Annotated in this window: 116 protein-coding genes, 1 pseudogene and 1 riboswitch (2 of these 118 running past the window's edge); of the genes and pseudogenes, 72 read left to right on the plus strand and 45 right to left on the minus strand. The window is 63.2% G+C overall.

Annotation, left to right across the window (positions count from 1 at the left end; genetic code table 11):
* From PYR64_RS15960 to PYR64_RS15970, 3 genes are all read right to left on the minus strand, one after another.
* Positions 1-73, minus strand: partial view of a hypothetical protein gene (locus PYR64_RS15960; RefSeq protein ID WP_018778778.1) — the 5' portion only. It extends 404 nt beyond the left edge of the window; 73 of the gene's 477 nt are visible here — the first part of the coding sequence; the start codon lies at positions 71-73; the stop codon falls past the left edge of the window.
* Positions 74-391: 318 nt separating this feature from the next.
* Positions 392-565 carry a hypothetical protein gene (locus PYR64_RS15965; protein ID WP_156369765.1) on the minus strand — a complete coding sequence of 58 codons (174 nt, stop codon included), beginning with the start codon at positions 563-565 and terminating at the stop codon, positions 392-394.
* A gap of 86 nt (positions 566-651) precedes the next feature.
* Positions 652-810: a hypothetical protein gene (locus tag PYR64_RS15970; protein ID WP_018778776.1), complete on the minus strand. Its 159-nt coding sequence runs from the start codon at positions 808-810 to the stop codon at positions 652-654.
* 357 nt (positions 811-1167) lie between these two features.
* Here PYR64_RS15970 and PYR64_RS15975 point away from each other — a divergent pair, with 357 nt between their 5' ends.
* The 3 genes from PYR64_RS15975 (at position 1168) to PYR64_RS15985 (ending at position 2604) form a co-directional block, all read left to right on the plus strand.
* A complete protein-coding gene (locus PYR64_RS15975; protein ID WP_275776269.1) occupies positions 1168-1785 on the plus strand; it encodes a dTMP kinase in 618 nt (205 codons plus the stop codon).
* Positions 1786-1897: 112 nt separating this feature from the next.
* Positions 1898-2116, plus strand: coding sequence for a hypothetical protein (locus PYR64_RS15980; protein WP_275776271.1), 219 nt, complete (start codon positions 1898-1900; stop codon positions 2114-2116).
* A gap of 14 nt (positions 2117-2130) precedes the next feature.
* Positions 2131-2604: a hypothetical protein gene (locus PYR64_RS15985; RefSeq protein ID WP_275776273.1), complete on the plus strand. Its 474-nt coding sequence runs from the start codon at positions 2131-2133 to the stop codon at positions 2602-2604.
* 37 nt (positions 2605-2641) lie between these two features.
* On the opposite strand, the gene PYR64_RS15990 is transcribed toward PYR64_RS15985, so the two are convergent.
* Positions 2642-3382, minus strand: coding sequence for an NUDIX domain-containing protein (locus PYR64_RS15990; protein ID WP_110505561.1), 741 nt, complete (start codon positions 3380-3382; stop codon positions 2642-2644).
* Positions 3383-3483: 101 nt separating this feature from the next.
* Here PYR64_RS15990 and PYR64_RS15995 point away from each other — a divergent pair, with 101 nt between their 5' ends.
* The 4 genes from PYR64_RS15995 to ggt all read left to right on the plus strand — a co-directional run bounded on the left by PYR64_RS15995 (position 3484) and on the right by ggt (position 8463).
* Positions 3484-4503: an SPFH domain-containing protein gene (locus PYR64_RS15995; RefSeq protein ID WP_039242937.1), complete on the plus strand. Its 1020-nt coding sequence runs from the start codon at positions 3484-3486 to the stop codon at positions 4501-4503.
* A gap of 9 nt (positions 4504-4512) precedes the next feature.
* A complete protein-coding gene (locus tag PYR64_RS16000) occupies positions 4513-5415 on the plus strand; it encodes an NAD(+)/NADH kinase (protein ID WP_039242938.1) in 903 nt (300 codons plus the stop codon).
* A 137-nt stretch (positions 5416-5552) separates the two neighbouring features.
* The gene (locus PYR64_RS16005) at positions 5553-6497 is read left to right on the plus strand and encodes a hypothetical protein (RefSeq protein ID WP_275776276.1); all 945 of its coding nucleotides are present in this window, start codon (positions 5553-5555) and stop codon (positions 6495-6497) included.
* 109 nt (positions 6498-6606) lie between these two features.
* The gene (gene ggt, locus PYR64_RS16010) at positions 6607-8463 is read left to right on the plus strand and encodes a gamma-glutamyltransferase (RefSeq protein WP_039242940.1); all 1857 of its coding nucleotides are present in this window, start codon (positions 6607-6609) and stop codon (positions 8461-8463) included.
* A 31-nt stretch (positions 8464-8494) separates the two neighbouring features.
* Here the strand turns inward: ggt and PYR64_RS16015 are convergent, their stop codons facing one another.
* The 3 genes from PYR64_RS16015 to PYR64_RS16025 all read right to left on the minus strand — a co-directional run bounded on the left by PYR64_RS16015 (position 8495) and on the right by PYR64_RS16025 (position 10834).
* Positions 8495-8677, minus strand: coding sequence for a hypothetical protein (locus PYR64_RS16015; protein WP_039242942.1), 183 nt, complete (start codon positions 8675-8677; stop codon positions 8495-8497).
* Entirely contained in the window at positions 8674-9441 is a 768-nt protein-coding gene (locus PYR64_RS16020; protein ID WP_052247282.1) for a hypothetical protein, read from the minus strand. The genes PYR64_RS16015 and PYR64_RS16020 overlap by 4 nt, the downstream gene beginning before the upstream one ends.
* 445 nt (positions 9442-9886) lie before the next feature.
* Positions 9887-10834 carry a hypothetical protein gene (locus PYR64_RS16025; protein ID WP_275776281.1) on the minus strand — a complete coding sequence of 316 codons (948 nt, stop codon included), beginning with the start codon at positions 10832-10834 and terminating at the stop codon, positions 9887-9889.
* A gap of 784 nt (positions 10835-11618) precedes the next feature.
* Between PYR64_RS16025 and PYR64_RS16030 the strand changes: the two genes are divergently transcribed.
* Positions 11619-11915: a DUF4190 domain-containing protein gene (locus tag PYR64_RS16030; protein WP_018778763.1), complete on the plus strand. Its 297-nt coding sequence runs from the start codon at positions 11619-11621 to the stop codon at positions 11913-11915.
* A gap of 35 nt (positions 11916-11950) precedes the next feature.
* On the opposite strand, the gene PYR64_RS16035 is transcribed toward PYR64_RS16030, so the two are convergent.
* Complete coding sequence (locus PYR64_RS16035) at positions 11951-12109, minus strand: hypothetical protein (RefSeq protein WP_018778762.1); 159 nt, start codon at positions 12107-12109, stop codon at positions 11951-11953.
* Between the two features lie 178 nt (positions 12110-12287).
* Here PYR64_RS16035 and PYR64_RS16040 point away from each other — a divergent pair, with 178 nt between their 5' ends.
* On the plus strand, positions 12288-12749 hold the full coding sequence (locus tag PYR64_RS16040) for a DUF5956 family protein (protein WP_039242947.1): 462 nt from the start codon (positions 12288-12290) through the stop codon (positions 12747-12749).
* Here the strand turns inward: PYR64_RS16040 and PYR64_RS16045 are convergent.
* Entirely contained in the window at positions 12730-13545 is an 816-nt protein-coding gene (locus PYR64_RS16045) for a hypothetical protein (protein ID WP_144401331.1), read from the minus strand. The two genes, PYR64_RS16040 and PYR64_RS16045, sit on opposite strands and share 20 nt — an antisense overlap.
* Positions 13546-13696: 151 nt before the next feature.
* Here PYR64_RS16045 and PYR64_RS16050 point away from each other — a divergent pair, with 151 nt between their 5' ends.
* A complete protein-coding gene (locus PYR64_RS16050) occupies positions 13697-14191 on the plus strand; it encodes a hypothetical protein (protein WP_275776286.1) in 495 nt (164 codons plus the stop codon).
* Positions 14192-14216: 25 nt separating this feature from the next.
* Here PYR64_RS16050 and PYR64_RS16055 read toward each other — a convergent pair whose 3' ends face one another.
* A complete protein-coding gene (locus PYR64_RS16055; protein WP_018778758.1) occupies positions 14217-14591 on the minus strand; it encodes a hypothetical protein in 375 nt (124 codons plus the stop codon).
* 171 nt (positions 14592-14762) lie between these two features.
* On the opposite strand from PYR64_RS16055, the gene PYR64_RS16060 reads away from it, so the two are divergent.
* Entirely contained in the window at positions 14763-15485 is a 723-nt protein-coding gene (locus PYR64_RS16060) for a hypothetical protein (RefSeq protein WP_275776288.1), read from the plus strand.
* Positions 15486-15626: 141 nt separating this feature from the next.
* On the opposite strand, the gene PYR64_RS16065 is transcribed toward PYR64_RS16060, so the two are convergent.
* Positions 15627-16310, minus strand: coding sequence for a type 1 glutamine amidotransferase domain-containing protein (locus tag PYR64_RS16065; protein ID WP_275776290.1), 684 nt, complete (start codon positions 16308-16310; stop codon positions 15627-15629).
* On the minus strand, positions 16307-16939 hold the full coding sequence (locus PYR64_RS16070) for a TetR/AcrR family transcriptional regulator (RefSeq protein ID WP_210078130.1): 633 nt from the start codon (positions 16937-16939) through the stop codon (positions 16307-16309). Before PYR64_RS16070 ends, PYR64_RS16065 begins: the two co-directional genes overlap by 4 nt.
* Before the next feature lie 98 nt (positions 16940-17037).
* On the opposite strand from PYR64_RS16070, the gene PYR64_RS16075 reads away from it, so the two are divergent.
* Complete coding sequence (locus tag PYR64_RS16075) at positions 17038-17985, plus strand: NAD-dependent epimerase/dehydratase family protein (RefSeq protein ID WP_275776291.1); 948 nt, start codon at positions 17038-17040, stop codon at positions 17983-17985.
* A gap of 496 nt (positions 17986-18481) precedes the next feature.
* Here PYR64_RS16075 and PYR64_RS16080 read toward each other — a convergent pair whose 3' ends face one another.
* The 7 genes from PYR64_RS16080 to PYR64_RS16110 all read right to left on the minus strand — a co-directional run bounded on the left by PYR64_RS16080 (position 18482) and on the right by PYR64_RS16110 (position 25944).
* Positions 18482-19678: a Gfo/Idh/MocA family oxidoreductase gene (locus PYR64_RS16080; RefSeq protein ID WP_275776293.1), complete on the minus strand. Its 1197-nt coding sequence runs from the start codon at positions 19676-19678 to the stop codon at positions 18482-18484.
* 5 nt (positions 19679-19683) lie between these two features.
* On the minus strand, positions 19684-20430 hold the full coding sequence (locus PYR64_RS16085) for a ThuA domain-containing protein (RefSeq protein WP_079582114.1): 747 nt from the start codon (positions 20428-20430) through the stop codon (positions 19684-19686).
* A gap of 1 nt (position 20431) precedes the next feature.
* Positions 20432-21535: a Gfo/Idh/MocA family oxidoreductase gene (locus tag PYR64_RS16090; RefSeq protein WP_018778751.1), complete on the minus strand. Its 1104-nt coding sequence runs from the start codon at positions 21533-21535 to the stop codon at positions 20432-20434.
* 62 nt (positions 21536-21597) lie between these two features.
* A complete protein-coding gene (locus PYR64_RS16095; protein ID WP_275776298.1) occupies positions 21598-22500 on the minus strand; it encodes a carbohydrate ABC transporter permease in 903 nt (300 codons plus the stop codon).
* Positions 22497-23438 carry a sugar ABC transporter permease gene (locus tag PYR64_RS16100; protein ID WP_275776300.1) on the minus strand — a complete coding sequence of 314 codons (942 nt, stop codon included), beginning with the start codon at positions 23436-23438 and terminating at the stop codon, positions 22497-22499. The genes PYR64_RS16095 and PYR64_RS16100 overlap by 4 nt, the downstream gene beginning before the upstream one ends.
* Before the next feature lie 2 nt (positions 23439-23440).
* The gene (locus tag PYR64_RS16105) at positions 23441-24748 is read right to left on the minus strand and encodes an ABC transporter substrate-binding protein (protein ID WP_275776302.1); all 1308 of its coding nucleotides are present in this window, start codon (positions 24746-24748) and stop codon (positions 23441-23443) included.
* A gap of 200 nt (positions 24749-24948) precedes the next feature.
* On the minus strand, positions 24949-25944 hold the full coding sequence (locus tag PYR64_RS16110; protein ID WP_275776304.1) for a LacI family DNA-binding transcriptional regulator: 996 nt from the start codon (positions 25942-25944) through the stop codon (positions 24949-24951).
* Between the two features lie 849 nt (positions 25945-26793).
* Here PYR64_RS16110 and PYR64_RS16115 point away from each other — a divergent pair.
* The 13 genes and pseudogenes from PYR64_RS16115 to PYR64_RS16175 all read left to right on the plus strand — a co-directional run bounded on the left by PYR64_RS16115 (position 26794) and on the right by PYR64_RS16175 (position 40808).
* Positions 26794-27879, plus strand: coding sequence for a DUF262 domain-containing protein (locus tag PYR64_RS16115; RefSeq protein ID WP_275776305.1), 1086 nt, complete (start codon positions 26794-26796; stop codon positions 27877-27879).
* A gap of 397 nt (positions 27880-28276) precedes the next feature.
* Positions 28277-28816: a hypothetical protein gene (locus tag PYR64_RS16120; protein ID WP_275776307.1), complete on the plus strand. Its 540-nt coding sequence runs from the start codon at positions 28277-28279 to the stop codon at positions 28814-28816.
* Positions 28817-29288: 472 nt separating this feature from the next.
* On the plus strand, positions 29289-30092 hold the full coding sequence (locus PYR64_RS16125) for a TIM barrel protein (protein ID WP_275776309.1): 804 nt from the start codon (positions 29289-29291) through the stop codon (positions 30090-30092).
* A 38-nt stretch (positions 30093-30130) separates the two neighbouring features.
* A pseudogene (locus tag PYR64_RS16130) lies at positions 30131-31027 on the plus strand (2-hydroxy-3-oxopropionate reductase); the annotation flags it as partial.
* A gap of 122 nt (positions 31028-31149) precedes the next feature.
* On the plus strand, positions 31150-32925 hold the full coding sequence (gene gcl / locus PYR64_RS16135) for a glyoxylate carboligase (RefSeq protein ID WP_275776313.1): 1776 nt from the start codon (positions 31150-31152) through the stop codon (positions 32923-32925).
* Between the two features lie 37 nt (positions 32926-32962).
* A complete protein-coding gene (locus tag PYR64_RS16140; protein ID WP_275776315.1) occupies positions 32963-34129 on the plus strand; it encodes a glycerate kinase in 1167 nt (388 codons plus the stop codon).
* A complete protein-coding gene (gene allB / locus PYR64_RS16145; RefSeq protein ID WP_018778733.1) occupies positions 34122-35471 on the plus strand; it encodes an allantoinase AllB in 1350 nt (449 codons plus the stop codon). The genes PYR64_RS16140 and allB overlap by 8 nt, the downstream gene beginning before the upstream one ends.
* A gap of 11 nt (positions 35472-35482) precedes the next feature.
* Positions 35483-36220, plus strand: a complete 738-nt coding sequence (locus PYR64_RS16150; RefSeq protein ID WP_275776317.1) for a winged helix-turn-helix domain-containing protein — start codon at positions 35483-35485, stop codon at positions 36218-36220.
* 81 nt (positions 36221-36301) lie between these two features.
* A complete protein-coding gene (gene bcp / locus PYR64_RS16155; RefSeq protein ID WP_018778731.1) occupies positions 36302-36769 on the plus strand; it encodes a thioredoxin-dependent thiol peroxidase in 468 nt (155 codons plus the stop codon).
* Positions 36770-36947: 178 nt separating this feature from the next.
* Positions 36948-38066 carry a SpoIIE family protein phosphatase gene (locus tag PYR64_RS16160; protein ID WP_064722771.1) on the plus strand — a complete coding sequence of 373 codons (1119 nt, stop codon included), beginning with the start codon at positions 36948-36950 and terminating at the stop codon, positions 38064-38066.
* Between the two features lie 19 nt (positions 38067-38085).
* A complete protein-coding gene (locus PYR64_RS16165) occupies positions 38086-40074 on the plus strand; it encodes a glycosyltransferase family 2 protein (protein ID WP_275776320.1) in 1989 nt (662 codons plus the stop codon).
* Positions 40064-40396, plus strand: coding sequence for an STAS domain-containing protein (locus PYR64_RS16170; protein WP_018778728.1), 333 nt, complete (start codon positions 40064-40066; stop codon positions 40394-40396). Before PYR64_RS16165 ends, PYR64_RS16170 begins: the two co-directional genes overlap by 11 nt.
* Positions 40389-40808 (plus strand): ATP-binding protein, encoded by a 420-nt coding sequence (locus PYR64_RS16175; RefSeq protein ID WP_275776322.1) that lies wholly within the window; start codon positions 40389-40391, stop codon positions 40806-40808. Before PYR64_RS16170 ends, PYR64_RS16175 begins: the two co-directional genes overlap by 8 nt.
* Positions 40809-41605: 797 nt before the next feature.
* Here the strand turns inward: PYR64_RS16175 and PYR64_RS16180 are convergent.
* Both PYR64_RS16180 and PYR64_RS16185 read right to left on the minus strand, forming a co-directional pair.
* Positions 41606-42700, minus strand: coding sequence for an alanine--glyoxylate aminotransferase family protein (locus PYR64_RS16180; RefSeq protein ID WP_275776324.1), 1095 nt, complete (start codon positions 42698-42700; stop codon positions 41606-41608).
* 176 nt (positions 42701-42876) lie between these two features.
* On the minus strand, positions 42877-43272 hold the full coding sequence (locus tag PYR64_RS16185) for a hypothetical protein (RefSeq protein WP_156369769.1): 396 nt from the start codon (positions 43270-43272) through the stop codon (positions 42877-42879).
* Here PYR64_RS16185 and PYR64_RS16190 point away from each other — a divergent pair.
* Complete coding sequence (locus tag PYR64_RS16190; RefSeq protein ID WP_055972591.1) at positions 43259-43654, plus strand: hypothetical protein; 396 nt, start codon at positions 43259-43261, stop codon at positions 43652-43654. The genes PYR64_RS16185 and PYR64_RS16190 overlap by 14 nt on opposite strands.
* A gap of 815 nt (positions 43655-44469) precedes the next feature.
* Here the strand turns inward: PYR64_RS16190 and PYR64_RS16195 are convergent.
* Positions 44470-45699 carry an MFS transporter gene (locus PYR64_RS16195; RefSeq protein ID WP_189076688.1) on the minus strand — a complete coding sequence of 410 codons (1230 nt, stop codon included), beginning with the start codon at positions 45697-45699 and terminating at the stop codon, positions 44470-44472.
* A gap of 62 nt (positions 45700-45761) precedes the next feature.
* Here PYR64_RS16195 and PYR64_RS16200 point away from each other — a divergent pair, with 62 nt between their 5' ends.
* From PYR64_RS16200 to purM, 7 genes are all read left to right on the plus strand, one after another.
* Complete coding sequence (locus tag PYR64_RS16200) at positions 45762-46223, plus strand: helix-turn-helix domain-containing protein (RefSeq protein WP_189076689.1); 462 nt, start codon at positions 45762-45764, stop codon at positions 46221-46223.
* 77 nt (positions 46224-46300) lie between these two features.
* On the plus strand, positions 46301-47131 hold the full coding sequence (locus tag PYR64_RS16205) for a phosphatase PAP2 family protein (protein ID WP_189076690.1): 831 nt from the start codon (positions 46301-46303) through the stop codon (positions 47129-47131).
* Positions 47132-47285: 154 nt separating this feature from the next.
* Positions 47286-47795: a 2-oxo-4-hydroxy-4-carboxy-5-ureidoimidazoline decarboxylase gene (gene uraD / locus PYR64_RS16210; protein WP_275776331.1), complete on the plus strand. Its 510-nt coding sequence runs from the start codon at positions 47286-47288 to the stop codon at positions 47793-47795.
* On the plus strand, positions 47792-48133 hold the full coding sequence (gene uraH / locus PYR64_RS16215) for a hydroxyisourate hydrolase (protein ID WP_018778721.1): 342 nt from the start codon (positions 47792-47794) through the stop codon (positions 48131-48133). The genes uraD and uraH overlap by 4 nt, the downstream gene beginning before the upstream one ends.
* 91 nt (positions 48134-48224) lie before the next feature.
* Entirely contained in the window at positions 48225-48557 is a 333-nt protein-coding gene (locus tag PYR64_RS16220) for a hypothetical protein (RefSeq protein WP_018778331.1), read from the plus strand.
* A 146-nt stretch (positions 48558-48703) separates the two neighbouring features.
* Positions 48704-50335, plus strand: coding sequence for an amidophosphoribosyltransferase (gene purF / locus PYR64_RS16225; protein ID WP_055972604.1), 1632 nt, complete (start codon positions 48704-48706; stop codon positions 50333-50335).
* Entirely contained in the window at positions 50332-51480 is a 1149-nt protein-coding gene (gene purM, locus PYR64_RS16230) for a phosphoribosylformylglycinamidine cyclo-ligase (RefSeq protein WP_275776336.1), read from the plus strand. Before purF ends, purM begins: the two co-directional genes overlap by 4 nt.
* Positions 51481-51686: 206 nt before the next feature.
* On the opposite strand, the gene PYR64_RS16235 is transcribed toward purM, so the two are convergent.
* Positions 51687-52457, minus strand: coding sequence for a VOC family protein (locus PYR64_RS16235; RefSeq protein WP_275776338.1), 771 nt, complete (start codon positions 52455-52457; stop codon positions 51687-51689).
* 248 nt (positions 52458-52705) lie between these two features.
* The gene (locus PYR64_RS16240; RefSeq protein ID WP_018778327.1) at positions 52706-52930 is read right to left on the minus strand and encodes a DUF3073 domain-containing protein; all 225 of its coding nucleotides are present in this window, start codon (positions 52928-52930) and stop codon (positions 52706-52708) included.
* A 244-nt stretch (positions 52931-53174) separates the two neighbouring features.
* Between PYR64_RS16240 and PYR64_RS16245 the strand changes: the two genes are divergently transcribed.
* A complete protein-coding gene (locus tag PYR64_RS16245) occupies positions 53175-54134 on the plus strand; it encodes a septum formation family protein (protein ID WP_275776342.1) in 960 nt (319 codons plus the stop codon).
* Between the two features lie 12 nt (positions 54135-54146).
* Here the strand turns inward: PYR64_RS16245 and clpB are convergent, their stop codons facing one another.
* On the minus strand, positions 54147-56804 hold the full coding sequence (clpB, locus tag PYR64_RS16250; protein WP_018778325.1) for an ATP-dependent chaperone ClpB: 2658 nt from the start codon (positions 56802-56804) through the stop codon (positions 54147-54149).
* 137 nt (positions 56805-56941) lie between these two features.
* Here clpB and PYR64_RS16255 point away from each other — a divergent pair, with 137 nt between their 5' ends.
* From PYR64_RS16255 to PYR64_RS16265, 3 genes are all read left to right on the plus strand, one after another.
* A complete protein-coding gene (locus tag PYR64_RS16255; RefSeq protein WP_055972618.1) occupies positions 56942-57559 on the plus strand; it encodes a pyridoxamine 5'-phosphate oxidase family protein in 618 nt (205 codons plus the stop codon).
* A 249-nt stretch (positions 57560-57808) separates the two neighbouring features.
* The gene (locus PYR64_RS16260) at positions 57809-58402 is read left to right on the plus strand and encodes a sigma-70 family RNA polymerase sigma factor (protein WP_275776345.1); all 594 of its coding nucleotides are present in this window, start codon (positions 57809-57811) and stop codon (positions 58400-58402) included.
* A complete protein-coding gene (locus PYR64_RS16265) occupies positions 58399-59133 on the plus strand; it encodes a peptidase M56 family protein (RefSeq protein WP_156524764.1) in 735 nt (244 codons plus the stop codon). Before PYR64_RS16260 ends, PYR64_RS16265 begins: the two co-directional genes overlap by 4 nt.
* Before the next feature lie 544 nt (positions 59134-59677).
* Here PYR64_RS16265 and PYR64_RS16270 read toward each other — a convergent pair.
* From PYR64_RS16270 to PYR64_RS16285, 4 genes are read right to left on the minus strand one after another with little or no spacing between them, the layout of a single operon-like run.
* Positions 59678-60748, minus strand: coding sequence for an ATP-binding cassette domain-containing protein (locus PYR64_RS16270; protein ID WP_275776348.1), 1071 nt, complete (start codon positions 60746-60748; stop codon positions 59678-59680).
* Positions 60745-61554, minus strand: a complete 810-nt coding sequence (locus PYR64_RS16275) for an ABC transporter permease (protein ID WP_275776350.1) — start codon at positions 61552-61554, stop codon at positions 60745-60747. Before PYR64_RS16275 ends, PYR64_RS16270 begins: the two co-directional genes overlap by 4 nt.
* A 7-nt stretch (positions 61555-61561) precedes the next feature.
* The gene (modA, locus tag PYR64_RS16280; RefSeq protein WP_275776351.1) at positions 61562-62350 is read right to left on the minus strand and encodes a molybdate ABC transporter substrate-binding protein; all 789 of its coding nucleotides are present in this window, start codon (positions 62348-62350) and stop codon (positions 61562-61564) included.
* Positions 62347-62757 carry a TOBE domain-containing protein gene (locus tag PYR64_RS16285; RefSeq protein WP_018778319.1) on the minus strand — a complete coding sequence of 137 codons (411 nt, stop codon included), beginning with the start codon at positions 62755-62757 and terminating at the stop codon, positions 62347-62349. The genes modA and PYR64_RS16285 overlap by 4 nt, the downstream gene beginning before the upstream one ends.
* A gap of 204 nt (positions 62758-62961) precedes the next feature.
* Between PYR64_RS16285 and PYR64_RS16290 the strand changes: the two genes are divergently transcribed.
* The 6 genes from PYR64_RS16290 (at position 62962) to PYR64_RS16315 (ending at position 69183) form a co-directional block, all read left to right on the plus strand.
* Positions 62962-64137: a histidine kinase gene (locus PYR64_RS16290; protein WP_275776354.1), complete on the plus strand. Its 1176-nt coding sequence runs from the start codon at positions 62962-62964 to the stop codon at positions 64135-64137.
* Entirely contained in the window at positions 64134-64784 is a 651-nt protein-coding gene (locus PYR64_RS16295; RefSeq protein WP_039243000.1) for a response regulator transcription factor, read from the plus strand. Before PYR64_RS16290 ends, PYR64_RS16295 begins: the two co-directional genes overlap by 4 nt.
* Before the next feature lie 88 nt (positions 64785-64872).
* Entirely contained in the window at positions 64873-65754 is an 882-nt protein-coding gene (locus PYR64_RS16300) for a hypothetical protein (protein ID WP_275776356.1), read from the plus strand.
* A 118-nt stretch (positions 65755-65872) separates the two neighbouring features.
* Entirely contained in the window at positions 65873-66742 is an 870-nt protein-coding gene (locus PYR64_RS16305; protein ID WP_275776358.1) for a DUF4031 domain-containing protein, read from the plus strand.
* Positions 66739-67515: a 2-phosphosulfolactate phosphatase gene (locus PYR64_RS16310; protein ID WP_275776360.1), complete on the plus strand. Its 777-nt coding sequence runs from the start codon at positions 66739-66741 to the stop codon at positions 67513-67515. Before PYR64_RS16305 ends, PYR64_RS16310 begins: the two co-directional genes overlap by 4 nt.
* Before the next feature lie 9 nt (positions 67516-67524).
* Entirely contained in the window at positions 67525-69183 is a 1659-nt protein-coding gene (locus tag PYR64_RS16315; protein ID WP_275776362.1) for a sialidase family protein, read from the plus strand.
* Between the two features lie 12 nt (positions 69184-69195).
* On the opposite strand, the gene PYR64_RS16320 is transcribed toward PYR64_RS16315, so the two are convergent.
* Together PYR64_RS16320 and PYR64_RS16325 are read right to left on the minus strand one after the other, a co-directional pair.
* Complete coding sequence (locus PYR64_RS16320) at positions 69196-69597, minus strand: YccF domain-containing protein (protein WP_018778312.1); 402 nt, start codon at positions 69595-69597, stop codon at positions 69196-69198.
* 255 nt (positions 69598-69852) lie between these two features.
* On the minus strand, positions 69853-70449 hold the full coding sequence (locus tag PYR64_RS16325) for a phosphoribosylanthranilate isomerase (RefSeq protein WP_275776365.1): 597 nt from the start codon (positions 70447-70449) through the stop codon (positions 69853-69855).
* Between the two features lie 98 nt (positions 70450-70547).
* On the opposite strand from PYR64_RS16325, the gene PYR64_RS16330 reads away from it, so the two are divergent.
* From PYR64_RS16330 to PYR64_RS16350, 5 genes are all read left to right on the plus strand, one after another.
* Complete coding sequence (locus PYR64_RS16330) at positions 70548-71195, plus strand: HutD family protein (protein WP_193590063.1); 648 nt, start codon at positions 70548-70550, stop codon at positions 71193-71195.
* Between the two features lie 57 nt (positions 71196-71252).
* Positions 71253-71318, plus strand: a riboswitch (guanidine-III (ykkC-III) riboswitch).
* Positions 71319-71327: 9 nt separating this feature from the next.
* Positions 71328-71642, plus strand: coding sequence for a multidrug efflux SMR transporter (locus PYR64_RS16335; protein WP_064722538.1), 315 nt, complete (start codon positions 71328-71330; stop codon positions 71640-71642).
* 2 nt (positions 71643-71644) lie between these two features.
* Positions 71645-72019, plus strand: a complete 375-nt coding sequence (locus PYR64_RS16340; protein WP_018778308.1) for a multidrug efflux SMR transporter — start codon at positions 71645-71647, stop codon at positions 72017-72019.
* A 197-nt stretch (positions 72020-72216) separates the two neighbouring features.
* The gene (locus PYR64_RS16345; protein WP_275776369.1) at positions 72217-73221 is read left to right on the plus strand and encodes an aldo/keto reductase; all 1005 of its coding nucleotides are present in this window, start codon (positions 72217-72219) and stop codon (positions 73219-73221) included.
* 4 nt (positions 73222-73225) lie between these two features.
* Positions 73226-73876 (plus strand): MBL fold metallo-hydrolase, encoded by a 651-nt coding sequence (locus PYR64_RS16350; RefSeq protein ID WP_275776371.1) that lies wholly within the window; start codon positions 73226-73228, stop codon positions 73874-73876.
* Positions 73877-73951: 75 nt separating this feature from the next.
* Here the strand turns inward: PYR64_RS16350 and PYR64_RS16355 are convergent, their stop codons facing one another.
* Positions 73952-75670, minus strand: coding sequence for a DEAD/DEAH box helicase (locus PYR64_RS16355; RefSeq protein WP_275776373.1), 1719 nt, complete (start codon positions 75668-75670; stop codon positions 73952-73954).
* Positions 75671-76083: 413 nt separating this feature from the next.
* Entirely contained in the window at positions 76084-77478 is a 1395-nt protein-coding gene (locus tag PYR64_RS16360) for an MFS transporter (RefSeq protein WP_275776375.1), read from the minus strand.
* Here PYR64_RS16360 and soxR point away from each other — a divergent pair.
* Together soxR and PYR64_RS16370 are read left to right on the plus strand one after the other, a co-directional pair.
* Positions 77477-78001: a redox-sensitive transcriptional activator SoxR gene (gene soxR / locus PYR64_RS16365; RefSeq protein WP_081623354.1), complete on the plus strand. Its 525-nt coding sequence runs from the start codon at positions 77477-77479 to the stop codon at positions 77999-78001. The two genes, PYR64_RS16360 and soxR, sit on opposite strands and share 2 nt — an antisense overlap.
* Before the next feature lie 92 nt (positions 78002-78093).
* Positions 78094-78810, plus strand: a complete 717-nt coding sequence (locus tag PYR64_RS16370; RefSeq protein WP_275776378.1) for a class I SAM-dependent methyltransferase — start codon at positions 78094-78096, stop codon at positions 78808-78810.
* Here PYR64_RS16370 and PYR64_RS16375 read toward each other — a convergent pair.
* The gene (locus PYR64_RS16375; protein ID WP_110505263.1) at positions 78807-79844 is read right to left on the minus strand and encodes an AsnC family transcriptional regulator; all 1038 of its coding nucleotides are present in this window, start codon (positions 79842-79844) and stop codon (positions 78807-78809) included. The two genes, PYR64_RS16370 and PYR64_RS16375, sit on opposite strands and share 4 nt — an antisense overlap.
* Before the next feature lie 139 nt (positions 79845-79983).
* Here PYR64_RS16375 and PYR64_RS16380 point away from each other — a divergent pair, with 139 nt between their 5' ends.
* Entirely contained in the window at positions 79984-81201 is a 1218-nt protein-coding gene (locus tag PYR64_RS16380) for a M20 family metallopeptidase (RefSeq protein WP_189076230.1), read from the plus strand.
* Between the two features lie 26 nt (positions 81202-81227).
* Entirely contained in the window at positions 81228-82520 is a 1293-nt protein-coding gene (locus tag PYR64_RS16385) for an MFS transporter (RefSeq protein ID WP_018778299.1), read from the plus strand.
* A 76-nt stretch (positions 82521-82596) separates the two neighbouring features.
* On the opposite strand, the gene PYR64_RS16390 is transcribed toward PYR64_RS16385, so the two are convergent.
* Both PYR64_RS16390 and PYR64_RS16395 read right to left on the minus strand, forming a co-directional pair.
* Positions 82597-83859 (minus strand): CynX/NimT family MFS transporter, encoded by a 1263-nt coding sequence (locus PYR64_RS16390; RefSeq protein WP_275779982.1) that lies wholly within the window; start codon positions 83857-83859, stop codon positions 82597-82599.
* A gap of 91 nt (positions 83860-83950) precedes the next feature.
* Positions 83951-85168, minus strand: coding sequence for a VCBS repeat-containing protein (locus tag PYR64_RS16395; protein WP_275776384.1), 1218 nt, complete (start codon positions 85166-85168; stop codon positions 83951-83953).
* A gap of 158 nt (positions 85169-85326) precedes the next feature.
* Here PYR64_RS16395 and trmB point away from each other — a divergent pair, with 158 nt between their 5' ends.
* From trmB to PYR64_RS16410, 3 genes are read left to right on the plus strand one after another with little or no spacing between them, the layout of a single operon-like run.
* A complete protein-coding gene (trmB, locus tag PYR64_RS16400; RefSeq protein WP_275776386.1) occupies positions 85327-86232 on the plus strand; it encodes a tRNA (guanosine(46)-N7)-methyltransferase TrmB in 906 nt (301 codons plus the stop codon).
* 21 nt (positions 86233-86253) lie between these two features.
* Positions 86254-86646: a hypothetical protein gene (locus PYR64_RS16405; protein ID WP_018778294.1), complete on the plus strand. Its 393-nt coding sequence runs from the start codon at positions 86254-86256 to the stop codon at positions 86644-86646.
* A complete protein-coding gene (locus PYR64_RS16410) occupies positions 86646-87131 on the plus strand; it encodes an SRPBCC family protein (protein WP_275776389.1) in 486 nt (161 codons plus the stop codon). Before PYR64_RS16405 ends, PYR64_RS16410 begins: the two co-directional genes overlap by 1 nt.
* Before the next feature lie 31 nt (positions 87132-87162).
* Here PYR64_RS16410 and PYR64_RS16415 read toward each other — a convergent pair whose 3' ends face one another.
* A complete protein-coding gene (locus PYR64_RS16415; protein WP_275776391.1) occupies positions 87163-87834 on the minus strand; it encodes a zf-HC2 domain-containing protein in 672 nt (223 codons plus the stop codon).
* Positions 87831-88328, minus strand: a complete 498-nt coding sequence (locus tag PYR64_RS16420) for a sigma-70 family RNA polymerase sigma factor (protein WP_275776393.1) — start codon at positions 88326-88328, stop codon at positions 87831-87833. The genes PYR64_RS16415 and PYR64_RS16420 overlap by 4 nt, the downstream gene beginning before the upstream one ends.
* A 150-nt stretch (positions 88329-88478) precedes the next feature.
* On the opposite strand from PYR64_RS16420, the gene PYR64_RS16425 reads away from it, so the two are divergent.
* Both PYR64_RS16425 and PYR64_RS16430 read left to right on the plus strand, forming a co-directional pair.
* Positions 88479-88988, plus strand: a complete 510-nt coding sequence (locus PYR64_RS16425; RefSeq protein ID WP_064722529.1) for a hypothetical protein — start codon at positions 88479-88481, stop codon at positions 88986-88988.
* Between the two features lie 56 nt (positions 88989-89044).
* Complete coding sequence (locus PYR64_RS16430) at positions 89045-89248, plus strand: hypothetical protein (RefSeq protein WP_055972672.1); 204 nt, start codon at positions 89045-89047, stop codon at positions 89246-89248.
* Positions 89249-89353: 105 nt separating this feature from the next.
* On the opposite strand, the gene PYR64_RS16435 is transcribed toward PYR64_RS16430, so the two are convergent.
* Positions 89354-90202 carry a hypothetical protein gene (locus PYR64_RS16435; protein ID WP_275776396.1) on the minus strand — a complete coding sequence of 283 codons (849 nt, stop codon included), beginning with the start codon at positions 90200-90202 and terminating at the stop codon, positions 89354-89356.
* A 165-nt stretch (positions 90203-90367) separates the two neighbouring features.
* Between PYR64_RS16435 and PYR64_RS16440 the strand changes: the two genes are divergently transcribed.
* A complete protein-coding gene (locus PYR64_RS16440) occupies positions 90368-93817 on the plus strand; it encodes a DEAD/DEAH box helicase (protein WP_275776398.1) in 3450 nt (1149 codons plus the stop codon).
* 25 nt (positions 93818-93842) lie between these two features.
* Here the strand turns inward: PYR64_RS16440 and PYR64_RS16445 are convergent, their stop codons facing one another.
* The 5 genes from PYR64_RS16445 to PYR64_RS16465 form a co-directional block, all read right to left on the minus strand.
* A complete protein-coding gene (locus PYR64_RS16445; RefSeq protein WP_229778633.1) occupies positions 93843-94091 on the minus strand; it encodes a hypothetical protein in 249 nt (82 codons plus the stop codon).
* Positions 94092-94183: 92 nt separating this feature from the next.
* The gene (locus tag PYR64_RS16450) at positions 94184-95362 is read right to left on the minus strand and encodes an MFS transporter (protein WP_039243025.1); all 1179 of its coding nucleotides are present in this window, start codon (positions 95360-95362) and stop codon (positions 94184-94186) included.
* Entirely contained in the window at positions 95359-96024 is a 666-nt protein-coding gene (locus PYR64_RS16455) for a GntR family transcriptional regulator (protein ID WP_039243027.1), read from the minus strand. Before PYR64_RS16455 ends, PYR64_RS16450 begins: the two co-directional genes overlap by 4 nt.
* Positions 96025-96135: 111 nt before the next feature.
* Positions 96136-96936, minus strand: a complete 801-nt coding sequence (locus tag PYR64_RS16460; protein WP_275776401.1) for a GNAT family N-acetyltransferase — start codon at positions 96934-96936, stop codon at positions 96136-96138.
* A 189-nt stretch (positions 96937-97125) separates the two neighbouring features.
* On the minus strand, positions 97126-97476 hold the full coding sequence (locus PYR64_RS16465) for a hypothetical protein (RefSeq protein ID WP_275776403.1): 351 nt from the start codon (positions 97474-97476) through the stop codon (positions 97126-97128).
* Between the two features lie 107 nt (positions 97477-97583).
* On the opposite strand from PYR64_RS16465, the gene PYR64_RS16470 reads away from it, so the two are divergent.
* Both PYR64_RS16470 and PYR64_RS16475 read left to right on the plus strand, forming a co-directional pair.
* Positions 97584-98234: a hypothetical protein gene (locus PYR64_RS16470; RefSeq protein ID WP_039243028.1), complete on the plus strand. Its 651-nt coding sequence runs from the start codon at positions 97584-97586 to the stop codon at positions 98232-98234.
* Between the two features lie 72 nt (positions 98235-98306).
* On the plus strand, positions 98307-98729 hold the full coding sequence (locus PYR64_RS16475) for a hypothetical protein (protein ID WP_039243029.1): 423 nt from the start codon (positions 98307-98309) through the stop codon (positions 98727-98729).
* A 59-nt stretch (positions 98730-98788) separates the two neighbouring features.
* On the opposite strand, the gene PYR64_RS16480 is transcribed toward PYR64_RS16475, so the two are convergent.
* Complete coding sequence (locus PYR64_RS16480; protein WP_018778279.1) at positions 98789-99145, minus strand: DUF3040 domain-containing protein; 357 nt, start codon at positions 99143-99145, stop codon at positions 98789-98791.
* A gap of 108 nt (positions 99146-99253) precedes the next feature.
* Between PYR64_RS16480 and PYR64_RS16485 the strand changes: the two genes are divergently transcribed.
* The 12 genes from PYR64_RS16485 to PYR64_RS16540 form a co-directional block, all read left to right on the plus strand.
* Entirely contained in the window at positions 99254-99652 is a 399-nt protein-coding gene (locus tag PYR64_RS16485) for a nuclear transport factor 2 family protein (RefSeq protein ID WP_018778278.1), read from the plus strand.
* A gap of 445 nt (positions 99653-100097) precedes the next feature.
* The gene (locus PYR64_RS16490) at positions 100098-101024 is read left to right on the plus strand and encodes an ABC transporter substrate-binding protein (protein WP_275776408.1); all 927 of its coding nucleotides are present in this window, start codon (positions 100098-100100) and stop codon (positions 101022-101024) included.
* Complete coding sequence (locus tag PYR64_RS16495) at positions 101021-101812, plus strand: ABC transporter permease subunit (protein WP_275776410.1); 792 nt, start codon at positions 101021-101023, stop codon at positions 101810-101812. The genes PYR64_RS16490 and PYR64_RS16495 overlap by 4 nt, the downstream gene beginning before the upstream one ends.
* Positions 101809-102651: an ABC transporter permease subunit gene (locus PYR64_RS16500; protein WP_275776412.1), complete on the plus strand. Its 843-nt coding sequence runs from the start codon at positions 101809-101811 to the stop codon at positions 102649-102651. The genes PYR64_RS16495 and PYR64_RS16500 overlap by 4 nt, the downstream gene beginning before the upstream one ends.
* Positions 102644-103417: an ABC transporter ATP-binding protein gene (locus PYR64_RS16505; RefSeq protein WP_039243034.1), complete on the plus strand. Its 774-nt coding sequence runs from the start codon at positions 102644-102646 to the stop codon at positions 103415-103417. The genes PYR64_RS16500 and PYR64_RS16505 overlap by 8 nt, the downstream gene beginning before the upstream one ends.
* 58 nt (positions 103418-103475) lie before the next feature.
* The gene (locus PYR64_RS16510; RefSeq protein WP_345799336.1) at positions 103476-105017 is read left to right on the plus strand and encodes an aldehyde dehydrogenase; all 1542 of its coding nucleotides are present in this window, start codon (positions 103476-103478) and stop codon (positions 105015-105017) included.
* A 14-nt stretch (positions 105018-105031) separates the two neighbouring features.
* Positions 105032-105994, plus strand: a complete 963-nt coding sequence (locus tag PYR64_RS16515) for a PDR/VanB family oxidoreductase (protein ID WP_209783749.1) — start codon at positions 105032-105034, stop codon at positions 105992-105994.
* A 40-nt stretch (positions 105995-106034) separates the two neighbouring features.
* Positions 106035-107018 (plus strand): VOC family protein, encoded by a 984-nt coding sequence (locus PYR64_RS16520; RefSeq protein ID WP_275776416.1) that lies wholly within the window; start codon positions 106035-106037, stop codon positions 107016-107018.
* A complete protein-coding gene (locus PYR64_RS16525) occupies positions 107005-107799 on the plus strand; it encodes an alpha/beta hydrolase (protein WP_189076243.1) in 795 nt (264 codons plus the stop codon). Before PYR64_RS16520 ends, PYR64_RS16525 begins: the two co-directional genes overlap by 14 nt.
* The gene (locus PYR64_RS16530; protein WP_055972697.1) at positions 107796-108539 is read left to right on the plus strand and encodes an SDR family oxidoreductase; all 744 of its coding nucleotides are present in this window, start codon (positions 107796-107798) and stop codon (positions 108537-108539) included. The genes PYR64_RS16525 and PYR64_RS16530 overlap by 4 nt, the downstream gene beginning before the upstream one ends.
* A gap of 49 nt (positions 108540-108588) precedes the next feature.
* A complete protein-coding gene (locus tag PYR64_RS16535) occupies positions 108589-109425 on the plus strand; it encodes an SDR family oxidoreductase (protein ID WP_189076244.1) in 837 nt (278 codons plus the stop codon).
* Between the two features lie 28 nt (positions 109426-109453).
* Positions 109454-110253, plus strand: the start of a protein-coding gene (locus tag PYR64_RS16540; protein ID WP_189076245.1) for a thiamine pyrophosphate-binding protein. The gene runs 898 nt beyond the window's last position; only the first 800 of its 1698 coding nucleotides appear in the window; the start codon lies at positions 109454-109456; its stop codon lies beyond the right edge, outside the window.

The following is a 110253-nucleotide window of genomic DNA, read 5'->3' on the forward strand; positions in this document are numbered from 1 at the left end:
AGCCGGCCAACACGCCGGCAGCAGCCACCAGAAGAGTGAGGAGAACGGTTCGGAGCCGCGGAGATTTACTCATGACGGCTTCGGAATCTCGCACCCACCCTGAGGATTCATGCCCATGTAATTCAGTGGGCCGGCAACTATATTCAGCGCAATGGTTGCCACTTGCGAGCACTGGGCGGGCGGGTCGCTGTAGTAGCCGCGTTGCCCGGCGGCAACTGCCCCTATAACGAGCCAGACGACAACCAATAGCCCGATGATTGAACCGATTCGCATTTCTACCCCAATCGCTAACTGACAACGCTCAGCAATTAGTGACAAACCGTGGTTTTGGGACCCTAAAGGAGCGTGGCGGCGGACCGGATATCTCCCGCCCGCCGCCCCGCTGATCCGATCAATCCGTGGGATTGGTTTCGGTTGTCAGACCGCGGTTGTCCGCTGTCTTTTCATCCTTTTCTTCTGCCGGCCCGGGTGGATTGGCAGATTCGCTGGGACCAGCATCGACGGAGTCATCCTGACTTCCCGACGATGCGTCACCGGCGTCTCCCGGGCCGCTGGTTTCTGGCACCCCCGGCTCCCTGGGAATGGGATGGCCAGGGGTGGTGGTTCCGTCGCGAACCTGGGAAAAACCGGCAACTTCGCTTGGACCAGTTGTCATACGCGCGACCGGCCCCTGCCGACGACCCAACCAATAAGTGCCAGCACCAGCAGGATAATTCCTACCCAAAGCAGGAAACTGAGTGCTTGGTTGAATCCGCCTACAAGAAGCAGGATGATCGCGATTACGCCGGCGATTATCAAGAGTGTGTTCATTGAGCTACGCATCCCTTTCAATAACTGTTGTCTATTCAGGAAGGCGTCCGCTGGTACTCCACACCGTGTGGAGCGCCACCCATGCCAACGGGCACCGGTTGGAGAAATTCATCTCCGTATTTCTTACGTACCCTCAGGGAAAAGGATCCAAACGAATCTTTTGCCCGTCAGGAGTACGTACATAGCATCATGATAGGCGTGCTTCCCTCTTTGGCGAAGCAGTTCGTCAGGAAACTTACTACCGTTTTGCGGAGATGCCCCCGGGACCGCCCTCAGGACGCCCCCGCCGAGCTGTGTGCCGACTCACGGCACAAGAGGCCGCTCCCCTTCGTTGGACAGGAAACGAGGGGAGGCCTCATGCTCATTGTTCTGACAGGAATTGACGGTTCAGGAAAAACGACGGCGGCCCGCGCCCTGGTCGAGTCGGCCCGCGCTGAGGGGCGGGATGCCCTGCTGCTGAGCAATCACGCCGGCCGGAGGCAGTTATCCCTGCTGGCCGAGCGGTTCAGTTTCCCGCTTCCGCCGCGGGTGGCAGATTTCATTGAGACAGGCGTGCGCCTTTTCACCGTGCTCGTCAACCATGCACGCGCCCGACGGACCGACGGCTTGGTTGTCATGGATCGCCACCTGCATTGCCAGCTCGCGCTCCGGGAAAGCAAGGGCTTGGAACACGGACGACTGCTGCCGTGGCTGCTGCGGATGCTGCCCACCCCGGACCTGGCAGTTCATTTCGACGTCGACCCGCGCCGTGCGCACCAGCGTGTCATGGCACGCGGCATCGATAAAGAAAGCCTGGCCGAACTGCAGGCGTTTCGGGACGCCTACCGCGCTCTCCCTGGGTTCGCTGACTTTGTTGTCGTGGACGCCAACGGCACCCCGGAAGAGGTGCGGGCCCAACTGAACCGGCTCATTGCAGCAACGGAGCCGTCTCCCTTCGCCCACGCAGGCAATGAGGGACGGATAACGTCCTCCTAAGTGGCGCCTTCCCGGATTCATGCGTAGGCAGCATTTGACTCGCTCCCCGCCGCGCTCCGGGTAGGCTCGCCACCTGTCCACATCGATGCGGGCAGCGATTGGGGGAAAGTTAATGAGCGCCAAAACCCGGCGAGGGCTCCTTATCTTCATCAGTGGATTCGGGTCCTACATGATCCTCTTATCCACATTGGGCCCACTGCCATCCCTTCTTCTGGGTCTTGTGGTGGCCGCGGCCACGGTTTACCTGGATGGATGGCTGCGGCCAAGGTTCAGCAAGCACTCTGGCCTGAAGGCCGCGGATGCCCCTTCGGAACCGGACCTGCCACAGTGAGCGGATTGCCGGCTTTGACTTCGAACTCGTCAGTCATCTCTGAGGCGCGGATCGGCCGCAACTCCCGGAGGGTCATCGCAGGCGTTGTAGGGGTGGCCTGCTTGTTTATCATCGCCACGGCGATTCCCAGTGGCGTCCTGTTGATCACCACAGCTCTGGCTATAGCTTTGCTGCTTCTGACCGCTGTGGTTCTCCGCATGACAGTGAGCATCGAAGCCGCAGCCGAAAATCTGGTGCTTCGATGCCGGCCGTTCTACGCCAAGCACATACCGCTGGCAGACATCGTCGACGCCTCACCAGCGCCTGCCAGTTCCATGACCGAGGGCTTCGGCGTCCGGTACTTGGGGCGGAGGACGTGGGGTCTGCTGGTCGGTGGTCCGGCCGTCACTATCGAGCTGCCGAACCGCACCTGGATCGTCTCGACGCCGGAGCCGGAGGCGACAGCAACGGCGGTTCTCGCCCACGCCGGCAAACTAAGGGACGGATAACGTCCCCCTAAGTTCCCAAGAGAGCGTTAGCTTTCGCCTACTTGGGCGCAACGGGGCGCATCAGCGGCGGGTTCAGCACCGCGCGCGTGGGGTGGCCCGCCGTCGGACGGGCCTCCGGGGCGAGCCTGAACAGCGCAGCCGGGCGGCCGGCGTCGCCCGCTGTCATGCGGCCGGTGTCCTCCAGGAAACCGGGCGTCCCCGTCGCCTTCCGGTGGAAGTTCCGCGGATCCAGGCGCGTGCCCCAGACGGCTTCGTACACGGCACGAAGTTGGGCGATGGTGAACTCCTCGCCGCAGAAAGCCGCGCCGAGGGGTGAGTATTCGAGTTTGGACTTGGCCCGCTCAAGGGCGTCGTCGAGGATTTTGGCGTGGTCGAAGGCGAGTTCCAGCTCTCCGCTTTGGACTTTCGTCACCGGATACCACGCGGCGTTCTCCGCGTCACTGCCGGCCGCCAGTACCGGGAAGTCCGGTGCCAGGAGGAGGTGCGCGACGGTCAGTACGTCGCCGCGGGGGTCGCGCCCCTTGGGTCCGTAGCTCCCCAATTGCTCGAGGTGCCCGGGAAGGCGCTCGACGCCGGTCTCTTCCGCGAGTTCGCGGACCGCCGCCTCCTGCAGGTCCTCGCCTGCGAGAACGAAGCCGCCCGGCAGTGCGGGTTTGCCCTTGAAGGGTTCGATGAGGCGTGTGATGAGCAGGACGTTCAGCTCGCCGTCGCGCACGGTGAGGGCGACGACGTCGACGGTCACCGGGAAGCGCTGGGGCGCCGGATGGGATTCAGGCATGCAGCAATTCTAGGCAAGTTATCGTCATGTTGACAATAATGCGGGAAGCTCCTACTGTTTAGTTATCGTCAAATTGACGACAATAAGTAAAGGAGAACATCATGGCCATCATCAAGCGCTACCCCTGGATCAGCCACTTCCTCGGCAGCCCCACCGGCTACGTCGTCCACCTGCAGAAGGGGACGGTCAAGCACCAGGGAGTGGGCCAGGCATTCTTCTTCCGTCCCGCCAACTCGGTACTGAGCGAAGTTCCCGTGGACGACCAGGAACTCCCCACGCTTTTCCACGCCATTACCCGCGACCACCAGGACGTCAGCGTTCAGGCCAACGTGACCTACCGGTTCATCGATCCAGTAGCCGTGTCCACACGCCTGGACTTCGGATTGCAGACCGCGGGCAAGGCACCGGCCACCGGTCGCGAACAGGTTTCCACCATCATCGGCCAGCTGTGCCAGAGCCACGCGATCGACCAGATCGCCACCACCACACTCGCCGAAGCCCTGGAACGCGGAGTCAGCCAACTCCGGCTGGTTCTCACCGAAGCACTCCGCGCCGATGCAAGGCTCCAGTCCACCGGCATCGAAATCCTCGGCGTGCAGGTCCTGGCCGTCCGGCCCGAAGCCGACGTGGAACGGGCCTTGCAGACACCGGTCCGCGAACAGCTCCAAGCCGAAGCGGACCGGGCGGTCTACGAAAGGCGGGCAGTCGCCGTCGAACGTGAACGCACTATCTCCGAGAACGAGATGGCAAGCCAGATCGAACTGGCGGTCCGCCGCGAGAACCTGGTGGCCCAGGAAGGTGCCAACGCCCGTCGCGCCGCCGAAGAGAAGGCGGCGGCAGGTCTGATCGAGGCCCAGGGATCTGCCGAACGCAAGGGCATCGGCGCCGCGGCCGAAGCCAACCAGATCCGGCTGGTCGGCGAAGCGGCAGCTGCCCGCGAAGCCGCCACCATGGAGGTCTACCGCGGAATGGAACAAGCCACCCTGCTGGCTCTGGCCCTCAAGGATGCAGCAGGCAGCCTGCCGAACATTGGTAACCTCACCATCACCCCGGACCTGCTCAGCGGAGCACTTGCCGGACTGTTCAAGGAACCCGCTGCCACCGCTGAAGTCACCAAGTAAGGATCTGTCATGGCAACCCCTCGCATCGTCCTCGTCCACCGGCGGACCGAACTTCAGGAACTCCTGGACCGGCACGCCACCCGCGGCCAGGCCGAATTCTTCCTCAGCACCCGCGGGCGCAGCATCCAGGACGTTCAGGACCGGCACGACCGCCTCACCGCCGCCCTCGCAACCGTCCGGGAAGCGGTGCCGTCCGACTGGCGGCAGGCCGAAGTGGAACGCGCGGACCTCAGCCGCTTCCTGCTCACGGCGGAGGACATCATCGCAGTCGTCGGGCAGGACGGACTGGTTGCGAACGTCGCCAAGTACCTGAACGGGCAGCCGGTGATCGGCATCGACCCCGAGCCGGGGGCCAACCCCGGCGTCCTTGTCCGTCACACGCCAACGGCCGCCGCTGCACTCCTGGCTGCTGGAGATGTCGGGCGGCTGCGCTGCCAGGACCTCACCACCGTGACGGCAACGCTCGACGACGGCCAGCAGCTTTCGGCGCTTAACGAAGTTTTCGTCGGGCACGCCTCGCACCAGTCGGCGAAGTACTCGCTCGCAGTGCCGAGCTTCACGCAGGCCGGCGGACAGACCGAGCGGCAGTCGTCGTCGGGCCTCATTGTTTCCACCGGAACCGGGGCCACCGGATGGTGCGCGTCCATCGCCTTGGAACGTGGCGGGCGGGCCCTGCCCGCCCCTACCGATCCACGCCTCGCCTGGTTCGTCCGCGAAGCCTGGCCATCACCGGTCACCGGGGCTTCTTTGACCGAGGGCGTGCTGGAAGCCGGAGAAGTCCTGCGCCTTACCGTGGCATCCGACCAGCTGGTGGTGTTCGGCGATGGCATGGAGGACGACCGGTTGACGGCTTCCTGGGGGCAGGAGATCACGGTGCAGTTGGGGCAACGGCCGCTGCGGTTGGTGGTTTAGGTTTGGGCGGGCCGAAGCCAACAATGATCATGGGAATGCACCGCATCAACGGTTAATCCAGTCAATGTAGTATGTGGTTTGGCGTCGCTCTTCATGCCCATCACGCCTATGAATCCCACAGAGACAAAGGAGCTTCCGTGAGCCACGCCCCGCAGGCACTGAACCACGCTCCGGCGTCGGAAAGCCGCCATAGCAGTGCCGCCCGTGAGGCCGCAGTGGCCTTGTCGATCGGCTTCCTTGCCGCAGCGCTCGGCCTCACCCCGTGGTGGATTACCGGCGCCAAGCTCCCCCTGCAGAACCTCTGGGCCAACCAGGTCATGCCGGATCAGATGCCCTTGGCGCTGCTGCCCCTTAGCCAATACGAAGTCCTGACCCTGATCGCACTCCTGACCACCGGAGGAGCAGCGGCCGGACTGGTGATCAGGCTCTGGAAGCCCGTTCACCGAGGGGTAGCGACGTGGTGTGCGGTGTGCGGTGTCCTGATGGTCCAGGTTGTAGCAACGGTCCAGTCGTTCACGGCACTGAACGATGGCCTCGCTGGTGGAAGGCTCACGGACTACTATTACTTTGGCCTCCTCGCCGGCGTCATCTCCTCGCTGGCTGCCTCCCTTGTGGCGCTTCTCCTGGTCGCAGCCAAGACGCGGGCCATCGCAGCCTTGGGTATAGGACTCGCGGCCGTCCCCTTTACGTCCTGGGCTGTGGCGTGGGCAGTCGGTGTCGCAGGGCGGCAGAATCTGCCCATCCAAGTACCGGCCATCGCCCATTGGGTTCCCGCTGTCCTGGTGGGTTGCGCCCTGGCTTGGTGCGGGCTCAAACCTACCCGCCGTGTAGTGGTGTGGGTGTTGAACCTTGTTTTTCTGTGGGTTATCCCGGCGGTTTTCACAGCTGTCCAGTCGGTTCTGGGGACCCGGGTCATTGCCGGCGATATCCCTGAGATGGTGCTCATGGGCCGGCAGGTCCTGACCGCAGCGTTGGGGCCCGACGGCGGTGCCGGTCCAACAGTGTTGTTGGCCTTGGGTATCGGCCTGGTAGGCGTCGCTGTCCGGACCATCGCCGCACGTCAGGGCGCTGGCAAGCAGTAGGTCAATACCCACTGCTTCAAGAATCAACCGTTGTCCCTCGCAAGACCCCGGGGTAGGGTGACCGAACCGTTCGCCCACATCATCGTCTGGGAAAGTTCTGGGAGAAACCATGACACATGTGAGACGTCAGCTGGCCGCTGTCGCAGCAGCCTTCGCACTCGGCGCAACGAGCGTGGGGATAGCAAGCCCGGCTTCCGCCGATCCTCGTGAAACCGAGAAAACGGCTACGGCCACCGGATATGGCGGAGCTGTCAGCACCGTGGATCCGGAAGCCTCGGCAGCAGCGATTGAGGTTCTGAAAAAGGGCGGCAATGCAGCCGATGCCGCCGTCGCCGCTGCCGCGACCTTGGGAGTCACCGAACCGTACAGTGCCGGCATAGGAGGCGGCGGATACTTCGTGTTCTACGACGCCAAGACCGGAAAAGTCGGCACGATTGACGGCCGTGAAACGGCTCCGGCGGCGATGCCGAACGATGCATTCATTGACCCCGCCACAGGGAAGCCCTACCCTTTCACCCCGCAGCTGGTGACAAGCGGCGTCTCCGTCGGTGTCCCCGGAACTCCGGCCACGTGGGAACGCGCCCTGGAACGGTGGGGCACCATGGACCTGGGTGACGCGCTGAAGCCAGCCATCAAGGTGGCAACCCGGGGCTTCGTGGTGGACGAAACCTTCCGCCAGCAAACCAAGGACAACCAGGCACGGTTCAGCAACTTCACCTCGACCAAGGACCTGTTCCTCCCCGGTGGCGAGGCTCCCGCCGTCGGGAGCGTCTTCCAGAACCACGACCTCGCGGCGACCTATCGGCTGCTTGCCAAGGAAGGCACGGACGCCTTCTATGGCGGCAAGCTGGCTACGGAAATCGTCGCTACCGTCCAGGCGCCGCCCAAGGTCGCCAAACCGACGCTGCCCGTTCCTGTTGGTTTCATGACAGCAAAGGACTTGGCCGACTACAAGGTGGTGGATCAGGATCCCACCCACATGACCTACCGCGGTTATGACGTCTACGGCATGGCCCCCTCCAGCAGCGGCGGCACCACTGTCGGGGAGGCGCTGAATATCCTGGCGCCGTTCAACCTCTCCGAAATGAAAGCAACGGACGCGCTACACCGCTACTTCGAGGCAAGTTCGCTTGCGTTCGCAGATCGCGGCAAATACGTCGGCGATCCTGCGTTCGTGAAGGTTCCGACCCAGGCCCTCCTGGATCCTGCTTTCGGAAAGGAGCGCTCTTGCCTGATCGATCCGGCAGCGGCGGCCAAGAAGCCGGTAGCCCCGGGTGACGTCACGAATTACGACGGCGCGTGCCCGACTTCGGCGGCACCGCTCGCCAAAGAATCCGACACCGAGAACATCTCCACCACCAACCTGACCGTTGCGGATAAGTGGGGAAACGTGGTGGAGTACACGCTCACGATTGAGCAGACGGGCGGGTCCGGGATCGTTGTTCCTGGCCGCGGATTCCTGCTGAACAACGAGCTGACTGACTTCAGCACGGTTTACGACGCCGCCGACCCTAACCGTATCCAGCCGGGGAAACGGCCGCGTTCCTCCATGTCTCCCACGATCATCGTGAAGGACGGCGCCCCGTTCCTTGCCCTCGGCTCGCCAGGCGGTTCCACCATCATCACGACTGTGCTCCAGACGATCATCAACCGGGTTGACCTGGGCATGAGCATCTCCGAAGCCCTCGCGGCTCCACGGGCAGCGCCCAGGAACGGAACCACCGTCAGCTCCGAACCAGCGTTCATTGACGCTTATGGGCCGGCGCTGGAGTCCCTGGGACACGATCTGGTTCCGGCCGGTGATGCTTTCACATCTGCGGCTGAGATCGGCGCGGCTACTGCCATTGAATTCGGCGACGGCGGCAAGCTCACCGCCGTATCCGAGCCGACTCGCCGAGGAGGTGGCTCTGCGATGGTGGTCTCCGACCACGGTCAAGGCCCCGGAAAGGGTCCTAAGCCCAAGTAGCTTTCTACCGTCAGAGCGGACCGCGGCATTGTCAGCCGCGGTCCGCTCTGCGTTCCAGCCGGGAACGCCAGTAGGCTGTGCAGGCAGCGAGGGCGCAAACGACTCCGGTGGTGAGCGACCAAACGGAGTCGCTGGCACCGGAAATGACGATGTACAGGGAATAGAATCCCAGGACCATGGCCAGGATTAGCCAGCTCATCGATTTGTTGCTCATGGACGATCCTTTACTTCTGTCTGGCCCTGTTGATTCCGGGCGCACACCCAAAGGTTGAGCTCTTGAATGTCGGCACTTTCGGGGACAACCGCGATGGGCCGGCGCTCCAGAACGCTGAGACCCTCCGCATTGAGCTCTTCTTCGAGGAGTTCGGTGCTCACTAAAGCGATATCGCTCGTGTACTCAGACGACCGGTAGGTTCCACACTCGTTGAAGCTGACGTAGCTCATGTTCAGGTGACGTGCGCCGTTAAGGGCATCCCGGCTTTCAACAGTGATCAGGAATGCGTCCTCCCCCAGTTGGGAAATTGTGGTGCCGCCGTTGATGGTTTCCTCCTCGGCGCGGTGATCAGCATTGACCACGGTCATCAGGAAGCGTCCGTCCGGAGCCAAGCCCCGACTCACCTCGCGGAACAGCATCCGCCTGCGGTGCGGCTCAAGGAGCGTGGCATAACTGGCCCCAAGGACGACGCAGCCATACGTTTCCACCAAAGCGGCGCAAGCTGTACCCACCTCTCCCAAAGCCATCTCCCGCCTCAAGAAACGGAGATGCCAAGTGAGGCGGCCTGAACCTGGGGCCACTTCAAGGATCGGCCCATGGGTTTCACCAACCGCGGCCATGATCTCGGGAATCTCCGTCAGGTCCTTGGAGAGGATGTGGTCATAAAGGCGGCATCCATGGATCTCCTGCTGGTCTCCGGGACGGCTTCCGCCTTCCAAGGCCTGCAGGACAGGATCAATGGCCCGTTCCGGTGTGGTTGTCATCTGTGACCTTCCCCCAGTTTCGGCGTGTTCGTTCTTGGAATCGACACTACGTGCGGCCGGGGGCGCCACAGGGCGGAACGGCAAAACTAGGTGGTGAATCGGACGAAATTAGGGGCTGTTTGGGTTCGTCTAGGTGGTGTAACGAGCCTCGTCTAGGTGGCCCAAGCCCTTCAGACGTGCAAACCCTCGGCGCCGGTCAAATGTCCGTGCGCCGAGGGCTCACCGCCAGGATGCCTACGGGGTCTTACCGCCAGACGGCTTCCTGACTTTTCGGGAAAGCCAGATTTCGTTGGCCGCAAAGGGGATGAGAGCAATGAGCGGTATTGCGACGCCGTGCCAAAACGGAACCATAGAGAACACGAGCGGCACGAATGAAGCAACGAAAATTGCTGGATGAACGTACCTGTACCATTTCATGGTTTCTCCCTGGTCAGCAGCGCCTCTGCTACCAGCAGTCCCGCGCTGGCATAGTCGCAAGGCCACCCCGAGGGTTGTACAAGGGAACGCCGTAACAGGTGTTGCTATTGATGTACGAAGGCCCCCATACGGAAGCGACAGCATCCACTACGCCCTTGACGCCGGCAATACCGACAACGGTACAGATCTGGCTAACAATCTTAGACAGCGCTCCGGAAAGCCGCGTGAAGGTACATCCAGCCCATGCCCCACCAGCCCCAAGTGCGACTGAAATGGAGCTGAAGGCCTTTATCTCCGCGCCCCAGACGGCGAGCACCGGCCACGGAATCCACTGGATACTTGGATCCGCCTTTACCGGGTAAGCCGTAGAGGCATCATGGGCAATTGTTTGGACGAGCTCCGAACCTGACAGGGAGAACGACGTGGGAACCTTCGCCCCGTTGGCATCGTATGCCCACGGAACCTGAACCAGACCCAGCGGTTTGCCGGTGGCGTCGACGATCCGAACAGAACCGTCAGCGTTCACTTCTGCTGACGCCCCTGAGGGAAGATCCAAATCGAATCGATACTCGTGGGGCGCCGCTTCACCCTCGATGCTGATGATGGACTGACTTCCGTACTCAGTTGCGTAGGCGGTGACCGATGCCCCGGGCAGCGCCGTGCTCACCAGGGGAGCATCGTCCCCGTGAAACAGCCCCGCCGGCACTCCACTCAGATCCACGTCTTCGGGAAGCGAAGGAGTCCCGGGAAGCGATACCGAGATGCTGTCTCGCGATTGTTCGTCGGTTGTAACTATTTCAGTGCCCGCAACCGGTACGGTCGCGATGGGTGATTCGGCATCGCCGCTCAAGGCATTCGCCCGAGTGTATTCGATCGCGCGCGAACCATCCCGGTGGTCATCCGCCACGGCAGGACCCAGACCGGCCGCTAGGAGGCAGGCGCTCACTGTCGTGGCCAAGACCACCCTTGTGGACATCAAGAGATTCTTCTTCAAATTTCCTCCGATGTAATTGGATACTTTTGCATCCAAATTTGGTTGCGGTGAACACCGCACCTATCGGCATCTAACTGAACGAAAATGCTTGCACAGGATCGAAATTCAAAATTAGGTAGCGAAATCTATCAAATTAGGTGGTGATATGTGGTCATCTAGGTGGTGATCCGCAGTCGTCTAGGTGGTGATACAGCTACCCGTTGCGCACCATCATGGGGCGCCCTTGTCGGCAGGCTCGTGACCGCTCCACCACCTCGACGGCTCTGACCGACACTCATTTTTGACCTGGCGAGCACCTATAGGCAGCCAAACTGCCACTCAATTCCTGTATCTTCTGCTCGTGAGCGCTGTTGATTGATGCATCCTGGCCAGATGAAGTTATTGACCCTTACGGCGGCCGCGGCGCTACTCGTTACTTCCGTTATCGCGTTCTTCAGTAATCCATTGATGGCCTGGCTGGCCTTGGCCGCTGCCGTTGGCATGGTTGCGACCTACGTGGCCCACAAACGGCAGCCCTTCATCGCTCCTGGACCGAGGCAACGGAAAGGATCGGCGTGGCGGACGTCGGCGTTGTGGTTGAAGAGCCGACGGTCAGCGGAGAACGACGCAATAGTTGCTGCTGTGGTGCCGGGTTTAGAGGCAGGCGGCCACGGGTGAACTTGCTGCGGCTGGGTTCACTCTGATCGTTTACCTTCTCCGAGAACCCGCCCCCGTAAGCATCCGCTTCGAGGCTAGACTGAATTGACACTTACGAAATGGGGAAACTGTGAGTTTGTCATCTACATCGGCACCGCTGACCAGCACGCGGGTTAACAAACTGGCTATCCTGGCAATTCTCTTGGGCGCTTTTGCCTTTTCCGGGATTTGGTTCTTTGGCTTAGGCATTCTCGCAACATTCGCCGTCGGGGCCGGACACGTCTCGTTGAATCAGATCCGTCGAAAGAACGAGAGGGGTCGCACACTGGCGATTCTGGCCCTCGTAGTCGGCTATGGACTTGCCACCTGGGCCCTGCTCAACGTGGTCACGTATATCCCTGTTGCTCTGCAGCAGATGGCCCAGTAACGCAGCCAGACTCGACCGGTGGCTGAAGGAATGTCTCAGCCGTCCCCAGTGCGCGCAGCCCTCTTCAACTCAGCGATGCGCAGTCGTAAGAAGATAATGGTCAAGACCAAGGCATACACCGCCAGGACGGCCACCACGATCACGAAGACGGCGTAAAGAATTCCGATAATTCCAAAAGCCGGACTCAAGTTCATTGCTCCCCCAAGAAGTCGTTAGACCCAATGCTAAGCAGACCATCGGCAATTTTCCTGGACGTTGGATGGTGTGCCAGATTTGTTGCCCAGCACCGACGGATGACAGGTGTACGGCAGCCGCTCGAAAACCCATTCTGTATCGACCCAGGGATTTGCTTGCTTCGATCAAGGATGAAAGATGGTGAACATGACTCACGACCCGTGGGAGTGCACTGACCTGCAGGAGCCTCCACAGGATTGGATACTGGCTACGGAGAATGGATGGGGCGCCTTAGTCACCTGGGCCGCCGGTCCTGGCAACGTTGCGAGGGTACTCGCAGCATCCGGTGGCCGTAATGGTTCCATTGCCCGTCGCCTGCCTGGGGGCGAAGAACAGAGACAGCAATTCCCGCTGACAGAAGCGGATCTGTCATCCATCGACGATGACGTCGATGCCTATCTGGCCGACGCGGGAATCCCGCCAAGACCCCGCGGATTCTACTGGTTCATCCGGCGTCCGTCCGGCGTCGACCTTGACGACGATACGTTTTGGGGTGCCATCTGGGATGCCACAACTGCGCGACTTCCGGTCGATGGACTACGTCCGTCCACAATGGCAGGTCCCGCGAAGGAGGCCATGGCTAGCTTTTACCGGGGCTGAGACTCGACGAGCCACCCGGCGCCCAGTCGAGGGTTTCAAGAAGCGGGTTGGCGCGAAGTTCGTTGATGAGTTCTGAGCTGCTGCTGACTTTGGTCGCCCAAAGATCGTAATCGGTGTAAACAAGCCAGGATCTATCGGATGACCAGATGTTCGCGGGTGTGAAGACTTGGCGATCTTCGCTGATCTCTCGAATAAGGGAGGGGAGCTTCGTCAAGTTCGTGTCATACACGGGTGCTTCGCATGGGTCCGGATAGGTGCTGAATACGTTTGCGAAATAAACAGAGCAATCGGCGGTGGGCGAATACCTCGAAAGGACATCGATAAGCTCGGAGAAGTCTTCCTCAGACATGGAACCTTCGGTGGGCAACTGGATATTTGCCGGGAAGTCTGTTGCGGGAAACCATCGGTAACACGGTGGGGGACCTCCAGCTGGGTGGGGGTGCGGGAACCGGAGTAGCATTTCCGCCCACGTCCGCCGCTGCCAATCTGCCGGCGGCCTTTTCGCGTATCCAAGTTGGCTCCCCGTAGCAATCGTCATTTCGTCAAGGTTGACCTCGCCAACCATCAGGGGTTCCTCATCACCCGCCACTATGCGGGCTTTACGCAACTCATCATGAGTCGGAAGCGTTCGGTTGGACGGGAGTTCGTAGAACGCGTTGAGGATCCAGGTGGAGTCCTCCCAGCCAGCAGCATCCATGCCCGTGAAGTACGGCAGATCTCCTTCGCTCCGTGCATTCAACCAACCTACGTTGCCTCGACTTGGACACAAACTGCTGTGCTTTTCGTACCAGTGCATTGGGACCCCCATCAGTTCAGGCAATCTCATCACGGCAACGATTCGAAGCAAACATTCGAAGCAGGTTCGGGAGGTGTGTTCACAGGCTCACGGATACCATTCCGGCCCCTGTAGCAACTCCGACCGGGAATGCTCGTGGCATAGAATCGCCGTGAGGGCGAAGCAAAGCGCCGAAAATTCGGCACCGCTGATGGGGGAAGAGGCCAGAATGTTCGGTTCGAAGAAGAAACTCAACGGTCTGGTGGAGCATCTCAGGCCGGACCTGAGTCGGGAGTCCCTCGGCGTCGGCCCCAATTTCCCGGGCGTCGCCCCGAACCCGCTCCTCAGCGGTGAAGCGCGGAGGCGCAATGCGGAACTGCGCAACGGGACGCTGGCGCTTGGTGTTCTCGTTGACTGGCGCGAGGTCAACAGCAACCCGCGCGTTGTCCTGATGCTCGACGTGGAGACCGCCGACGGCATCTCGTTCCGCGGTATCGCAGACGAAAGTCTGACGATTACCGCCCTCACCCGGCTTGCTCCGGGACAGACGTTGCCAGTTCGCTACCGGCCAGCCGTCATGGACCACTACGTTGCACTTGCCACGGACGCGAACCCCGCCGACGTGCAGCAGCTTTCTGACGTGATCGCGAGCCGCAAGCGGACCTGACCCATCAATGGATTCAGTAGATTGATTAGAGCTCCCTTTCGTACGGAATGACGACAACCTGAACATCGTCCTCATAGAGGACGTTGCCCGGATCGCTTGAGTAGACAGCCCTGCAGGGAACATCATGTCGGCGCAGAAGATCGATGTAGAAATCCGTTTTCTCCAACAGGTGAGTGGCCGACACTTTGAACCACGCTTGCGCACCCGGCCTTGCATAGAACGATGCCTCAGGCGTGACGTAAGCCGCGTCGTAAAAATCGTTTGCCCTTCGCCAGCTGCCCCAATCTTCGGCGCTGAGGCTTCCCTCCTTCGCCAATCGGTTCGCCAAGGCGAAGATACCGAGATACCGCCCCTTGGCATCAGTGGCAGTCGACTGATAGCGCACAAAGCGTTGTCCCATAGCCCTAGATAACCAGCAGGGCCGCCGCGTGCCCGGGATTGAAGGAGCGGCACACGCTGGAGCCGGGCTTTCCGGAGACCCGAAGGACGCAAGCATAGCCACAGTGACCGATAGTCTTATCTCGACTGGGAATCGCCCGGCTGAAAAAGTAGACCCAATGGGGGAAATAGAGTGAAGAAGTTTGCGCTGCAGAGCGTCGGAATGTCGGCGTTCGTAGTGATGGCACTGACCGGATGTGGTGGGTCGACCGGCTCCACTGGTAGCGCTTCGCAAGAGGCTACGGCGTCACCCACGCCCACCGCTGCCAAGCAGTACACCAACGACGAGCTCGTTGAACTGGTCAAGCAGATCAAGCCGAAGTCAGGCAAGGAATTGACCATTGCTTCCAGCGAGGAACTCGCCCAAGAGAACCCCATGAAGGCGCTCATGAGCATGTTCACCATCGAACCGGCTGAGTGCAAGGACCTCGCAACGCTGGGTGGCAGTGAGACCCTCGCCGGTTCAACCACCGCTGCCGGCGCAGATCTGGACGCTGCATCAGGGGTCATGACAATGGTGACCCTTACGTCCGGGCTCGATAAGCAGAAGCTTCAGGACAGCATCGATAAGAGCGGTGTCCAGGCAGAGAAGTGCTCGAAGATGACGCTGTCCATGTCCGGTCAATCGATGAACGTCGCCACTGAAAAGTTCGACGGCATCAACACGGTCCCCGGAACTGTGGCCTACAAGACCGAAATGTCCACAGCCAGCGGCGCGGCACAAACCACCTACATGGCATACGCCATCAAGGAGGGCGTGCTGATCTCCGCTACGGCGTCCGGCAAGGGCGCTGATGCCAACGGCGTTGCCACGGCCAGCGACCTCATGGAGCAGGCAGCAGCACTGATCAAGTAGCAGCCCGCCCGCTCAGGGCCGCGACCCTCAAGGGTCGCGGCCCCTTCCTATTTTCCAGGGGCTGAATTTCCCGGCCCTCCGGATCAAAAAATCAACCCCCGACGCCGGCACGCGCGTTTCGTACTATCGCCGCCAGACGCTTTAGAGAAGTTCCGCGACCTTCCGCGCCGTCTCCTTGGCCGATCCAGGATTCTGCCCGGTAACCAGTTTCCCGTCCGCAATGGCGTAGGAGACGAAGGGGAGCTTGGCCTTCTCATAGCGCGCCCCGCGCTTCTTCATCTCCTCTTCGGCGTTGTACGGCACAAGCTTGTCCACCCGGGCCAGGACTTCTTCCTGCCACGCGAATCCGGTGACCTTCCGGCCCTCCACCAGGAGGCTGCCGTCTGAAAGCCTGGTGTTGAGGAGGCCGCAATATCCGTGGCAGACCGAGGATACGATGCCGCCCTGTTCCCAGATTTCGCGGGTGATCCTCTGCAGGCCCTCGCTGTCGGGGAAGTCGTACATCACCGCATGGCCCCCGGTGAAGTAGATGGCGTCGTAATCCGTGGCCTCAATGCCTTCGGGGCTGGCCGTGTTCTCAAGAAGGGCCATGCGCTCCGGGTCCGCATACCACGCCTTGGAAGCTCTGTCATAGCTTGGGAACTTCAGTGATCGGGGTTCCAATGGGACCGCTCCGCCCTCAGGACTGACGATGGCTTGCTCGAAACCGTGTTCCTCAAACACCTCCCAGGCGTGAACCAGTTCGGAGAGCCAAAGGCCGGTGGGGTGTGACGGATCGTCGTAGTGGCTGACGTTGGTGACGACGTGGAGGATGCGTTTGGTCATGCTGGTTCTCCTTCTGGCGGCCCGGCGGGGACTTGGCCCGCCGTCGTCTTGCTGTTGTTGAGCGCGAAGATTGCCCCGACCGCCAACTTCACGCGGGCTGCAACGTCGTCGTTGCTTTGGGGCGGCAGTTTGCCGTCCAGGTGCAGGAACGCCAAGCCGTGCGCCATGCTCCACAGAGCGACCGAAAGGCCTGAATTGCCTGGAAAAAGGCGCTCGAACACTCGGTTCAACATGCCATGGAGTTGCCCAGCCGCCTGAACACGTTCGCTGTCGGCCTCGTCGCATTCGTTGCCGAACATCAGCCGGAATACGGCGGGCCGCCTCAAAGCGAACGCCACGTAGGCCACACCTAGAGCCGTGATGACATCCTGTGGCGCCGCAGCCTCCGGCAACCTATCCGAAGCAGCTTCCAGATCTGCCAGGAGGTCACGGAAGCCCTCCACGGCAACAGCGTTATCAAGAGCCTCCCGGTCAGCGAAATGCCGGTACGGCGCAGTCGGAGACACCCCCGCGCGGCGGGCCACGGCTCTCAGGGAGAACGGCTCCCCCGCTTCCAGGCTCTCGACGGCGGCAGCGACCAGTGCTGCACGGAGGTCACCGTGATGATAGGGCTTTACTGATGTTGACACTGCTAACTTCGCCTCCTACGCTGATGTAAGCAGTGTACACATAGCGCACTGACACGTCCACGCCGGCGCACAAAGCGCGTACGAAACCGAGGTTGAAAATGCAGACAATATTGGGCGCCAACGGCCAGATCGCAATCGAACTGGCCAAGGAGCTGCACCGTGCCTACACCGAGGACCTGCGGCTTGTCAGCCGGAACCCCCGTAAGGTCAACGAGTCGGATTCGCTGGTCAAGGCAGACCTGCTCGACGCCGAACAGACGGATGCGGCGGTCAAGGGCAGCGATATCGTCTACTTCACGGCTGGCCTCCCGGCGAACACGGAGCTGTGGGAAGCACAATTTCCCACCATGCTCCGCAACGCATTGGAAGCATCAAGGGCTGCCGGGGCCAAGTTCGTCTACTTCGACAACACCTACATGTACCCCCAGGACGATCGCGTTCAGACCGAAGAAACCTCGTTCGCGCCCGTGGGGCGTAAGGGAAAAGTCCGCGCGGACATGGCATCGATGGTGCTGGAGGAAATGGCCAGGGGCGATATTCCTGTCCTCATCGCCCGGGCACCCGAGTTCTACGGACCGGGCCGCACGCAGAGCTTCACCAATGCGCTCCTCATCGACCGCCTGAAGAAAGGCAAGAAGCCCTTCGTGCCCGTGCGGGACGACCGCGAAAGGACGCTGATCTGGACACCGGACGCCAGCCGGGCTCTCGCTCTTCTGGGCGACACGCCTGACGCTTTCGGGCAGACGTGGCACCTCCCGGTCGATGCGGAGTCACTGACCTACCGGCAGTTCGCCAACATCGCCAACGAGGCGTTCGGACAGGACGCCGGCTACACCGTCGTGCCCCGATGGGTTCTCAACGTCGCAGGACTGCTCTCAGCCCAAGTGCGCGAGTTGCGGGAACTTCTTCCGCGCTACGAACACCACAACCGCTTCAGCTCCTCGAAATTCACCTCACGGTTTCCTGAGTTCGCGGTAACTTCCCCTCGGGACGGCCTGGCAATCATATGCCGCGAAGCCGATTCGTCGCTGCCGGGTTCAGACTAAGGCGCCCAGTACCTGCTACATCTGGAACGGTGGTCGAGGAAGGCGGCAAAGCTGGTGGTTGCGTCATCGCATGAAAGTGACCCGTCGAAAGCGCCGCAGTATCGTCGTCTTCCTAGCTGGATTTATCTCTTTCGCTATGTTCTGGCCGGCCTTCGGCGTATTGCCTTCGCTCGGCATCGGGTTCGCAGCAGCAGCAGCCGCTATGGCAATTGATGCTGGAATAGCTTCTCGCCGCAATTCGCGACGGGCTTAGTTACTGCCTGGGCTCCCCTTGATGCTCCAACGCGGGTCCTGAATGTGGGACCTCTTGAATTTAGGTGATACCCGCAGAACCGGCAGAAAATTCGACTCAGGATCGTACGTTGGGCTTAATAAAAGATGTCCATGGCTGGTTGAGACATGTTTTATTAAGGCCGTCTGGCCCAACGGTCCGTGCCGCGGCGTCTGCGTTACGGACGCCCGTTTCCCGGCAGGGAACGACTTCAACCGTCTTTCTCTAGATAACTCCGACGACAGAGGAGTCTCGGTCGTTGATCTCGCCCATAGATCGAACCCCCGTCACCACACTCCTGTTCCGCGCCGACTCTTCGACGGCGGCCAGCACCCGCTGGATCTGCAGCCCGTCATCGAACGACGGCGACGGCGCCTCACCATCGCGGATGGCGCACAGGAAGTCCCGGATCTGGTGCGTGAACGTGTGCTCCCAACCGATGACGTGGCCCTGCGGCCACCACGCCGCAGCGTAAGGGTGCTCGGGCTCGTTGACCAGTATCCGCCGGAAGCCCTGCTTCCGCACGGGAACCGTAGCGTCCAGGAAACCGAGCTCGTTCAGGTTCTCCAGGTCGAACGTCAACGAACCCAAAGACCCGTAGATCTCTATCTTCAAAGAGTTCTTCTGTCCCGTAGCCACTCGTGACGCTTCTACGGAGGCACTCACGCCGCCGGTCAGGCCCAAAGTGGCCCACGCGGCGTCGTCGACTGTCACTTTCTCCAGCCCAGCGACACCGGGGCGTTCGGTCACAAAGGTCCGCAGCGTGCCGGTCACCTCGGTGACGGTTTGGCCCGTGAGGTGCTGGACCTGATCTATCGCGTGCGAAGCGATGTCGCCCAGCGCCCCGGAGCCGGCGGTCTCCTTCCGGAGCCGCCAGCTCATGGGGGTTTCGACGTCGGAGAGCCAGTCCTGCAGGTAGGCGGCACGGACGTGCCGCACGGTTCCAAGACGCCCTTCGGCAATCAGTTCGCGGGCCAATGCAAGTGCAGGAACGCGGCGGTAGTTGAAGCCGATCATCGATTGCACACCCCGGCCCCGCGCCGAAGCTGCGGCGGTAGCCATCAACTCGGCCTCTTCCAGAGTGTTGGCCAGCGGTTTCTCCACGAGCACATGCTTCCCGGCGGCCAGAGCTTCCAGAGCGATCTCCGCGTGCATCCACCCGGGCGCGCAGATATCCACAATGTCGATGTCGTCCCGCTCAATCACGGAACGCCAGTCCGTGGCTGACTCGGCCCAACCGTACTTGGCTGCGGCCTCGGCCACCGCCAAGGCGTCACGGCCAACCAGCACTTTCTGCTCGAAGGCCGGGACGTCGAAGAAGCTGGCCACGTTCCGCCACGCGTTCGAGTGGGCCTTCCCCATGAAGGCGTAACCGATGGCGGCCACGCCCAACGGACGGCCGCTAGGAAGAGGAGTGCTCATCGTCTTTAGGCCTCGAACCAGCCCCGTGAAGGGTTGGAAACCTCGGGTGACTCCCGGAAGACGCCCGGCTGGGCCACCCAGCCGACACCGTTGGCGATGACCTTCTGGATCTGTGGCTGGTGGTACACCGGGTATTCCTGGTCGCCGGGGCTGAAGTAGAAGATCCGGCCCTTGCCCCGGGAGAACGTCACGCCGGAACGGAACACCTCTCCCCCGGTAAACGAGCTGATGAAGATCAGGTCATCGGGCTCAGGGATATCGAACAGTTCGCCGTACATTTCCTGCTGCGGAATGACGATCGGGCTCTCAATGCCGGCTGCGATCGGGTGCGACGGCTTGACCGTCCACACCAGCTCGCGTTCGCCCTCGTTGCGCCACTTCAGCGAGCAGGTGGTTCCCAGCAAGCGGGTGAAGATCTTGGCGAAGTGCCCGGAGTGGAGCACCACAAGGCCCATGCCGCCGAGCACGTGGCGCTGCACGCGTTCCACTACTTCGTCAGCAACTTCCCCATGCGCAATGTGCCCCCACCACAGCAGCACGTCAGTCTGCTCCAGCACCTCTTCAGAAAGTCCATGCTCGGGATCGGCGAGTGTCGCCGTCGTGATTTCGGAGTCCGGGTAGAAGCCGCGCAGCCCGGCGGCGATGGCGCCGTGGATCCCTTCGGGGTACATCTCGCCGATGGTTGCAGGCTCGTTACGGGCCTCGTGGACAGCTTCGTTCCAGACGACAATCTTCAATTTCGCATCAGACATTTCAGAGCACCACTTCACGTTGTTCAAGGGCGGATTTGTAGCAGGCATCGAGCACCAGGGCCCGGCTGAGGGCGAGCGAACCGTCGTGGCTTCCCCACACGGTCTCGCCGCCGCGGACGGCGGCAATGAAGTCGTCGACGACGGCCTGGTGGGCTCGCCCGGGTTCGGCCACCACTTCGAAGTCCGCGTTTTCGCCGTCCTTCTCGGTGAAGACGTGGACGTCCGCTACCGGGTTCTCGGAGGCGCCGACCGAGCGCAAGTCCGCGCCGCCGTCGGTCCCGTAAACAGTGAAGTCCATCAGGTCCCGCTCGTCGCGGTACGTGGCCCAACCGGCTTCCAGGATCAGGGTTCCGCCGCCTTCCAGACGGATGAACGCGGAGGCGAAGTCTTCCACTTCAAACTTGTGGCTGGAGTTCGACGCCGTATACCTCGCGTTGCCGCCGAGGCCGCGCGGGCCGAGTTCGGAATGGGTCGACGCCGAGACGGCCAGGACTTTCGGCTCGCCGAGGAGGTGCAGCGAGTAGTCGAGGACGTGCACGCCGATGTCAGCGAGCGGTCCGCCGCCGGCCAGTTCGGGGTTGGTGAACCAGCTGCCCAGCATCGGAATGCCCTGCCTGCGCAGCCACGATGCCTTTGCGTAGTACGGGCGACCCAGCGTGCCGGCGTCGATCACTTCCTTGAGTGCCTGAATGTCGCCGCGGCGGCGATGGTTGAACGCGACGTCCAGGACGCGTCCGGCCTTGCGGGCGGCGTCCACCATTTGTTGACCCTCGACGGCGTTACGCGCCAACGGCTTTTCGCTCAGCACATGCAGTCCGCGCTCGAGCGAGGCAATGGCGATGGGTGCGTGCAGGAACGTCGGCACGGCGACGCTGACGGCGTCGAGGCCTTCCAGCTCGATCATGTCCTCCCACCGGGCGAACGCGTGCGGGATGCTGTACTCCTCCTTCAGCTGGGCAAGGAGGTCGGCCTCCATGCCCGCGACGGCGACGATCTCGACGCCGTCGATGTTGCTGTATGCCTTGAGGTGCTGCTGGCCGGCCCAACCGATGCCCACAACTCCCACTTTGAGGGTTGTGGACGGGGCCTGCTGCTGAATGCTCACGTTGTTCCTGTTCTTTCCGGGTTTCTGGGAGTCAGTGGGTGGATCTTGGATTTGTGACGGGGTCAGCCCTTGACCGCGCCGGCTGTCATGCCGGAAACGATGCGTTTCTGGCACAGCAGCACGAGGATCACGAGCGGGACAGTGATGATCACCGACGCGGCGCTGATGGTGCCGAGGGGTTGGTCGAACTCGCTGGTGCCGCTGAAAAACGCGATCGCGACAGGCACGGGCCGGGCTTCGGGCGAGGTGGTCAGCGTGACGGCCAGGAGGAATTCGTTCCAGACCGAGATGAACACCAGGATCGCCGTCGTCGCCAGGCCGGGGACCGCCAGCGGCAGGATGACTTTGCGGAACGCGGTGAACGGCGTGGCGCCATCCATGTACGCCGATTCCTCCAGCTCACGCGGAATCTCCTTGAAGAACGACGTCAGCGTGTAGATCGCCAGCGGCAACGCGAACGTCAGCTTCGGGATGATGAGGCCCAGCAGGGTGTCGTATAGTCCGATTTCGCGCCAGATGGAGAACATCGGGGCCGCGATGGCGATGGCCGGGAACGTGGTGACCGAGAGGATCAGCGTCAGGATCATCGCCTTGCGGCGCATCTTCAGCCGGGCCAGCGCATACGCGGCAAAGGACGCGAACACCAGGGCCACTGTTGTAGTCACGACGGCGATAATCACCGAATTGCGCAAGGCCAGGAGGAACTCGGGGTTCTGGAAGACCACCAGATAGTTCTCCAGGGTCGGCTGGCTCGGGAAGAGCTCACCTTGGGACAGGCTCGCGCCCTTCTTAAGGGAGGTGTTGACCAGCCAGTAGAACGGGATGAGCGAGAAGCCCATGACGGCCACCACGAACACCCAGACCATGGGGTGCAGTTTCGCTTCCCCACGCAAGCGACGACGTTTCGGCGCCTTGGCGCGCGTGGCGAGTTCCGGCGTCGGGCGTTCTGCGATCAGCGTGCTCATTGTTCCTCCTTCGCGACGTCGCGGATGTTGCCTCCGGCGAAGCGGACGTAGATAACGGAGACCACCATGACGGTGAGGAAGGTCAGGATGGACAGCGCCGAACCTTCGCCCACCAGCCGGTTTTCGCGCAGCTGGGTGTAGGCGAGCATGGACATGGATTCGGTGCCGTTGGCTCCGCGGGTGAGGACGAACGGCAGGTCGAAGACTCGGAGGGCGTCCATGGTGCGGAAGATCGCGGCAAGGACGATCGCCGGGCGCAGGAGCGGCAGGGTGATGTTCACGAAGGTCTGCCATTTGCTGGCGCCGTCGAGTTCCGCGGCTTCGTACGTTTCGGCGGAGATGACCTGCAGGCCGGCCAGGATGATGAGCGCCGCGAAGGGCGTGGTCTTCCAGACGTCGGCCATGACGATCACGGCCATCGCATAGCCGTGCTCACCGAGCCAGACGACGTCGCCGCCCGGCAGGCCCAGCGCGGAGAGGACGTTGGTGACCAGGCCCATGTTGGGCTGGAACATCGTTTGCCAGGTGATCGCGCTGACCACGGTGATGATGGCGTACGGCAGCAGCACCACGGTGCGCAGGACGGCGCGGCCCTTGAACGCGAGGTTGAGCAGGAGCGCCATGGCCGTGCCGAGGATAAGTTCCAGGCTGACGGAGAGGCCTGCGAAGAGGAAGGTCTGGCCGAACGCAGCCCACCACTCTTGGCTTGCGAGGGCGGTGATGTAGTTTTCCAGGCCGACAAAGCGTGACAGGCCTGCGGTGCGGACGCTGTACTGGTTCAGCGAAAGCCAGATCGCGTAGCCGATGGGGACCGCCGCAACCAGCGCCATGATGACCAGCGACGGTGCGGTCATGCGGAACGCGAGCTTGCGTTCGGCGCGGTCGCGGCCGCTTGTCTTCGCTGGGCCGCGGCTTGGCGGGATTGTTTTGAGGGCCATAGCTAGAAGCTCGCCTTGGCGGTGGTGATTTCGTCAGCCATCTTCTTCACGGCTTCCTCGGTGGAGGCGGTGCCGGAGAGGACGGCGTAGACGTTCTTGTAGATCGCCTGCGAGATCTGCGGGTAGACCGGGGAGATCGGGCGCGGCTTGGCACCCTTCACCGAGGCGAGGAGTTCCGTGGCGAACGGCATCTTTTCTAGCACAGCCGCGTCAGAATAGGCGGCCTCGTTGACCGGGGCCTGCGAGTAGTCCATGGCCACGTGCTTCTGCCAGTCCGGCGTGGTGGCGAAGTCGATGAATGCGACAGCCCCGGCCTGGTTGGTGGAGTGGGCCGAGATTGCGAGGTTCCAGCCGCCGAGCACGCCGGAGGCCTTGCCGCCTTCCCATGCCGGCAGGGGCGCCACGCCGAAGCTGGACGCCAGCGGTGTTGCGTTCAGCAACCGGTAGACGTGCGGCCAGTTGCGCTGGTATCCGAAGTCGCCGGACTCGTAGGCGAGGCGGGCCGGGTCTTCGTTGTAGGTGAGGACGGCACGGTCGGCTGAGCCATTCTTGAGGCCGTCGCTCATGAAGTTGAGGACGTCGCGGGTTTCCTTGGAGTCGATCGTGACGTCGCCCTGGTCGTTGAGGACTTCGCCGCCTGCGCTGTAGAGCATTTCGAGGAAGTTCACCGTGAGGCCCTCGTACTGCTTGCCTTGGTAGACGTATCCGTTGCCGGGAGCTTTGGCGGCTTCTGCGTAGAGCTGCTGCCAGGACTCGGGCTTGGCCACCTTGTCCTTCTGGTAGTAGATCAATCCGGCGTTGGTGAAGAAGGGCGAGCCCCAGTACTTGTCCTGGTACTTGGTGGTTTCCACAGTGGAGGGAATGAGCCGGTCCTTGTTGGCCTCAACCAACTTGGTCTGGTCCAGCAGCCAGCCTTGGGAGGCGAACTCGGAGGTCCAGATGACGTCCGTGACGAAGAGGTCGCACTCGGTGGACTTGCCTTCGAGCCGCTGCACAATCTGCGTGCGCGCCTCATCAGTGGTGGCGCCGATCTCGGTGTACTTGGCCGTGACCTTGCCGTTCGCCTTGGTGAACGCATCCGCCGTGCCCTTGTAGATACCGCTCGCGTCCTTGACGCCGCAGATGTTCACGGCACCGCTGGCGTTAGCGCCCGACGCCGGGTCGGCAGCTGCCGCTTGTTCGGCACCTTGGGGTGCTGCTCCCCCGCCACACGCGCTGAGGAGGAGGGCTGCTGCGATTGCGGTAGCCGCTAGGGCTTTGCGGTTTCTGGCTTTGTTCTGGAGCGGGAGAGCAGGTCGGTTCAATTCCACAAGTGGCTCCTTTGGTGGCTGTGGGTGGGTGGCGTTCAGTGCGCGTTCAGGCTGTCCCGCGTGCTGAGGGTGGCTTCTTTGCCGGTGGTTCTTGTGGTTCGTGGAATCGATTCCAAATGTTTTCAAAAGAATCGGCCTTGCGTCCGTGGAATCGATTCCAAAGTAGTGTGACAGGGACCACTGAGAGCTGTCAACCCTCTTTATTTGGTGGAGTCCCGGATGACGAGTTCGTGCGGGAGGAAGGTTCTCCCCTTGCGATGCGAGCCCTCGACGGTCATCCGTTCCAGGAGTTCAGCGAATGCCACGCGACCCATTTCGTAGGCTGGTTGCCTTACGGTGGTCAGCTCCGGGACACACATTTCTGCCTGGGCGGAGTCATCGAAACCGGCTACGGCGATGTCTTGTGGAACTCTGAGTCCGGCATCCGTGAGTTCCCGAACGCACCCGGCAGCGACGACGTCGGTCCCGCAGAAAACGGCGTCCGGGAGGTCTTTTGCTTTGAGGAGCTTCTTGGCGAGCGTACGGCCGGCGTGGAAGCCGAAGTTGCCTTCGCCGAACAGGATCTGGTCGGGTTCCAGGCCTTGCTCCGTGAGCGCTTGGCGGAAGCCCTCTTCCCGAAGCCGGCCCGAGCGGGCTCCCCTATGGGCGAGCATGGCCAGCTTCTTGGCACCCGTGTCGATCAGGTGTTTCGTGATGTCGTAGGCGGCCTGGCGGTCATCGATGGACACCCCGAATGCTGCCTCAGCGTCGACGATTTCACAGACCTGGATCACGCTCAGTTGCTCGGCGACGGAGTTGACGTCCTCGTCCGGCATCGTCGGCGAAAAGATGACAAGTCCGTCCACCGAGCCATTCCGCAGCATGTCCACCAGTTGCTGCTCGCGGTCGAGGTCTCCGTCGGTTGCGGCGATGAGGCTGACGTAGCCGCTGTCCGCCGCCGCGTCGCCGACTCCTCGGAAGACTTCGCTGATCACGAGGGAGTCCAAGTTCTTAGCAAGTGCCAGGACACGCATGGTCCGGTCTCTTCGAAGGTCTCTTGCTGAAGCGAGAGGACGATAGCTGAGCTGGCGGATGGCGGCGTTGACCTTCTCCTTGGCCGCCTCGCTGACAGCCGGGCTCCCGTTCAAGACGCGCGACACCGTCCCTACGGACACTCCCGCCGTTCTGGCGACGTCTTGAACTGTCGGCCTAGCCATTCGAATGCATCCTTCCGCAGCAGTCCCGGTGCCATCACGCAGCGTTCCTCAGATTATCTTGCACCACTTGTAGAAACTTACGACAATACTGTGATTGGGCTGCTTGATGGCCCGACCCTAGCGAAGACGATTCCGCAAAATCCTCAGCAGTGGCGTCGCCGTGCGCCGTCCAGACTTTGCCGATAAGCAGGGCAACAGTTCCCTCGTGGTTTTTCCCCTCAGGCAGGCGTCCCGGCCGGCATGATCGCCGCCAGCAACGATGACATAGCCTCACCTGAACAGGAGATCGCAGTAGCTTAAGGGCACACCAACATTACCGCACTGCCAAGTCCCAGGCCCCTCCGCGCCAGACACGCCTTGAGGCTTTATGCACCTGGCTGTCAGGAATCTTGGTAGCAAGATTATCTTTACAATTGACAACGAGGCTGATGCCATCCTCTGAAGCAGCGAACGACGCAACAGCGGGTGACGAAGCGCTTCGCCCTTTCCTGATTGTGTCCAGGCTTTACGCGCCTGTTTCCTGCTTCCCCAGCTTTCCTGAGGTGCATCAGGAAACTCTCTTCCACGTAAGCTGAACTGAAACAAGCCCCTATTGCTAAGAGCACCAAGCCTTTATCCTCTGGTGGAGTCGAAAGGAACTTATACTGGCGTGTAGCTTGCGGCGCGGCGCCAGCCCCGCTTCCGCAAAACGGACATATGAGGTTAGGCAACTTCAGAGCCCTCCGCGACAGCCCCGATGACGGACGATCTGGTCCCGACCCTTAACGACATCATCGTCGTTTCAATTGAGTAGACTACGAAAAGCCCTTCTATGGGATGTGGATGAGACTGGGAAATGGGGACAGACCATTGGATAGGTACTACGACGGTCAAACGCTGGAAGAAGCCGTTACCTACGCGCAGCGGGATGCCGTCATAGAAATTGCTGATCAAGGCCTGCTGTCGATATCTCAACTTGTGCAAAATGGCGCAATAGATGTTTCGCCAAAGTTTCAGCGTCGCGATCGGTGGCCACTAGATAAGCAAGCTCTCCTCATTGAGTCGTTTATATCAAATATCCCTGTTCCACCTGTGTATCTAGCCGAGGATGCAGCCTCGATAGGGTCATACTCGGTAATCGATGGGAAACAGCGCCTGACTGCCATCAGCCTGTTTTTCTCAAACAAGTTAATGCTTAAGGGCTTGGATAGGATACCTCAACTCAACGGAATGCGATTTCAGGATTTGCCTCAGGGACTTCAAAATCTTGTAAGCATGAAGAATCTTAGAGTAACCACTCTCCTTCGACAGTCGGACGATGACCTAAAGCATGAAGTATTTCTGCGACTCAACACAGGAGGCGAGATCCTCAATCAACAGGAAATTCGAAACGTGGCTTATCGCGGTCCTCTGAATGACCTAATTTATGAGCTCGCGGAATCAGATTTCCTTCGTCATCAGTTCAGGATCATCCCACCTGCTTCACCGGCATACCGCCAAATGGCAGACGCTGAATTTGTTTTGCGATATTTCACTCTTGAACGGTCTTGGCGAAACTCACGAGGTGAGCTGCGAGTAGAAATGGACCAGTTCATGCGTGAAAACCGCTTTGCCGATCCATCGCAACTGCGCCGACTAGCAGACTCGTTCAGGAGGAGCATTGAATCTGCCCACGTCATCTGGGGCCCGGATGCTTTCAAACGTCCCGGAAGGAATCAAGCATTAGCGGGCATGTATGACGCACAGATGCTCGCACTACATGAGCTCGGGGTAAAGAACCCTTCGGCCCTGGAGCCATTCGCAGGGAGAATTAGAGAAATCACGTGGGATCTCTTCCGCGATAAGGCCTTTGATGAGGCCGTGCGCCAGGGCACCAACACTCCCTCTAGACTGAGGCTGCGCACGGAGCGCATGCTGGAAGTACTCCACTTCGCTATCGGATCGTCGCTTACTTAAGATGAGCTCTAACTCGCGAAGAGCGTTCCTCGAAGGTGTTGCATCCCTAGAACAGACATTGGAGGAAAGCTGGGCCACGGAAAATACTCCAAGGGGGGCATTCGTTAGGCGCGGGCTTACCGTCGCTTCCTACAACCTCCTGGAGACCTTTATTCTGGAAAGGCTCGATGAACTAGCCGATTATTTGAACAGCGGAAATCTGCTATTTAGCGAGCTTCCTGGGCGTATGCAATTGCCTGCAATTCGAACCGCGATAGAAGTTTCTTCTTCAAAGGTAAGACGATTAGACGACAGCGAGTTGACCCAAATAGCGGTGTCTCTTGGAAGGTCGCTTGCGTCAATCCAAAGTACAGCGGTGTCCTTCACGTCGCTTTCTTGGATGTGGAGCGGGAGCAACATGAGCGCCGACGATTACAGATCTACATTGCGTAAGTTCCACGTTACTGACGCGTTCTCAAAGGTTCGTGAGCTTACAAGCCAATTGGGGTTCAGAGCCACAGATGCCACGACTGGCCAACCACTGGACCTGCGCGCACAGCTGGAGAATCTTGCGAAAGAACGTCATGCATCTGCCCATGATTCTTCGCATAGCGTTTCCACGATGTGGCTAAAAACAGTCGGAAACCTCCTTATTCGCTTTGGCCTAGGTTTTGACATATTGGCATCCGTCGGCGCAGCCAACCTCCGCGCCGGAACCCCCGACTATCTAGCAAATGATGAATGGATGACCGCACAACGAGTATCCGTGCACTTAGTTGTCGAACGAAAATCCGGCTTCGCCCACGTCCGCGAGATCGGCGGACGCGCGTCGAAGGTACTTCCGGACGGCGATGACCTGTTTCGACTCGCCAACCGCAATCGCGCGATCAGCGAGATAGTGGCCCGGCTCGATAGAAATGAGCGGGTAACTGACTGGACGATTCCAAGCGTCGGATGAACTAGTCCTGAATCGCCATACGGTTCAACTTGCTCGGCCATTACTGCCAGGGCGCCGGGTCCACGCAAGTTATACACTCCGTATACGCCGTACACCGCGACCCTAAGAACGGGCACCGAAGACACCCTCCGGAACTAGCCTTCTGCATAGACCTCTGAATTGCCAAGTGCTCCGCTGGTCCATAAGCCCCAGGCCGCGCCCCCAATGCCACGGGTACTCTCGCCCACTGGCGGCATGACTGTTCGTCACTTTTAGAGACTCGCCCAACAGATGCCGACTCGCGAGCCCGAACAGATTCTGGTATCCCAAACCCCCACCTCCCCACCCACCCCCTTGACTCCCACTCTCACCTTCTCTAAACTTTTCATAAAGCAGAATCTAAATTCCACAAAGCGGAACTGAGACCAAGCCTCAAGGCAGCAGTCAAGCACCCCGGAAGATAGATCCAAGCCCCTCCTCGGAAGGACCTACGATGACGTACACAGTGAACTGCTCCATCCTCCTGACGGAGCTGCCCTTGCTCGAGCGCCCCGCCGCCGCGAAGGCAGCCGGTTTTGACGCCGTCGAGTTCTGGTGGCCCTTCGCCACATCGGTTCCCACCGACAAAGAAACAACAGAGTTTGAAATCGCCATCAAGGACGCCGGCGTGCAGCTCACGGGCCTGAACTTCAACGCTGGCAACATGCCTGGCGGCGACCGCGGCCTGGTTTCCTGGAAGGGACGTTGCTCCGAGTTCAAGGACAACATCGACGTCGTAACCGGCATCGGTGAGCGCCTGGGCTGCAAGGCCTTCAACGCCCTCTACGGCAACCGCCAGGACGAGTTCACCCCTGAAGAGCAGGACGAACTCGCCGCCAAGAACCTCGCCGCAGCAGCAGAAGGCGTCGCCCGCATCGGCGGCACCGTCCTCCTCGAACCGGTCAGCGGCGCACCCAAGTACCCGCTCCTCACCGCCGAAGACGCACTCAATGTCATCGCCCGCGTCAAGGCAGAATCCGGCGCACAGAACATCAAGCTCCTCGCCGACTTTTACCACCTGGCAGTCAACGGCGACGATGTCGAATCCGTCATCGAGAACCACGCCAAGGACTTCGGCCACATCCAGATCGCCGACAACCCCGGCCGCGGCGCTCCCGGAACCGGGACGCTCCCCCTCGGCGAATGGATCGCCCGCAGCCGCGAACTCGGCTACGAGGGCTACATCGGTTTGGAATACAAGGAACCGCAGGAGACGGCATTCAGCTGGGCCATCCGCCAGCGCGCCAACGCCAACTAAGCACCCAGCTCAACAAGCACACCTGAGCTAAAAAGACTTTCAGAAAGAGAACCACAATGAGCAACGTTGCAGTCATCGGCCTCGGAATCATGGGCCTCCCCATGGCCATCAACCTCGTCAAGGCCGGCCACACGGTCACCGGTTTCAACCGCAGCCAGGACAAGATCGACAAGCTCGTCTCCGAGGGCGGCCAGGGTGCCACCAGCATCGCGGACGCAGTCAAGGACGCCGACGTCGTCATCACCATGGTCCCGGACTCCCCCGATGTTGAGGGCGTAGTCAGCGGCAAGGACGGCGTCTTCGCCAACGCGAAGAAGGGCACCATCTGGATCGACGCATCCAGCATCCGCCCGGACGTCGCAAAGCGCCTCTCCGAAGATGCAGTAGCAGCAGGCATCCGCCCGCTCGACGCTCCCGTATCCGGTGGTGAACAGGGCGCCATCGACGCCGTCCTGTCCATCATGGTCGGCGGCGAAGCTGCAGACTTCGAGGCAGCACAGGATGTCCTCAACGCAGTGGGCAAGACCATCGTCCACGTCGGCCCGTCCGGCTCCGGCCAGACCGTCAAGGCAGCCAACCAGCTGATCGTAGCCGTCAACATTCAGGTCCTCGGCGAGGCCATCGCCTTCCTTGAGGCCTACGGCGTAGACACCGACGCAGCACTGAAGGTCCTGGGCGGCGGCTTGGCCGGCTCCAAGGTCCTCGAGCAGAAGGGTCAGAAGATGCTCGACCGTAACTTCGACCCCGGCTTCCGCCTGGCCCTCCACCACAAGGACCTCGGCATCGTCACCTCCGCAGCCCGCGAAGCCAACGTCGCTGTCCCGCTCGGCGCCGTCGTCGCCCAGCTCGTCGCCGCAACCGTCAACCAGGGCGACGGCGGCCTCGACCACTCGGGCCTCTTCAAGCAGGTCCTCCAGCTCAGCGGCAGGAAGTAACCAGCCCCCCCACGGCAAAAGAGTTTTTGTACAGCTGACGCCCGGAAAGCACCTTCTAGAAGGCGTTATCTGTACACAAACTCGCTTCAGCACACCCAAAAATAGACTTCAAGGAGTACACCATGGCTAAGATGCGCACCGTTGATGCGGCAGTCGCCATCCTGGAAAAGGAAGGCGCCACCGAGGCTTTCGGCCTGCCAGGCGCAGCGATCAACCCCTTCTATTCCGCAATGCGGGCCCACGGCGGCATCCGCCACACGCTGGCCCGCCACGTTGAAGGCGCCAGCCACATGGCAGACGGCTACAGCCGCGCAGCTGATGGCAACATCGGCATCTGCATCGGCACGTCGGGCCCCGCTGGCACGGACATGATCACCGGACTGTACGCAGCCCAGGCTGATTCCATCCCGATCCTCTGCATCACCGGCCAGGCACCCGTTGCCAAGCTGCACAAGGAAGACTTCCAGGCTGTGGACATCGAGTCCATCGCCAAGCCGTTGACCAAGTTCGCCATGACCATTCTGGAGCCGGGCCAGGTTCCCGGTGCGTTCCAGAAGGCTTTCCAGCTGATGCGCTCGGGCCGTCCGGGCCCGGTTCTGTTGGACCTGCCCATCGACGTTCAGATGGCCGATATCGAGTTCGATATCGATGCCTACGAGCCCCTGCCGGTGGAGAAGCCCAAGGCTTCCCGCAAGCAGCTCGAAAAGGCGCTGGACCTGCTGACCGCAGCCAAGCACCCGCTGATCGTTGCCGGTGGCGGCATCATCAACGCCGGCGCCTCGGCCCAGCTGGTTGAGCTGGCCGAGATCCTGAACGTTCCCGTGATCCCCACCCTGATGGGCTGGGGCGCCATCCCGGACGACCACCAGCTGATGGCCGGCATGGTTGGCCTGCAGACCTCGCACCGCTACGGCAACGAGACCTTCCTGCAGAGCGACTTCGTGATCGGCATCGGCAACCGTTGGGCCAACCGTCACACCGGCGGCCTGGACACCTACACGGCCGGCCGTAAGTTCGTGCACATCGACATCGAGCCGACGCAGATCGGTCGCGTTTTCTCGCCGGACTTGGGCATTGCGTCCGACGCCGGTGCGGCGCTGGATGGCCTGTTGGAGCTGGCACGCGAGCGTCAGGCAGCCAAGACCCTGCCGGACTACTCGGGTTGGGTTGCCGAGTGCCAGGAGCGCAAGGGTTCCCTGCACCGCAAGACCAACTTCGACAACGTGCCCATCAAGCCGCAGCGCGTGTACCAGGAGATGAACAAGGCCTTCGGCCGCGACACCACCTACGTGTCCACCATTGGCCTGTCGCAGATCGCCGGCGCGCAGATGCTGCACGTGTTCGGTGCCCGCAAGTGGATCAACGCCGGCCAGGCCGGCCCGCTGGGTTGGACCGCTCCGGCAGCTCTCGGTGTAGTGAGGGGTACCCCGGACGCCACCGTTGTTGCCCTGTCCGGTGACTACGACTTCCAGTTCATGATCGAGGAACTGGCCGTAGGCGCACAGTTCAACCTGCCGTACATCCACGTTGTGGTGAACAACAGCTACCTGGGCCTGATCCGTCAGAGCCAGCGCGGCTTCAACATGGAACAGAACGTTTCCCTGGCCTTCGAGAACATCAACTCCCCCGAGACGAACGGCTACGGCGTTGACCACATCAAGGTTGCCGAAGGTCTGGGCTGCAAGGCCATCCGCGTTGAGGATCCCAACGACCTGCCCGCCGCTTTCGACAAGGCCAAGGCACTCATGGGCGAGTTCAAGGTTCCCGTGGTTGTTGAAGTGATCCTGGAAAAGATCACCAACATCTCCATGGGCGTTGAGATCAACGGCGTGAACGAGTTCGAAGAGCTGGCAGAGACCGCGGCGGACGCACCCACCGCGATCCTGGCCAAAGCGTAAATCGCCAGCTAACACAACACAGTAAGGAGGCACCGGAATGCGTGTTGTCATCGCCCCGGACAAATTCAAGGGCTCGCTGTCCGCGCCCGACGTCGCCGAGCACCTGGCAACAGGCATGCTGGCAGGCTTCGGCCACGGCATTGAAGCAACACGCATTCCGGTGGCCGACGGCGGCGAAGGAACCATCGACGCCGCCATCGGCTCCGGCTTTACCCGCCGGACCACCACCGTCACCGGCCCGCTCGGCGAGCCCGTGAAGGCCGACTTCGCGGTGCGGGACCAGGAAGCTATCATCGAAATGGCGGCAGCTTCCGGTCTCGCCCTCCTCCCGGACGGCCCCACCTCGCAGACGGCCAAGCAAGCAACCAGCATCGGCACGGGCGAACTCATCCGGGCCGCACTGGACCTCGGCTGCCGCAAGATCATCCTGGGTGTGGGCGGCAGCGCCAACACCGATGCCGGCGCGGGCGTCCTGCAGGGCCTCGGCGCCGTGTTCCTGGACAAAGACGGCAACGAGCTCCCCGGCGGCGGTGCCGCTTTGGCACAGCTGAACAGCATCGACTTCTCCAACTTCGACGTCCGCGTCGAGGCAACGGAGTTCGTGTTGGCGTCCGACGTCGACAATCCCCTTCTGGGGGCCAGCGGAGCCCCGGCCATCTTCGGTCCGCAAAAAGGCGCGACGCCGGACGACGTCACCGAACTGGACGCCGCTGCAAGCCACTTCGTGGACGTCCTCGCAGCCACCACCGGGCACCATGCCAAGTACGCCGCCAAGGCAGAAGGCGCTGGAGCCGCAGGCGGCGTTGGCTACATTGCCATCGCGGCACTGAAGGCAGAGCGGCGGCCGGGTATCGACGTCGTGCTTGAATTCACTGAACTCGAGCGCAGGCTCAAGGGCGCCGACCTGGTGATCACCGGAGAAGGCAGCCTGGACGAGCAAAGCCTGCTCGGCAAGACGCCCATGGGTGTCTCGCGGGCGGCACAAAGGGCCGGGGTTCCCGTGATCGCAGTGTGCGGCCGGAGTACCCTGAGCCGGGAACAACTCACGGATGCCGGCTTCCACACGGTCCACGCACTGACCGATCTGGAAAAAGATGTCCAAAAATGTATCGCTGAAGCAGGTCCGTTGCTTGAACAATTAGGGAAGCACATAGGCGTGTACCTGGCGGAACGGACCGAAAACAAGGAGTACCTCAATGTCTGAAGCAATCGGCGCCTATGACCTCGTTATCCGGGGCCAGCGCATCCTGACCACCGCCGGTCTCGCAGCCCGCGAAGTTGGCATCCGCGACGGCGTCATCGTCGCCATCGAACCCCTGGGCAACGGCCTGACGGGCAACGAGGTCATCGAACTCGCAGACGACGAAACCCTCATCCCCGGCCTGGTGGACACCCACGTCCACGTCAACGAGCCAGGCCGCACCGAGTGGGAAGGCTTCGCCTCCGCCACCCGTGCCGCAGCAGCCGGTGGCGTGACCACCATCATCGACATGCCGCTGAACAGCATCCCGCCCACCACCACCGTGGACGGCCTGGAGCAGAAGCGCGTGGTCGCCAAGGACCAGGCGTTCGTGGACGTCGGATTCTGGGGCGGTGCCATCCCCGGCAACAAGGCCGACCTCCGCCCGCTGCACGACGAAGGCGTCTTCGGCTTCAAGTGTTTCCTCCTGCACTCCGGCGTGGACGAGTTCCCGCACCTGGACGCGGACGAGATGGAAGAGGACATGAAGGAACTCAAGTCCTTCGACTCCCTCATGATCGTCCACGCCGAGGACTCCCACGCGATCGACCGCGCCCCGCACCCGGGCGGCGACCACTACGAGACCTTCCTGGCTTCCCGTCCCCGCGGCGCCGAGAACAAGGCCATCGCCGAGGTCATCGAACGTGCCCGCTGGACCGGCGCCCGCGCCCACATCCTGCACCTCTCTTCCTCCGACGCGCTGCCGATGATCGCTTCGGCAAAGCGCGACGGCGTCAACCTCACCGTTGAGACCTGCCCGCACTACCTGACGCTCATGGCCGAAGAAATCCCCGACGGCGCCACGGCCTACAAGTGCTGCCCGCCCATCCGCGAGGCCTCCAACCGCGAGCTCCTCTGGAAGGGCCTGCAGGACGGCACCATCGACTGCATCGTCTCGGACCACTCCCCCTCCACACTGGACCTGAAGGACCTGGAAAACGGCGACTTCGCAGTGGCCTGGGGCGGCGTTTCCTCGCTTCAGCTTGGCCTGTCCCTGATCTGGACCGAAGCCCGCCACCGCGGCATCCCGCTGGAACAGGTGGTTTCCTGGATGGCTGAGAAGCCCGCCGCCCTGGCCCGCCTGCACAACAAGGGCCAGCTCGCCCTGGGCTACGACGCCGACTTCTCCATCTTTGCCCCGGACGAGGCCTTCGTTGTGGACGTCACCAAGCTCAAGCACAAGAACCCGATCACGCCGTACGACGGCCGTCCGCTGGCCGGCGTCGTCCGCAAGACGTACCTGCGCGGCACCCCGATCGACGGCCAGAACCCCGGCGGCAAGCTGCTCCGCCGCGGCAACGTTTAGGGTCCAGCGCCATGGCAGTCAATGCCTACGGGCCGCCCCCGTCGCGCGGTTCTTCCGCGCGGCGGCCCGGCTTGAACGCGCGCGGCCTGGCACTTTGGGTCAACCCGGCCGAGGGCGACGAGATCGATCCTGAGGTCTGGGAGCGGGCAGCACGACTTGTGCTGGCCCGCGCCATGAAACTTGCCCCGGAGGCGGAAGTCCGCATCTGGCCCGCCATCGGGGCACAGCACTCCGGCGTCGGCGACACTTCCTGGGGCGGCACTCCGCAGGAAGCCGCCGACGCCGGTACCACCCCTGGAGGAGCGAGCACACTTTCGCTCGCCGATGCCCTCGCCGAGGCCCGTTCCACGACAGGTTCCGACGGCGGCGACGGCGCCTCAGCGGGCGGCAGCACCGCCGTCGAGCCCGTAACGTTGGCGAGCCGCCGCAGCCAACTTGCGGTGGACCTCGCCGCTGAAGTAGTGCTGCTGGACGGCGAGCCCGTGGCCTTTACTGGCATGGAATACAAGCTGCTCCGCTACCTCGTGGTGAACTGCTCACGGGCCATCAGTCGTGAAGAATTGCAACGTTTCCTGGAGTCATTTGACCTTCCCGGCGCGGCATTTCGCTCGATCGACGTTTATGTTGGAAGGGTGCGGCGGAAACTAGGCTCCGCCCGACACACCGTCGCCACCGTCCGTGGTGGCGGCTACCAGTTCGTGCCAGGGCCCTATGCCACAGTGCGCGGACCTGCGGAATACAGCATCTAAGTTCGCTGTTCTGTCTTCTAGACAATCCGTTTTTTGAATGACCAATGCCGGCCGTTTGCCGGTGAAACGTAAAGGATCGCCATGACCCAGAAACTCCTCGTCGGAACGCAAGCACCTGACTTTGCGCTGCTCGACGCCGACGGCACCAAGGTCTCGCTGTCCGACTACCGCGGACGCAACGTCATTGTGTACTTCTACCCGAAGGCGGCCACCCCCGGCTGCACCACCGAGGCCTGCGACTTCCGCGACAACCTCGCCAGCCTGCAGGGCAACGGCTACGACGTCATCGGGATCTCCCCGGACGGCCCCGAGGCCCTCGCCAAGTTCACCGGCGAATTCGCACTGACCTTCCCGCTGCTCTCCGACGAAGACCACAAGGTTGCACTGGCCTACGGCGCCTGGGGCGAGAAGCTGGTGGACGGCGAAATCGTCGAAGGCCTGGTCCGCTCCACCGTTGTCCTCGACGGCGAAGGCACCGTGAAGCTCACCCAGTACCAGGTTTCTGCGCAGGGCCACGTCCAGGCGCTCAAGGAAGAGCTGGGCGTCTAACCCTCGCTCACATCCCGCGTTCTTCAACCCGACGCTCGCTCACATCCCGCGTGCTTGAGCGAAACCCTCGGGCAGATAACTGAACAAATCCTGTAACGCCCGCTCACCCATATGAGCGGGCGTTACATATGTCATGACTAAACGTGACAAATACCCAGCATCATTAGTTAATGGAGCCATGGTCTCAACCTCGCCCCCTCGCCATGCTGTCGTCGTCGAAGATGACGCCGACATCCGCGGCCTCCTCGTACTCGTCCTCGAGCAGCTCGACTTCGTGGTGACCGAGGCACCCGACGGTCTTTCCGGCGTCGAGGCCGTCCGCAGGACCAACGCCGAACTGGTGACGCTGGACATCAACCTCCCCGACATCGACGGCATGGAGGTTTGCCGCCGCCTCCGCGAATTCTCGGATGCCTACGTCCTGATGCTCACTGCCCGGGCCGACGAAATCGACCGCCTCAACGGCTTGGACACCGGTGCGGATGACTACATCAACAAGCCCTTCAGCCCCAAAGAACTCCAAGCCCGCATCCGCGCGCTGTTCCGTCGGGCCCGCACACCCGCTGCTCCCGCCGAAGACACGCGGCAAAGCGACGAACTCGAGCGCGCGGCAGTTGTGCAGCAAAGCCTCCTCCCGCGCGAAACAGTCCGACTGGACGGATACGACGTCGCCGGCGCCTTCCGTCCGACGCGCAGCGTTGGCGGGGACTTCTACGACTGGTACCAGACCCGCGACGGCATGCACCTGACCTTCGCCGACGCCATGGGCAAGGGAATGGGCGCCGCCCTGATCGCAGCCACCGTCCGTGCCGTGATGCGGTCCGTCGCTGACACGCCCGCCATTGATGACGCCTTCGGTTCCGCCAGCCTCACCATCGCCGCCGACCTCGACCAGTCAGGCTCGTTCGCCACGATGTTCCACGCCCGCCTGGACAGCGCGTCCGGAAAGCTCAGCTATATCGACGCCGGCCACGGACTCGCGCTGCACATTCCGGCTGAGGGGGCGGCACAGAGGCTCATCTCCGCCGGTCCGCCCGTCGGCATCCTGGACGGACAGCACTGGCCGGCTTCGGAACTGGACCTGGAGCCGGGAGATTCCCTGGTGATCGTCAGCGATGGTGTGCTGGACGCCCACGACTCCCTGGAGGACTTCCTGCGGAACGTCGAGAAAGCCGCGCGTACCGGGACTACCTCGGACGAAGTGTGCGCCGCCCTGCTGGAGCTCGCACCCGCGGCAACAGCCGAAGACGACGTGACCGCCGTCGTCGTCCGCCGCAGACCTGACGCTACGCACTAAAGCCGCAAAAGGGGGGAATGTGACACGATTCTGGACTCGGTTGATCGTTGTCCTGACAGTGATTCTGGGCGTCAACTATGTGGCGTGGCGCTGGATGGCGTCGCTCAACTGGGAGGCGTGGTGGATCGCCGTCCCGCTGGTGATTGCAGAGACGTACAGCCTGATTGACGTGATGTTGTTCGGCCTGACGGTCTGGAACATCAAGTTCCGCAAACCGCCGCCCCCGGCCCCGGACACGGCCACAGTGGACGTCTTCATCACCACTTACAACGAACCCCTGGACCTCGTGCTGACCACAGCCCTGGCCGCCAAGAAGATCACCTGGCCGCACAGCACCTGGATCCTCGACGACGGCGATCGCCCCGAGATGCGCCAACTCGCCGCATCGCACGGGATCGGCTACGTGACGCGCGGCGCGGAGTGGACGCCCGACATGCCGCGGCACGCCAAAGCCGGCAACCTGAACAACGCGCTCATGATCACCTCGGGCGAGTACCTGTTGATCCTCGACGCCGACCAGATCCCCGAGCCGGACATCCTGGACAAGACGCTGGGCTACTTCAACGACGACCGCGTGGCCCTGGTCCAGACCCCGCAGTACTTCATCAACGTCCCCGCCGACGATCCCCTGGGCAGCCAGGCACCGCTGTTCTACGGCCCCATCCAGCAGGGCAAGGACGGCTGGAACGCCGCGTTCTTCTGCGGCTCCAACGCGATCCTGCGCAGGGAAGCGCTCATGCAGCTTGGCCTGGTGGGCTACGTGAAGGCCACGGAGAAGAGCGTCCGCCGCGCCCTCGCAGCGTCCCGGACCGCCATCAAGAAGGCGCGTCGCTCTGCTGAGGCTGAGAACCCGCTGGTGGAGCAGATGCTGAACGAGGTTGAGGCCGCCACGGAATCCGCCCAGAAAGAACTCGAAGCCGGAGCATCCCTGAGCGAGATCACCTACCGGGTCCGCCGCAAAGTGGACGACGCCGTCCGAACCCTCGTGGCCGCCGACTTCTCCGCGCTCCAATCCGACCTCGAAGAAATCGCCGCGATGGAACTTGCCCACGTCGGTGAGTCGGGCGTCACCACCGTGGCGAGTGACGCCGTCGACCGTATGTCAGGGCGCGACTGGTCCCCTCTGGGCGCGCTCGAGTCCGTCCACGCCGTCCTGGACGCCATCTCGGTGGAACGCACCGACGAAGCCCAGCCGATCATGCCCCTGGCCACCATCTCGGTCACCGAGGACATGGCCACCGCAATGCGCCTGCATGGCCTGGGCTGGAAGAGCGTGTACCACCACGAAATCCTGGCCAACGGACTGGCGCCCGAGGACATCAAGACCATGCTGACCCAACGCCTCCGCTGGGCCCAAGGCACCATCCAGGTCCTGCTCCGCGAGAACCCCCTGGTGCAGCGTCGTCTGTCGTGGGGTCAACGGCTCATGTACTTCTCCACCATGTGGAGCTACCTGAGCGGCTTCGCGGCCGTTATCTACTTCGCCGCGCCCATCATCTACCTGACGCTGGGCATCCTTCCAGTCAGCAGCTTGAGCTACGACTTCTTCATCCGCTTCATCCCGTTCATGGTGGTCAACCAACTCCTGTTCCTGGTGGCCGGGCACGGGATTCCCACCTGGCGGGGCCAGCAATACAGCCTCGCGCTGTTCCCCACCTGGATCAAGGCTTGCACGACGGCGGCCCGCAACGTTTGGTTCGGCCGTCCCCTTGGGTTCGCGGTCACCCCCAAGGCGCGGCAGAGCGGAGGCCCGAGTTGGAGCCTCATCCGCCCGCAGATCATCGTGGCTGCGCTGCTGACTGTTGCGCTGATTGTCGGCCTAATCCGGTTGCTCGCCGGAATGTCAGAGCCTCTGGGGACACTGGTGAACGTGGCCTGGGTGGCGTTCGACCTCGTGGTCCTGAGCGTGCTGGTCAAGGCAGTTTTGTACAAGGGTTTTGTGCCTGAAAATGGGCCCGAGCATGGTGGGCCGGAACGCCCGGAGGAAAGGAAAGCAGATGCCGTTTAGCTATGAGGTCAAGGACTCCTACGCGGAGGTGAAGAGCGTGGGCCGGCTGAACATGGTGGCCGCGCCCAAGCTGCGTGAGGTAGTGAATGAGGTGGTGGCCGGCGGGTCCAGCCGCGTCGTGGTCAACCTGGCCGAAACGGACTTCATGGATTCCTCGGGCCTGGGGGCGCTCATTGGCTGCCTCAAAGCTGCACGCCAGGCCGGTGGTGACCTTCGGATCGCGGCCGTTCAACCGCAGGTCAAAATGGTCCTGGAACTGACCAACATGGATCGCGTCCTCACTGCCTACCCCACGGCCGAAGCCGCGTTCGGCGATGACTGACATACTCGCCCGGCGGGGATACCACGGGCCCTCCAACGAAGACGCCATCGAAGCCATCCACAACGAGCTCGACTCCCTGTGGGACGACGCCTCCTTTGTGCCCGACATGGACAGGATGACGTTCGCCACCGCCGTGATCGAAGCAGCGGCGAACATCGTCCAGCACGCCCTTCCCGTGGCTGAGAAGCCGGTGGAGATCGACGTCGACATCAGCGTCCGCCCGGCCCGACTCATTGCCCGGGTGAGTGCCTTTAATGCCCGGGAACCGTTCGCCGACGACATGCAGGCCTCGATGCCCGATGCGGAGGCAGAGTCCGGACGTGGGCTGGCGCTGATCGAAGCTTTGGTGACGACGGTTTCGTTCGAGCGCCAGGACGGCACGAACACCTGGATCCTGACCCGCAACACCTGACCCTTGCTCACATCCCAAGTGCTTCAACCGGTCGCTTGCTCACATCCCAAGCGCTTCAACCGGACGCTCCCTCACATCCCAAGTGCTTGGGCCGGTCGCTTGCTCACAACCCAAGTGCTTGAATCCAACGCTTACTCACAACCCAAGTGCTTGAATCCAACGCTTACTCACAACCCGGGCGCCTCAACCCAACGCTTACTCACAACCCAAGTGCTTAAACGCAACCCTCCGTCACAACCTCGGCTTTTGAGCCGCAACGCGTTTTCTTGACCCTTCGCCAAGCGCAACGCAGCGTGGAAGCGCTCGGAGGATCCGCCGTCGAGCGTTCCAGTGAACCGGGTGTCCAGGTAACCGCAGAACGGCCCGGAAGACGAGCAGACGTCGAGTTCAAACACGCGGGATGTGAGGAAGCGTCAGGACCAAACACGCGGGATGTGAGGAAGCGTCAGGACCAAACACGCGGGATGTGAGCAAGCGTCAGGACCAAACACGCGGGATGTGAGCAAGCGTCAGGACCAAACCCGAGGAACGTGAGCAAGCGTCAGGACCAAACCCGAGGAACGTGAGCAAGCGTCAGGACCAAACACGCGGGATGTGAGGAAGCGTCAGGACCAAACACGCGGGATGTGAGCAAGCGTCAGGACCAAACACGCGGGATGTGAGCAAGCGTCAGGACCAAACCCGAGGAACGTGAGCAAGCGTCAGGACCAAACCCGAGGAACGTGAGCAAGCGTCAGGACCAAACACGCGGGATGTGAGGAAGCGTCGAGTTCAAGCACGCGGGATGTGAGCGAGCGTCAGGCCTTGACGATCGCTTCCTTCAGCGCACCGAGCACCAGGGTCACCGAGGCACTGTTGGCGTTCGGGCCCATCATGCCGATGCGCCACACCGTATCCGCGAACTCCCCAACCCCCGAGCCGATCTCCATGCTGAAGTTCTCCAGGAGGTAGGCGCGGACGGCAGCCGAGTTGACGCCGTCGGGCACTTTGACCGTGGTGAGGCTCGGCAGTCGGGAGCCCTCGGCGGCAAACAGCTCGAGCCCCATTTCCTGCAACCCGTCCTGCAAAGCGGCGCCCGCCGCCCGGTGCCGCGCCTGCACAACGTCCAGGCCCTCCGCCAGGATGCGGTCCAGTGCGGCTTCGAGGCCTGCGATCATCGTGACCGGCGCAGTGTGGTGGTACGTCCGGGCTCCGCTCGCCGCGCCAACGTAACCGCCGAGCAGGCCAATGTCGAGGTACCAGGAGCGGGGGTCCTTGACACGGCGTTCGAAGGCGCGGTCGGACACCGTGAACGGCGAGAGGCCCGGCGGAACGCCGAGGCACTTCTGGGTTCCGGCGTATCCGACGTCGATCCCCCAGTCGTCTGCCAACAGCTCCAGTCCGCCGATGGACGTGACGGCGTCGGTGATGAGCAGGGCGTCGCCCTTGCCAGCACCGAGGGCAGCGATGTCGGAGAGCACACCCACGGAGGTCTCGGCGTGAACCGCGGCGATGACCTTGGGATTGGGGTGCGCTGAGAGAACGCGGTCGGCGTCCACAGGCTGGCCCCACTCGTGATCCACGCGAACAACCGTTGCCCCGCAGCGCCGGGCGACCTCGCACATGCGCACCCCGAATAGTCCGTTGACAGCGATGACTGCCACGTCGCCGTCGGACACTGTGTTCACGAAGGCTGCTTCCATCCCGCCTGAACCGGTGGCACTCAACGGAAGAGTACGCGCGTTGGAGGTGCCCCAGACGGTTCGGAGTCCCTCGCAAGTGTGGTCGAGGCGCTCGATGAACACAGGGTCGAGATGACCCAGTACGGGGTACGCCAACGCGGCCATGGCTTCGGGGTAGCAATTGCTCGGGCCGGGACCGAACAGGAACCTGGACGTCAGAATGTCTGGCATGGCGAACTCCTTCAGCTGGTTGAGGTCATTCTGCCCCAGCATGCTGGGCGGAGCGAACCGCTATGCCGAGGTTCAGGCTGATCAGGGTTTGGTTCAGCAATCGACTGGTCTGTTTGAGCGGTATGCACCATCGACATAATTCGCAGAATATCGAGGGTTTTACCGGTCGGATGGCATCATGGCCTTAGTTCGGGGAATGCCATACGCGAGCGGGACCAAGATGGGCGTAAGCCTGATTCCGTGCCGCATGCTGAAAGAATCGGGGATCTTTTGAAAAAACATAACGTGGGTCTGAAAGCTGTCTTTCTCCTTGCGGCGGCCATTGCAACTTCATCATGTTCAGCGCCCCCCGCCGCCGCTCCGGCTGCGCCCAGCTCGTCAAACCCGGCTGCTTCCAGCCCCAGCGCAACAAATTCTTCGTCCCCTTCCTCAGCAAGCTCTTCAAGCAGCGACCCAACACCATCCAAAACCTCCTCTTCGGCGCGAGCAACGCCTTCCAGCTCTTCCGGCGCTTCGGCTTCCTCCGGTGCAGTTTCCACGGAGAAGGCAGGTTCGAGTTTGTCACTGTCCAACTTCTTCGAGCCTGAAAGCAATTGGACGGAGAACCGATTCGATGTCGCGGATAAATCGGGAGTCAGCGGTATCGCCACTACCATCAGCGGCTACGGCGATGCCCAGATGCTTGAGCTCCGGCTGGCGAACAACTTCGACACTTTGTCTTTCAACGTCGGTCAAGCCAACGATTCCAAGTCTTCGGACAAAATACTCGTTGTCAGGGTTGTGGGTAACGGCAAGCAATTGGATGTCAGGAAAGTGCCGTTCAACACCATCCAGGAAATCTCAGTCCCGGCAAAGAATGTCAATGCGTTGAAGATCGAACTGTCACTGGATAAGACGCCAAATCAGGATTCAAAGTCCATCCTGGCTGTGGTTTCTGACGTCACCCTCGACTGACCTCATGAACATCCCCACCCCGCCTGAACGGTCGCCCGACAGCAGTAAGAAGAGCGGGCTTCCGCGCCCGAATTTGGCGACTTGGGCAGCGCTGGCAACTATTGGAGCCCTTGTGGTGGCAGTTGCGACGTTCGTATTGCAGTTTTTTGGGCCTTCATGGGGGCTCGGCGCAAATAACCTTTCGCCGCAAAGTTCAGCATCATCCAGCATTGTGGCGGAAAGCCGGGAATCTCCAGTACCAGGCCCAAGCGCATCCACCAGCCCTGCTGGGCCCTGCCTGGACGATTCCTGGAACCCGGTATCTTGCGACAGGGCACACTCAGCAGAGTTGATTTCAGCGGAAGGCCCCTGCACCCAGGATGCACTGATGTCCTATGCAGGAGGTGCAGCACCATTGGACACCCTCCGGGTCGACCTACAGCCGAAGACGGTAGAAGGGGTCGGCTGCCTCGTAGCATTGCCGGACGGGCTGGGAGTAAGGATAAAAGACGGACTCTCAGGTCGGGATCATGCCGTCCTGAGACGGTGTTCTGACCGGTTCTCACAACGCGACGTGAGCTGTGATCAGCCGCACACGGCCGAGATCGTGTATTCCAATCCGGATCCTGGACTGGCTGAAACGGACTGCAGAGCCCAAGCTGAGGTGTATACCGACAACGCGTTCAGTCGATACGGGACTAAGCTTGAGGTCCTGTCACGCACCTCGGCAGACGATACGACCTGTGTCGTGCAAGTCAAAGGCAGCAACGTACTGACCGGTTCTCTGAGGAACTTGGCCAGCCGAGCACTCCCTATTTCACCTAGCTAGTCTCCGCCTAACCTTGGCTGTTGCGAACCAAGCCCGCCGGCTTCTTGGCGTGCCGGACCCTGTCCGCACCCCACACCGCGAGCGCAAGCAATACGAAGACCGCCCCGAGCACGCTGGCTCCAGCCCAGCCCCAGGCGTCAAACACCGGCGCTACAGCCGCAGCCCCAGCCGCGCTGCCTACTGAATAGAACACCATGTAGCTCCCAATAATGCTGCTGGCTGACTCTTCAGCCCCGGCCACGATCATGGTCTGGCTGCTGACGTGGACAGCCTGGACAGCGGCGTCGAGGACGATGATTCCGGCGATGAACCACAGCAGCGACCAACTTCCCATGGACAAGGCGAGCCATGAACCCAGGAGCGCCGCCAAACTCACCCCTGTGACGCGCTGCCCCCAGCCACGGTCCGCCGCAGCACCGGCTTTGGACGCCGCCAGTATCCCCACGAGCCCGGCCAGCCCGAAGAGCCCGATAGCACCCGGAGGCAGGTTCCAGGCCGGGCTGCCCAGGAGCAGCGACATACCGCTCCACAGCACGCCGAAGGACGCAAAGAGCAGCATGGTAATCAGGGCCCGGGTGCGGAATACGGGATTGTTCCGGGTCAGCACGACGACGGAGCAAACGGGCCGCCAGTAGCGCACCTCTCCCCGGTCGCGGTTGTCGGACGGCAGGGCACGGAAGACCGCGACGGCGAGGACCGCCCCAGCTCCGGCCGCGAGGACGTAGACCGAGCGCCAACCCCAGAGATCCGTCATGCCTCCCGCCACTGTCCGCGCCAGGATGATGCCACTCACGACGCCGGCAGTGACGGTTCCGATGTTTCCTCCCCTTTGCGCGGGGGTGCTTGAGGCGGCGGTGAACGCCACGATGGTCTGCACGACGGACGATGCCAGGCCCAGGAGCAAGAAGCCGACGAGAAGGGCAGCCGGGGAGGACGCCAGGGCTACGGCCGTGGCTCCTGCCGAGGTGGCCCCGATCTGCAAGGCGATGAGTGCCCGGCGGTTCACCAAGTCACCCAGCGGCACCACGAGGACCAGGCCGAGGAGATACCCGGCCTGGGCCGACGCCACCACCCAGCCCACGCCGGCAACAGGAATTCCCACATCCGCTCCGATGCGTTCAAGCAGGGGTTGTCCGTAGTAGAGGTTCGACACCATGAACCCGGCGACGACGGCGAGCAACAGCAAGTGACGACGGCCCAGTCCCGCCGGGGTGCTTGTCTGAATGCCGTTCCTCATAGAGCGCCTCCCGCTAGATGGTTTCAATATGCAACCATATGATCCTATGGCAGAATGGTTTCATGTTGCAACCAATCGACATGGACTGGACAGACCCCGAGTGCCCCGTCGCCAGGGCGGCTGACTTGGTAGGCGATAAGTGGACCTTGCTGATCATCCGGGACTCACTGGACGGCAAACGGCGGTTCTCGGAGTTCCAGAAGTCCCTGGGCGTGGCCAAGAACATCCTCTCGGACCGCCTGCGACTCCTAGTGGACAGGGGGATCCTCGCCCGGATTCCCAACGATCGAGGAACACGGAGCGAGTACGAACTCACAAGTGCCGGGCTCGACCTCTTCACGCTGATCCTCAGCCTCCGGCAATGGGGCGAGCGGAACGCCTTCGGCACCAACGAACGCCACTCCGTCTTGGTCACCCCGGCCACGGGTCAGCCGGTGCCGCAGCTTCGCCCCCTGGGCCCGGACGGCAGCGAGCTCCAGCCCCGGGAGACGCTGGTGGTCAAAGTGGGCCATCCGGCACCGTGACCCGCCCCCAGCTTCCCCCGAATCCAAACTGCTAAGGTTACTCACCAATACCGAAGCCGCCACGATAGGGGACGCAAGTGACGACTGAAGGAAACGGGCCCGCAGAAAAGGGCATCCGGGGCGAGGTGCACCAGGACCGCTTCGTTGCCGGACAGGACCTGACGCGCTGGAAGTCCCCCGCCGGCCGGACCTTGGCCCGGGGCGCCGAATGGGTCACCGGACTCCTGGGCCCATATGCCGCACTCATCATCACCCTGGCGGTGGGCCTGGGTGTCACCCTGACGTTGGCCTGGGCGTTCGGCGAGGTGTATGAGTCAGTGACCGAAGCGGATGGGGTCGCAGGCTTCGACCACCCCGTTCTGGATGCTGCCAAGTCGGTCCGGTCCCCCGCTGCGGACGCGGCCATCACGGCCTACACAAATGTCGGCGGCACTGTGGGCATGCCCATCATTGCCGTGGGCATCATGATCTTCCTGGCCACACGGCGCCGCTCATGGACACCCGTCATCCTGATGCTCGCGGCCGGACTGGGCTCCCTGGTGATCACCATCCTGGGCAAGCCGATCTTCGGCCGGACCCGCCCCGACCAAGCCGACGCAATTCCGCCCTATGAGCATTCAGCCTCCTTCCCCAGCGGACACTCCCTAAACTCGATCGTGATCGCAGGCATCGTGGCCTACCTGATCATCCTGCGGCTCAACACCACGCGGGCACGGGTGGTCACGGTGGTCGTGGCGGCAGCCTTCGCCTTCACCATGGGCTTGAGCCGCGTCTATCTTGGCCATCACTGGCTGACCGACGTTCTGGCCGCGTGGGCCATCGGCATCGCCTGGTTGGCCTTGGTCATCACCGCGCATCGGCTCTACCTGACAGTGCGCACACGGCGTCATCGCGAGGTAGTCTCTTGACACCGGGCGGGCCGCTCGGCTTAACTGAATTACGTATGCTGAAATAACAGTTCCATGATGCGGAAGCTTGAAGCACCAGACTTCCTCCCGATAAAGCGGGAGTTCCGCATAGCCCACACCATGGATGCCAGCATTTTGCACGAGGATGACAAGCATGGAGCTTGCAGTATTCAACACGGCTGACCGGGACGAGGCCATCAGGACCTTGACCCCCTGCCTGGACATCAGCCGCTGGGTGGAAACCATCGTTGACGCGCGCCCCTACGCCAACGTCGACGATCTCCTGGGACAGGCCCAGCGCGCCGCTGAGCCGTTCACCCCTGCCGAAGTGGAGTCAGCCATGGCCCACCACCCCCGGATCGGTGAACGACCCAAGGCCCAAACCACCGAAGCCGCGATGTCGCGTTCGGAGCAGGCCGGTGTGGACCCGGGTGACAGCCAGACAACAGCAGCGCTGGCCGAAGGCAACCGCGCGTACGAGGAGAAGTTCGACAGGGTCTTCCTGATCCGTGCTGCAGGCCGCAGCGCACAGGAGATGCTCGCCGCCCTCCAGGAACGCCTCACCCACACCCCCGAAGAAGAAGACACAATCGTGGCCGGCCAGCTGCGGGAGATCGCACTGCTGCGGCTCTCCGGACTGATCAGCGAAGGAGTCAACGCATGAGCGTTTCACAAGTCACCACACACATTCTGGACACCGGTTCCGGCCGCCCGGCGACGGGTGTCGCCGTCGTGCTTTACGTCCGCGACGGCGACGACTGGACCTTGGTGGGCAAGGGCGAAACCGACGCCGACGGCCGGATCAAGAACCTGGGCCCCGAGCGGATTCCAGGTGGCGCCTACCGCCTGAACTTCGCCACAGGTGCATATTACGAAGGCCTGGGCACGGAGACGTTCTTCCCGGAAGTGGACCTCCACTTCACAGTTTCCGACGCCGGCGAGCACTACCACGTGCCCCTGCTGCTGAGCCCGTTCGCGTTCTCGACGTACCGCGGCAGCTAACCCGCCCCGCCGATGTGACAGATGATGCCAATGTTCCCCGCGAACATTGGCATCAACTGTCGCATCGGCGAGGAACGGTACGCTTGAAGACATGGCTTCAGAGGACACCACCCCCAACACCGGCCGCCGCGAAATCACCGTTCGCCGGGCACCCAAGTTCGTTCCCTTCATGATTTTGGGCGCGGTGGTGGGCGCGATCGTGGCCGCAATCATCGCCTACGGCCGCCCGGCCGACCCCGCATTCGATGCCGGCACGGTCTTTGGCTTCTTCCTGATTGTCTGCGCCGGCGGCGGCGTCATCCTTTTCTCGGTCCTGGCCCTGATCCTGGACCGCGTCAGCGTAAAGCGCTCCGAGCGGGCCGTCGTCGAAGCCGTCCCGGATTCGGTTCCGGACGAAGGACCCGAGAACGACGACGTCCGCTAAGTCGGGCGCCCGGGCCGCCTCTTTTGAGGGGAGCCACTGTGAGACACACCGCATTTTCGGCCGGACACGCCTGATCTTTGCCCCTTCGCGGGGTCATATAGGAATCGGGGGAACGTACCACGGCCACAACATGAGACAATCGACCAGTGGCACGTGGCGACGGAAAACTTTCTCATGATCTTCTCCCCGGCGAAAAAGGCCCCCAGGACGCTTGTGGCGTCTTCGGGGTTTGGGCTCCCGGTGAAGAAGTAGCAAAACTCACCTATTACGGGCTGTATGCGCTGCAGCACCGCGGACAAGAATCGGCTGGTATTGCTACCAGTGACGGCAAGCGCATCAACGTCTACAAAGACATGGGCCTTGTGTCCCAGGTCTTCGACGAGACGACGCTCAACACCCTCACCGGGCACCTGGCCGTAGGCCACTGCCGGTACTCCACCACCGGTGCAAGCCACTGGGCCAACGCGCAGCCGACCCTCGGTGCGACAGCAACCGGCACGGTTGCCCTGGCCCACAACGGCAACCTGACCAACACCGCTGAGCTCCGGGAAATGATCCTTGAGCGCAACGACGGCCAGCTGACCGGTGAAATGAAGCAGGGCAACACCTCCGACACCGCACTGGTGACCGCTCTCCTTGAGGGCGAAGAGGGCAAGACCCTGGAGCAGACCGCACTGGAGCTGCTGCCCAAGATCAAGGGTGGCTTCTGCTTCGTCTTCATGGATGAAGGAACCCTCTACGCAGCCCGCGATACCTACGGCATCCGCCCGCTGTGCCTGGGCCGCCTGGAACGCGGCTGGGTTGTCGCTTCCGAGCAGGCCGGTCTGGCGACCGTTGGTGCAAGCTTCATCCGCGAGATCGAGCCCGGCGAATTCATCGCGATCGACGAGGACGGCGTCCGCTCCCAGCGTTTCGCCGAGGCAACCCCTGCCGGCTGTGTCTTCGAGTACGTCTACCTCGCCCGCCCGGATGCTGCCATTGCCGGCCGCTCCGTGTACGAGGCCCGTGTTGAAATGGGTCGCCAGCTGGCCCGCGAAAACACCCATGAGGCTGACCTCGTGATCCCGGTTCCCGAGTCCGGTACCCCCGCCGCTGTTGGCTATGCCGAGCAGTCCGGGATCCCGTTCGCGCACGGCTTCGTCAAGAACGCCTACGTGGGCCGTACGTTCATCCAGCCTTCGCAGACCCTGCGCCAGCTCGGTATCCGGCTCAAGCTCAACGCTTTGGAATCCGTGATCCGCGGCAAGCGCATTGTGGTGGTGGATGACTCGATCGTCCGCGGCAACACCCAGCGCGCCATTGTACGCATGCTCCGTGAAGCCGGCGCCGCTGAGGTACACGTCAAGATTTCCTCTCCCCCGGTCCAGTGGCCCTGCTTCTACGGCATCGACTTCGCCTCCCGCGCGGAGCTCATCGCCAACGGCGCCACCATCGAGGAGATCTCCCAGGCCATCGGCGCTGACTCGCTGGCCTACATCTCCGAAGACGGCATGATCGGCGCCACCCAGCAGCCGCGCGAACGCCTCTGCACGGCATGCTTCACCGGCAAGTACCCGATCGAGCTGCCGCACGCGGACAAGCTCGGCAAGAACCTGCTGGAACGGACCGATCTTGGCGGACTGGAACCGGCTGCCGAGGCCGATTCGGTGGATGCTTCCGAGGATCCGGCCGAGAAGCCGGGCGCCACAGGCTGCGATCCCGGGCCTGACGCCGAATTCGAGAATTTGCTGACCGACGCTGATCGTTTGACCGACGCCGACAAGAAAGAGTCTGTATGACCTCCGCAACCCCCGCCGCTGAGAACACCGCCGGCATCACCTACGCTTCGGCCGGTGTCGACGTCGAAGCGGGAGACCGCGCCGTCGAACTCATGAAGGACGCTGTCAAGGCGACCCACAACTCGTCGGTGATTGGCGGCGTCGGCGGTTTTGCCGGCCTGTACGACGTCTCCAAGCTGCTCACCTTCAAGAAGCCGCTGCTGGCCACGTCCACGGACGGTGTCGGCACCAAGGTCGCCATCGCGCAGGCCATGGACATCCACGACACCATCGGTTTCGACCTCGTGGGCATGGTCGTGGACGATATCGTCGTTGTCGGTGCAGAGCCGCTGTACATGACGGACTACATCGCCTGCGGCAAGGTTGTTCCCGAGCGCATCGCGGACATCGTCCGTGGCATCGCTGCTGCGTGCTCCGTGGCCGGTACCGCCCTGGTGGGTGGCGAAACCGCTGAGCACCCGGGCCTGCTGGGCGAGCACGAGTACGACGTCGCAGGTGCCGCCACCGGTGTCGTCGAGGCTGACGCGCTGCTCGGCCCGGACCGCGTCCGTGCCGGCGATGTCGTGATCGGCATGGCTTCCTCGGGCCTGCACTCCAACGGCTACTCCCTGGTCCGCCGCGTCATCAACCACGCCGGTTGGGCACTGGACCGCCAGGTTTCCGAGCTCGGCCGCACGCTGGGCGAAGAGCTCCTGGAGCCCACCCGCGTCTACGCAGCTGACTGCCTGGACCTGGCCCGCGCCTTCCCGGTGCACTCGGCCAACGCCGTTCACGGCTTCAGCCACGTCACCGGTGGTGGCCTCGCTGCCAACCTGGCACGCGTCCTCCCGCAGGGTCTCGTCGCCACGGTGGACCGCAACACCTGGGAACTCCCGGCCATCTTCAAGCTGGTCTCAGAGCTCGGCAACGTCCCGCTGGCCGACCTTGAGCGCACGCTGAACCTCGGTGTGGGCATGGTGGCCATCGTTTCCGCCGAAGCAGCAGACGCCGCCGTGGCCCGCCTGAACGACCGCGGCCTGCCGTCCTGGATCATGGGCGCCGTTTCGGCTGACAGCGACTCGATCGACAAGACCGGCCCGGACTACGTTCAGGGTGCCAAGGGCGTCGACGGCGGCGCTGTCCGTTTGGTGAACGCCTACGCCTAAGCGGCATATCGCCTTATAAAAGGAGCGGCCGGGCAGTCTCAACTGCCCGGCCGCTCTTTTTTATTGCTTGTGGGCTGTCACTGGCGACACCCATATTCGTTGGTGCCAAGGATCCGGACTGCCGACACCCACATCCGGGCAGCGTCAGTCCATTTCCGCGGCCTCAGCGAATATGCGCGTCATCAATGGCCACGGCCCGCTGTGCTTCACACCTGGATCAGGCTCAGCACACCGCCCTGCGGATCCTGGATTGTAGCGAGCGACCCCGCCTCCGGCCGGGCATCGGGTTCAACCAGGAGCTCTCCCCCGGCGGCAACGGCTGCATCGGCGGCCTTGCGGACATCGTCCACTCCGAAGTACACCTGCCATCCGACTTCCTCGCCCTCTCCGGCAAGAACCACGCCAGCCACTTCCTCACCGTTCACCATCAGCGTGCTGTAGCTGCCGCCGTCGTCCTGCGGGTATTCGGTGACCTCGTATCCGAACAGCTGCTGGAGGAATCCGACGGCGGCCTGGGGCTCGGGCGTCAGGAGTTCAGCCCAGGCCAGCGCTCCGGGTTCGTTGTAGAGGTGGCTGCCGAGGTGCGTTCCGGCCTGCCAGATACCGGTGGTTCCGCCACCTGCGGCCTCGATGAACGCCAGTACCCCGGTATCGGCGACAGCCTCCGGCCCGAACTGGAGCTTCCCCCCGGCATGGGCAGCATCCTCGGCCACTTCCTCAGTGTCCGTGGCAGCGAGGTAGATGTTCCATTGGCCGTGGGTTCCGGCTGCTTCCTGCATGGAGTTCTGCGGAGCGATCACCGCCACCAGCTGGTCCTTCACGAAGGCCTGGGAGTAGCTGCGTCCGTCGGGGGTGGGCAGGTCCTTGTATGTCCAGCCGAAAACGCGCTGGTAGAAATCCTTGGCCGCCGCGACGTCCCTTGTCTGCAGGTCCGCCCAGCACGGCTCTCCGCTGGCGTAATGGTTTCGGGTGGTCATGGTGCCTGTGTGCTCCTGCTTCCATCTGTGCGCGGCTCATTGGCCGACTCAGCTGCGGGATAGTTGACCCAACGCATGCTGCGCTGGAAACTCCAGCCTACGCAGAAAAGGACCCCCAGGGTACGCCAATGAGCGGCGTGCCCTGAGGGCCCTTTTCAAAAGATGTACGGCATCCGGGGATGCGCGATGACCTTATGTACGACGGCGGTACGCAACTCAGTGCCAGCGGCACCTGTTGGTTGCGACAGCTATACGATACGGCGGGTGTCTACCTCGTCGTCATCATCTTCCGCGTACTTGTCCTCGTAGGCCGAATAGTCCGGCTCCGGGGGATCGTCGGGGAAGTGGCTCTTGACACGACTGGACGGACCCGTGAGCTCCCGCTCAAGTGCCGAATAGTCAGTGTTCGGGGAGTAGTACTTGATGTCCCGAGCCTGCTTGGTAGCTTTTGCCTTTTGACGGCCGCGCCCCATGGCGTGACCCCCTTTTGTACTTGGACCGGAGGTGGTCACCTTGGCTATCGGTGAGGCCCCGGAATGTTTGGTCAATTTGTCGTATGTCTAGATTACATGCTTTCAGGGGTGCCTGTGCGCCACTCCAACCCCGAGTCCGGGGCCAACACCGCCAAAACCAACGGCAGAGACCTCCAAGCCCGCCGAAAATTGGGTAGAGTCGGCCTCAATGCGGCTCCACAGCAGGAAAGGCACACCCCGGAATATGAGCCAGGACAACACCTCACCGCGTGATGGTTCGCCACACGATCAAGGCAAAGAGGGGTCATCCCCCACGCCCGAAACACCTCCCCCGGCTTCCGGTGAGCAGCCGCACTCGGCCCCGCTGACGACACCATCAGGCCTCCAGCCGGATCCGGCACCCGAGCTTGATCCTGACTTCGTACCGAATCCGAGCGAGCAGCCGGACCCCGCGCTGCCACCGGAAAGCGGCGAGGCTACCGCAGCCACCGACGGCGGCGCTCCCGACCCTGCTCACAGCGACGCTCACAGCGACGTTTCAGCGGCTGCCGAAGCGCCCACCGGCACGGACCCGCACTACCCGTGGCAGCAGCCATATCCGCCCCAGCAGCCCACTGCGGGACAGCCCTACCAAACCCAGCCCTACCCAGGGCACGAGCCGGGCATGGGCCAGGAGTGGCAGCCCGAGCAGCACGGCGATCCGATCAAGCGTCAGCGCCTTGTCATTGGTGGAATCGTACTCGGTGTCCTGGTCCTGATCGGGGTGGTGATCTGGGTCCTGCTTAACCTTCTCGGCACCCGCCCCGAAGCCTCCGTGGCAAGCCCCAGCGCGACGTCCACCCCCGGACCCCTTCCCCGCGACACGAACGCCAAGGATTTCCAGGTAGGCGACTGCTTCGCCAGCTTCGACCCCAAAGCCACTGAAGCCAGGGCCGTGGAGTGCGGAACAGAACACTCGGCCCAGCTCGGCGCAGTCTTCAGCTACGGAGCCGACGAGTCCTTCCCCGGCGCCACCGCTTTGCGGGACAAGGGCCGGGAAGTATGTAAAACAGTGAAGCTCAACACAGCGGCCGCCAACTACATCCTGCTCCAGCAGAACGTGTACCCCAGCAGCACCAGCTGGGATAGGGGCGACCGCCGCGTTGATTGCTTCATCGTGGTGGACTCCGGCAACACCATCAAGGAAAACCTCCTCGACAAATAGCGTCGGACGGCCTTACTTCCTGCGGACGGTGAGGCCCGTGCCTGCGGGGGCACCGCCGTCGGGGTTTGAGAGCGCCTCAAAACCCTCGATGGTGAGCTCGTCCACATCGGCTGCGGTATCGACCAGCACGGTGTCGCCGTCGCTGATCTCCCCTGCCAGGATCTCCTTGGCCAGGCGGTCACCGATCTCGCGCTGGACCAAGCGGCGCAGCGGCCGGGCGCCGTACGCGGGATCGTAGCCGGACATCGCGAGCCAGGCGCGGGCGCCGTCGGTCACCTCGAGGCTGAGGCGGCGATCGCGGAGACGGTTGCCCAGCTCGGCCACATGCAGCTCGACGATCCTTGCGAGTTCCTCAACGGACAGCGGATCGAACAGCACGATCTCGTCCAGGCGGTTCAGGAACTCCGGCTTGAAGGATGCCTGGACCACTGCCATGACGGCGTCGCGCTTGGCTTTGGCGTCCAGCGACGGGTCCACCAGGAACTGGCTTCCCGAGTTGGACGTCAGCACCAGGATGGTGTTGCGGAAGTCCACGGTGCGGCCCTGGCCATCGGTGAGGCGACCGTCGTCGAGAACCTGCAGGAGGATGTCGAAGACCTCGGGGTGAGCCTTTTCGACTTCGTCCAACAGAACCACGGAATACGGGCGGCGACGCACGGCCTCGGTGAGCTGGCCGCCTTCTTCGTAGCCAACGTATCCCGGAGGGGCACCGACCAGGCGGGCCACGGCGTGCTTCTCGCTGTACTCGGACATGTCGATCCGGATCATGGCGCGTTCGTCGTCGAAGAGGAAGTCGGCCAAGGCTTTGGCCAGCTCCGTCTTACCGACGCCCGTGGGACCCAGGAACAGGAACGAACCGGTGGGGCGGTTGGGGTCGCTGATGCCGGCACGGGCACGCCGCACAGCATCGGAAACGGCCTGCACTGCCTTGCTCTGTCCGATGAGCCGCTTGCCCAGCTCTTCTTCCATGTGAAGCAGCTTCTGGGACTCGCCTTGGAGCATGCGGCCGGCGGGGATACCTGTCCAGGCCGAAATGACCTCGGCAATGTCGTCGGCGGTGACATCTTCCGCCACCATCAGCTCAGGCTTCGAACCGCCGCGGGCAGACTCTTCCTCGGCTGCGGCGCTCAACTCACGTTCCAGTGCGGGCAGTTCGCCGTACAGGATCCGCGACGCCGATTCGAGGTCGCCTTCGCGTTGGTGCTTGTCGGCGGCCGAACGCAGCTCGTCGATCTTGGCCTTCAGGTCACCCACGCGGTTCAGCCCGGCCTTCTCGGCCTCCCAACGGGCGTTGAGCGCGTTGAGTTCTTCCTTCTTGTCCGCCATGTCGGCGCGGATTGCGGCGAGCCGCTCGACGGAGGCGGGGTCGGTCTCGTTCTGGAGCGCCAGTTCCTCCATGGTCAAACGGTCGACGGCGCGGCGGAGCTGGTCGATCTCTTCCGGGGCGGAATCGATCTCCATGCGGAGCCGGGACGCAGCCTCGTCCACGAGGTCGATGGCTTTGTCAGGCAGCTGCCGACCCGAAATGTAGCGGTTGGACAGCGTGGCCGCAGCAACCAGGGCTGAGTCTGCGATGGCGACCTTGTGGTGTGCCTCGTAGCGTTCCTTCAGGCCGCGGAGAATGCCGATGGTGTCCTCGACGCTGGGCTCGCCCACGTAAACCTGCTGGAAGCGGCGTTCCAGGGCCGGGTCCTTCTCGATGTTCTCGCGGTACTCGTCCAAGGTGGTGGCACCGATGAGCCGCAGTTCGCCGCGGGCCAGCATGGGCTTGAGCATGTTACCGGCATCCATGGCGCTCTCGCCGGTGGCCCCGGCACCCACTACCGTGTGGATTTCGTCGATGAACGTGACGATCTGCCCGTTGCTGTTCTTGATCTCCTCAAGCACAGCCTTGAGCCGTTCCTCGAATTCGCCGCGATACTTGGCGCCGGCCACCATGGAGGCGAGGTCCAGGGCGATGAGGGTCTTGCCGCGAAGGCTCTCAGGGACGTCGCCGGCCACCATGCGCTGGGCGAGGCCCTCGACGACGGCGGTCTTGCCGACGCCGGGCTCACCGATCAGCACCGGGTTGTTCTTGGTACGGCGGCTCAGCACCTGAACCACGCGCCGGATCTCGCTGTCGCGCCCGATGACGGGGTCAAGCTTGCCCGAACGGGCCACGGCGGTCAGGTCCGTGCCGAACTTCTCCAGGGCCTGGAAGGTGTTTTCGGGATCCGGGGAGTCGACCTTCCGGTCACCCCGGACACCGGGCAGGGCGGCGAGCAGCGCCTCGTGGGAGGCACCGGCGTCGCGCATTAACTTCCCGACGGCGTCACTTCCGGCGGAGAGCCCCAGCAGCAGGTGCTCGGTGGAGACGAAGGAATCGCCGAGTTTGTCGGCCTCGTTCTGTGCTGCCTGGATGGCCTGCATGGACTGGCGGGACAGCTGTGCCTGCTGCACCGAGGTGCCCGACGACGACGGCAGGGCCTTGATGGCCGAGCTCGCCTGCACGCTCACCGCATCAGGATCAGCCCCCGTGGCACGCAGAAGAGCCACGGCAACACCCTCCCGCTGGTCCATGAGGGCTTTGAGCAGGTGCGCCGGCTCCAGCTGGGGGTTCCCGGCCGTTGAGGCGTTCATGGCGGCCGCAGAAAGGGCCTCCTGGCTTTTGGTAGTGAATTTGACGTCCAAAGAGTGCTCCCTTTCTGGAGTGTGACCAATACTTTCAAAGTTGAGTCTACTACGCTCAAGTTTGATTTCGTGGTCATTGCTTCCATGTTTGCCCACGGCGAAACCAGTGTCCATAGCTGCCCGGTTAGGCTGGGGGCATGGACACCATTTCCACCGCTGATGAACTCGAAGCCCTGATCGGATTGCCCCTTGAGCGCGTGCGTAAGAAGGTCCGCACCGCGCTCAGTGAATTCGACCGCCAATGGCTGGCTGCCAGCCCCTTCTGCGTCCTCTCGACGACGGACGCGAACGGCCGCGTGGACGCCTCGCCCAAAGGGGACCCGGCCGGCTTCATCCACGTCCTGGACGAGCACACCATCGCCATCCCCGAGCGCCCGGGCAACAAGCTCGCTTTCGGTTTCCACAACATCCTGGAGAACCCCAACGTCGGCATCCTCTCCGTGGTGCCCGGCCGGACGGACACCCTGCGAATCAACGGCACAGCTCGGATTGTGCGTGACGCCGACTTCTTCGATCAGATGGTGGTCAAGGGGCACCGGCCGCGTGCCGCCGTCGTGGTTTCGGTGGAGGAAGTGTTCACGCACTGCGGCAAGGCCTTCATGCGCAGCGGCCTGTGGCAGCCGGAAACGTGGGAATCCGAAGACCTTCCTAGCATCGCGGTGCTCGCCCAGGCGTACACCCAGCCGGAGACGCCGCTGGAAGATCTCGAGACCTACTACGGGCCGTCCTATGCGGAACGGATGTACCGGGAGTAGCAGAGAATCTGTCCTGGGCTTGCCCTACGCACGTAGGGCCAACGTTGTTGTGCCCACAGACACGTGCAGGCCGTGCCCTGTTCCTCCGGGAGGATGCGCCGGCCTGGAATCCAAACGGGAGCGGGGGCCGTCGGCGCAGCGCCGGCGGCCTCCGTCGGTTGAAGCCGGGAGTAGGTAAGTGTGCGGCGGGCTCGCAAAAAAACTTCTGCCGATGTGTAACCATCAGCAGCCTCCCGGACAATACAGGGCATGGAGAACGTTCAGCCGGGGGATGGCGTCCTGTGGGCAGACAGCCTCAAAGGCGATGCGGAGGCCTTTGGTGTCTTGTACGACCGTCACCGCAGTCGTGTGTTTCGTCATGCTTATCGCCTGACTGTCGGAACGCACGATGCCGAGGATGCCACGGCGGCCGCATTCTTTGAGCTTTGGCGCCGTCGTGAGAGGGTGCGACTGGTTGACGACTCGATCCTTCCGTGGCTTTTGGTGACGACCACAAACATTGCCAGGAATCTACAGCGGTCAAAGGTTCGCCACCGGAGGCTTCTGGAAGCCATTCCCCGCAACAACACGTTCGAAGCGGAGCTGGACCCGGCTTATTCGAACCACGATTTGATGACTGAGAAGGTCGCACAGGCCCTGACTGTCCTAAAGCCACTGGACCTGAGGCTCGTCAGCCTTGTCGTATTCGAAGAGCTGCCCCTGGCGGTGGCGGCTGAGGCTATAGGAATTTCACCGGGGGCCGCAAAGGTCCGCATGTACCGCGCACGCAAGCGGCTGAAGGCTGCGCTGCCGCAGCCACTTCCTCACGTCCACTCGCCAGCACTGAAAGGAGATCCGACATGAAGCACATTGATCCGCAATTTGACCGGGCGCTTCGTGAGGTACTCCTTGCTCAGGTTCGAAGCAGTTCAAAACCGCGGACCCAGAGGCGACGTTGGTTCTTGTTCGCCGGGGCTTTGGCTGGCGCGGGGATGCTGGGTGGCGCAGGTGCAACGGCTGCAGGGCTCTTCTCCCCGCCCGGTGTACCCACGACTGCTGCCCTAAGCACCCCATCGACCGCCATCTACACCGGCACAGCAACAGCGGACCCTGGACCAGCCCCGGAAGGGGCTACCGGGGTTGAGGTGGAATTGACCTGCCTCAGTGTCGGTAAGTTCAACTTCCCGGATGGAGCCAACGTCACGTGTTCATCGGCAGATTTGGGCACACCCGGCGCATGGTCAAAGTATGTCGTGCCCTTGGATCCATCAGCACGAGGGGTGACCATTACGACTGAGCCTGGAAACAGGTGGCAAATCAGTGTCAGGTACGTCTCTCAAGTTGCCACCGAATGGGAACTAAACGCGAAGGGCGAGACCTACGGCGTCGAGGTACCAGGGCGCGGCGTCCCGGACTTGCTCGCAGTGGTAGCCACGAACGGAGCAAAGGGCTACGCCTACTCGGCACAGATGCAGGGGACCGAACCGACAACTCCCGAAGAAGCAGCCAGGAATCTTCCCAGACCTCCACGGGAAATTCCTGTTTACCTCAGCGACGGCGCCACACAGGTGGGAGTATTTATGGCGCCCGGGTGATATCCAGAAAATACAACAGAAAATAAGCGCCCCAATATTTTCATGTTCTCCAGGGAAATTGGTAGGGAAAATCATGAGTATTAGAAGCATGCCGAAGCGAAGCTACGGGATTGCCGTGACTTTGGCACAGTTCTGGGCCTAGGAGCTGGCGCGTCCATGGCCGTAGCCGCGGGTGGCTCAGTTTCTTCCGTCGCGTCTTCCCGGAACAAGCCGACTCCCGAGTATCCGAGGAACGCTAACGGCAACACCTACGGGTTCGTCAAAGATTCCGTATCACCCGAAACGGAGCCGGATCTCATCGCAGCCCTAACGACCGACGGCAAGCGAGGCTAAGTTTCCAAAGCCGAACTCGATGTCGCCAACGGCACTACAGCTTCACGAGAGTTCAAGAGTCCCGATGAGCTGCGTGTAATTGGGACGGCGGGCGTGGTGGAGCGCCTTCCATGATGTTATCCGCCTGTTCTGGCACAACATCCCCTAAACGGGAGCGGGGGCCGTCGGCGTAGTGCCGGCGGCCTCCGTCGGTTGAAGCCGGGAGTAGGGCTCACGCCGGGTAGACCGACACCAACGCGGACTTCACCACGAACCGCACCTCCATCCCGGGGGCAAGGCCAAGGTCTGCGGAGGCTGCAGGCGTGATGTCGGCGGACAACGTGCCGTCGGTGCCGGCGCTGGCGCGCACCCGGACTTGGTCGCCGTGCGGCTCAAGGTCGGTGATGGTCACCGCATAGGAGTTGCGCGGGCTTCCGTGCACGTCACCCAGGAAGACGGAAACGCTCGACGGCGGGAACGCCGCCACGCCTGCCTGGCCGGGAACGGGTGACCAGTCGGGATCGTGCTGTCCAGCGAAAACCCGGCCATCCGGCGTCGTGATTCCCTCTCGGCCCAGAGTACCGCCGACGAGGTTCAGTCCGGCGAGCCCGGCGGCAAAGTGGCTCCTGGGCCGTTCAAGGACCTGGCGCGTGGGACCTTCTTCGACCATCCGGCCGTTTTCCACCACCACCACACGGTCCGCCAGCATGTAGGCGTCCAGGACGTCGTGTGTGACGATGATGGCCTTCCGGTCCTTCAACACGCGTTTGAGCACACGGCGCAGCAGCGGTGCAGCGTGGATGTCCAGGGCAGCCATGGGTTCGTCGAGGAGCAGCAGTTCTGGCTCGGCGGCCAGGGCACGAGCCACGGCAACCCGTTGGGCCTGGCCTCCCGAGAGCTGGGCAGGCTTCCTGTCGGCGAGGGACGAAGCGTCAACCTCCGCCAGCCAACGCTGCGCAGTTTCCCGGGCCGCAGCTTTGGAAGCCCCGGCACTGCGGGGGCCGAACGCCACGTTGTCCACCACGCTCAGGTGCGGGAACAGCAGGGCTTCCTGGGCCAGAAGGGCCGTACCGCGCAGGTGGGGCGCGTCCCAATGGTGGGTTCCGGCGTCGAGGTTGAACAACTGCCGCCCGGCAATCCTGGCCGAGCCGGAATCGGGCCGCAACAGCCCGGCAATCACGCCCAACAACGTTGATTTGCCCGCCCCGTTGGGACCGAGGATGGCCACGGTTTCACCGTCAGCGAGGCTGAGCGACATGTCGAAGTTCCGGGCACGGAGACTGGCCCGCAGTTCGAAGCTCATGCCTGGACCGCCGCAGCCGCGCGCCGACGGCCACCGTAACTGAGCCCCACCACCGCGACCGCCACCGCCACCAGGACAAGGGACAGCGCGACGGCGGAGTCGGCGTCGGTCTCGCGCTGCAAGTAGATTTCCAGCGGCAGGGTCCGTGTGACGCCTTCCAGGCTGCCCGCGAACGTCAGGGTAGCTCCGAACTCCCCCAAGCTGCGCGCGAACGACAACACAGCGCCCGATGCCAGCCCCGGCAGGACCAGCGGAAGAGTGACGCGGCGAAGGACGGTGGTGGGTTTCGCCCCGAGGGTTGCAGCCACGGCTTCATACCGGTTTCCTGCCGACCTCAAGGCACCCTCCAGGCTGACCACCAGGAAGGGCAGGGCTACGAAGGTCTGCGCCAGGACCACTGCGGTGGTCGAAAACGCGATCTGGACGCCGGCCATCTCCAGCGACTTCCCCAGCAGGCCCTGACGGCCAAAGGTATACAGCAGCGCGATGCCCCCAACCACCGGCGGCAGCACCAGCGGCAACAGAACGAAGGACCTCAGGAGTTTCTGTCCGGGGAACTCGCCACGGGCCAGCACCAGCGCCAGAGGCACGCCCAACACGATGCAGAGGACCGTGCTGGCGGCAGAGGACCGCAGGCTCAGGCCCAACGCGGCCAGGGAAGACTCCGAGGTGATCAGGGGAACGAACTGCGGCCAGTTGACGCGCAGCAGCATGGCCGCCAGCGGAAGGACCACCAGGAGGCCGCCCGCTGCTGCCACGGCATAGATCCATCGGGGGACGCCATGGTAGCCGGTGGTGGTCTTCATGCTCTCCTTACGGTGCGCCGAAACCGGCGTCTCCCAGAACCTTCCTGCCCTTGTCGCTGGTCACTGCGGCCACGAAAGCCGCTGCCAGCGCCTTGTTCTTGCTGGAGCCTACCGTGGCGATCGGGTACGTGTTGACCGCCTTGTCCGATTCAGCGAACGGAATGCCTTTAACCTTGTCGCCGGCTCCCTTCACGTCCGTGACGTAGACCAAGCCGGCGTCGGCCTCGCCCGAGGTGACCTTGCCGAGCACGTCGGTCACCGAGGATTCCTCGCTGACGGGGCTCAAGGTGATGCCGCTGGCCTTCTCAACCGTGTCCGTCGCTGCGCCGCAGGGAACCTGGCTGGCGCAGGTAACTATCTTGACACCCGGCTTGGCGAGGTCGGCGAACGATGAGATCGACGCCGGGTTGCCGGGCGGGACTGCGATCTCCAGGACGTTCGTGGCGAAGTTGGTGGCGGCGCCGTCCAGCAGCTTGGCGTCGGCAAGCTTTGTCATGTTCTTGGTGTCAGCCGAGGCGAACACATCGGCCGGGGCCCCCTGGGTTATCTGCGTGACGAGATCGGAGGAGCCCGCGAAGCTCAGTTTCACTCTTGTGCCCGGGTTGGCTGCCTCGAAATCCTTGGCCAACTGCGTGAAAGGTGCTTTAAGGGACGCTGCGGCGAACACAGTGATCTCGCCCGACGGGGATGAGGTGGAGCTTGCCGTGGTGTTGGTGCCTGAGCCGCATCCGGCCAGGCTTGCCGCCAAAGCGCCGGCCACCAACAGTGCGGTGAAATTTTTGCGGGTGATGCTCATATGATGCTCTTTCCCTGGGGCGTTTCGATGATCACCGTGGTGGCCTTGACTACCGCTGTGGCCACCGAACCGAGCTCAAGGCCGAGTTCCCGCACGGCCTCGCTGCTCATGAGGGACACCACGCGGAACGGCCCACATTGAAGCTCGACCTGCGCCATCACTTTGTCCGCCGTGATCCCCGTGACCAGGCCGACGAAGCGGTTCCGCGCCGAACTTCCGGAACGGGAGGGGTCGTCCGGGAGGTGGGACTGGCTGCGCGCCAAAGTCGCGAGTTCCAGGCCATCAACCGCCAATCGGCCAGCGGGATCCTTCTGCGGAGTGAGCGTCCCGTTCTCTGTCCAACGCCTCACGGTGTCGTCACTGACACCGAGGAAGCGGGCGGCTTCGGAAATTCGTATTTGCGGCATAGAAACAGTGTAGTTCCGTAAATGCGTACACAAGGGCCGTTCTACTCCGCAAACGCAATATGACTGTGCTTTGGGGGGCGCGCGCCGCCGCACCCCCATCGGCATGTCGCGCCTCTCAGTACCTCGGACGAACTTGCTCCCCCGCCCGGATGAACCAGGGCCAAACGGGGCCCGAGCCCGGACCGCTCACCCTAGGGTTGAAGCATGTCACCGAGAATCCAGGCCCTCCGCCCCGCCGCCGCACCCTTGGCAGGCCTTGGCATGCTCGTGGCACTCATGGTCCTGGAGGAACGCAGTTTCGATTCGGCGAGCGCGGTCCTGGTCGCCCTCACGGCTGCGGTTGCAGCCGCCGAACTGGTCCCCGTTCCCGCCATCGTCTTCGCCTTCGCTGCCTTGGGCTTCCAGGCGTTTGGCATCTTCCCGAGCGTGATGCTGTCCGGCGCCACGCCCTATGTGTGCTTGCCGGTGCTCTTCTTTTTCGCCACTCTCGGTTGGAAAGAACCGCAGCGGTGGCCACTGCCCGTTGCGGCCGTGACCGCAGCCGGGCTGGTCACGGTGAACTGGTTCGCCGACACCGCGTGGATCAACTTTGTTTTCGGCAAACAGCTGACCGAAGCGAGCCCCTTCCGCATTGCTGTGTACGCCTTCCTGGTGTTCGCCTCATTCTCGGCCCTCAACCTCGCTGGATGGGCTGCCGCTGCGTCGGTACGGCAGGCCGTTGCCAACCAGATGGCGAAGGAACAGGCGGAGTCCCGGCTCGAATCAACGGCGGGTGCCTTGGTGATCGAACAAGAGCGCAACAGGATCGCCCGGGAGCTGCATGACGTCCTTGCGCATTCCCTCGCCGTCATCACAGCCCAGGCGGAAGGGATCCGCTACGTCCACCGGACTGAGCCGGAACTGGTGGAGGAGGCGGCCAACGTCATTGCGTCTTCGGCAAGGAGCGCACTGCAGGAAACCCGGCGACTCGTGCAAAGTTTCGGCTCGGAATTGGAGGGTCCCGCACCCGGAACCTCGGAATTGCCGGCCCTGGCCGACCGCCTGGAGAGCAGCGGGATGCCTGTCGAGCTGCACACGGCCGGGCTGGAGGGCCTCTCCCCGGTAGAGGACCTCACCGTCTACAGAATCGTCCAGGAAAGCCTGACGAATGCGTTCAAACATGGGGACCGCGAGGCCGGCGCAGTGGTGACGGTTGCCCGCGAACCCCGCGGCCTGCGTCTGAAGATCCGCTCAAGGCTGGCCGACGGCGGGACTGAACTGCCGCCGTCGGGAACCGGCCGCGGCATCCCGGGTATGCGTGAACGCGCGACGGCGGCGGGCGGGCGGCTCACTACGGTCACCAACGGCCAACTCTTCGAAGTGGAGGCAATCCTGCCATGAACGACACCCCGATCCGCGTCGCATTGGTTGACGATCAACCCCTGTTCAGCGCTGGTTTGAAGATGATCCTTGGCAGCCAGCCTGACCTGGACCTGGTAGGCGAAGCCACTGACGGTGAGCAGGCTGTTGCCCTCGCGGCGGACGTCGGACCGGACGTGATGCTGATGGACATCCGGATGCCGGTCATGGACGGGATCACCGCCACGCGCCACATCACCGAGAGCAGCGGCCGTACAAAGGTCATTGTGCTCACCACCATCCAGCACGACGAAGCCGTGGTCCGCGCCATCCAAGCCGGCGCCGGCGGTTTCCTCACCAAGGATGCGACACCGGAGTTCCTGCTCGCCACCATCCGCACCGTTCACTCCGGGCACGCGGTCATGGCTCCTTCGGCTACGAATGAACTACTCAGGGACTACACCACTCCCGCAGAGTCCAACACGGCAGTCCTGGAACCCCTGTCAGCCCGGGAGCACGATGTCTTCATGCTGGCGGCCAAAGGCCTGGCCAACGGGGAGATCGCCGCGTCCCTGGTTCTCAGCGACGCCACGGTGAAATCCCACATCGGGAACATCCTGTCCAAGCTCAAACTCAAAAACCGGATCCAGCTGGTTGCCTTCGCGTACCAAAACAGGCTGATCGGCTAGATCATCACGCTCCAAACCAGGCCTTGGAACACCAGGGCCGGCCACCGCATTGCCAAAAACCGACCATAATTCGTCCAGAGGAGAAACGATGAAAAAGAAAACCATTGGGGTACTGATTCTTACTGCCGGGGCTGCCGCGACATTGGCTGCCGCCGCCACGCCAGGAGTCTCCTCCATGCTGACCAAACCGGCGGAGCATCCGGTGTCCGGCGTGACTCTGGCAGCCGAGCAGTTCGCGTCCGCGGATTCCGCGGCCGAAAACGGGGTGGCCGAAGCCGTGCGTCGGTGCATGGCCAAGGCTGGATACGACTACACACCGGTTTCCGCAGGACAGCAATCCGTGGATCTCAAACAGCACGTAGGCTTCGATACGCTCAGCGTTGAGACTGCACGGGCTTCGGGATACGCCTCAACCAAGCCCAAGGGACCGGGCGAGCCCGCCCCGGACTCCGACCTCGGCAAACTCATGGCCGATCCCGCTTTTCAGCAGGCCCTCAACGGCAGTGGCTCGCCTGAACAGAACGTAGTCCAGTCCTCAGCAGGTACGGGGATGCTGTGGGGAGGCTGCAAAGCCGAGGGCATCACCGCCATCTATGGGACTGCCGACAACTACATGAGGGCCACCGCATTGGCTTTCAACTCGCTGATGGTCGCCACCAACGCTGCAGGCCAGGACGCCGGGATCCAGACCGCCGTCGACTCCTGGAAACAATGCATGTCCACAACGGCCTTCCCCTACAGCCACCCGGGCGAAGCGGTCTCTGCGGGACTGGACGCCGGCGGCCAGAAAGAACTGAAGATCGCTGTCACCGATGCGGGCTGCCGCGAAAGCACCGGATTCGACGCGAAGATCACCGCGGTGTTGGACAAGTACTTGACCACGCGCATGAAGGAACTGGAGACGGAGGTGGCTGCGGTTAAGCAGATACGCCACGATGCTTCAGAGCGTGCCCGGCTGTTGTTGGGATAGGCGGCGCCATAGATGATGTCCCACGGGTGCGTTCCTTCCCCGTTGCCGTGACCGGAAGCATCTTTGCAGGCGTCCCGTCCGGCGACTGGGAGGGATCGCCCGGGACTACACTTTGGCCATGGCCATCTACGTCGATCCGCCCCTGTGGCCCGCGCACGGAACCGTTTTTTCGCACCTCGTTTCGGACACTTCGCTGGATGAGCTCCATGCGTTCGCGGCTGCCGCCGGGGTTCCGGAGAGGGCCTTCGACGGGGACCACTATGACGTCCCGGAACGCCGCTACGACGACCTCGTGCTCGCCGGCGCAATCCCCGTGGAGGCCAGAATCCTGGTCCGCAAACTCATCGCCAGCGGCCTGCGAATTCCCGCGCGGGAACGGAGTAAAGCTTTGACAGTTCCGTTGATGGAGCGTTGGAACAGTATCTTCCCCGGCCATGAGGAGCTGGGCCTGGAGCTGTTGGAGCGGTGGGGCGAGGACGGCAGAAAATACCACAGCCGCACACACCTCCTGGCAGTTCTTGAAGCCCTGGACACCCTGACAGAACCCGCCATGCCTGCACGGACCGTCTCCTTGGCGGCTTGGTTTCACGACGCCGTTTATGAAGGTGTTGCTGGTCAGGATGAGGAAGACTCAGCCATCCTGGCCGAGGACCGGCTCACGGCTGCTGGCCTCGCCGCTGCCGATGTGGCCGAGGTGGCCCGGCTCGTCAGGCTCACTTCCACCCACTCCCCTGAGCCCGGTGACCATGCCGGCGCCCTCCTCTGCGACGCCGATCTCTCTGTCCTTGGCGGCGACGAACAGGCCTACGCACGTTACCTGGCCGCCGTCCGCGAAGACTACGCCCACGTCAGCGACGATGACTTCGCGAAGGGTCGCGCCGCCGTCGTACGCCATCTGCTAAGCCTGGACCCGCTGTTCCACAGCGAACGGGCCAAGGGCCTCTGGCTCGACACCGCCCGCCGGAACCTAGCGGGCGAACTCGCGTGAGCGGCGTGCCCAGCGAACCCGGAGCGCCGCAGCGGCAGCTCCCGCACTCGGTCCGGTTTGAATGGGGGCTCGACGGCGCCCGCGCGGTAGTGCCGGGCGCTGACCTTGCGGTGGTGGTTGACGTCCTGTCGTTCACCACGTGCGTGAGCGTCGCGGTGGATCGCGGGGCGGTGGTGTTTCCCTATCCGCTGAGGGACGCGGGTGCAAGCGAGTTCGCGGCCCGCCACCGGGCCGCATTGGCGGGGCCGCGGGGTTCGGAAGGGCTGAGCTTGTCGCCCGTGAGCCTCAGTGCTGCGCCGGTACTCGACCGGGTCGTTCTGCCCTCCCCCAACGGGTCCACCATCAGCCATGAATTGGCCGGTTCAGCCCATCAGGTGGTGGCCGTTTCACTCCGCAACGCCGCTGCCACGGCCGATTGGGTGCAGGCCACACTGCCTCATGGTGCCGTTATTGCCGTCATCGCTGCGGGTGAGAAGTGGGGCAACGGTAGCCTGCGGCCGGCGTTGGAGGATGAGCTTGGGGCCGGGGCGTTCATTGCCGGACTCGCGGCTGCCGGGCGTCACAACTTTTCCCCGGAAGCGGCCGCTGCTGCTGCCGCCTTCGATGCTGCGGAACCGCATCTTGCGGGCATTCTGCGGGGATGTTCCAGTGGCCGGGAACTGATCGACGCCGGTTTTGCGGGTGATGTCGTCATCGCGGCGGAGCTGGACGCAGGTTCCGCAATTGCTCTCTTGCAGGACGGCACCTATCGGGGAGTGTTGGCGTCCAGCTAGCATAGAGGTGTGACCTCCTACCTCTTGGACCCTTCCCGCTCATCGGTTCCCCTAGCCGTCCCCGATGTAGAGCACGTCCTGGCTGTGCGCGGCGTGGGCGGCTACCGGCAATACCGCATCCCCGCCCTTGCTATCAGCACCCGGGGCACTCTTTTAGCCGCCTATGACGGCAGGCCCAACCTGGACGACCTCCCCAATCCCATCGATCTCCTCCTGCGCCGCAGCTACGACAACGGAGTCACGTGGGAGCCACAGCAGCTGGTTCGCACCGGTTCGGGACTCCACGGCTTCGGCGATCCAAGCCTGCTGATGGACTCCGACACCGGGCGCATCTTCATGTTCCATGCCGCCGGGACCCACGCAGGTTTCTTTGAAGCAGTTGCCGGATTGGAGCCGGATGACGACGTGCAGCACGCGGACGTCAGCTTCTCCGACGACGACGGCGACACCTGGCAGCACCGCCGGCTCACCGCGCAACTTAAGCGCGGCGCTGTCACTGGCCTGTTCGCCGCCGCCGGACAGGGAATCCAGATCCACACCGGACCTTTTGCGGGCCGGTTGGTGCAACAGTTTGTGCTGCTGGTGGACGGTGCCATCACGGCCGCGTCTGCGTTCAGCGACGATCATGGTGAGACCTGGACTTTGGGCGAGCTGATCGGTCCGGGTACCTCAGGCGTGGGGCCGAACGAGAACAAAGTAGTGTGCTTGGACGATGGCCGGTTGCTCCTGCATTCACGGGCCACGCCCTGCCGCTTGGCTGCAGTGTCCGAGGACGGCGGCCAAACGTGGAGCCCGCTGCAGCCTGTTCCGGATTTGCCGGATCCCAGCGACAACGGGTCCCTGACGCGCTTCGATGGTCAGCCGCATGGTACCTTCGTGGCGCCGGAGACTTCATCCTGGCTGCTGGCGAGCAACAACCAGGACCCTCATCTGCGTCGGAACACCATGCTGAGTCTCTCCCCCGACAACGGCGCCACCTGGCCGGCAAAGCTGCTGCTGTGCCCGGGAAGCTCGGCCTACTCCACCGTGGCGCGGCTGCCGAACGGGAATATCGGGGTTCTCTATGAACGGCAGGGATACCGGGAGATTGTGTTCGCGTCCATTCCTGCCGAGCAGCTGGCGGGGCAACTCTCCGCTTCACCCCGGGTTACGCTTGGGCCCACATGCCTGGTCTTCGACATGGAACTGCGGTCCACCACCCCAGGCCGGCCCGCCGTGTGGCAGAACGCCGGCGACTTCCACGTGATCCCGTCCAACAGCGACGGCCAATGGGATGTCCAAACGTGGAAAGAAATCGGGCAGGGCTACGCCGGAGACCAGGTTCTCGGCACCCGGGAAGCCCAGGATCTCAACTACGGACCCATCGTCCCCGGCTACAAAGCCGGGGACATCCTTGCCTTCACCGGACGGGTCCGCAACGGAGGCACTGAGCCGGCTGCCGGCGTCGTACTTCGCGGACCGCACCAGAACGCGGGCGGTTTCCCGCCCGCGGACCTGTTACCCGGCGAGCATGTCCTCTACTTCACGCCGACCTACACCATTACGGCGTCGGACCTCGAGCACAGCACGCTGGAACTCGCCTTCACGGTGGAGGCCGACGGCGGGAGCGTGCGTGTGGAGCGGACGTTCCGTTTCGATCTGCGCACCGGGGCGGTTGTTGCGTCCTAGCGGGGCCGCACCTTAGCGGTAGGTGCTGACGAACGGCTGGTTGGTGGGCACAATCTGCTTGCCGAGCGGCATCAGCGACACCGGGATCAACTTCAGGTTGGCGATGGCCAGCGGGATCCCAATGATGGTGATGGCCATGGCAAACGCGGTGACCACGTGACCGATGGCAATCCAGATACCCGCCACCAGCAACCAGATGACGTTGCCCAGGAGCGCGAACACCCCTGTGCCGCCCGGCTTCTCAACCACCATCCGCCCGAAAGGCCACAAGCAGTACGCCCCGATCCGGAACGAAGCGATGCCCCAAGGAATGGTCACGATGAGCACGCAGCAAATAATGCCTGCCGCGAAGTAGCCCAGGGCCAACCAGAACCCGCCGAAGACAAGCCAGATGACGTTAAGGATCGTTTTCATGTCCTCATTCTCTCCTGCGGGGCTGACAAAATGCCTAGGGGTCTGCCCTGAATCTTCCCTGACTTCAGCCGCCCAACCCGACGCTCGCTCACATCCCTATGGCTTCCCCCCAACCCTCTTCCACACCCCCCGCCCTTCCCACCAACACTCACTCACACCCCACACCGAAGCGCCCTGGATGTGAGGAATCGTCCGGCCGAAACACGCGGGACGTGAGGAAGGGACCGGTTGAAACCCTAGGGATGTGAGGGAGGGTCAGGCTTTGGCGGCTGTGACGAAGGCGCGGATCTTAGCCAGGTCCTTCACACCCCGCGAAGACTCGACACCGGAGGAAACGTCCACTCCCCAAGCGCCGGCAGCGGCTGCGGCGAAGGCCACGTTGCCGGGTTCCAAACCACCGGCGAGCAACCACTCCCGGCTCTCGAGCCCCTTGTCACGCACTGAGGCGTAGTCCCACGACTCCCCCGACCCCGGCACTGCGGCGTCGATCAGGAACACGTCTTCGCCCAGATCCGCGAACTCGTCCTCGCAGGCACCCATGGTGACGGCCCGGATGAGCCGCATGCCGGCGTCGTGCACTGTTTTGACGTCGTCCGCAGTACGGCGACCGTGCAGCTGCACCCACGAAAGTCCTGCCGCGCGGGCCATCGCTACGGCATCGGCGGCGGCTTCATGCCGGAAAACGCCCACGGCATGAACCCCGGCGGGCACCAGCGGGAGCAGGATACGAACCTGGTCCGGGTTGACCTCCCGCGGGCTGGTGGTGAGGACGAAACCGACGGCGTCAGCACCGGCGTCGACGGCTTCACGTACTGATTCGGGCGTGCTCAAGCCGCATACTTTGACGAACATCCAGCGCCTCCCTCACTACCCAAACGACGTTTTCCACATATGACGTTAGCAAGCCGCGTTGCCATCGGAGAACCTGCGTCCACCATTAGGCTGGTCGGATGGAGATTATCCGTTTTGCTGACATCCGTCCCGAACCGTGGCGCAATGGCGGCGGGGTGACGCGCGAACTCGCGAGCCACCCGCAGGCAGCCTCTGCGCAGGACGGCGCCTGGGATTGGCGTGTCAGCATCGCCGACGTCTCCAAAGCCGGAGAATTCTCCGTTTTCCCGGGCATGGAGCGGGTCATCACCATCATCGACGGCGAACTGCTGCTCCTCACCGTGGACGGCTCCGAGCACCCGCTCGAGAAATACCGTCCGTTCCGTTTCTCCGGCGAGGCAGCATCCTCGGCGACTCTCCCCACCGGCGATATCCGTGACTTGAACGTCATCGCCCGCGAAGGCGCGTTCAAGGGCTACACGTCGATCGTTGAGATCTCCAAGAAACGGGCTCACCCGGTGTTCGAGGGGCAGTTGGCTGTTCTGCTGGAGGGCAAGGCGACAGTTGCGCCCGGCGCCGGAGTCGAGGAAGAGCCGGCTGCTGAGGAAAAGTCCGACGGCGGCGCTCCGGCAACCAGCCCCGGGGAACCTGTCGAGTTGGCTCGCTATGACGCCGTCGTGGGTTCGGATACCCGCAGCCCTGAGATCTCCGGGCGGGGCTTTATCGCAGTGATCTCGATCGACCATGTGGAGCCGGCTGACGCCTGATCTGGTGACGTTAACCACCAGAAGTGGCCACCCCGCGCCGGAGTAGCTAGCCTGAAATGAAGGTTCCGCTCTGGAACCTCCGGACGACGGTTCAGTACCCGGCACGCGACAAGACTGGCCAAAGGAAATGTCATGTCGTGGATAATTCTCATTCTTTCCGGTGCTCTCGAGGCCGTCTGGGCCGCAGCTCTGCACCGTTCCAAGGGCTTCCGTAAACCCGTCCCAACAGTCGTTTTCCTGGTCGCAGTCATTGCGAGCATGGGCGGGCTGGCGATCGCAATGCAATCCATCCCAACGGGCACGGCCTACGCCGTGTGGGTGGGGGTAGGCGTGGTGCTCACCGCGGCTTACGCGATGGTCACCAAAGTTGAACGCGCGACGACGGCCCGGCTGCTGCTGCTTGCCGGAATCGGTGCATGTGTGGTCGGCCTGAAGGTGGTGGCATAGCCATGACGACAAAAACCAAGAACACCGGTAACGGAATCTTCTGGGCCATCCTCCTGGCGTCGGCGCTCCTCGAAGCCGTGTGGGCCACCGCTTTGGGGCTCTCCAATGGCTTCACGCAACTCATGCCCACACTGGTCTTCGCCGTCACCGCAGTACTGAGCATGCTGGGACTGGGCATCGCGGTGAAGCGCATCCCCCTTGGCACTGCTTACGCGGTATGGGTGGGTATCGGCGCGGCGCTGACCGTTGGCTGGGCCATGATCACGGGCGTCGAATCGGCAAGCCCGCTGAAACTCCTCTTTATCGCCGGAATCGTGGGATGTGCCGCCGGCCTGAAGGCGCTGCCCGCAGAGAAAGCTGTAGCCAAGCCCGAGTAGCGCCCGCTCCCTGGCGCCCTGTTTCGATGGTTCGCTGCACACCATGCCGCTCGCACGGCACACTGTGCAGCGAACCATCGAATCAGCCAGGCAAGGCCACGCGAGGCCAGGCGGTGCTCGCAGAAATCGCAGGAATACCCCAGCGCGCCATCGGGTTCACGCCTTCAAGAGCACCCAAACACGCATTGGAGACGTTCATGACTGCAGTTCAGCTCGGAGATGGCCTCACGGTCAGCCCCCTCGGTTTCGGCGGAATGGCCCTGACCCCGGTCTATGGCGGGATCGACCCAGAGGAAGGCCTGCAAACACTCAGGCACGCCGTGGACGCGGGCATCACGTTCATCGACACCGCAGATGTGTATGGCGCGGGCAGCAACGAGGAACTCGTGGGCAGGCTCCTCAAGGAGCGCCGCGACGAGATCCAGGTAGCCACGAAGTTTGGAATTGAGGGCAACCCCGCGGACGGATACACGGGAGTCCGCGGGGATGCACCGTACGTCAGGCAAGCGGCGGAAGCGAGCCTCCGCCGCTTGGACACTGACGTCATTGACCTCTACTACATGCATCGCCGTGACCTCCGCGTTCCGATAGTGGAAACCGTGGAGGCAATGGCGGAGCTGGTCCGTGAGGGCAAGGTCCGGCACCTCGGCTTGTCGGAAGTGACAGCCGAGGAGCTCAGGCAGGCCAACGCCGTCCATCCCATTGCCGCGGTCCAGAGTGAATGGTCAATCTGGAGCAGGGATGTTGAGCTCAACGTTGTTCCTGCAGCCAAGGAGCTTGGCGTAGGGTTTGTGCCGTATTCGCCGCTGGGCCGTGGGTTCCTTACGGGAACTGTCAGCGCGGGCGATCTTGGCGAAAATGACTTCCGCCATAAGATCCCCCGTTTTGGCGACGAGGCACTTGATGCAAACCAGGCCGTTGTAGCCGCGGTTCGCGAGGTAGCCAGTGGGCTGGATGCAACTCCTGCCCAAGTAGCCCTGGCTTGGCTTTTCGCCCAAGGTCAGCGCCTCGGGATTTCGGTGGTCCCCATCCCCGGCACGCGCAAGACGTACCGGATCGACGAGAATCTCGGCGCACTGTCCCTGCAACTGGGAACAGCGCACCTTGAGGTGCTCGACCAAGCCGCTGCCGCCGTCGTGGGTTCACGCTCCGCCAACCCCAATTGGGTCTCGCAGGGCCGCGAAGCCAAGAACGTAGGCTGAACGAATGGATTCGCTTATTCACTCACTACGTGACGTCACCATTCGCAGCATTTCGGTCAGCGAGATGAACAACAACGTGTACCTGTTGACGTCAAAGTCCACAGGGGCGCAGGTGTTGATCGACGCCGCCGACGACCTTCCAGCCATCCAGCAGCTTCTGTCGGAGTCCGCGGGCGATTCGGCCGAGCCCATCAAGCTGGTCCGGATAGCAACCACCCACCAGCACTGGGATCACGTCCGTGCGCTGGCGGAGCTGGTGGAAGTCACCGGGGCCACCACGTCAGCGGGAGAGGACGACGCCGATGCGTTGCCGGTTCCGGTGGATGTCCGGCTTGGTCACGGCGACGTTGAGCGGTTCGACGACATCGAGCTCACGGCGGTCCACCTGCGTGGACATACCCCTGGCTCGATCGCCTTCGTGTACCAGGATCCGGACGGGCCGGCCCACATTTTCAGTGGAGACTCGCTGTTTCCGGGAGGCGTCGGCAACACACAGAAAGATCCTGCACGCTTCACTTCTCTGTTGAACGACGTGTCGGAACGACTGTTCGACGCCTATCCGGACGATACCCTGGTGCACCCGGGCCATGGATTGCCCACGACCCTCGGAGCCGAGCGGCCACACCTTGAGGAGTGGCGCGCCCGGGGCTGGTAGTACCTGGAGTTGCGGGGCCTGCTCTGCGCTCCATTCCTTCCGGAAAGCGCGTAGAGCGGGCCTCACAACGGGAGGTTAGCGGCCGCGGCGCTCGTTCGAAGCAGGAGCCGACGCGCGGCGGGGACCGCTGCGTGCCGAACGGCCTGCGCCGGATCCACCGCGACCGGAGTTGCCGGAACCCGAACCGTAGGATCCACCGGACGTAGCGCCCGTAGCGGAGGACCATACGGCCTTGTTCCCACCGGTACGCGTAGAGGTGGTGGATGCCGTGCGAGGAGCCGAAGCTGCGCGCTGGCCGGTAGCCGGACGACCACTGCGGCCGCCCTGGCCCTGCGAGCCCGGGACGTCGTTGCGGTGAGTGGCACCGGACTTGCCGCGGCCACGTGAGCTGCGGGCGACGTCGTCGTTCATTGCTGCGCGACGCTCGGCGCGGTTGACGTCGGTGCGAACCGGCTCAGCCGCGACCTTTCCGCGTCCGTTGCGACCGCCACGGCCGCCGGCCGTGGGAGCAGCCTGCGTGGAACGGCGTGCACGTTTGCGCTGTGCGTTCGCGCCGGTGGACGTGCCGCCACCCTGCGGGGCTTTCGCCGCGAGGAGTGCTGCACGGGTTCGGGGATCGACCTTGTCGGCGATTTCGCCAACGAGGTCGGCAACCAACGGCGAGTTGGCAGTGACGCGCTCAAACGAAACGTCAACGCCGGCAGCCTTCATGAGCTTCTTGACGTCGCTCTGCTGCTCCGGAAGGGTCAGCGTGACCACGGTGCCATCGGAACCTGCGCGGGCCGTGCGGCCGGAGCGGTGCAGGTATGCCTTGTGCTCTGTGGGCGGGTCCACGTGGATGACGAGTTCGACGTCGTCAACGTGCACGCCGCGGGCTGCGACGTCGGTTGCCACCAGGACGCGGACGTCACCGTTGGAGAACTCGGCAAGGTTGCGGTCGCGGGCGTTCTGCGACAGGTTGCCATGCAGGTCAACGGCGGGGATGCCGGCGTCGGTGAGGGTCTTGGCAAGCTTGCGGGCGTGGTGCTTGGTCCGCATGAAGAGGACGCGGCGGCCGGCGCCGGAAGCCAATTCAACAATGAGCTGCTTCTTGACAGTCTGGTCGTTGACCACCAGGACGTGGTGTTCCATGGTGGTGACAGCGGCCTGGGGATCGTCCACGGAGTGTGTCAGCGGGTTGGACAGGTAACGGTTGACCAGCTTGTCAACACCGTTGTCCAGCGTCGCGGAGAAGAGCAGGCGCTGACCCTGGGTGGGGGTCATGTCCATGAGCTTCTTGACCACCGGGAGGAAGCCGAGGTCGGCCATGTGGTCGGCCTCGTCCAGCACGGTGACCTCAACGGCTTCGAGGGTCAGGATGCGCTGGCGGATCAGGTCTTCGAGGCGGCCCGGGCAGGCGATGACGATGTCGACGCCGGCGCGCAGCGCCTTCTCCTGGCGTGCCTGGGAGATGCCGCCGTAGATGACCGTGGTGTTCAGGCCCATGGCCTTGGCCAGCGGTTCGATGGTGGCGTTGATCTGGGTTGCCAGTTCACGCGTCGGTGCAAGGACCAGGCCCATGGGGCGGCCGGGCTTGCGGAAATGCTTGGCTTCGCGCTCGGCCAAGCGGGCCACGAGCGGGATGGCGAAAGCGATGGTCTTGCCGGAGCCGGTGCGGCCACGGCCCAGGACGTCGCGGCCTGCGAGGGTGTCCGGGAGGGTCTTCACCTGGATGGGGAATGCCTCTTCGATGCCGTCTGCAGCGAGGGAATCAGCAATGGCCTTGGGCGTGCCAAGGGCAGCAAAAGTAGTCATAAACTTCATGTCTTTCGGGCGGTGTCCAGTTGCGGACATCGGCCCCCGACGCCGGTTGGGCCAGGGGTTCGCCGAGGAAAAGTCAGGTGGTCTACCGGTTCGCTGCAACAGCGGTGGCCGGGACCAAATAGAACGCGTTCATCGACGCAGGATGTGCCTCTCACATGAAAAATGCCCCGTCGCGCAGCCTTTCAGGCCACCTGCTTCAGGGCGTCACCGCACATCAAGTGTTCCTAGCTTAGCAGTGATGGGGGTGGAACCTTGCATCGGCCAGCGTTGCGGGGCCTGCTATGCGTGCTTCGGGGCCTGCAAAGCGCGCAAAGCGGGCCCCACAACTAACCCGGCCGGCGTTGCGGGGCCTGCTATGCGTGCTTCCGGGCCTGCAAAGCGCGCAAAGCGGGCCCCACAACGGGTCAGGCGTGGTGCGAGAGCTCCGGTTCGACGTTCGGGGACTTGGTTGCGGCCGCGCGGGCGGCGACCCTCGGCGCCATCAGAACCCCGACGACGGCGATCACCGCCGTAAGTGCGAAGACCGCCGCAAACGGGTTCGTCGTCGTGAATGCCGCAAAGACCAGTCCTGTAGCGGCGAGGGACAGCGCACCGCCCAGGGAGTCGGAGATGGACATGGCCGCACTGTTGAAGCCCTGGTTCTCCTCGGTGGACAGCGCCAACGTCATGACGGACAAGCGCGGGTACATCAGTCCCATCCCGCCGCCGGCAAGGATCCACCCGCCAATGGCAACGGCGGCGGACAGCGCCAGCGCGGCCGTCACGAGGGTGAGGACAATGGCCACCAGCACCAGCGAGGCACCGATCTTGATGGCGAGGTCATCAGCCAGACGCGTTCCAAGCCGCCCCTGGATCGCCGACGCCCCGGCCCACGCCAGTGCCGCACCGGTCAGTGTCAGCCCGGCAAACGTGGGCGTGAATGAATAGCGTTCGGTCAGCAGGTACGGCAGGTAGACCTCGGCCCCGAAGAACGCCGCCGACGCCAGGCCCCGGACCAGGATCACACTGGGCAGTCCCCGCCGGGCGGTCAGTGTCCCGCGCGGCACCAGCGGCCGGACAGCCACCACGGCAAGGACAAGTGCGACGACGGCAATCACCCCACCAACTCCCGGCACCTCAGCGGAGAGGTTAAGCCCGAGGACGGCAACAGCTGCGAGCGCCGCCCATCCCATGCGCCCGAGAGCCCACGGAACCGTTTCGGCGGGAGGCTCGGACGACATGCCCCGGACTGCCGGCACCACCATCAGCAGCGCTGGCACCACCAGGCCCACGACACCCAGGAAGACCCAGTGCCAGCTGCTCAGCTGGGCCACGACACCTGCGGCGAACGGACCAACGAGCGACGGAACCACCCAGGACGCGGCGAAGGCGGCAAAGATTTTCGGGTGCAGCCCGGGTGGGTACACACGGGCCACCAGCACGTAGAGGGCAACGGTCATCGCGCCGCCGCCCAGGCCCTGTACCAAGCGCCCGAGCACCAGGATCTCCATGGTTCCGGCCATGCCGGCGATCAGCAGGCCGGCAACGAACAGTGCCACCGAGGAGTACAGGGGCGCCGCCGGCCCTCGACGGTCGGACCAGTTGCCGGCCGCCACCATACCCATCACGCCCGTAGCCAGTGGTCCGGCGAAGGCAAGCGCGTAGAGACTGGCTCCGTCCAGGTCCCGGCTCACGAGCGGCATGATGGTTGTCACTGCGAGGGACTCGAACGCGCTGAGGAATACCAGCGCGCAGGCCCCCACGGTGGCAAGGAGGTACGGGCGGCCCAGAATTCCGGCCGTTGAGGTGTCTGAGGTCATGGACGCCAGCCTAGAACCTCAACTAATGTTGAGGTCAATCCAGCACACCCCTACCGGAAGAAGGTCCATGCCCACCGCCTCCGCCCACCGGCCACTGACCATTGGTGAGCTCTCCGAGCGCAGCGGAGTGTCGCCGTCGGCCCTTCATTTCTACGAACGCAACGGGCTTATCGAAGCCGAGCGGACAGCAGGCAACCAACGGCGGTACCGGCGTGACACACTCCGGCGCGTCGCGTTCATCAAGACCTCGCAACGGGTGGGACTGCCGCTCAAGGACATCCGGGAGGCGCTGAACTCATTGCCCGAAGGCCGCACGCCCACCAAGAGGGATTGGAGCAGGTTGTCGTTGCGCTGGCGGGAGGAACTCGACCAACGGATCGCGGCCTTGCAGCACCTGCGCAACGACCTCGACGGGTGTATTGGCTGCGGTTGCCTGAGCTTGAAATCGTGCACGCTCCAGAACCCGTCGGACGAACTCGGTGCGTCGGGCGCCGGGGCACAACGGTGGATGCTGCCGGACTAGCCAAACTGACTGCAGAGCCAAACTGCCTGCCGGCTTTGCCGAAACAGCAAAAGGCATTGCCTTCCGCTGCAGCCTCTTGGCACGCTTGGGTCATGACTGAACACACGCACGACGGCGGCACCCACCAGCACGGCCAACACACCCACGAAGGCGCCCAGCAAGGTGGCTTGAACCTCCATAAAGATGCGGACAACGCCGTGGACATGTGGGACGGCATGTATCGGGAGCGGCCGAAGATCTGGAGCGGGAATCCGAACGCGCAGCTGGTGGCCGAAGCCAAGGACCTGAAGCCCGGCAAGGCCCTCGATTTGGGCTGCGGGGAAGGCGGGGACGCTATCTGGCTCGCGAAGCAGGGCTGGACGGTTACCGCCCTGGACGTGTCCGCCGTCGCGCTTGAACGCGCGGCCGCGCACGCCGAGGAAGCAGGCGTCGCTGACCGGATCACGTGGCAGCAGCAGGACCTGACGGAATGGGAGCCGCAGCCGGACTTCGATCTGGTCTCGGCACAGTTCCTGCATTCGCCCCTGCTGCCGTGGCGTGATTCGGTCACCTCGGCCGCCGGGGCTGTGGCGCCTGGCGGGACATTGCTGGTGGTGGGGCATCACCCGCACGGCCTGCCGTCCTGGAGCCAGCACCACCACGAGGCCGGGCTTTTCTTCACTCCGGAGCAGCTGGCGGGAGCCCTGCGGCTAGATACCGAGCCGTGGTTCGTCCACGTGCTGACGGACAGGGCGCGGACGGCTTCGGGTCCCAGCGGTGAATCGGGCACCACCCTGGACACTGTCCTGAGGGCCACGAAGCGGGCTTAGGCGCCCTCCGGCAGCAGGTCTCCGTAGGGCGGTACGACTGTTCCCGTGGCGGTCGAGTCCGGGTTCAGCATCCACCCCACCCGTTTTGCCGTATTGAGCATCACCACGCTTTCCACCAATTCAATGCCGGGGATCCGCTGCTGGATGGTGAGCTCCATTTCCATGACATCCGCCAGGGAGCGCAGCCACATGATCATGGTGAAGTTGGTGCGCCCCGTGGTGGATGCGGAGAAGCGGATGTTGCGGATGGCCCTGAGCTCGGTGGCTGCGGCCTCGTGCTGACCTGCCGGGACATTGGCGAACCATTGGACGGTGATGGGGAAGCCTGAGTACTGCTGGGCTATTTCGCAGCGGAAGGACAGCATGCGGCTGGCCAGGACGCGTCCCAGTTGGCGCTGCACGGTGGCTGGATTCCGGTCCAGCGCCCGAGCGATCTCGGCCGCAGTGGCGCGGCCGTCCCGGGCAAGGAACGGGATGAGCGCCAGGTGCGTCTCCGGCAAGGGCGCCACGACGGTGTCGGGAGAAGAAGGGTTGGCGGATTCAGGTCCCGCCAGCGACCGCAATGCCTGCTGTTCCGCCTTGCTGAGCACATTGAGCCGCCACGCGTAGCCGCTGGTGTGGATCCGTGTACAGAGAGCCGTGTGGTACTTGGTGAGTCCCCGTACTTCCTTGAGCCGAGGCAACACCTGCGTGCTGAACTGTTCCAGGTCCTGGGTGATGACCGTCAGTGTCAGGTCGCGGTTACTGGCAGCTTCTTCCACTGTGATGACCTCGGGCAGTTGCGCGACGGCGGCGGTCACCTCGGGCCTGAGGTGCATTTCGCAGTCGATGTCCACCATGGCCAAGCACATGTCCTTGGGATCGCCCATCAGATGCGCCGTGGTCCAGGCAGCGCCCGCAGCCCTCAGGCGGTCCCAGCGGGATGCCAGGGTGGTGGCGTGGACGCCCAGGACGCTGCCGGCGTCGGACCAACTGATCCGGGGCGATATCTGCAAGGCGTTGACCAAACGCAGATCTTCTTCGCTGAGTTCCATGAGCTGATTCTCCCAGAAGCGTGCATGAATCGTGTGCTGCAAGCAGCAAAATGCATATTTACAGTTGTTTTCGAGCATGTGAAGCAGGTCACCACAAAATGGCATAAGGAACACATCACCTTATGGATCAGGAGACTTCATGACACTCGCCGCCGACGCCAAAGAACTGCAAGGGGACATCGTCCGCCTCCGCCACGACCTCCACCGCGAACCGGAGATCGGATTGCAGCTCCCCCGCACGCAGGAGAAGGTGCTCAAGGCACTGGACGGACTTCCGTACGAGATCACCCTGGGGAAGGAAACGACGTCGGTCACCGCAGTACTGCGAGGAGGTGCGGCCCACGCTTCGGCTGAGAAGCCCGTGGTCCTCCTGCGCGCCGACATGGATGGTCTCCCCGTGCAGGAGAACACCGGCGTTGACTACACCTCCCGCGTGGACGGCGCGATGCACGCCTGCGGCCACGACCTCCACACCTCCATGCTCGCCGGCGCTGCCACCCTCCTGGCCGAGCGCAGGGAGCAACTGGCCGGCGACGTCATCCTGATGTTCCAGCCGGGCGAAGAAGGCTTCGACGGTGCCAGCTACATGATCAAGGAGGGCGTCCTAGACGCCGCGGGCCGACGCGCGGACACCGCCTACGGGATGCACGTCTTCTCCTCACTGGAGCCGCACGGGCAGTTCGTCACCAAACCCGGAGTCATGCTCAGCTCCTCGGACGGCCTCGTGGTGACCGTGCTGGGCGCGGGGGGCCACGGTTCAGCGCCCCACTCCGCCAAGGATCCCGTCACAGCCGCCGCCGAAATGGTCACCGCCCTGCAGGTGATGGTCACGCGGCAGTTCAACATGTTCGACCCCGTCGTCCTGACCGTCGGCGTCCTGCACGCCGGAACCAAGCGCAACGTGATTCCCGAGACCGCACGGATCGAAGCCACCATCCGGACCTTCTCCGAGGAGTCCCGCCGGAAGATGATGGAAGCAGTACCCCGGCTGCTGCACGGTATTGCCGCAGCCCACGGCCTGGAGGCTGACGTGCATTACCAGGAGGAATACCCCCTCACCATCAACAACGACGACGAGACCGCCACCGCCGAAAAGGTCATCGCCGGGATGTTCGGCGAGTCCCGGTACACCCGCATGGCCACTCCCCTGAGCGGTTCGGAGGACTTCTCCCGCGTCCTCGCCGAGGTCCCCGGCACGTTCGTGGGCCTCAGTGCCGTCGCTCCCGGAGCCGACCACACGACGTCGCCGTTCAACCACTCCCCTTACGCCACGTTCGACGACGGCGTCCTCACCGACGGTGCCGCGCTGTATGCAGAGCTCGCCGTATCCCGCATCGCAACCCTCTCCGGCAACTAGCCTCCCCACCCCCCTTGGAGAATCACATGACCACCACCGTTGGAACGTCCACGGACGTCAAGGCCCACAAGTCGCATGTGCGGACATTGGTCGGCACCGGCATCGGCAACGCCGTCGAGTGGTACGACTGGGCCATCTACGCCACGTTCTCGCCGTTCATCGCGAGCGCGTTGTTCAGCAGCGCCGACCCCACCTCAGCCGTGCTGTCCACGTTGGCGATCTTCGCCGTCGGGTTCGTTGCCCGGCCGTTCGGCGGGTTCGTGTTCGGCTGGATCGGTGACAGGATCGGCCGCAAGACGTCCATGACCGTCGCTGTGGCACTCGGAGCTGTGGGCAGCCTCCTCATCGGTGTCGCGCCCACGTTCGAATCGGTCGGCGCCTTCGCCTCGGTGATGTTGCTGGTTGCCCGGCTCATCCAGGGCCTCGCCCACGGTGGCGAGCTGCCGTCGTCGCAAACGTACCTGTCCGAGATGGCACCCAAGGAACACCGAGGCTTCTGGGCGACCCTCATCTACACCTCCGGCACCGCCGGAATCCTGGCCGGGACGCTGCTGGGTGCCATCCTCACCGCTGTCCTGAGCAAGGGCGACATGAGCGCCTGGGGTTGGCGCATCCCGTTCCTGATCGGCGGCGCACTGGGCATCTACGCACTGTTCATGCGGGCCAAGATGAAGGAAACCGAAGCGTTTGAGGCCGAAGCTCCGCAGGAGAAGCGCCTGGCCATCTGGCCGCAGATCGTCAAGTACCGCAAGCAGGCCCTGCAGGTCATCGGCCTCACCGTTGGCCTGACGGTTGTCTACTACATCTGGGGCGTCGTGGCACCGAGCTACGCCGCAACCTCGTTGAAGATGGACCGCGGCGCGGCGTTGTGGGCCGGCGTGATTGCCAACGTGGTGTTCATCGCGGCGCTGCCGTTCTGGGGCAAAATGTCGGACCGGATCGGACGCAAGCCGGTGCTGATCGCCTCCTCCGCTGGCGCTGCATTGCTGCACTTCCCCATGACGTGGCTGCTCAAGGACTCTCCGTGGCAGTTGGCGGTGTCGATGTCCGTGATGCTGTTCTTCATCGCCGGCAGCGCAGCGATCGTCCCTGCCGTGTACGCCGAACTGTTCCCGACCCACATCCGCACCATCGGCGTCGGCGTTCCGTACTCCATCTGCGTGGCGGTTTTCGGTGGCACGGCCCCGTACCTGCAGACCTGGCTCGGCACCATCGGACAGGGCTACCTCTTCAATGTGTACGCCGTGATCCTGCTGCTGGTGGGTATCGCGTTCGCTGTCTCCATCCCGGAGACGAAGGGCAAGGACCTGACCGTCTAGCTACTTCGTTGCGAGGCCCGCTCTGCACGCTATTCCCAAACCCGGGCGGTGGGGACGCAGAGTGGGCCTCGCAACGTTAAACGAAGCGGTCGCGGCCGGCCCGGTAGCCGAAGAAAGCCGCGAGCGAACCGACCACCAGGAACAGGATTCCGGCGGCTGCGAACCCGCCGGTGGCCTGATGGAGTTGCCCCACCATGAGAGTGCCGACCGAACCAACCCCGTAGCCCACGCCCTGCATCATTCCCGAAAGGTGCGCGGCCGTGTGGGCGTCGCGGGTGCGAACCATGATCATGGTGAGGGCCACTGCTGTGAGCGAGCCTTGCCCCAGCCCGTTGAGGCCCGTCCAGACCCAGATCAGTTCAGTGGGACCGAAGATCGTCAGTGCGAAACCACCGCCGGTCATCAACGCCACCACCATGTTGATGATCCGTTGATCCTTGAAACGCGTCGCCAGGGCCGGGGCAAACAGGGAGCCGAGCATCTGCAGCACGATCGACACCGAAACAATGAGCCCGGCCGTTGCACCGTCGATGCCCCGGTCGCGCAGGATCGGCGCCATCCACGCGAACACGCTGAAGGACATCATCGCCTGCAGCACCATGAACATCGTCACTTGCCAGGCCACGGCCGATTTCCAGACGTTCACGCCACCATGGACGGCTTGGTGCCTTACCGACGGTTGCTTGATGGCCAGCGGCAGGAACAGCAAAAGCACGACGGCGGCAGGCACCACCCAGAACCACAGCGCCGAAGTCCACTGGCCGGTTGCCGTAAAGACCGGATACGTGAACCCCGCGCCCAAGGCCGCGGACGCGCAGATCGCTGTGGTGTAGAGGCCGCCCATCAAGCCGAGGCGGTGCGGGAAATCCCTCTTGACCACGCCCGGCAGGAGCACGTTGCACAGCGCAATCGCAGCACCACAGGCCGCCGTGCCCGCGAGAAGCCCCGGGAGATGGCCCACTCCGGGTACGTCCACGGGCCTGAGCAGCAGGCCCGCAGTGAGGACAGCCATGGCGCCCAGGAGCACCCGTTCCGCGCCGAACCTGCGGGCCAGGATGGGGGCAAGGGGCGCGAAGACGCCAAGCAAAGTGACCGGCACCGTGGTGAGGACTACCAGCGACCAACCCGGCAGACCGGCGTCGGACGTTATTTCCGGAAGGACCGCGGAGAAGCTGGAGAAGACCGTTCGGAGGTTCAGCCCGATCAGTACCAGGCAGATGCCCAGGTAGACCAGGCCTCTCCTGCCCCGGAGCTGCGTGGGGCCGGCGGCCGGTTCTTCATCGATCTCTGCATCGGCCGCAATCTCGGGCAGGACGGATTTCTCTGGGTAGCCGGGCATCTTCGAGGAGGTCACACGTCCTATTCTGTCAGCCACGTGTTGGGGACGCGTGATGGGGTCATTGTGACCAGCACGCGACCTCAGTTGCGGGCTAGATCAGGGTGTCGAAGTAACCCCAGCCCACGCCTATGTGCGTGTTTCCGAACAGGCCCGCTCCGAACTCCGAATTCAGGAAGAGCCGCATATCGCCTGTTTCATCGATCGCCACAATGTCGTTGAGGGGTTTCAGGGCCGAGTACCGGTTTCCGTAGAGCGGTTCGTAGACGCCGGCTCCGCTGATTTCGGTCATGAGCTCCCAACCGTGGCCCGCGATCGACGGCGGCTTCCAGCCACCGTTTCCGTCTGCGGGGTACTGGTGCAGGATGCCGGCGCCGTCCCTGGCATAGATGTCCACAGCGCCATCGCCGTCGGTATCGCCGGGGGTGGCGATCTTGTTCATCACGTCCCAGCCGGTCCCAACGCGTGATGGCGTCAGCCAGCCGCCGTCGCCGTCTCCCGGGTATAGGTAGAGGTCTCCGGCGGAGTCCCGGGCCAGGACGTCGTTGTTTCCGTCACCGTCGAAGTCCCCCGGGCCGACGACAGTGTCAAAGATGTTCCAGCCCCAGCCAACTTGCCTGGGCGGAAGCCAGCCGCCCTCCCCATCGCCTGGATAGATGTGCAGGGTTCCAGCGCTGTCACGGCCCAGGAGGTCGTTGTTTCCGTCGCCGTCGAAATCACCGGTGGAGAAAACGATGTCGAAAATGCCGAAGCCCCGGCCAACCACTCTTGGTTCTTCGATCGTGTGGTTGTAATAGGTGCACCCGGCGCCGGAAGGACACATTCGGTATTCGGACGTATAAGCATGCGGATAGAGGACCAACGTGCCGTTATCCGTGCGGCCCAGGAGCTCAAAGTTGCCGCGCCCGGTCCAGCCCATGGAACGGCTGGAGGCGGCGATCGGAGCTGTTTCATCGCTCCGGAAAACTTCCTCTTCGGAGCACACGCCGTGGGCTGTGAACGAAATACGGTTTCCACGGTCTTCGGGGAGCAGTTTCAGGGATTCGCCCTGACGCCCGGCAGGCAGTGGCTCGCCGTTGCTCAGCCACTCCATGACGAAGCCATGCGGGGCCTCAGCTGTGGGCGGGCACACCTGCAGCCCATGGTCGGCGCTGCCGATGGTCAGTTCGGAACCCACGTAGGGCATGCCGAAGATCGGCGGAACCCAATCCTGGTAGTCCGCTGCAGCGGGAGCCGCGCCCAAGGTCGTCGAGCCCAACAACAAGGCGCCCAGTGCCGCCGACTTGAACGCAAATGACCGCAAGCTTCCCATGCTTTCCCCCAAGACCAGTGAGCGCCTCCAAGACCAGTAAGCGCGTCATTGGAGCCGAGCCTAACACTCCCCTTATTTTGATGGTGATGCTTCGTCCAAAGACAAGCGCCCGCCCCCTCGGCAGAGCCCCCTGCCCGAACCCAAGTATTCTGGAAAGGATGAGTGAAACCCCAGATTCCCCGCGCCCTGTCACCCCCGGCAGCCAGGCTTCCTTCGGTACCTACGGTGGCCGCCCGGTCAGTTTCGTGCGCCGCGGCACACGCCTGCAGGGTCGGAGGCAGGCGGCTTGGGAAGAGTACGCGGAGCGCTGGGCCATCCAGGTCCCCCGTCATGTCGCCAACACCTCCGTGCACCCGGATTACACCTTCGACGCCGAGGCTGTCTTCGGGCGGAAGGCGCCCTTGATTGTCGAGATCGGTTCCGGACTGGGCGACGCCGTGGTTCACGCCGCCGAGCAGAACCCGGACAAGGACTTCCTTGCCGTCGAGGTTTACACACCCGGGCTGGCCAACACCATCATCAAGATCAACAGCCGGGGCCTGACCAACGTGCGCGTGGTGGAAGCCAACGCACCCGAGGTCCTCGAATCGATGCTGCCTGCAGGGTCGGTCAGCGAACTATGGGTGTTCTTCCCTGACCCCTGGCACAAGGCACGGCACCACAAGCGCCGTCTCATCCAGCCGGCCTTCGCCTCCGTTGCTGCCAAAGCCCTCCAGAAGGGCGGCTACTGGAGGATCGCCACGGACTGGTCCAACTATGCCGTGCACGTCCGGGAAGTCCTGGCGGGATCCACGGAGTTCGAGAACATGCACGAAGGCGAGCGCAGCGGCGAGGAGAGCCCGTTGACGCAAGTGTGGCAGTCCGGCGTCGAGTCCGTTGTGGGCGGTGCGCCCGTCAGGGAGGGCCGCGCGCCGGTCAGTACCGAGCACACCGGCCCGAATGAGGGAGTGGACGAAGAAGGCGGCTGGGCTCCCCGGTTCGAGGGCCGGATCCGCACGAGCTTTGAGAACAAAGCGCACGAGGCCGGGCGTATGATCTTCGACCTCACGTACCGCAAGCTTTAGCCAACGGACTTTGGGGGAATCATGAGCTACCAGCCACCGATCGACTACTACCAACAGCCGCAGAGACAAGGCACCCGGGGTCTGGGCGCCGGCATCACCAGCATCGTCTCCGCAGTCTTGTCGCCGATTGCCGCGGTGGTCAGTATTCCCCTTGGCCTTGCGGCCATCGCCTCGTCACTAAGCCGTTACAACCCGGATAACGACGCCTGGTGGATCGGAGCCCTGGTTCTGGCCGGGGTGGCCGTCCTGCTGTCCATTGTGGCCGTCATCAGTGGCCTCATTGCCGTCTTCCGGGCCGGGCGTATGAACGCCGGACGCATCACTGGAATCATCGGGCTGGCGATCATGGCGGTCAACGTCTTCGGCATTGCCTTCATGGTGTTCCTGGTACTCGGATCAGGGCAGGGATTCTGATGCCACAGGTACGCGCGGAACGCTTCATCCGTTTGGATCCTGAAACAGCTTTTGCCCTCTCCCAGACAACCGGCGCGTTCCGGCTCAAGTGGGATCCTTTCATTTCCGCGCAGGCATTCATGGATGGTGCCCAAGCAGCCGGAAAGGGTGTGCGGACCCGGACCGTTTCGCGCATGGGATTGAAGATGGTCAGCGAATACGTCTCCTACGCTCCCCCGCGAAATGTGGGCATGACCATGGTGTCCGGTCCGTGGTTTTTTGAGAACTTCGGCGGCGGCTGGCGGTTCACCCCGGACGACGGCGGCACCCGGGCAGTCTGGAAGTACACCTTTTCGTGCCGGCCGGCTCTCATCAAGCCCGTCGCCGAGAGAGTCGGCGGCTGGCTCCTGGGCAGGGAGATCGAACGACGGATCGAAGCGTTCGCCCGTGCTTGCGAGGACCCTGCGTTGGTGGCTGAGTTGAAAGCCCAAGGCGCCGGCGCCTAGCTTCACGGCACCTGGTTTAAGGCACCTGGTTTCACGGCACCGAAATGGACGCCACCGTCTTCTGGGCCTCGTCACGCAGCTCAACCCCGGCGATCCCCGCCAACTGAACGGGTGTGGCACCGGTGATCTTGATCCGTCCACTCGGCGTGGCCGTCCAGCCGCAGGTGCGCTCTTCGGCGCCGTCGCGGCCCTTGACCCAAAGATAGAGAGTGCCCTCAAGCGGCATGCTCCGGCCCTCAACTTCAAGCTCAGTGCCCCAGGTCTTCTTGACCATGTCCACCGTCAGCTGCAAACCGCCGTCCGACTGCACCGAATAGCTGGCATCCGGTTTCGGAGGCTGGTTCAACAACGGTCCGGCCAGGAACCCGACCGCGAGGCAAGCAGCGGCGACAGCGCCAACAAAAGCTGCCCACCGGCGTCGTGATTTCCGCCTTCGGACCGCCAGGTCAACCAGGACCTTTTCCGGGAGCGGCTCCGGTTCCATTGCCAGCGGTGCAAGGGGTGTGGCCCCGGCGGCGGTGAGGGCCACCGCGTCGGCAGCGGGCACGGCGTCCAGGAGTGCAGGCAAGCTGGCGAGTTCTTCCAGTTCACGCCGACAGTCAGCGCATGATTCGAGGTGGTCCTCAAACGTGCGGGCTTCGCCGGGTTCCAAACCTCCCAGGAGGTAGGCGCCCAGCAATTGGTGGACGGGGTTGCCGTTCATCGTTCCACCCCCATTTCATCGAGGATTGTTCGGAGGGCCTTCACTGCGTAGAAAGCCCGGGATTTCACTGTTCCGGCCGGGATGTTCAGCTGAAGCGCCGCCTCCACCACGGTGAACCGTTGATAGTGCAAGGCCACCAGGACCTCGCGGTGCTCGACGCTGAGCCGGAGCAACGCCTCTTCCATGAGTACTCGGTTCAGGAGCTCGTCCACGCGTTCGGCGGCTGCGTTGTCCGGGAGGTCGTATTCGCCGGTCTCGTGCGGACGCCTCTGGGCTTTGCGGTAGTTGTCGATGATGACGTTCCGCGCTGTCCGGAAGAGGTAGCTGCGCAGGCTTCCTGTGATCTGTGGTGCATGCTGCCAAACCCTGAGGATGGTTTCCTGCACAACGTCGTCGGCCTGATGGGAGTCCGAGGTACAGCTGATGACAAACCTCTTCAGCGCCGTGCCGTGATCGCGGTAAATCGCAGCCACCACGTCTTCGTCCAACGGCATCGGCACCTCCTCGTCCTGTTTCCGCAGCCCTTCGCCTATACGACGCGCCGAGCCCCAAAAAGGTTCAGCAAGCATGAACCATTCTCACCCGTCCGGCGTCGTAGGGGTTAGCGCCGGCCCTCCCGACCGGCTCGTCTCAAGGAGCTGGACATGAAGAACAAAGTTGGCTTTGGATTGGGTGCATTGATCGTTGCGGCAGCACTGGCGGGGTGCGGCGGCAGTTCGGGAACAAGTACTTCCGCTCCCCCGTCCGCGGCGTCCTCGTCCCCGGCCGCCAGCACCGCAGCTGGTGCTGAGATGAAGACGGCGTCGTCCAGCGCGGGGCAGATCGTGGTGGACAGCAAAGGGATGAGCCTCTACTTCTTTACCAAGGACGTGAAGGACTCGGGCACCAGCGCGTGCACCGGCGCCTGCCTGCAGGCCTGGCCCGTCTTCACCACGACGTCGGACGCGCCCGGCGTTGACGGCGTCACCGGAACGGTGGGCACCATCGCAACGCCTGACGGGAAGAAGCAAGTCACCCTCAACGGCATGCCCCTGTACTACTACGCCAAGGACAAAGCGGCCGGCGACGTCACCGGACAGGGCGTGGGCGGCGTCTGGTACCTGGTCAGCCCGAGCGGGGAGATGGTCAAGGGCGCCGCGGCATCCGGATACTGAGCCCGGTACGGTTTCGCCCGTCCGTTAGACTGCCATTTACTCATTGGGGAGGGAAGATGGCAGCGAAAAACACAGCGAAGACACCGCCAAACCTGGGATTCCTTGCATTGCAGGAGGTCGCTTGGACTTTGGGGCTGATAGCCATGGCCATCAACGCGGCAAACCGCGGCTTTGACTGGATCTGGATCGGCCTGCTCGTCTGCTGGCAGGCCTCCATAGTTTGGGGTTTCGTCAAGCTCAGCCGGGCCAGGACAAGCTAGCCCCACAACGCGGGAGCACGTCCAGAACGCCGGAGCGCGCCGAAATCGCCGGAGCGCCACGGCGAATCCGCAGCGCTCCGGCGTTTTCGGCTACATCGGGGCGGTTTAGGCGTCCGCGAATTCCTCAGACTCTTCGAACTCCACGGCCGCGATGATTTCCTTCGTCTCCGGGTGGATCATGAAGGCCTCGTCGTCGTCCTCGATCATGAGGTAGTCCCCGTGGTCGGTGGAGAAGTGCCAGGCGAGGGTCTTCACGCCGTCGTGCTCGTAGTTGGGATTGCCCATGGTGATCTTCTCCAAGGAGTAGCCGGCCACATCGCACAATTCGCGGATGATGACCTCGAACTCGGGAGCGTTGGCCAGTGCTTCCTCTTCTGCCTCTGCCTGGCGCTCGGCCAGGTCCGGGATTTGGGCCACGCGGGCAGCGATGTGTTCCTCGATCTCATCCTCGGAAAGAACCAGGAGCTCGGACTGGTCGCGCAGGTAGGCAGCGTTGAGATCGATGATGTCCTCTTCCTCAAGCAAGGCTTCGAACTCGCCGTCGAGTTCGTCCAAGGCCACAACCGCGGGAACGGGAGTCTCGGACTCATCCAGTTCGCCGTCCAGGTAGGCCTCTGCTTCCTCTTCCGTCAGCGCGTCAAACGCCGCAGCCGTTCGGTTGAAGAGATCCAGGTGCCGCTCAGCGCCCATGGCTTCGAGCCCGGCGCGGACATACTCATCAACTTCCTCACGCTCCGGCGCGGTGAAGACGTACTGGGCGAAGCCGCCGGACAGCGCTTGCGTCAGGTAGAAATCCACAAAGTAGCTGTTGAGCGCAGGGAGCGCGATTTCGTCGCTGTTGAGGAGCTCCTGGTACATCTGGTTCACGACGTTGACGTTGGAATCCACAACATCCGCATTGCCGGCTTCGAATCCGGTCTTGTTCAGGACGACGGGGTACTCGTTGGTAGTCATGGGGAATCCTCACTGCTGAAAGCTGATGGTGCTCCGGACACTTTCAACGTACGCGTGGGAGCGGCGCGGCAATCGAGGTTGAGGTTAACGGAGGGCGAAGTTTGGGAGCTGTTTTCTGCTGACTAAGATTGAGCAGATAACCTCCTGCCGAAAGTAGCCCGACGCATGCCGTCCCACACAGACGAATCCTGGGAACTGGCCATTCAGACTCCTGCCATTAACGACCGCTCCCTGGCGGCCGGACTGGCCTATGCCATGGGCAGCCGCGTGAGCGGGATTTCCTTCGACGCGGCAACCGGGCTCCTCCTCGGCAAGGTTCGGGGCAGCGGCCCGCAACCCTATTCGACGTCGGCCAAACTGGTCCGCAAGCCCGCCGGCTGGAGCTGCACTGTGGGTATCTGCAGTTGCCCGGTCCGGAAGGACTGCAAGCACGTCGCCGCGCTGCTCTTCACCGCCGAGGACCACCCCACCATCCGTTCCCAGCTCCTGTCGCAGGCGCCCGGAATCCAAACGTCGCGGCACGGCGCCATGGAACAGGGCGGCTCGGCCCGGCCTGCCTGGGAACAAGCCCTCAACAGGCTGATCGCCAAGCCCGGAACCGCACCCAGCGCGGCAGGAATCCCGCTCGCCCTCCAATTCGAAATTGAAGAGCCCGCGGCCCACTTCTCCTACACAGGACGCCGCGACCCCATGCGCAGCGTCCGCCAGCTCAAGGCCCGCCCCGTCATGATGGGCGCCAAAGGCAAATGGATCCGCGGCGACGTGTCCTGGAACAACCTCAGCTACATCAGCTTCCGGCGCGAATTCAATGAAGTCCACGTCGAGTGGCTCCAAACATTCCTGGCCGCGCACGGTTCCAGCAACGGACGCCAGCAACCCTCCGGGGCAATGTGGCTGAGCCTCAACGACTTCGCCGCCAAGAACCTGTGGACCCTCCTGGCCGACGCCGCGAAAGCCGGCATCCCCCTCATCCACTCCGCTGGGAGCGAGCCCGTCCGCGTCGAGACCCAGTCCGCCGTCGTCGGACTTAGTTTGGCGCGCCTTGACGCGGACGGAACCGAAAGCACAACGCCCGACGGCGGGCTGCAGCTCGCGCCGTCCGTCACCCTGGGCGGGGAAGCGGTGGACCCGGGAACCGTTGGCTTCCTGGGAAAGCCGGCCAACGGCATCTTCTTCACCCACGCCGGCGACACCCTGCCCGGCGTGCCACAGCAGAAAAACCTGATCACCCTCGCACCGATCGAGGGCGGCATCAGCGACGAGCTGCTGGAATTCGTCACCGAAGGCCAGACACTCCAGATCCCGGCCGAAGACGAAAGCCGCTTCCTCACCTCGTTCTACCCCAAGCTGCGGCAATCGACGCCAGTGCAGGCCGCTGACGAGTCCGTCGAACTGCCCACCTTGGCGGTCCCCACACTGTCCCTGCTGGCCAATTACGGCAACGACCACAAGGTTCGGCTGCACTGGGAGTGGCACTACAAGTCCGGCACCCTCGTCACGGCCCAGCCACTCTGGCGCCACCCCGACGACCGCGGCTACCGCGACGATCCCGAAGAAGCCCGAATCCTGGAGTCACTCGGCCGGCCGTGGGACGTGGTCCCGGCGCTCGCCGAGTCCGCCACCGGCGGCTGGGGTGCTCCGCGCCTGGCAGCTACCGCTGAACTGGGTGGACTGGACACGCTGGCCTTCACGGAAGAGGTGCTGCCCGCGCTCAAGGACCTGCCCGACGTCGTCGTTGAAACATCCGGCGACATCGCCGACTACCGCGAAGCCGCCGAAGCACCTGTTGTGTCCATCTCCACCAAGGAGACGGCCAGCGGCGACTGGTTCGACCTCGGTATCGTCATCACACTCGAAGGCGAACCCGTCTCATTCGCCGCCGTGTTCTCGGCACTCGCAGCCGGGATGAGCCGCATGCTGCTGCCCAGCGGCGCCTACTTCTCGCTGGATCTGCCCGAACTCCACCAGCTGCGGGCCCTGATCGACGAAGCCCGTTCCCTGCAGGACAACCCGGACAACAAGGACGGCACCCTGCAGATCAGCCGTTTCCAGGCCGGGCTCTGGGACGAGCTGGCGCAGCTGGGGATCGTGGATGAACAGGCCGCCGCGTGGCGCGAGGCTGTAGGCGGACTGCTCGACGACGGCGTGACCGGACTGCCGCTTCCGGCCGGACTTAACGCTGAGCTTCGTCCGTACCAGCTCGAAGGTTTCAACTGGCTCAGCTTCCTGTACAAGCACAGCCTCGGCGGTGTGCTCGCCGACGACATGGGCCTGGGCAAGACCGTGCAGGCAATCGCGCTGATCTGCGCGGCGAAGGACCTGGCCGCTGAGACAGCGACCGCTGCGCAGGGTGCCTCTGCTGACGTGATCCCCCGGGCTCCCTTCCTGGTGGTTGCGCCCACCAGTGTTGTCAGCAACTGGGCACTTGAAGCGGAGCGCTTTGCCCCGGGGCTGGTGGTCCGCACCGTTGGTGAGACTTTCGCGAAGAGCGGCATGGCGCCGTCGGAAGCACTGACGGGTGCCGACGTCGTCATCACCTCGTACGCGCTCTTCCGCATTGACTACGATGCCTACGCCTCGTTCCAATGGGCCGGGCTGATGCTCGACGAGGCCCAGTTCGTGAAGAACCACCAGTCCAAGGCGTACCAGTGCGCTCGGAAGCTCCCGGCAAGGTTCAAGCTGGCCATCACGGGTACCCCGCTGGAGAACAACCTCATGGAGTTCTGGGCACTGACCTCCATCGTGGCGCCGGGCCTGTTCCCGAGCCCCAAGAGGTTTGCCGAAAACTACCAAAAGCCCGTGGAGAAGAACGGTGACTCCGCGCAACTGGGCAAGCTCCGGCGTCGTGTCCGTCCGCTCATGATGCGCCGCACCAAAGAGCAGGTCATCAAGGACCTGCCGCCGAAGCAGGAACAGGTCCTTGAAGTGGTGCTGAACCCGCGGCACCAGAAGGTCTACCAAACGCATCTTCAGCGCGAACGGCAGAAGATCCTGGGACTGATCGACGACGTCAACAAGAACCGCTTCACGATCTTCCAGTCCCTGACCCTGCTCCGGCAGCTGAGCCTGGATGCATCGTTGGTGGATTCCTCGCTGTCCGGTGTGCGCTCATCCAAGCTCGACGTGTTGTTTGAGCAACTGGAGGACGTGATCTCCGAGGGCCACCGCACGCTGATCTTCAGCCAGTTCACCGGCTTCCTTGGGAAGGTCCGCGAGCGCTTGGACGAGGAAGGCGTGGAGTACTGCTACCTCGACGGCAGCACCCGCAACCGCGGCGACGTCGTGAGCGAGTTCAAGAACGGTTCAGCACCGGTGTTCCTGATTTCGTTGAAGGCCGGCGGCTTCGGGCTCAACCTGACCGAGGCGGACTACGTGTTCCTGCTGGATCCTTGGTGGAACCCCGCGTCGGAGGCACAAGCCGTGGACCGCACGCACCGCATTGGACAGGCCCGGAACGTGATGGTCTACCGGCTCGTCGCGAAGGACACCATCGAAGAGAAGGTCATGGCGCTGAAGGCCAAGAAGTCGCAGTTGTTCGCGGATGTCATGGAAGGCGACGCGTTGGCCGGCGGTTCTTTGACCGCTGAGGACCTGGCGGCGCTGTTCGCGGAGTAGGGGCGGGGCGCTGTCAGGTGCGATTTCATGCATTCTCCCGGCCGGCGCCTGCCGGAGTCCCGGTGACCGTGATGTCCACGTCTTCATCTACGCCGAAAAGCCGTTGCCCGACGCCGTTGATGTAGACCCATATTCCGCTGCCGTCCGGCATGACCGCCACGACCAGTCCGGGGGTGGGGACACCACCGGCGTTCCTGACGTCGACTTCATCGCCCGGCAGGAAGTACTCCCACGCCTTGTAGTACCGCACCGGCAAGGCATCCGGATCTGCCATCCCGAACACTGTGCATTTCTCCACTGGGAACCGCCCCCTTACTTTCCCGCCTAATGAGCAGTGCGGCCAAGGGGCAGAACGTGACGGCGAAATCAGTCGTCCAGTCGGACACCCCGCAGCAGCAGCATCGTTCCGCCCACGGCAACTGCGGACGCCAGGAACACTCCCGCCGCGCCCATTCCGACGGCGACAACACCGATGGCGCTGGGCAGCACCACTTGGCCAACCCTGTTGCCCGCCAATCTCAAGGCCAGCGCGCGACCCCGTTGGCCGGCGGGGGCCTGCGCTGAAAGCCACGACATGGTCAGGGGCTGCCCGATTCCCAACCCCAGGCCCAGGAACGCCATGACAACGAACAGCAGCCACGCCGGCATCGGAATGGCCGCCACTGCCAGGGCCACGGTGGAGATGGCCAGGCTCAGGACCAGCAGCTTCATACGTCCCAGCTTGCGCGACATGCTGCCGAGGCCGATGCGGGAAACCATGGAGAACAACGCACGGACAGTCAGCATCAGACCCACGGTGGCCGCCGTCAGGCCGCGTTCGGCACCGAGGGCGGGAAGGTAAACGACGGTCAGGTCGACGACGGCCAGAACCGTCGCGCTCGTGGCAAGCGCCCGGGCGACGCCCGGTGTTCTCAGCAACGCGATCGCCCCGCCCTTGGGCGCGTTCCTGGCTTTGGCCCTGTTTGTCCGGCCGCTGACTTTGCGGGAAATCACGAACGTGGTCAAGAACAGCACCAGGCTCATGCCGACCGAAAGGATGAAGATGGCCTCGGTGTTCGGGTGCACGGTCGCGCCGCCCACCACTGAGATGGCCAACGGTCCGAGGGCCTGGCCCAGTGAGGCGGCGAACGTCAGATACCCGAATGCCGAGTCCAGGCGCGACGACGCCGCGTTGTTCGCCACCACCGCCTGTTGGCCTACCACGCACGCCAATTGCCCCGCCCCAAGAAGCGCTGTGCCGGCCACCAGCGCAGCCACCGACGTTCCCCAAAACAGCAGGAAAGCAGAACAACCAAGAACGACGGCGGCCCCGATCGCCATGAGGCGGCGCTCACCCAATCTGTCCACAAGTCCGCCGATTGGCAGCGCCAGCAGCAACGGGAAAACCGCATAGCTGGCTGCGAGGACACCCAACGCAAACGGCGGAACATCAAGTTCAAGGGCCCGATAGGTGGCAGCAGGGCGGACCAGGAAGGTCACTGCCTGGATCAATGCCGAGTGGACAAGCAGTGCCGTGGACGAGCGTCGGCCCAGTTCGCCGATCATTGGACGTCGAGGCCCTTGTGGGAAATGACCCGCAACGTCTCGTCGCGGGCACCAATGACGTGGTCGAAGGCAACCCGGGCCGCCTTCTCCGCGTCCTTGGAGGCAATGGCGTCCACCAGTAGCCGGTGATTGGCGAGCGCCTCTTCACGACGTTCGGGGGCGTTGTTGGTGAAGTACCGGTACCGTTCAACCTGGCTGGCGATCTGCTCATGAAAGCGCTGTGCCCAGGAGTTCCCGGCGATTTTGGCGATCGCGGCGTGCAGGGCAACCCCGTACTTCATGGCTTCATCAGCAAAGTCCACCAACGCGGCATTGCGGGCCACGATCCCTTGAAGCTCTTCGAGGTCCTTTGCAGTGGCATTGGCGCATGCTTCCCGTGCCATGAGGGACTCCAAGGCGGCCCGGACGTCGTACAACTCGGAAATGGCTTTCTCGTCCAGCAGCGGAACAAGCACTCCACCAGTGGGTTGCTGCTCAAGCAGGCTTTCGGAGATCAGCCGACGGATCGCTTCCCGGAGCGGGGTCCGGCTGACCTGGAGCTCCGTGGCCATTGCCGGCTCGTAGATGCGTTCACCTGGTTTGAGTTCGAGGCTGAGGATTCGCCGCTTCAGCTCGTTGTAAACGAGGTGCGCTCCAGTGTTCCGGGGTTGTGGATCTGCCAAAATTGCCGCCATTGTCCAGAAGGTCGTCCAGAAGGTCGTCCAGAAGGTTGTCCAGAAGGTGTACTTGTATACATCTATACATTGCAACCGTCACCCAAAGCAATGCGGAGGTCAGCCGCGCACCCAGCGGTACGGCGTCGTCGTCGAAACCCTAACCAATCCCGAGCGTTCCAGAATCGGGCGTGAGTACTCGGTCGAGTCGCTCTGGATAAATGCTTTGCCCTGAGCCAATGCTGACTGGGCGCGGCGGGCAGTGAGTGCCCGGTAAACCCCGCGGCCACGCCACTCCGGACGGGTTGCACCTCCCCAAATACCGGCAAATTCGGTTCCGGCCACGGGATCGAGGCGCCCGGCACTGATGACGCGACCCTCCGCCTCGGCGACCCACAGTTCCATGGTGTCGTCCAGTGACATCCGATGCAGCAGGGCATCAGCCATGTCGTTCGAAACCGGCTCGCCGAAGACTTCATCCTGCATCGCTGTCATCGCCCGCACGTCCGGTTCGTCGACGACGCGACGCAACGTCACGCCGTCGGGAAGCGGCACGTCCGCACTCAACGCCCGGGCTTCGCCGATCATGATCGACTCAGGCGGATCAGCGGTGAAGCCCATATCGACAAGTGCTGCGTGGAGTCCCGGGGCGTGATCATGCCCGCGCGTCTTCCACTCGACCCGGCTGATTCCGGGCTGGTCTTCGAAGAAGGCGATCGCTTCGGCAACCAGGCGACGAATGCCGTCCCTGTCCGCCCCGCCCAAGTCCCGGTAAGTGATGAACCCGCGCCCACCCATGAATGTGGCCAGCCGGAGCGGACCATTCCCGGTGACCGTGAGGGCGTCCGAAGTCTCCGCATCCGTGCGAAGCTGCTGGTCATAGGCTGCGAGAAGGCGCTTCTTTGCGTCGGGTTGGGTCATTCGGAGAGCCTACTGCAACCGTTCCGGAACTTGCGGTAGCCCGGTTCGTTGGATCGCTGCCAAAGATGCCGCGCGCCGCATCGAATCTGCAGCCACGCATCGAAACGGAGGGCGCGGGCGCAGCAAAAAACGCTCCCCCACCATCAAGCCGCGGGGGCATCAGGTGGGAGAGCGTTGGAAGCGGAAGTACTACTGTCCAGCGGTGCAGAGCTGGCCGAACTTGGCTCCGGCTTCCTGGAAAGCGGTGGTCAGTTCACCCATCCGTTCTTCGTTCGGGTTCTCCTTGGACTGCTCGTCCAGGTATTCGAGGATGGCGGTGACCACGGGCTTCATTTCGTCGGAGGCCACGGACTCAATGGGCCGGACAGCGTTCGCTGCACGGGTGGAAAGGGTCCGGCTCGGGTTTTGCGAGATGCCGCCGGCCGCGGCGACGTTCACGCGGTCGCAGGTTTCCTTGGTGGTCAGCTGCTGCTGACCGGAACAAGCGGAAGCCGAGACAAGCAGCCCGGCAGCGATCAGGACAGTGGTGAGTTTCTTCATGATTCCCTCAGTGGTCGACGTCCCTTTGATTGTAAACAGAGCAGAGCCGAGCCCACGCATCGAACCCTGCTTAGAGACAGGATCCGGGCTGCCCTAGGCTGGGGGACATGGCGATCATACACAAAGCAAACCTGTCCCCCACCAAGCTCGAAATCATCGCTGACTATCTGCCGACGCAGCCGTGGTTCATCCAGGACGGTACCCCGGAACTCATCGGCGCCTACCGCTTCGACGATCCCGCCGGCGAGGTCGGCCTCGAAACACATGTGGTGGCTGCGGGCGAGCGGATCTACCAGGTTCCCCTCAGCTATCGCGGACACGAGTTGGGTGGCGCCGAGGAATGGCTGATCGGCACCATGGACCATTCGGTCCTCGGCAAGCGCTGGGTCTACGACGCCTGCGCCGACCCTGTTTACGTCAAGGCCCTGGCCACGGCCATCCTCACCGGCCAGGAAGAGGCGGCCCTGCTGGTAGAGGGCGAGCCCGAACCCCGCCCCAGCAGCGTAACGGTCAAGGGCAGCGGAACGCTCGACGGCGGCGTGCCCGACTTGAGTGCCTCGGCGCCGGTATCGGGGAGTGGCGTGACCATCATTAATGCAGGCGAGCTGCGGTTGAAAGTGACCCGGGTGCTGGATGTGGCAGCAGACGCTTCAGCGACCACCGCTGCGGCACCGGAACTTCACCACGAGCTGATCCTGAGTGGACAATGGGCCGGCCTGGAGAAGCCCGTGGAGCTGGCTGCGGTGATCCGGGACTAGTGTTCCCTGTTGCGTACCAAGCCCACAGCGTAGGCTGGCACACGAGGCCATCTCTCCGTTAGGGGTTGCGCAATGTACAAACCGCAGAGCATCTTGCCTGCAGTCCAGGATCTCGCCCGGGAATGGGTAACCCACGCGGCGGAGGGAAGCAGCTCACAGAGCGATGCCGTGGTGCGGTGGGCCTTGGCCCGGATCAACCATGCCGACGTCCCGTCCGTGGTTCACGGCGTCATGCTCACACTTACCGGGAACAGGAAGACCGCCAAAGAAGCCCGACGCACTGCCGCCAAGGCCGTGAAGAGGGCTACGCGCGCGTTGTCCCGTCAGACCAGGAAGCCTGCATCGCGTCTATGGGGCTGGTTGATTGCGCTTTTGGCGGGCGTCATCGGTGCCGGAGCCGTCTTGGCATGGCGGACAATGATGCCTCCCGGTGAGCCTGAACCTGCCAGGAAAACGGAGACCCCGGTTCAGCCTCCGGTACCTCCTGTCCCCTAGCAAGCCTGCGGGCGCAGGAGCCCAGCTCGGAGGGCCTGCCTTCAGGCTGCTTGCACCCGCTACGTCGCAGGACCGTGGCCGTGCCTGCCACCGCGCCGCCGGAACGACGTCCCGGCAAATAGCAGGTACGCCCCCGAACCCGCCAGCAAAAAGCCCACCACACCGAGCACCAGCAGTTGGGTGATGATCCCTGCGATCACCATCACGAAGCCGCCGAGTACGGCAAGCACGCCCAGAGCAGCGCGGGCCCTCGCTCCCCGAAGACGGCCCGACGTCAGTTCATGCGCGAGGTCTGGATCCGTCGCAGCCAGGTCCCGCTCCAGTTCCTCCAGGCTCCTGCGCTCTTCATCCGACAAGGACACCGGATTCTTCCTCACCACACGGGCAGGTTTGCCTGTCGCGGCATTGCTGCTCACCTACCGGCACGGACGCTGCTTGCCGTGCTTTGACTTCATTATCTGCCCGATCCAGCCTTCCGGCCACTGCTCCTTCACCGGCTGGCAGCCCGCGAGGATACTGGGGCTATGAGCGACAAAGACGACTTCCTCGCATGGATCAAATCCGCCCTCTATCAGGCAGAACAGGCTCTCCACAACGGTGATCCGGCTCCGCGGCGCGCGCTGTGGTCCCGCAAGGAGCCAGTGAGCGTGCTTGGTGCTTTCCGTAATGCCTACGGACAACGGGAACTCGATCAACTCTTCGAAGCGCTGGGGGCCGGCTTTTCCGACTGCACGTCCTATGAGTTCGAACTCCAGGCCTACGACGTGATCGGGGACATGGCCTACACGGCAGGTTTGGAACATACCTCCGTCACCCTGAATGGCACTGCCCGCACATACACACTGAGGGCGACCCAGGTTTACCGCCGTGAGGACGGCGTGTGGAAAGTAGCGCACAGACACGGCGACACAGTGGCGGACTGAACGGGCCTCCTCCTGATGGCAGCAGGCTCGTCGCCGGGATGGCAGGCAGGGCCTTCGCTGTCCGGATGCTGCTGCCACCGGGCGAGTGGGCGGAAAAGTCGCGGGACCAGTTCCCTTTCCGACGTTCGGCCCAGGATGAGCGCGCCCAAAACCAAGCAGGCAGCGTCACGAATTGGCACGGTACCGCACTTAACCTGCCACAACCTGTGCCACAATCCAGCCGCCAACATCTCCACCGAACAAAACCCGTGTGTTGACCTGCATCACAAAATCCGCAAGAATCGGTCAAGTCAAAAGATCTTAGTACTAAGACAATTGGTACTGAGTAAATTCACGTCAAGCCACTTTGGATCCTTCCTCGTGCTTGGCCACCCTCGACGCGACAGGAAACACACGGATGCGGAAGACTCTCCTTGCATCGCTTGCACTTGTGAGCGCTCTTGGCATGACCCTCACGGCTTGTGGACAGCCGGCCAGCCAAGGTGGCGGCACTGCAGACGGGAAGCTGGAAAAGACCAGCTTGAATGTCGGCGTGCTTCCTCTTGCGGACTACGCCGCCGTCTATTGGGCGAAAGACCACGGGTACTTCGACAAGGCCGGCCTGGATGTCACTCTGACACCAATCCAAGGCGGACCGATCGGTATCCAGCAGGCCGTCGCCGGCCAGCTGGACCTCAGCTTTTCCAATACCGTCTCTTCCGCCATCGCGGTTGAGGGCGGGGCCCCGGTCACCACGGTGGTCCTGACGAGCAGTCTAGGACCACAGTCCCTCGGCGTCTTCGTCAAGGCTGACTCGCCCGTCAAAGCAATCACCGACCTTGACGGCAAAACCATCGGCATCAACACCACCAACACCATCGGTGACGTAACTTTCCGGAATCTCGTCTCCTCCCAAGGGCTCAACGTTGCTCCCTCATGGGTGGAGGTTCCGTTCAACGAAATGATCGCCGGCGTGCAGGCGGGATCCATCGAGGCCGGCTACCTTCCGGAGCCCTTTGCTTCGGCGGCCGAAAAGGCGGGCCTGCGGCGCGTCGTCGACCTTTCCAGCGGCCCCAACGCCGGCCTTCCCATCTCCACCTTCGTGGCGAGCAACAACTTTGTTAAGGACAACCCCGACACCACGGCGGCGTTCGTTGATGCCGTCTACGCTGCGGGCAAAGACATTACCGGCAAGGAAGCCGACTTCCGGCAGTGGCTTCCAAGCATCGCCAAAGTGCCCGCGGAAGTTGCCGGCACCATGGCCCTTCCCCATTTCGAAACCGCCATGAGCGTGGAGAAAGTCCAGTCTGTGGCGGACATCCTGATCAAGCAGGACATCATCAAGAAGTTTGATGCCGGCAAGTCCACCTACACCACGCCGGGGAAGCAGTGAGGCTCCTCCGGACCCCCATCGGCCACACCAGGATCTTCGTCCTTGGTGTCCTCGGGACTCTCGGCATCCTGGCGGTGTGGGAGCTCCTGCTCCAGAGCGGGGCGATCTCCAAGCCTGGCCTTCCCGTCCCCACCCGCGTCTTCGGTGAAGCTGCGGGGCTGGCGGCCAACACCGTCTTTCTCAACCAAATGGTCACCACCATTGGTGAGTGGTTGCTTGGGCTCGGAGTCGCAGCAGTGGCCGGCGTCCTGCTCGGAGGCCTGATGGGCGCCTTCCCGAGGGTATTCGTGGCGTTTGAATATCCCGTGGAAGTCTTCCGAACCCTGCCGTCGATCGCCGTCGGACCGATCCTCGTGCTGTTGCTTGGCGCAGGCGTGGCACCCATCGCCATCACGGTAGCCCTGTCCAGCGTGTGGCCCATTCTCCTCAACACGATGTACGGCGTCCGGGGCACCGACGCCACTGCCGTGGCTACCGCCAAAACATTGGGCGTCGGAACGTTGGGACTGCTGATGCGCATAAGGCTCATGAGTGCCCTGCCCTTCGCTTTCACCGGCGTCAGGGTGGCAGCTTCCATCGGGTTGATCGTGACAGTCAGCGCCGAGTTGCTGATTGGCAGCGGACAAGGAATCGGCGGCTACATCCTTCTCGCCAGCACCAACGCCGGGAACCTGGACGCCGTGTACGCCGCCACTCTCATCGCCGGGGTTCTCGGCGTCCTGATCAACACCGCCTTCGCAGTCGTGGATCGAGCAGCCTTCAGTTGGAAGAAAGGACTGGCACAATGACCACCGCCGTTAAGTCGCGTGCACCGCGCATGCATGGCTCCGGCATCGCAGCTGACCGGATACTTCTGCGGCTTGTGGTTCCGGCCGTTCTCGTTGGCATTTGGTGGGCGCTGTCCGCTGGACCGGGCACGGGCCTGTTTATTGCCAGTCCCTGGGCGGCGCTCGTGCGCGCCGGCGATGAGTTCCTCAGCCCCGACATCTCATCGCTCTTCCTGGGCGAGGCTACCTTCCAGCACCTTATTCCGAGCCTCGCCAGGGCAATGGCAGGCCTGGCCCTGGCAACAGCCGCCGGGGTGGCGGCCGGCATTGCGTTGGGTTCCGTTCCCGTGCTGGCTTCGCTCTTCCAGCCCCTGATCCACCTTGGCCGCTCTCTTCCCAGTCCAGCACTGCTGGGAGTGTTCTTCCTTCTGTTCGGAACCGGGGATAGCCCCAAGATCTTTCTCATCGCTTTCGGCGTTGTGTGGCCCATTCTGTTCAACACGATCGACGGGGTGAACTCGATCGGCCATCAACGGCTTCAGGCAGCGGCGGTCTTCAAAATCCGCCCCTTGGATGTGCTCTTCAACGTCATCCTGCCCGGCGCCTCGCCCAAAATCTTTGCTGGTGTACGGACATCGTTGTCGCTGTCCCTCATCATCATGATCATTTCGGAACTACAGAAATCCAAGAACGGACTGGGTTACCTCCTGGTCACCACACAGCGGACCTTCGACTACACGAATTTCTGGGCCATCCTGATCGTCCTTGGTCTCCTGGGCGTGGCTCTCAATGTCTTATTCCACATCGTCGAACGCCGGGCTTTGTCCTGGCACCGAGGAGCGACACAACAACATGACTAGCGCAACCAGCACAGAGCAGGCCATTGAACTCGAACTGCAGGCGGTCACCAAATCCTACGGACAGAATCTGGCCGTCAAGAGCATCACAGCAAGCATCCCCCACGGGAAGATCAGCGTCATCGTGGGCCCCTCGGGCTGCGGTAAATCCACACTCCTGCGCATCATCAGTGGCTTGGATACCCCCACCCAGGGAACCGTGACCTTCAACGGCAAACCCGTCAAAGGTGTGCCCGACGGACTCGCTATGGTCTTTCAGGACTACTCACGTTCCCTCTTTCCCTGGATGCGCGTCGATAAGAACATCGCTTTTCCTTTGCGGAGCGTCCCGGTGGAAGAAAGACGCCAAAGAGTACAAGAGGCGATCGACGCGGTGGGACTCACTGGCAAGGAAAAGCTGTACCCGTGGCAAATGTCCGGCGGAATGCAGCAGCGTGCCGCCATCGCGAGGGCACTGGCATCGAACCCCAAGCTCTTGCTGATGGACGAGCCGTACGCGTCAGTGGACGCCCAGACCCGGTCCGATCTTGAAGACCTCCTGTTGGACATCCACGCTTCCTTGGGGGTGACGGTCCTGGTCGTCACCCACGACATCGACGAGAGCATCTATCTGGCGGACCACGTCATAGCCCTTTCAGCGCCTCCAAGCGTTGTCGCGGAGACGGTTGAGGTGGACCTTCCCCGGCCAAGGGACCAAGTGGCTACCAAGCAGGAACCCCGGTTCGTGGAGCTTCGCGCCCACGTCGCGTCCCTGCTCCGCAGCCATTGAGGCCGGCCAGGCAGTGGACCTCCCCTTTCGCACCATCAATGACGGACGGAACTCGATCATGAACCCCGACAAAACCGGAGCTGCGCCGAGCAAGACGATGCGCCCCTCCCCTGCAACACCCGATGAGATTTACGTCGGAGGCACGTGGCGGCAAGGAGCCGGAAAGCTCATCGAGTCAATCGATCCAGCCACGGGCGCGTGCTTCGCAACGTTGCACGGAGCCACGGTCGATGATGTCGATGCCGCCGTCCAGGCAGGCTTGAAAGCGGTCGAGAACAGTGGTTGGGCGCGGATGCTCCCCCACGAACGGGCCTCAGTGCTGCATCGGATCAGTGACGCCATCCTGGGCAATGCGGAAAGAATTGCTGAGCTGCAGACCCTCGACACCGGAAAGACGCTCGCTGAAACCCGAGCCCTCGCCGTCAGCGCCGCGGGCACCTTCCGCTTCACGGCGGCTGCCTTGGAAACGTTGGAGGACGCTCTGACTCCCTCCCGCGGCGACTACCTCTCTGTTTCGATGTACGAGCCCGTGGGCGTGGTGGGTGCCATCACGCCGTGGAACTCGCCGATCGCCAGCGACGCCCAGAAGGTTGCGCCAGCCCTTGCGGCAGGCAACGCCGTGATCATCAAGCCCCCGGTGTGGGCGCCTTGGGTTTCGCTCCTCTTGGCCCGAATTTGTGACGACGCCGGCCTGCCGCCCGGGCTGCTCTCCGTACTGCCGGGACCGGGACGGACGGTGGGTGACGCTCTGGCGCGCCATCCGCAGGTCGGCAAGATCTCGTTCACGGGCGGCACCTCCACCGGACGGACCCTGGGCGCGGTTGCCGCTGAAAAGATCATGCCCATCACGTTGGAGTTGGGCGGCAAGTCGCCCACGATTGTGTTCGCCGATGCCGATCTTGACCAGGCCGTGGCCGGCATCCTGTACGGAATCTTCTCTTCGACCGGCCAGAGTTGCATTGCCGGTTCGAGGGTCTTCATCCAACGTTCGATCTTTGAGGAAGTCCTGAACCGGCTTGTCGATGGGGCCAAACGGCTCCGCGTTGGTCCCGGTTCCGATCCTGCCACGCAAGTGGGCCCCATGGTGACGCACGAGCACAGGGACAGTGTGGCTGCCATGGTGGACGCTGCGTGGCGGGACGGGGCCACTGTGCTGTGTGGTGGCGGGCCTCCGGAAGATGAGGCGCTGCATGCCGGAGCCTACTTCCTGCCAACCATCCTGAGCGGGGTGTCGAATTCGGCCGCCATTTGCCAGGAGGAGATCTTTGGACCGGTGGCAGTGGTCCTGCCTTTCGACGACGAAACCGACCTCGTCCGGGAAGCAAACGACACCGTCTTTGGTCTCGCGTGCGGTGTTTGGACGAGCGATTATCGCCGCGCATGGCGCACAGCCAAAGCCATCCAGGCGGGAACGGTGTGGATCAACACCTACAAGCAGTTCAGCATTTCGACGCCGTTCAGCGGGTCCAAGGAAAGCGGGCTGGGCATCGAAAAGGGCCGCGAAGGCATCCGCTCCTATATGCGGCAAAAGAGCATCTACCTGGACCTGTCCGGAAAGCCCATCGACTGGGCGGCCCAGCAACCCGCCGTCGAACAATAATGAAAGGCACTTCAGTGAGCACCAGCCCTGCACGCCGCACTTTGCGTGTACACCAGAAAAAGTGGGAGGCCGACGGCGTCACCAGCCTCACGTTGACCGACCCGTCAGGAGCCCCTCTTCCCTCGTGGGTTCCCGGGGCACACCTGAGCCTCCGCCTTCCCAATGGACTCACCCGGGAATATTCACTGTGTTCGGATCCGTCGAGTTCAACGTCATGGACGGTGGCCGTGCTCCGCACCCCCGACTCCCGTGGTGGAAGCAAGTTTGTTCACGAGAACCTCCCAGTGGGCTCGTTGCTTGACGTGGAGGGTCCCCGGACGAACTTCTCATTGGAGGAGGCCGGAAGCTACGTACTGGTGGCAGGTGGGGTGGGCATAACGCCAATCATCGCCATGGCCCGCCAGCTGGAAAGTGATGGCGCGGACTGGTCTCTCCTTTACACTGGCCGGTCCAGGGCCACCATGGCGTTCCTGGATGAAATAGCCGGCATGCCGCAGGACCGTGTGACAGTCCATGCGGATGACGAAGCCAATGGCACCTTCGCGGATATTGCCGGTGCGGTAGGTTCCCTCGACGCAAATGCGCTCGTCTACGTGTGTGGTCCGGAACCTCTCATGAAAGCCGTTGAAGCTGCCCTCGAAGACCCCTCCCGGCTCAGGCTGGAGCGGTTCAAGGCCCCGGTCCCTGCTTCCGCGACCGCCGAGGAGAGTACCGGCTTTGATGTCGTGTGCAAGAGCACCGGCCAGCGCATCACTGTCGGCCCCGACATCTCGGTCCTGGATGCCCTCAACCAGGCCGGAGTCGACGTCCCGAGTTCCTGCACGGAAGGAATTTGCGGCACGTGCGAGGTGGGTGTCGTCGAAGGCGACGTCGACCACCGGGATTTCCTCCTGAGCCCAGCCGAACAAGCCGAAAGCAGATCCATGTTCGTCTGTGTTTCCCGTTGCCGCTCACGGGAGCTCGTCCTGGACCTCTGATCCTCAATCCGCCCACCCAACTCAATCCGGAAGGTTGTCCATGACTTTTTTCGCCGCTGAACCCGTATGCAAGCTCCGATCGCTCCGATCGGTTTCCCTCAAGGTCCCCCGGGCCGTCGCAGCCAAGGATTTTTACCATGAAGTCTGGGGCCTCTCCACCGTGGAGGAAGACAGCGACAGGTTCTGGCTGCGGGGAACAGGTTCGGACCACCACATACTTCGCCTGGAACAGGCCGAGCAGAACGGGCTCGGCTCCATCTCGTTCGCCCTCTCCACTCCACGGGACGTGGACGTCGCGGCAGTCAAACTCGCAGCCCTTGGCATTCCGCTGTTCCGGGAGCCCGGTCCCCTGGATGACGCAGCCGGCGGCTACGGGCTGCAATTGGTGGACCCCGAAGGGCGGCTGCTGGAACTGTCCGCGAACGTCCACGCAGTGGTCTCACAGGAACCCGGCGGCAGGCGCGCCCTGCCGCGGAAAATTGCCTACGTTGTCCTGAACACGGTGGACATTGATCGTGCCACCGATTTCTATACGCAAGTGCTTGGCATGCGGATCTCCGACTGGTCGGAGCACCAAATGGCTTTCCTCCGGTGCAATGCCGAGCATCATGTCATCGCCTTCAACCAAGCGCCGTGGTCCTCCGTCAACCACGTTGCCTACGAGATGCAAAGCATCGACCACTTCATGCGCGGGATAGGAAGCCTGAAATCGCACGGTATCGCCCCGCAGTGGGGGCCTGGCCGGCACGGCCCCGGCGACAATACCTTCTCCTACTTCACCGATCCAAACAACCTGGTTTGTGAATACACCTCGGAAGTTGCCCAAGTGGATGAAGACAGTTGGCTCTGCCGCACATGGAGACGAACCCCTGAGCTGTCCGACCAATGGGGAACCGCGGGACCGCCCACGGCAACCGTCCGCAGTGCAATGGCGGGCATTGCCGATCCCGGGTACCGCGACTTGGTACAGCCTGAATCCGGTGACTATTTCCTGAGCATGGAGGCTGTCCATGCCACCCACTGACAAGGCCATGCGTTGGATGTCGTCCGAAGGCATATCCATTGAAATGCGCGGTTCCGGGGTCCCGGTCCTGATGATGCACGGGATCGGCGGCAACGCCAACTCATGCGCCCTCCTGGCGGAACGATTGAGCAACAACGGTTACCGCACCATCTCCTGGGACGCGCCAGGCTACGGTCAATCCACGGACGCGTCCGTCCACGACGACCATGTGGACGTGGCGGCTGCATTGATTACGGAGCTGGGCAGCGGTCCCGTCCACGTCTTTGGCACGTCATGGGGTGGCGTCATCGGCACGCAGATGGCAGCACGGTATCCGGAGCTGGTGCGCTCTTTGGTCCTTGCCAGCAGCACCCGAGGGTCCTGCCTGACGAAGGAATCGGCGGACAGAATGCTCAAACGGATCAATGAACTCCGCGACGTCGGACCTGAAGTTTTTGCCGCCAGGCGCTTCCGCAGATTGGTCTCCCCCGTGACGCCGACGACGGTGGCCGACACCGTGCGCCGCGAGATGGCGGCGGTCCGCCTGCCGGGATACTCGGCAGCGGCGCGGATGATGGCCCGGACCAACAACACAGTTGTCCTGACTGCGCTCAAAGTCCCTTCCTTCGTCGTCGTCGGCCGGGACGACTTCGTCACGGGCGTCGAGGAGTCCCGTTTGGTGTCAAAGCTCATCCCTGGAGCCGGGTTCGAAATCCTTGAGGATGCAGGGCACGCCGCACTGCAGGAGCAGCCCGGGCTGATGGCCGACGCCGTGCTCCGTTTCTGGGCGGGCCAGGCATGAGCCGGCTCGTTGTGGTCAGCGGATCCGGCCGGGGGCTGGGATTCAGCATCGCCGAACGGCTCGCCGTTGGAGGGGACCACGTTGTGCTCGCCGAGAAAAGCCCGCAATTGGCAGAATCGGCCCAGGACACCCTGCGATCGCGGGGCCTCTCGGCAACAGCGATCATCACGGACATCTCCGATGCCTCCTCCGTCTCAGCGCTGGCCACGGCTGTGGAAAGACTGGGGGGCGCTCACGCCCTGGTCAACAATGCGGCGCTTGCCGACGGGGTGGGAGGGGACGCGTTTTGGGAACTCGATGACGACTTCTTCCAACGGGTCATGACCGTCAATGCCTTTGGCACGTGGTTGATGAGCAAGCATTTCTATCCGCAGTTAGCGGTGAAATCCGGCAGTTCCATCGTGAACATTGCCTCGGACGCTGCGCTGTATGGCTCACCCCGGCTTGTGCACTATGTGGGGTCGAAGGGAGCGGTGCTGTCCATGACCCGGACGATGGCCCGCGACGCCGGCCCGGCCGGCGTCAGGATCAATGCCGTGGCTCCCGGGCTGACCCGGGTGGAAGCAACCGAACGGGTCCCGGCTGACCGCTTCCAGCTCTACCAGGACCGCCGGGTCCTGGCCCGGGAGCAGACTCCTGACGATGTGGCCGGCGTGGTGCAGTTCCTGATCTCGGATTCAGCAGCTTTCATTACCGGCCAAAACATCGTTGTTGATGGCGGATTCGTCATGGGTCAGTAGCCAGCGCAGTGAGGACCCCCTTGAACATCAAAAAGAAGGAGAACCGTACGTGGACCTGCAGTTGAAAGATCGGACAGTGGTGGTGACGGGAGCCAGCTCAGGCGTTGGCCTCGCCACCGCACGGCTTCTCCTGGGCGAAGGAGCCCGGGTAGCAGCATGCGCACGGGACGTGGACCGGCTTGAGGAAGCGTTCAGCGAATTCTCTTGGGCCGACCCGGATTCCATCCTTTTGGAATCCTGCGATGTCACGGACCGGAACGCTGCCGATGCCTTCATCACCACCACACTGAAGCGCTTCGGTGGCATCGACGGACTGGTCTGCAACGCAGGACGATCGCTGATGGCAACACTGGAAGACACCACAGACGAGCAATTCCGGGAAGAGTTCGACCTCAAGATTTTCGGGGCGTGGAACATGATCCGCTCCGCGCGCGCGTCGCTTGCCCGCTCGGCGTCCGCCGTCGAGGTAAGCCAACCGCCGTCGTCGACGACCCGCCGGCCGGGCGCGGCGATAGTCAACGTCAACGCCATCCTGGCCCGGCAACCGGAACTTCGCCTTGCGGCGACGTCTGCAGCCCGTGCCGGGCTGCTCAACCTGACGCACTCGATCGCCGAGGACCTGGCATCGGACGGCATCCGCGTGAACTCAGTCATGCTCGGGCTCATCGATACAGGCCAGTGGCGACGGCGCTTCGAAATCGCGATGTCCGACCTCGGATACGCCGACTGGAGTGCCGAAATAGCCAAGGACAGGGGCATCGGACTCGGCCGGTTCGGCACAGCGGAGGAAGTGGCTTTCCACATCGTCACGCTGCTTTCGCCACTGAGCGGCTATACCACCGGAACCACGGTGGAAGTCGGCGGCGGCGTGAACCGGTACGTCTGACAACCACTCAAGCTACGAAAGGGACTCGATGTCACAGAAACAATCAACCAACGGACCCAACGGCGGGGACGTCCTCGTCAGGGTGATGCGCCGTCACGGGATCGACACCGCCTTCGGCGTCATCAGCATCCACAACCTCCCCCTGGTGGAAGCCGTGGACCGTGAACTTACCTTCATCCCCATGCGCCACGAAGCCGCCGCGGTGAATGCAGCCGATGCTTACGCCAGGGCAAGCGGCAAGTTCGGTGTTGCCCTGACCAGCACCGGTACCGGAGCCGGCAATGCGGCCGGCTCCATGGTGGAGGCGTTGACGGCGGGAAGCCGCGTCCTGCACATTACCGGCCAGATCGACAGTGAATTTCTCGGCGGGAACCGCGGGGTTATCCACGAGGTTCCACGCCAACTGCAAATGCTGGACGCCGTCTCCGGATACGCGCGCACCATCTTCAACTGCAAGGACGCTGAAGCCGATCTGGAGGAGGCCATTGCCCACCTGCAGTCGCTGCCGCATTCCCCCTCCAGCATCGAATGGCCCACTGACCTGCAATACCTGGCGCGCCCCGATGAGCAGCGGGCCATCGAGGCCGCTGAGCGGCTTCCCCCCGAGGTGGATGCCGATGCCCTCAACGAGGCAGTCGAATTGTTGGCCGCATCCAAGCGCCCGGTGATCTGGGCAGGTGGCGGGGCTGCCGGAGCAGGCGAAGCGCTGGCCTCCCTCATGGAGCGTCTGGGAGCCGGACTGCTGAGCAGCAACTCCGGGCGGGGCGTTGTTCCCGAAGACCACAATCTGGTCATCGGGAATTTTGCCACTACGCCGGAGGCATCAAG

Origin of the sequence: Paenarthrobacter sp. Y-19 (assembly GCF_029223985.1) — a bacterium.
GTDB classification, from domain to species: Bacteria; Actinomycetota; Actinomycetes; order Actinomycetales; family Micrococcaceae; genus Arthrobacter; species Arthrobacter nicotinovorans.

Excerpts from the sequence above, each read along its gene's own strand:
- modA (WP_275776351.1), bottom strand. The coding sequence starts at position 62,350 with ATGAGCATCACCCGCAAAAATTTCACCGCACTGTTGGTGGCCGGCGCT.
- PYR64_RS16360 (WP_275776375.1), bottom strand. The coding sequence starts at position 77,478 with ATGACCTCAGACACCTCAACGGCCGGAATTCTGGGCCGCCCGTACCTC.
- PYR64_RS16460 (WP_275776401.1), bottom strand. The coding sequence starts at position 96,936 with ATGACCCAACCCGACGCAAAGAAGCGCCTTCTCGCAGCCTATGACCAG.
- PYR64_RS16085 (WP_079582114.1), bottom strand. The coding sequence starts at position 20,430 with ATGTCTGATGCGAAATTGAAGATTGTCGTCTGGAACGAAGCTGTCCAC.
- PYR64_RS16395 (WP_275776384.1), bottom strand. The coding sequence starts at position 85,168 with ATGGGAAGCTTGCGGTCATTTGCGTTCAAGTCGGCGGCACTGGGCGCC.
- PYR64_RS16020 (WP_052247282.1), bottom strand. The coding sequence starts at position 9,441 with ATGACAACCACACCGGAACGGGCCATTGATCCTGTCCTGCAGGCCTTG.
- PYR64_RS16380 (WP_189076230.1), top strand. The coding sequence starts at position 79,984 with ATGACACTCGCCGCCGACGCCAAAGAACTGCAAGGGGACATCGTCCGC.
- PYR64_RS16530 (WP_055972697.1), top strand. The coding sequence starts at position 107,796 with ATGAGCCGGCTCGTTGTGGTCAGCGGATCCGGCCGGGGGCTGGGATTC.
- PYR64_RS16405 (WP_018778294.1), top strand. The coding sequence starts at position 86,254 with ATGAGCTACCAGCCACCGATCGACTACTACCAACAGCCGCAGAGACAA.
- PYR64_RS16150 (WP_275776317.1), top strand. The coding sequence starts at position 35,483 with ATGGCAGTCAATGCCTACGGGCCGCCCCCGTCGCGCGGTTCTTCCGCG.
- PYR64_RS16425 (WP_064722529.1), top strand. The coding sequence starts at position 88,479 with ATGAAGAACAAAGTTGGCTTTGGATTGGGTGCATTGATCGTTGCGGCA.
- PYR64_RS16485 (WP_018778278.1), top strand. The coding sequence starts at position 99,254 with ATGAGCGACAAAGACGACTTCCTCGCATGGATCAAATCCGCCCTCTAT.
- PYR64_RS16075 (WP_275776291.1), top strand. The coding sequence starts at position 17,038 with ATGCAGACAATATTGGGCGCCAACGGCCAGATCGCAATCGAACTGGCC.
- PYR64_RS16220 (WP_018778331.1), top strand. The coding sequence starts at position 48,225 with ATGGCTTCAGAGGACACCACCCCCAACACCGGCCGCCGCGAAATCACC.
- PYR64_RS16505 (WP_039243034.1), top strand. The coding sequence starts at position 102,644 with ATGACTAGCGCAACCAGCACAGAGCAGGCCATTGAACTCGAACTGCAG.
- PYR64_RS16255 (WP_055972618.1), top strand. The coding sequence starts at position 56,942 with ATGGACACCATTTCCACCGCTGATGAACTCGAAGCCCTGATCGGATTG.
- purM (WP_275776336.1), top strand. The coding sequence starts at position 50,332 with ATGACCTCCGCAACCCCCGCCGCTGAGAACACCGCCGGCATCACCTAC.
- PYR64_RS16265 (WP_156524764.1), top strand. The coding sequence starts at position 58,399 with ATGAAGCACATTGATCCGCAATTTGACCGGGCGCTTCGTGAGGTACTC.
- PYR64_RS16325 (WP_275776365.1), bottom strand. The coding sequence starts at position 70,449 with ATGTTCGTCAAAGTATGCGGCTTGAGCACGCCCGAATCAGTACGTGAA.
- PYR64_RS16320 (WP_018778312.1), bottom strand. The coding sequence starts at position 69,597 with ATGAAAACGATCCTTAACGTCATCTGGCTTGTCTTCGGCGGGTTCTGG.
- PYR64_RS16440 (WP_275776398.1), top strand. The coding sequence starts at position 90,368 with ATGCCGTCCCACACAGACGAATCCTGGGAACTGGCCATTCAGACTCCT.
- PYR64_RS16335 (WP_064722538.1), top strand. The coding sequence starts at position 71,328 with ATGTCGTGGATAATTCTCATTCTTTCCGGTGCTCTCGAGGCCGTCTGG.
- allB (WP_018778733.1), top strand. The coding sequence starts at position 34,122 with ATGTCTGAAGCAATCGGCGCCTATGACCTCGTTATCCGGGGCCAGCGC.
- PYR64_RS16345 (WP_275776369.1), top strand. The coding sequence starts at position 72,217 with ATGACTGCAGTTCAGCTCGGAGATGGCCTCACGGTCAGCCCCCTCGGT.
- PYR64_RS16355 (WP_275776373.1), bottom strand. The coding sequence starts at position 75,670 with ATGACTACTTTTGCTGCCCTTGGCACGCCCAAGGCCATTGCTGATTCC.
- PYR64_RS16035 (WP_018778762.1), bottom strand. The coding sequence starts at position 12,109 with ATGAACTTGAGTCCGGCTTTTGGAATTATCGGAATTCTTTACGCCGTC.
- PYR64_RS16385 (WP_018778299.1), top strand. The coding sequence starts at position 81,228 with ATGACCACCACCGTTGGAACGTCCACGGACGTCAAGGCCCACAAGTCG.
- PYR64_RS16300 (WP_275776356.1), top strand. The coding sequence starts at position 64,873 with ATGAAAAAGAAAACCATTGGGGTACTGATTCTTACTGCCGGGGCTGCC.
- gcl (WP_275776313.1), top strand. The coding sequence starts at position 31,150 with ATGGCTAAGATGCGCACCGTTGATGCGGCAGTCGCCATCCTGGAAAAG.
- PYR64_RS16500 (WP_275776412.1), top strand. The coding sequence starts at position 101,809 with ATGACCACCGCCGTTAAGTCGCGTGCACCGCGCATGCATGGCTCCGGC.
- PYR64_RS16095 (WP_275776298.1), bottom strand. The coding sequence starts at position 22,500 with ATGAGCACGCTGATCGCAGAACGCCCGACGCCGGAACTCGCCACGCGC.
- PYR64_RS16140 (WP_275776315.1), top strand. The coding sequence starts at position 32,963 with ATGCGTGTTGTCATCGCCCCGGACAAATTCAAGGGCTCGCTGTCCGCG.
- PYR64_RS16175 (WP_275776322.1), top strand. The coding sequence starts at position 40,389 with ATGACTGACATACTCGCCCGGCGGGGATACCACGGGCCCTCCAACGAA.
- PYR64_RS16275 (WP_275776350.1), bottom strand. The coding sequence starts at position 61,554 with ATGAAGACCACCACCGGCTACCATGGCGTCCCCCGATGGATCTATGCC.
- PYR64_RS16430 (WP_055972672.1), top strand. The coding sequence starts at position 89,045 with ATGGCAGCGAAAAACACAGCGAAGACACCGCCAAACCTGGGATTCCTT.
- PYR64_RS16305 (WP_275776358.1), top strand. The coding sequence starts at position 65,873 with ATGGCCATCTACGTCGATCCGCCCCTGTGGCCCGCGCACGGAACCGTT.
- PYR64_RS16420 (WP_275776393.1), bottom strand. The coding sequence starts at position 88,328 with ATGCCGTTGGACGAAGACGTGGTGGCTGCGATTTACCGCGATCACGGC.
- PYR64_RS16465 (WP_275776403.1), bottom strand. The coding sequence starts at position 97,476 with ATGAAGAAACTCACCACTGTCCTGATCGCTGCCGGGCTGCTTGTCTCG.
- PYR64_RS16065 (WP_275776290.1), bottom strand. The coding sequence starts at position 16,310 with ATGACCAAACGCATCCTCCACGTCGTCACCAACGTCAGCCACTACGAC.
- PYR64_RS16350 (WP_275776371.1), top strand. The coding sequence starts at position 73,226 with ATGGATTCGCTTATTCACTCACTACGTGACGTCACCATTCGCAGCATT.
- PYR64_RS16520 (WP_275776416.1), top strand. The coding sequence starts at position 106,035 with ATGACTTTTTTCGCCGCTGAACCCGTATGCAAGCTCCGATCGCTCCGA.
- PYR64_RS15980 (WP_275776271.1), top strand. The coding sequence starts at position 1,898 with ATGAGCGCCAAAACCCGGCGAGGGCTCCTTATCTTCATCAGTGGATTC.
- PYR64_RS16390 (WP_275779982.1), bottom strand. The coding sequence starts at position 83,859 with ATGCCCGGCTACCCAGAGAAATCCGTCCTGCCCGAGATTGCGGCCGAT.
- PYR64_RS16290 (WP_275776354.1), top strand. The coding sequence starts at position 62,962 with ATGTCACCGAGAATCCAGGCCCTCCGCCCCGCCGCCGCACCCTTGGCA.
- bcp (WP_018778731.1), top strand. The coding sequence starts at position 36,302 with ATGACCCAGAAACTCCTCGTCGGAACGCAAGCACCTGACTTTGCGCTG.
- PYR64_RS16475 (WP_039243029.1), top strand. The coding sequence starts at position 98,307 with ATGTACAAACCGCAGAGCATCTTGCCTGCAGTCCAGGATCTCGCCCGG.
- PYR64_RS16040 (WP_039242947.1), top strand. The coding sequence starts at position 12,288 with ATGGTGAACATGACTCACGACCCGTGGGAGTGCACTGACCTGCAGGAG.
- PYR64_RS16490 (WP_275776408.1), top strand. The coding sequence starts at position 100,098 with ATGACCCTCACGGCTTGTGGACAGCCGGCCAGCCAAGGTGGCGGCACT.
- PYR64_RS16000 (WP_039242938.1), top strand. The coding sequence starts at position 4,513 with ATGGCAACCCCTCGCATCGTCCTCGTCCACCGGCGGACCGAACTTCAG.
- PYR64_RS16470 (WP_039243028.1), top strand. The coding sequence starts at position 97,584 with ATGGCGATCATACACAAAGCAAACCTGTCCCCCACCAAGCTCGAAATC.
- PYR64_RS16080 (WP_275776293.1), bottom strand. The coding sequence starts at position 19,678 with ATGAGCACTCCTCTTCCTAGCGGCCGTCCGTTGGGCGTGGCCGCCATC.
- PYR64_RS16415 (WP_275776391.1), bottom strand. The coding sequence starts at position 87,834 with ATGAACGGCAACCCCGTCCACCAATTGCTGGGCGCCTACCTCCTGGGA.
- PYR64_RS16295 (WP_039243000.1), top strand. The coding sequence starts at position 64,134 with ATGAACGACACCCCGATCCGCGTCGCATTGGTTGACGATCAACCCCTG.
- PYR64_RS16410 (WP_275776389.1), top strand. The coding sequence starts at position 86,646 with ATGCCACAGGTACGCGCGGAACGCTTCATCCGTTTGGATCCTGAAACA.
- PYR64_RS16450 (WP_039243025.1), bottom strand. The coding sequence starts at position 95,362 with ATGATCGGCGAACTGGGCCGACGCTCGTCCACGGCACTGCTTGTCCAC.
- PYR64_RS16170 (WP_018778728.1), top strand. The coding sequence starts at position 40,064 with ATGCCGTTTAGCTATGAGGTCAAGGACTCCTACGCGGAGGTGAAGAGC.
- PYR64_RS16045 (WP_144401331.1), bottom strand. The coding sequence starts at position 13,545 with ATGCACTGGTACGAAAAGCACAGCAGTTTGTGTCCAAGTCGAGGCAAC.
- PYR64_RS16340 (WP_018778308.1), top strand. The coding sequence starts at position 71,645 with ATGACGACAAAAACCAAGAACACCGGTAACGGAATCTTCTGGGCCATC.
- PYR64_RS16260 (WP_275776345.1), top strand. The coding sequence starts at position 57,809 with ATGGAGAACGTTCAGCCGGGGGATGGCGTCCTGTGGGCAGACAGCCTC.
- PYR64_RS16240 (WP_018778327.1), bottom strand. The coding sequence starts at position 52,930 with ATGGGGCGCGGCCGTCAAAAGGCAAAAGCTACCAAGCAGGCTCGGGAC.
- PYR64_RS16525 (WP_189076243.1), top strand. The coding sequence starts at position 107,005 with ATGCCACCCACTGACAAGGCCATGCGTTGGATGTCGTCCGAAGGCATA.
- PYR64_RS15970 (WP_018778776.1), bottom strand. The coding sequence starts at position 810 with ATGAACACACTCTTGATAATCGCCGGCGTAATCGCGATCATCCTGCTT.
- PYR64_RS15995 (WP_039242937.1), top strand. The coding sequence starts at position 3,484 with ATGGCCATCATCAAGCGCTACCCCTGGATCAGCCACTTCCTCGGCAGC.
- PYR64_RS16120 (WP_275776307.1), top strand. The coding sequence starts at position 28,277 with ATGAGCGCCGACGATTACAGATCTACATTGCGTAAGTTCCACGTTACT.
- ggt (WP_039242940.1), top strand. The coding sequence starts at position 6,607 with ATGACACATGTGAGACGTCAGCTGGCCGCTGTCGCAGCAGCCTTCGCA.
- trmB (WP_275776386.1), top strand. The coding sequence starts at position 85,327 with ATGAGTGAAACCCCAGATTCCCCGCGCCCTGTCACCCCCGGCAGCCAG.
- PYR64_RS16435 (WP_275776396.1), bottom strand. The coding sequence starts at position 90,202 with ATGACTACCAACGAGTACCCCGTCGTCCTGAACAAGACCGGATTCGAA.
- PYR64_RS15975 (WP_275776269.1), top strand. The coding sequence starts at position 1,168 with ATGCTCATTGTTCTGACAGGAATTGACGGTTCAGGAAAAACGACGGCG.
- PYR64_RS16025 (WP_275776281.1), bottom strand. The coding sequence starts at position 10,834 with ATGTCCACAAGGGTGGTCTTGGCCACGACAGTGAGCGCCTGCCTCCTA.
- PYR64_RS16200 (WP_189076689.1), top strand. The coding sequence starts at position 45,762 with ATGTTGCAACCAATCGACATGGACTGGACAGACCCCGAGTGCCCCGTC.
- PYR64_RS16245 (WP_275776342.1), top strand. The coding sequence starts at position 53,175 with ATGAGCCAGGACAACACCTCACCGCGTGATGGTTCGCCACACGATCAA.
- uraD (WP_275776331.1), top strand. The coding sequence starts at position 47,286 with ATGGAGCTTGCAGTATTCAACACGGCTGACCGGGACGAGGCCATCAGG.
- PYR64_RS16100 (WP_275776300.1), bottom strand. The coding sequence starts at position 23,438 with ATGGCCCTCAAAACAATCCCGCCAAGCCGCGGCCCAGCGAAGACAAGC.
- PYR64_RS16510 (WP_345799336.1), top strand. The coding sequence starts at position 103,476 with ATGAACCCCGACAAAACCGGAGCTGCGCCGAGCAAGACGATGCGCCCC.
- PYR64_RS16330 (WP_193590063.1), top strand. The coding sequence starts at position 70,548 with ATGGAGATTATCCGTTTTGCTGACATCCGTCCCGAACCGTGGCGCAAT.
- PYR64_RS16285 (WP_018778319.1), bottom strand. The coding sequence starts at position 62,757 with ATGCCGCAAATACGAATTTCCGAAGCCGCCCGCTTCCTCGGTGTCAGT.
- uraH (WP_018778721.1), top strand. The coding sequence starts at position 47,792 with ATGAGCGTTTCACAAGTCACCACACACATTCTGGACACCGGTTCCGGC.
- PYR64_RS16055 (WP_018778758.1), bottom strand. The coding sequence starts at position 14,591 with ATGGGACAACGCTTTGTGCGCTATCAGTCGACTGCCACTGATGCCAAG.
- PYR64_RS16015 (WP_039242942.1), bottom strand. The coding sequence starts at position 8,677 with ATGAGCAACAAATCGATGAGCTGGCTAATCCTGGCCATGGTCCTGGGA.
- PYR64_RS15990 (WP_110505561.1), bottom strand. The coding sequence starts at position 3,382 with ATGCCTGAATCCCATCCGGCGCCCCAGCGCTTCCCGGTGACCGTCGAC.
- PYR64_RS16445 (WP_229778633.1), bottom strand. The coding sequence starts at position 94,091 with ATGGCAGATCCGGATGCCTTGCCGGTGCGGTACTACAAGGCGTGGGAG.
- PYR64_RS16270 (WP_275776348.1), bottom strand. The coding sequence starts at position 60,748 with ATGAGCTTCGAACTGCGGGCCAGTCTCCGTGCCCGGAACTTCGACATG.
- PYR64_RS16375 (WP_110505263.1), bottom strand. The coding sequence starts at position 79,844 with ATGGAACTCAGCGAAGAAGATCTGCGTTTGGTCAACGCCTTGCAGATA.
- PYR64_RS16195 (WP_189076688.1), bottom strand. The coding sequence starts at position 45,699 with ATGAGGAACGGCATTCAGACAAGCACCCCGGCGGGACTGGGCCGTCGT.
- PYR64_RS16370 (WP_275776378.1), top strand. The coding sequence starts at position 78,094 with ATGACTGAACACACGCACGACGGCGGCACCCACCAGCACGGCCAACAC.
- PYR64_RS16110 (WP_275776304.1), bottom strand. The coding sequence starts at position 25,944 with ATGGCTAGGCCGACAGTTCAAGACGTCGCCAGAACGGCGGGAGTGTCC.
- soxR (WP_081623354.1), top strand. The coding sequence starts at position 77,477 with ATGGACGCCAGCCTAGAACCTCAACTAATGTTGAGGTCAATCCAGCAC.
- PYR64_RS16125 (WP_275776309.1), top strand. The coding sequence starts at position 29,289 with ATGACGTACACAGTGAACTGCTCCATCCTCCTGACGGAGCTGCCCTTG.
- PYR64_RS16180 (WP_275776324.1), bottom strand. The coding sequence starts at position 42,700 with ATGCCAGACATTCTGACGTCCAGGTTCCTGTTCGGTCCCGGCCCGAGC.
- PYR64_RS16235 (WP_275776338.1), bottom strand. The coding sequence starts at position 52,457 with ATGACCACCCGAAACCATTACGCCAGCGGAGAGCCGTGCTGGGCGGAC.
- PYR64_RS16160 (WP_064722771.1), top strand. The coding sequence starts at position 36,948 with ATGGTCTCAACCTCGCCCCCTCGCCATGCTGTCGTCGTCGAAGATGAC.